Source organism: Pseudomonas sp. P7759, assembly GCF_013386445.1.
Taxonomy (GTDB): Bacteria; Pseudomonadota; Gammaproteobacteria; order Pseudomonadales; family Pseudomonadaceae; genus Aquipseudomonas; species Aquipseudomonas azotoformans_A.
On sequence record NZ_JACART010000026.1, the window covers coordinates 1 to 115343 of the forward strand.

The following is a 115343-nucleotide window of genomic DNA, read 5'->3' on the forward strand; positions in this document are numbered from 1 at the left end:
CAAGCCCGCTCACTACAACCGCTGAATAGTCACAGTACCCGCAGGCCCAGCCGGCCCCGGCTGCCCTTCCAACCCTGGGCGGCCCTTTTCGCCGCCATCAGCGCGATACACCAGGCAGCCCTTGGACTGTCCACCCTTGCCAGGCTTACCCGCCGTGCCGGCCAATCCGCCGGGACCACCGTCCACCCAGACCTTGATCTGCTGCGTCGGGAAGTCCTGCGGCAACTCGACCCGCACCTGCGCACCGGACGCGCCAGGCAAGCCATCACCGCCGTTGTCACCATTGGCACCGCGACCGGCCGAACCCCAGGTACAACCTGGGTCCGCGCCATTGGCACCGTCCAGCCCGGCATAGCCTTGGGCACCGGCGCCGCCGCGAGCGTCGACTGAAAGTTCGTCTGCTGCCAGGGAATTGATGCGCAAGGTCAGGTCACGCCCGGCCTTGGCCGGTTTTTCGTGGGTGCCGGGCGCGCCGCGCGAGGTGATCTGGCTGCCGTGGTCCAACTGCGCATGGCGCACCTGCAATTGCAGCGCGGTGTTGCCGGGCACGATGGCGATGCGCGCGTCGCGGCCCAGGTGCAGTTCATCCACCGTGACCTGGCTGATGGTGGCGGGGATCAGCAAGGTGCCGTAATCCGCCACATCCAAGCGCTCCAGTTGCAACACGCTGGTGCTGCTGGGCAGGCGCATCAACGAGTTGGTTTCCACACTGACGCTTTGAGCCAGGGCAACAGGGCTGACCAACAGGGCCAGCAGTAAAACCTTACGCATCGTGGAGCTCCCCAGAATTCTTTTAAAAATTATTTCTAGTTTTTCTTTGGACGCACAGTAACGACTTCCGCAGGCGCTTTGCCAGTGAAGGATCAAAAAAGTTGATAAAGGGGGAGGATTGGCAGCAATGCCCCTGTGGATCCCACAGGGGCAAGGGCCGTCAGCGGTTGATCTGGATTTCCGTACGACGGTTCAAGGCGCGGCCTTCAGCGGTTTTGTTGTCGGCGACCGGATGGCTTTCGCCCGCGCCGGTCACCGAGACAAAGTTGCTGCGCGGTACGCCTGCACCGATCAGGTAGTCCGTGACCGAATGGGCGCGTTTTTCCGAAAGTTTCTGGTTGTAGGCGTCTTTACCGACGCTGTCGGTGTGGCCACTGACCCGCAGCTGGGCGCTCGGGGCTTCCTGTTTCAAGCGCGTGGCGACGGTATCGAGCTTGGTTTTGTCCGCCGCCGTCAGCTTGGCCGAGTCGAACTGGAAGTGCACATCGCGGATCACGATGGTTTCTTCCTTGACCACGACCACCTCCTCAACCACGGCCGCTGGCGGTGCCGGTGGGCAACCATTGGCATCCACCTGCACGCCTTTTGGCGTGCCTGGGCACTTGTCGCGGCTGTCCGGCACACCATCGCCGTCTTCGTCGCCATCGCCGTGCACCCAGCAATAGGCGCCCGCCATGCCGCCGATCAGCAGCGCACCAGCGCCCGCGTAGGCCGAGCTTTCAGTGGCACCGATCGCCGCACCGGTCACACCGCCAAGGGCGGCGCAGGTGGGCCAATCGGTTTTTTGCAAACCTGCGCAACCTGTCAATACTCCGGTTAGCAGAACCAAGGGTAGAGCTGTCCGCATGATGCTCATCTGATTTCTCCTGAGGGGATCGGCGGGGGCCGATGGGTGGAGTAAAGACCGCTCTTTTCATCTGCGCCACTACGCCGCGCCCCTGTATTCATTGAGGATCGCCGCATTCGTAGGACTTTTCTCGGCCGCCCGCTCTAGGCCCGCACGCTCAGCCGCGCTAGTCTCTACGGTCCTGATGTGAGGATCTCTGATGATCGCCGGTATTTCTGCCCGTACCCCCCAGCAAGCCTTGGCCGCCTTGCTCGACCTGCACCAGCCCAAACGCCTGTTGCTGTTGGGCGCCAGCCAGTTCCCGGCACTGGAGGCTTTTCAAAAAGCCCATCCGGATACCCAAGTGTCCCTCGCGCAGCCCGGCGCGTTGCCCGCGGAGCTTGCCGCACAGCGGTTTGACCTGGCCCTGGTGGTGGACTGCCTGGAGCACCTGTCAAAACCGCAAGGCCTGACCCTGCTCGGCGGCATCCGCAACCTGAATGCCAGCCGCATCGCGGTGCTGGTGGACCTGGGCGCCTGCGACTGGAAGGACACTGACTTCTTCTCCCTGGCCCTGCAGGCCGGCGAGCGCTTCCAGCGCGACGACCAGGTTCTGACGCTGTTTACCTATGATCTGCTTGACTATAAACAGGTGCCGGACTGGCTCAACGCCCGCTTCTGGGCCAACCCGGAAAACTTCGGAAAGTATTGGTGGTAACCCGATGAGTACATCCATTTGCCCCTGCGGCAGTGGCAACCTGCTGGATGCCTGCTGCGGCCATTATCACGCCGGCCATCCGGCACCCTGCGCCACCGCGTTGATGCGCTCGCGCTACAGCGCCTATGTGCTGGGCCTGGTGGACTACCTGGTCGCCACCACCCTGCCCGCGCAACAAGCCGGTCTGGACCGTAACGCCATCGCCGCCTGGAGTGCCCAAAGCACCTGGCTCGGCCTTGAGGTGGAAAGCTCCGAGGTGTTCGGCGGCCAGCCGGAACACGCTTTCGTGACCTTCACCGCGCGCTGGCATGACAGCACTGGCGAACATAGCCACCGCGAGCAGTCTTCTTTCGTACAGAATGACGGGCGTTGGTACTTCATCGACCCGACGGTGGAAGTGAAGGCCGGACGCAACGATGCCTGCCTGTGCGGCAGCGGGCAGAAATTCAAGAAGTGCTGCTCCAGCTACCTCTAAACCCTCAAAGGATTAACGCCATGCTCCGGATGTACAGCTTGATGCTGGCGTTGACCCTTGGCCTGACCGGCTGCGCGTCGTGGTTCGAAGACGACTCCCCGCCGCCCCACGTTTCCCTGGTCAAAGTCGAAGTGGTGCGCGCCAAGTTGCTGGAGCAGAAATTCAAGCTGTACTTTCGCGTGGACAACCGCGACGACGCCGACCTGACCGTGCGTGGCCTGATCTACAAGGTCACCTTGGATGATTTTGTGCTGACCGAAGGCGAGTCCAATGAATGGCTCACTGTACCGCCGCGCAGTCATAAGTTTTTTCGGGTGTCGGTGCGCACCAACCTCTGGCCGCAGATCCGCGACGTGGTGCAGATGCTGAAAAATCCCGACCGGCCAGTGCCGTATCGTCTGGAAGGTGAGCTGAAAACCGGATTATTCATCGGTTATGACGTGCAGGTGAACCACAATGGCGAGATAATCCCCGGCGATTTTATTCCGGAGCGACATCGATGACTCAGCAACCCCATGTCCATGGTCCTGACTGCAACCACGATCACGATCACCATGATCACGACCACGGCCATGTCCACGGCCCGAACTGCGGCCACGCTCACCAGGAGCCGGTACGCAACGCCTTGAAGGACGTGGGTCGCAATGATCCTTGCCCATGCGGCAGCGAGAAGAAATTCAAGAAGTGCCACGGGGCGTAAGGCCCTGACCCCGGAGGAGCCCACTTACTGTGGTGAGCGGGCTCGCCACAAAAGCAGCTCCACCACAAGCCCCCCACCTTCGCGATTACGCAAACTCAGCCGGCCGTCATGCGCCTTGGCGATGGTGTGAGCGATGCTCAACCCCAAGCCATACCCGCCGGTCTCGGCATTGCGTGAACCTTCCACCCGATAAAACGGCTCCATCACCTGCTCCAGCTGTTCTTGGGGAATCCCCGGCCCCCGGTCGCTGATGACGATCTTCAAGCTCTCCGCCTGGTCCTCGACCCGCACCACCACCTCACTGCCATAGCGCACCGCGTTCTCCAGCAGGTTCTGCACACAACGCTTGAGGCTGCGGGCGTAGCCCGGCAGTGGCTGTTTGGCCCGGCCTTCGATCACCAGGTTTTCGCCCACATCTTGCAAATCCGCCTGCAAGCTTTGCAGCAAGGCGTTGATATCGATGTTCTGCCGTGCCTCGTTGATTTCGCCACTGCTGACAAAATCCAGGGTGCTGGAGACCATGTGCTCCATTTCTTCCAAGTCACTGCGAAAACGCTCCTTCGTACGGTTGTCTTCCAGCATTTCGGTGCGCAGGCGCAGGCGTGTGATCGGTGAACGCAGGTCGTGGGAAATAGCCGCAAGAAAGCGCGTGCGCTCGGCGATGTTGGCGATCAGCCGCTGTTGCATGGCATTGAACGCCTGGGCAGCACGGCGTACTTCGGTGGGGCCGTCCACCGATAACGGCGGACGCTGGATATCCCGCCCCAGGGCTTCGGCCGCCTTGGCCAACGCGTTGAGCGGGCGGATCGCCAGGCGCACCGCCACCAACGCGATCAACACCAGCACCAGCACCCGCAGCAAATAAATGCGCATGACGTAATCGAACAGCAGGTCCAGCGGTGAAGTGCTGGTCCAACCCTGTTCTTCGCTGGCATCCACCTGCAACCAGCGGCCGTCAGGCAGGCGCAGGTCAATCAGAAACTGCCCCACCACCGGCTTGGAACCGAGCAGGGTCGACAGCCCGGCGGTTTGCCCTTCGCCATCCACCAGCGACAGGCGCAACAGGATCAGCGTCTGGGCGTAACCGGTTTTTTCCGACAATACCTTCTTGATCAACCGTTCGGTGGGCCGGTCGCTGTCGTGAAGCGTGCTGGGCGTATTACTGGCCTGGTCGCTGAGGGTCAGGCGGAAGGTCGGCGTGTCGAGCATCTTGATCAGCAGGTCCGCCTGTTGCGGGTCGCTGTGCACCAGGCGCACCACGTCCGCCAGGCGCGTGGCGATCAAGCGCGCCGGGATTTCCAGTACCTGCCCATGACGTCGGTCGTACCAGATGCTGCTGGTCAGCGCCTGCGCCGCGAGCATGCCGCTGACCAAAATCAGCACCAACCGCCCGAACAGCGAACGCGGCAGCAGTCTCACGATTCCAGCACCACGTCGTCGGCAGTGAGCATGTAGCCTTCGTTGCGCACGGTCTTGATCAAATGGGCCGGCAGTTGCGAGCGCAGGCGGCTGACGCACACGTCGATGGAACGGTCGAACGGCGTGCTGTCTTTGTCGAACACGTGGTTGAGCAAAAAGTCGCGGCTCAACGGGCGATTGGGGTGCTGCAACAACAGGCGCAACACGCGGTAATCCGAGTTGCCCAGACTGACCACCACGCCCTCCGGCGACAGCAATTGTCGCGCCCGCGTGTCGAGCTGCCAGCCGGCAAAACGGATGCTCGGCGCTTCATCCAGGCGCGCGCGGTCGGGAAAGCTCTGCACCCGGCGCAGCACCACCTTGATCCGCACCAGCAGTTCACGCGGATCGAACGGCTTGGGCAAGTAATCGTCCGCGCCGATTTCCAGGCCGACGATGCGGTCGATCAACGAGCCTTTGGCCGTGAGCATCACCACCGGCGTGTTGGAGTTCACCCGCAGTTCGCGGCACAAGCTCAGGCCGTCTTCGCCTGGCAGCATCAGGTCAAGGACGATCAGGTCAATGACATTCAGCGCCAGGCGACGGCGCATTTCCTTGCCGTCGGCGGCGGTGGACACCTGGAAGCCGGCGTCGCTCAGGTAGTCGCAGAGCAACTGGCGGATTTGCGGATCGTCATCAACGATCAGCAGGTGGTCTTGCTTGGCCATGGGCAGTCAATCCGAAAAACAATGAAACGCAGCAAATAGCCGAAAGTTCAGCCAGCCGTGCAGGCAAATGTAATGGAATGTTGTAGGAAACCATAATCAAGCATCCGCGATACAAACCCGAGGGATGACAGGCGGAATCGCTCTTTAGACTACCGAACCTAAATGAGAGTAATTGTAATTTAGACTCGGAAGCCACTCATGTCATTGCCCACACCTCGCAGCCACACGCTGCATACCACCCTGGCACCGATGTTCGGCCTGCTGGCTGCCGGCAGCGTCGCACCGGTTGCCTTGGCTGACGCGCCAACGGCCACGTCCAATGACTCGGTGCTGAGCCTGCCGGAAATCAAGGTCGATGGCGAAGCCACCTCCACCTTCAAGGTGGACCGGGTGACTTCGGCAAAAATCAGCCAACCGCTGCTGGACGCCCCGCAAAGCGTGACCATCGTGCCGCAGCAGGTGCTCAAGGAGCAGAACGCGCAGACCTTGCAGGAAGTATTGCGCAACGTGCCGGGCATCACCTTCATGTCCGGCGAGGGCAACCTGGGCTGGGGCGACCTGTTTTCGATTCGCGGGTTTTCTTCCGAGCAGAGCCTGACCGTCGACGGCGTGCGCGATGCGGGCATATCCACGCGTACCGACACCTTCAACCTGCAACAGGCGGAAGTGTTCAAGGGCACCGGCTCCATCGAGTCCGGCGTGTCCGCCGTGGGTGGCAGCGTCAACCTGGTGAGTAAAGAAGCGCACCTGGGTGATGCCAACCGCGTCTCCGCCGGTATCGGCACCGATGCCTACCGCCGTCTCACCGCTGACCTGAATAAACAGATCAACGACACCACCGCCGTACGCGTCAACCTGATGAAGCACTACAACCAGGTGGCCGAACGTGACGACGTGGACTACGACCGCTGGGGCATCGCCACCTCGTTCGGCTTCGGCCTGGGTACTGACACGCGCTTCTTCATCGACACTTTCTATCAGAAAGATACCAACACCCCGGACGGCGGCGTGCCGATCCAGCGTGGGACGAATGGCGACCGCATGCCCGGCGTGAAGCGCTCCAACTGGTACGGCGACTCGAGCCTCTACACCCAAGAGAACAAAACCACCTCGCTCACCGCACGCTTCGAGCATGACTTCGACTGGAATGACGCCAACCTGCGCAACCAGACCCGTTGGGAACGCAGCGACAATTTTGCCGTGCTCTCCCCGGCGCGCTTCTTCGCCGCCAACGCCAACGGCCAGAAGACCTGCACCGGCACCCGCTGTGCGACCTTGGGCTACACCGGTGTAGGACCTATCAGCCAAGTGCCGGGCAGCACGGTGAATGCCTACACCGATTATGTAAATAACAGTAATACCGCCTACGGCATCCTGCGCGGCAGTGACTTCGGTTTGTCCAAGCGCTACACCATCCTCGACAACCAGACCGACTTCAATTTCAACCTCACCACCGGCAGCCTGCAACACGCCGTGGTCAGCGGCCTGGAGTTCTATCACGAGACCTACGGCGGCCTGAAACGCAACGCCAAGGTGCCGGCCGGCGACCTGCTGTTCGACATGAACGACCCCAGCCACAGCTTCGCTAGCACCTACGTGACCAAAGGCGAAGGCGACCCGCGCTCGGTGATCGACAACGCCGGGATCTATCTGGGCGACACCATCACCCTCAACGATCAGTGGCAAGTGCTGGGCTCGTTGCGCTATGACAACTGGCGCGCACAAACCAGCCAGCGTGGCCAGGCCAGCATCAGCAGCACTGACGGTGCCGTCAGCGGTCGGGTTGGCGCGGTGTTCAAACCGCTGCCCAACGGCAGTATCTATGTGTCCTACAGCGAAGCGGCGCAGCCGTCGGCACTGGGCGCATCGACCAACAACCAGATCTACGGCGCGGCCAGCACCAGCAACTACAGCCCGGCCAAGTCCAAGACCTATGAACTGGGCACCAAGTGGGACATTGCCCACGACAGGCTCAACGTCACGGCGGCGATCTTCCGTACCGAACTGGACAATGCCTGGGAATACCAGGACGGCGAATCCGCCCCGGTACGTGCCCTGCCCGCCAAGCGTGTAGACGGCATCGAACTTGGCCTGCAAGGCAATATCACCCCGCGCTGGACCGCCTACAGCGGGTTCTCGGCACTCAAGAGCACACAGACCAAAGGCATCAACAAAGGCGCCGAAGCCAAGAACGTCCCCGACCTGACCGCCAACCTGTGGACCACCTATGCCGTCACCGACGTCCTGAGCCTCAGCTACGGCGAGCAATACGTGGGCCGACGCCGCTACACCGACAACAAGTACGTCGGCGGCTTGAACAACAACAGCAGCTCCGCCAACGGCCCGTCCGGTGTTTACGCGATCTACACCCGCGACCACGAAAAAGCCCCCGGCTACTGGCTGAGCAACCTGGCCGCGCAATACAAGGTGAACAAGGACACCACGGTCAACCTCAACCTCAACAACGTGTTCAACAAGTTCTATTACAGCCAGGTCGGCGCATCCCTCGACGGCTTCCAGCTCTACGGCATCCCAGGTGCCGGGCGCACCCTCACCGCCAGCGTCGACTATGAGTTCTGAAGCGTGCTAATCGAAATCCCGGCGCTGCTCAGCGCCAGCGAAGTCGAAACCACCGTGGTCACCTTGCTCGATCAGCCCTGGGTTGACGGCAAGGTGACCGCCGGACAGCGCTCGGCCATGGCGAAAAACAACCGACAGTTGTCGGAAGAGTCGCCAGTGGCCCTGCGCATCGGCGAGCAAATTCTGGCGCGGCTGTCGGACAACGCGCTGTTCATGTCGGCCGCCTTGCCCAAGCGCATCTACCCGCCGCTGTTCAACCGCTACAGCGGCGGTGAAGCGTTCGACTGGCATATCGACAACGCCATTCGCGGCATCAAGGGCGTGCGCGAGCGGGTGCGCACCGACATCTCCGCCACGCTGTTCCTGGCCGACCCGGCCAGCTACGACGGCGGTGAACTGGTGATCCGCGACACCTTCGGCGAGCACGCAGTGAAGCTGCCCGCCGGGCACCTGCTGATCTACCCCGGCAGCAGCTTGCACAAGATCAACCCAGTGACCCGCGGTGAACGCATCGCGAGTTTCTTCTGGATCGAAAGCCTGGTGCGCGAAGACAGCCAGCGCCAGTTGCTCTTGGACATGGATGTGGCCATCCAGACCCTCACCGCCCAAGACGCCGACCACCACGCGCTGCTGCAACTGAGCGGCGCCTATCACAACCTGTTGCGGCGCTGGAGCGATGTCTGATGCGCCGCCTTCACCTGGAGTCCCTGCCATGTTGAAACCCCGTCACCTGCTCAAGCTGGGTGTGCTGTTCGGCGCCCTGGTCCTCGGCCACGCTGAAACCGCTGCCGCCCATGAAGTCACCGACGTGCTGGGCCGCAAGGTCGAAGTGGCTGACAACGTAAAACGCGTGGTCCTCGGAGAAGGCCGGTTGATCTCGGCGTTTGCCCTGCTGGACCGAGACGCGCCGTTCCAACGCATCGTCGGCTGGCAGAACGATTTGAAGCTGCTGGACCAGCACACCTATAACGCCTACGTGGCGAAATTTCCCACGGTGAAAGACATCCCGCTGATCGGCCAAGCGTCGGAACAAAGCGTCAGCGCCGAGGAAATCCTCTCGCTGAAACCTGACCTGGCGGTGTTCAGCATTTCCGGCCACGGCCCCACCGAACACAGCCCGGTCGCCGACGTGCTGGCCAAGGCCGGCATCCCCGTGCTGTTCGTCGACTTCCGCATCAATCCGGTGCAGGGCACCCACACCAGCATGACCGCGCTGGGCCAGGCGTTGGGGCGTGAAACCCAGGCCAAGGGGTTCCTGGATTTCTATGACCAGCACCTCAAAGTCATCACCGATGCGGTCGCCACTTTGCCGGCGGGGCCGCGCCCGAGTGTGTTCCTCGAACTGCTGGCCGGGGCCTGGCAAGCGCCGGGGCACACCACCGGCAAAAGCGGCATGGGTGAAGTGATCAAGCTGGTGGGCGGGCGCAACATCGCCGCCGACGTGGTGCCGGGGGCGCTGGGGGATATCAGTGTGGAGTACGCGCTGAAAGCGGATCCGGATATTTATGTCGCCACCGGCAACCACAAGCCTGGGCTGATCCTGGGGGCTGGCGTCAGCAACGACGAGGCGCGTGAAGCCTTCGACCGCGTGCTGGCACGCCCGGAATTCGCCAACCTTCGCGCCATCCGCGAAGGCAATGCCCACGGCCTGTGGCATGACTTCTACAACTCGCCGTACAACCTGCTGGCGATTGAGTCACTGGCCAAATGGGTGCACCCAGAGCTGTTCGCCAAGCTGGATCTGCAGGCGACCATGAACCAGATCAACGCGCAATTCCTGGGGATGCCGTTGCAGGGTGCCTATTGGATCGACAGCAAGCCCGCTCCCACATTTAGATCTTTATTGTTTTCGAAATTGTGTGAGCCCAATGACCACTCAAACCCTCGACCTTGCCAACGCCACCCACGGCTACCGTCGCCTGTTGGCGCGGCGCGCCTGGCTGCTGGGCCTGCTCGGTACGGCGCTGGTGTGCGCCATCCTCGTGGACCTTGCCAGCGGCCCCTCGGGTATGGGCCTGCTGGCCTTGCTCGACGGTATCCTGCACCCGTCGCATCTGAGCGCCACCGACCAAGTAATCATCTGGAACGTGCGCCTACCCTATGCACTCATGGCAGTGCTGGTTGGCTGCGCGCTGTCATTGGCCGGGGCCGAGATGCAGGCGATCCTGAACAACCCGCTGGCCAGCCCGTTCACCCTGGGCGTGTCGTCGGCGGCAGCCTTGGGCGCGTCGCTGGTGATTGTGTTTCCGGTGACGACGCTGTGGGTGTCGGCCAACACGGCGATTTCCATCTCGGCCTTTATCTTCGCCGCTGCCTCGGTGTTTTTGCTGCAAGCCATGTCGCGCCTGCGGGGCGCCGGGGTGGAAAGCCTGGTGCTGTTCGGCATCGCCCTGGTGTTCAGCTGCAACGCGGTGGTGGCCTTGCTGCAACTGGTTGCCACCGAAGATGTGCTGCAACAACTGGTGTTCTGGACACTGGGCAGCGTGACCCGGGCCAACTGGGAAAAGCTCGGCATCCTGGCCCTGGTGGTGGCGGTCGTCATGCCGTTTTCCTTTGCCGCCGCACCGCGCCTGACCCTGTTGCGCATGGGTGAGGACCGCGCACAAAGCTTTGGCGTGGATGTGAAGCGGCTACGGTTTTTCTCATTGCTACGCATCAGCCTGCTGTCGGCCACCGCCGTGGCCTTTGTAGGCACCATCGGATTTATCGGCCTGGTCGGTCCGCATATCGCGCGGATCCTGGTGGGTGAAGATCAACGTTTCCTGTTGCCGGCCAGCGCTTTGACCGGCGCGTTGCTGCTGGCGCTGTCGTCGATTGCCAGCAAGTTGATCATGCCCGGTGTGATCGTGCCGGTGGGTATCGTCACCGCGTTGGTGGGCGTGCCGATTTTTGTGGTGCTGGTGTTCAAGCGCGGGAGGCAGTTATGAGCGAAGGTTTGAGCGTACACAACGCCCAGGTGAGTTACGGGCGCCGGCAGATCGTGCACGACCTGAGCCTGCCCACCCTGCCCCATGGCAGTTTGACCGCCCTGATCGGCCCCAATGGCGCCGGCAAGTCCACCCTGTTGCGTGCCGTGGCCGGGTTGGAAAAGATGCAAGGCGTTGTACGATTGGGTGACCTCGACCTGTCGGCCATGTCCGTCGCCGAACGTGCGCGACGCGTGACCTACATGCCGCAGAACCTGCCGCCGGGCTTGAGCCTCAGCGTGATGGAAAGTGTGATCGCCGCTCTGCGCGTGGCGAATGTCGAGGGCATCCCCTTGTCCAGCGATGCGTGCCTGCGTGAAGCCTTCGACGCCTTGCAGCGCATTGGCATCGCGCATTTGGCCGATCAACTGTTAAGCACACTGTCCGGTGGCCAACGCCAACTGGTCAGCCTCGCGCAACTGATCGCCCGTCGTCCTCAGGTGATGCTGCTGGACGAACCCACCAGCGCACTCGACCTCAATTACCAACTGAAGGTGATGGACTGCGTGCGCGGGCTGGTGCGCGAACACAACCTGATCGCCGTGGTGGTGCTGCACGACATCAACCTGGCTGCGCGCTTCGCCGACCATATCGCCGTGCTGCGCCAGGGACGTTTGTACGCCAGCGGTGCGGCGGATGAGGTGCTCAACCCGTTGTTGTTTGCCGAGGTGTATCGCGTGCGGGCGCGCATCGAGCGCTGTTCGCAGCAATCGTTGCAGGTGCTGGTGGATGGCGCTTTTTGATTTGCTTCTAAGGGTATGCGCAAATGTTTCATTGAATTTTCGCACACCCAACATTACCTATACCTACAGGCATCCGCTCAAGCATCACCACTTTTGGAGAGCTTCATGATCGACCTGTATTACTGGACTACCCCTAACGGTCACAAAGTATCGCTGTTCCTGGAAGAAGCCGGCCTGCCCTACAAGGTGCATCCGATCAACATCGGCCAGGGCGACCAGTTCAAGCCTGACTTCCTGAAGATCGCTCCCAACAACCGCATTCCGGCCATCGTCGATCAAAACCCGACCGACGGCGGCGCGCCGATTTCGCTGTTTGAATCCGGCGCGATCCTGCTGTATCTCGCGGAAAAAACCGGCCAGTTCATTCCAAAAGACCTGCGTGGTCGTCAGGAGGCGCTGCAATGGCTGTTCTGGCAAATGGGCGGCCTGGGCCCGATGGCCGGTCAGAATCACCACTTCAGCCAGTTCGCACCGGAAAAAATCCCCTACGCGATCAAGCGTTATGTGGACGAAACCGCCCGCCTGTACGGCGTGCTGGACCGACGTTTGGCAGACCGTGCATTCGTGGCGGGTGAGGCCTACAGCATTGCCGACATGGCCATCTACCCGTGGATTGTTTCCCACAAGTGGCAGAGCCAACGCCTAGAAGATTTCCCACATCTGCATCGCTGGTTCAACAGCATCAAGGAGCGGCCGGCAACAGTCCGGGCGTATGAGCTGGTGCAGAAGGTGAACCCGCCTAAATCCTGAGTTGAAGCCTTGCTCGATCCAAATGTGGGAGCGGGCTTGCTCGCGAAGGCGATCTGTCAGTCGACATATTCAGTGACTGACACTCTGCCTTCGCGAGCAAGCCCGCTCCCACATTATTCTGTGCAAGACTCAAGATCTAACGGTTAACCCAAACTCCCGCTTGCGTCGTTTCGCCGCGCTCACTAACGTAGCGCCTTTACTGACGTAACCCCGCAGGAGCTTTGCCATGGCCTCGCCAGCCCTCTCACATTTTCTTCCCCGGTTCGGCGTTGCCGCGGCAGTGGCCAGTGCGTTAAGCCTGGCCGGTTGCCAGCTCCAGAGCACCCAGGACACCCTGCCACCGGTCGCCGGCGTGCAGCCGATCAAAGGCCTGGCACAGAATGTTTCCGTGCGCCGCAATGCCCAGGGCATGCCGCTGATCGAAAGCAACACCTTCCATGACGCGCTGTTCAGCCTCGGTTATGTACACGCCAGTGATCGCATCACCCAGATGGTCACCCTGCGTCTGCTGGCCCAGGGCCGCCTGGCAGAAATGTCCGGCCCCGAGGTGCTGGATGTCGACCGGTTCATGCGCGCGGTCAACCTGAAAAAAAGCGCCAGCGAGCTGTACAACGCCTCAAGCCCGCGCCTCAAGCGCTTCTTTGAAGTGTATGCGCGTGGCGTCAACGCCTACCTGTTCCGCTACCGCGACAAGCTGCCGCCGGACTTGGCCCAGACCGGCTACAAGCCCGAGTACTGGAAGCCGGAAGATTCGGCACTGCTGTTCTGCCTGCTGAATTTCAGCGAGTCGGCCAACCTGCAGGAAGAAATTGCCTCGCTGGTGCTGGCGCAGAAAGTCGGCGTCGACAAACTCGCCTGGCTCACCCCAAGCGCGCCGGACGAAGCGATCCCGTTGGCCGAGGCCGAGAAACTCAAGGGCGTGAACCTGGGACAGATCACCGGTCTGGCCGGCCTGGACGCAGTCAGCCAACAACTGAGCAGCCTCAATTCGCTGGCAGTGACCACCTCAAGTAACTGGGCCATCGGCCCGCAACGCAGCCGCAGCGGTAAAAGCCTGCTGGCCGGCGACCTCGCCGCCCAGCCGCAAGCGCCGTCGCCGTGGAGCTACGTGCAGATCCGTGCGCCAAAATACCAGGCCGTGGGCGCTTCGATTGCCGGCCTGCCGACGCTGTTGTCCGGCTTCAACGGCAACGTCGCGTGGAGCATGAGCACGGTCAAGGGCGACACCCAGGACCTGTTCCTGGAAAAGGTCAAACGCCAGGGCAACGCGTTGTACTACGAGAACAACGGCAAATGGCTACCCGCCGGGGTGCGTAACGAAACGTTCTTCGTCAAAGGCCAACGCTCGATTCGCGAAGTGGTGTACGAAACCCGCCACGGCGCCCTGCTCAACAGCAGCCAGGCGCTGACCACCGGCCTGGGCCTGGCGCTGCAAACCGCCGACTTCAAGGACGACAAGAGCCTGGATGCGTTTTTCGACCTGTCCCGTGCGAAAAACGCCGGCAAGGCCTCGGATGCCACCCGCGAAATACGCGCCATTGCGCTGAACATGATCTTCGCCGACGCCAGCAACATTGGCTGGCAAGTCACCGGACGCTTCCCCAACCGTCGCGAGGGCGAAGGCCTGTTGCCGTCGCCGGGCTGGGACACGCGGTTTGACTGGGACGGTTACGCCGACGCAATGCTGCACCCGTATGACCAGGACCCGGCCCAAGGCTGGATCGGCACCGCCAACCAACGCACCGCGCCGCGTGGTTATGGCATGCAGCTGTCCAACTCCTGGGATGCACCGGAGCGTAGCGAACGTCTGGCGCAACTGGCCAACGCCGGCAAGCACGACAGCCGCAGCATGATCGCCATGCAGTACGACCAGACCACCACCTTCGCCGCCAAGCTCAAGACCATGTTCCAGGCGCCAGGCATGGCCCAGCCGCTGAAGCAGGCGATTGACGCGCTGCCAGCCGCTGAGCAGGCCAAGGCACGTGAAGCACTGGGCCGCCTGATGGCCTTTGATGGCCGTTTGGTGTCCACCTCCGCCGACGCGGCGATCTATGAACTGTTCCTGCAGGAAAGCACCAAACAGATCTTCCTCGACGAACTCGGCCCGGAAAACAGTGCCAGCTGGAAGGCGTTTGTCAGCAATGCCAACCTGTCCTACGCCGCCCAGGCCGACCACTTGCTGGGCCGCGAAGACAGCCCGTTCTGGGACGACGTGCGCACCCCGCAGAAAGAAGACAAACCGGCGATCCTCGCCCGTAGCCTGGCCGCCGCAATCACGGCTGGTGACAGCCAGCTGGGCGCCGATCACAAGGCCTGGCAGTGGGGCAAGCTGCACACCACCACCTGGAAAAACACCAACGGCCAGGTGATTCGCGGTCCGCTGGCCGCCGGTGGTGACCACAATACCCTGAACCCGGCGCCGTACAGCTGGGGCCAGGACTTCCGCACCACCCAGGTGCCGGCGCTGCGCATGATCGTCGACTTCGGCCAAGTGGAGCCGATGATGGGCCAGGGTGGCATCGGCCAGTCCGGCAACCCGGCCAGCCCGAACTATGCCAATGGCATCGACCCGTCGCTTAAGGCGCAATACCTGAGCTTCCCGATGCAGCCGCAGAACTTCGAGAAGGTGTATGGGAAAACCCGGTTGACCCTGACGCCGGGCAAGTAATCCGGTTTCTCACTGGAGAAGCCGGATCAAAAATGTGGGAGCTGGCTTGCCTGCGATTGCGGTGGTTCAGTCACTCAAAGGTTGACTGATAGGGCCTCATCGCAGGCAAGCCAGCTCCCACATTTGTTCTGCATGCATTCAGATAGAACTTCTGCACTCCGCCCCGCCTCCTACCTGATAAGCCCATCGCCCCCGGCACGCCCATGGACCTTGTCATCGCCCGCCCCGAAGGCCTCTACTGCCCCGCCGGAGATTTCTACATCGACCCCTGGCGCCCGGTCGAACGCTCGGTCATCACCCATGCCCATGGCGACCACGCCCGCACCGGCAACCAGCACTATTTGGCCGCCGCCCCTGGCGAAGGCATTCTGCGTTCACGCCTGGGCCAGGACATCAACCTGCAAACCCTGGCTTACGGCGAGCAACTGGTGCACCACGGCGTCACCTTAAGTTTTCATCCGGCCGGGCATGTCTTGGGGTCGGCCCAGGTGCGCCTGGAATACAAAGGTGAAGTCTGGGTGGCGTCTGGCGATTATAAAGTCGAGCCCGACGGCACCTGCGCGCCCTTCGAGCCGGTGCGCTGCCACACCTTTATCACCGAGTCGACCTTCGGCCTGCCGATCTACCGCTGGCAGCCCCAGGCGCAGATCTTCGCCGGGATCAACGACTGGTGGCAGGCGAATATCGCCGCCGGCAAGGCCAGCGTGTTGTTCTGTTATTCCTTCGGCAAAGCCCAGCGCATCCTGCATGGCATCGACGCCAGCATCGGCCCGATCCTCAGCCATGGCGCGGTCGAACCGTTGAACCGGGTGTACCGCGAGGCCGGCATCTACATCCCCGAAACCCTTTACGCCGGTGACTTCAAGAAGACCGACCCGCTGCTGCGCCAAGCCTTGATCATCGCCCCACCTTCGGCCGGCGGCAGCAGTTGGATCAAGCGCTTCGGCGACTACAGCGACGCCTTCGCCAGCGGCTGGATGCGCCTGCGCGGTACCCGACGTAGGCGCGGCGTGGACCGAGGTTTTGTACTGTCAGATCACGCCGATTGGCCCGGCCTGTTGTGGGCCATCGAGCAAACCGGCGCCGAGCGGGTGATGGTCACCCATGGGTCTGTCGGCGTATTGGTGCGCCATCTGCGGGAAAAAGGCCTGGATGCCCAGGGCTTCACCACTGAATACGGTGACGACGAAGAAGAGGCCAGCGCATGAAGGCCTTTGCCGAGTTGTACGCCAACCTCGACGCCACCACGTCCAGCAACGCCAAGCTGGCGGCGTTGCAAGCCTACTTCCGCGACGCGGCGCCGGAAGATGCGGCCTGGGCTGTGTATTTCTTGTCCGGCGGACGCCCTCGGCAACTGGTGCCGACGCGCCTGTTGCGCGACATGGCCACCGACGCGTCCGGCATCGAGCCGTGGTTGTTTGAAGAAAGCTACCAATCGGTGGGCGACCTGGCAGAAACCATTTCCCTGCTGCTGCCGGAATCCACCTACACCTCGCAGGACGGCCTGGCGGTGTGGCTGGAGGAAAAACTCCTGCCGTTGCGTGGCCTGCCGCCGTTGGAATTGGCCGAGCGCCTGCCGGCGTTATGGGCGCAACTGGATCAGCCCAGCCTGATGGTCTGCATCAAATTGATCACCGGCAGCTTTCGCGTGGGGGTGTCCAAGCTGCTGGTCACCCGCGCCCTCGCCGCGATGGCCGACCTGGACAGCAAGCGCGTGGCGCAGCGGTTGGTGGGCTACACCGATCTGTCCAACCGTCCTACAGCTCAGGGCTATTTAAAGCTGATCGCCGCCGAATCCCCCGACGAACATGCACAACGTGGCGGGCAGCCTTATCCGTTTTTCCTGGCCCATGGCTTGGCGCAACCGGTGGAACAATTCAACGATTTGCTGGGCTCCCCCGCCGACTGGCAAGTGGAATGGAAGTGGGATGGCATCCGCGCGCAGCTGGTGAAACGCGACGGCCGCCTGTGGATCTGGTCCCGTGGAGAAGAATTGGTGACCGAGCGTTTCCCCGAACTGCACAGTCTGGTAAGCGGGTTACCCGATGGCACGGTGATCGACGGCGAAATCGTGGTGTGGAAAGACGCGGTGCAACCCTTCGCGCTGCTGCAACAGCGGATAGGGCGCAAGACCCTGAGCAAAAAAGTGCTGGAGGACGCCCCGGTTGCGGTGCTGGCCTACGACCTGCTGGAACATCAGGGCGACGATTGGCGTAACCACACCCAGGCGGAGCGTCGCGCGCAGCTTGAACAGGTGATCGCCCAGTGCAACCAGCCGGTATTACGGGCGTCGCCGCTGTTGACCGGCGCGACCTGGGAAGAACTGGCCGAACAACGCGAAGCCTCGCGCAGCCTCGGCGTGGAAGGCATGATGCTTAAAGCACGCGATGGCCTGTACGGCGTCGGCCGCACCAAGGACATGGGCGTGTGGTGGAAGTGGAAGGTCGACCCGTTCAGCGTCGACGCGGTGTTGATCTACGCCCAGCGCGGCCATGGCCGACGCGCCAGCCTGTATAGCGACTACACCTTCGCCGTGTGGGACGGCCCGGCTGGCAGCGAACGCACGCTGGTGCCATTTGCCAAGGCCTACTCCGGCCTGACCGACGAAGAAATGCGCAAGGTCGACGCGATTGTGCGCAAGACCACCGTGGAAAAATTCGGCCCGGTCAGCAGTGTGACGCCAAGTATGGTGTTTGAACTGGGGTTCGAGGGCATTGCCTTGTCCAAGCGGCACAAGAGTGGGATTGCGGTGCGGTTTCCACGGATGTTGCGTTGGCGGCAGGACAAGAAAGTCGAGGAAGCCGACAACCTCGCCACCCTGCAAGACCTTCTGACCTGAAACAGTGCGCTCATTTTTCGATGCCCATTTTCGGGCATCTCCTACACTCAGCTCTCCCTTGTCCCACCTTTTAAAACGACCATTCGGAACTACATTCGGAACTATGGTGCAGAAATTGCTACTTGTGATCCGTCTGACACCGTTCAGTAACAGTCCTAAACGCGCCACAAGCGCTTATCTTGGTTTCCAGGGATTACATAATGAAAAAAGCATTGCTGACCCTTTCTGCACTGGCCCTGTGCATGGCCGCAGGTGTAGCCACGGCCAAGGAATACAAGGAATTGCGTTTTGGTGTCGATCCGTCCTACGCACCGTTCGAATCCAAGGCCGCCGACGGCAGCCTGGTAGGCTTCGATATCGACCTGGGCAATGCGATCTGCGCCGAGCTGAAAGTGAAGTGCAAGTGGGTTGAAAGTGACTTCGACGGCATGATTCCAGGCCTCAAGGCCAACAAGTTCGACGGCGTGATTTCATCCATGACCGTGACCCCGGTGCGTGAAAAGGCCATCGACTTCTCCAGCGAACTGTTCTCCGGCCCGACTTCGCTGGTGTTCAAGAAAGGCGCGGGCTACTCGACGCCAGAATCCCTCAAGGGCAAGTCCGTGGGCTACGAGCAAGGCACCATCCAGGAAGCCTACGCCAAGGCCGTACTGGATAAAGCCGGTGTGACCACCAAGGCCTACGCCAACCAGGACCAGGTGTACGCCGACCTGACCTCCGGCCGTCTCGACGCGTCCGTACAGGACATGCTGCAAGCCGAACTGGGCTTCCTGAAGTCGCCGGCCGGTGCCGGTTATGAAGTCAGCGCGGCCATCGACGACCCGTTGCTGCCGTCGAAAACCGCCATCGGTATCAAAAAAGGTAACACTGAACTGAAGGCGCTTTTGGATAAAGGTATCAAAGCGTTACACGATGATGGCACCTACGCCACCATCCAGAAGAAGCACTTTGGCGATCTGAACCTGTACAGCGGCAAATAATGCCTGGAGCGCCCTTCCTTTGGAGGGGCGCTTTTTTATCGCCATAGGTCCTGATTTATGTTCGAAGAATTATTGCAAACCCTCGGGTTGAGCGCGCTCAGCTTGAAGGGTTTCGGCCCGCTGTTGCTGCAAGGCACCTGGATGACCATCAAGTTGTCGGTGCTGTCCCTGGCCGTCAGCGTGTTGCTGGGCCTGCTCGGCGCCAGCGCCAAACTCTCCAGCCTGCCCTTCCTGCGCATTCCCGCCCAGCTCTACACCACGTTGATTCGCGGCGTGCCCGACCTGGTGCTGATGCTGCTGATTTTCTACAGCCTGCAAACCTGGCTGACCGGTTTGACCGATTTCATGGAGTGGGAATACATCGAGATCGACCCCTTCAGCGCCGGGGTGATCACCCTCGGTTTTATCTACGGTGCGTACTTCACCGAGACGTTTCGCGGCGCAATCCTCGCGGTGCCCCGTGGCCAACTGGAAGCCGCCACAGCCTATGGCCTCAAGCGTGGCCAGCGGTTTCGCTACGTGACCTTCCCGCAGATGATGCGCTTTGCCCTGCCTGGGATCGGCAATAACTGGATGGTGATGCTCAAGGCCACGGCCCTGGTGTCGATCATCGGCCTGGCCGACCTGGTCAAAGCCGCCCAGGATGCTGGCAAGAGCACCTACCAGCTGTTTTACTTTTTGGTACTCGCCGCGTTGATTTACCTGTTGATCACCAGCGCGTCCAACTTCGTCCTGCGCCGCCTTGAACGTCGCTACTCCGCGGGTGCCCGGGAGGCCGTGCGATGATCGAACTCTTGCAGGAATATTGGCGCCCCTTCCTTTATAGCGACGGCCAGCACATCACCGGCCTGGCGATGACGATGTGGTTGCTCACGGCCGCGTTGATCATTGGCTTTCTGGTGTCGATCCCGTTGTCCATCGCCCGCGTGTCACGCAAGCGCCTGGTGCGTTGGCCGGTGCAGTTCTACACCTACCTGTTCCGGGGCACGCCGCTCTATATCCAACTGTTGATCTGCTACACCGGCATCTACAGCCTCGCCGCCGTGCGCGAACAACCGTTGCTGGATGCGTTCTTTCGCGATGCGATGAACTGCACCATCCTGGCGTTCGCCCTTAACACCTGCGCCTACACCACGGAGATTTTCGCCGGGGCGATCCGCAGCATGGCCCATGGCGAAGTCGAAGCGGCCAAGGCCTACGGCTTGAGTGGCTGGAAGTTGTACGCCTACGTGATCATGCCGTCGGCGTTGCGTCGTTCGTTGCCGTACTACAGCAATGAAGTGATCCTGATGTTGCATTCGACCACGGTGGCCTTTACCGCGACGATCCCCGACATCCTCAAAGTGGCGCGGGATGCCAACTCGGCCACCTTCATGACCTTTCAATCATTCGGAATCGCTGCGCTGATCTACCTGACCGTGACCTTTGCCCTGGTGGGTCTGTTCCGGTTGGCGGAGCGTCGTTGGCTGGCCTTCCTCGGGCCGAGCCATTAAGGAGTTTTCATGCGTCATCAGGTCCATGAGCTGATCGCGCCTGTGCCAGGCACGGCACGGCAGATTCACAGTTTTCACTTCGGCCCGGAGCAGGCCGAAGGCAAGATCTACATCCAGTCGTCGCTGCATGCCGATGAGCTGCCGGGCATGCTGGTGGCTTGGCACCTGAAGGTGCGGCTGGCTGAACTGGCGGCGGCCGGTCGCCTGCGCAGTGAGATTGTGCTGGTGCCCATCGCCAACCCGGTGGGCCTGGAACAGGTGCTGATGGATATCCCCCTGGGCCGATACGAACTGGAAAGCGGGCAGAACTTCAATCGCCTGTTTGTCGACCTCAGTGAAACCGTGGGTAATCAAGTGGAGGACCTGCTTGGGGACGATCCCCAGCACAACGTCGAATTGATCCGCGCCGCGCTGTCGACCGCCCTCGCTGCGCAAAGCGCTGAGACCCAACTGCAATCCCAGCGCTTGGTGCTGCAACGCCTGGCGTGTGACGCCGACATGGTGCTGGACCTGCATTGCGACTTCGAAGCCGTGGCGCACCTGTACACCACGCCCGAGGCCTGGCCGCAGGTTGAGCCGTTGGCGCGTTATATCGGCTCGGAGGCCAATCTGCTGGCGACCGACTCCGGCGGGCAATCCTTCGACGAGTGTTTCACCCTGGTGTGGTGGCAGTTGCAGCAACGCTTCGGCGAGCGCTTCCCGATCCCCATGGGCAGCTTTTCGGTGACCGTCGAATTGCGCGGCCAGGGCGACGTCAACCACGGCCTGGCCGCCCTCGACTGCCAGGCGATCATTGATTACCTGATTCACTTCGGCGCCATCGCCGGTGACGTCGCACCGCTGCCCGAGCTGCCCTACCCGGCCACACCCCTGGCGGGCGTTGAGCCGGTGGCTACGCCCATGGGCGGCCTGCTGGTATTCCGCGCCCTGCCGGGTGAGTACCTGGAAGCCGGACAACTGATCGCTGAAATCATCGACCCCATTTCCGACCGCGTAACGCCCGTGCATTGCCGCAATGCCGGCCTGCTTTCCGCCCGTTCGCTGCGCCGCATGGCCACTGCCGGGATGGTCATCGCCCATGTCGCAGGCCTCGATGCCTACCGCAGCGGCTATCTACTTTCGCCTTGAGGATGCACGCCCCATGTACAAATTGACCGTTGAAGGCCTGCATAAAAGCTATGGCGACAATGAGGTGCTCAAAGGTGTTTCGCTCAAGGCCAAGACCGGTGACGTGATCAGCCTGATCGGCGCCAGCGGCTCGGGCAAGAGCACCTTTTTGCGCTGCATCAACTTCCTGGAAACCCCCAACGACGGCGCCATGACCCTCGACGGCCAGCCGATCCGCATGGTCAGCGACCGCCATGGCATGCGCGTGGCCGACGACGCCGAATTGCAGCGCCTGCGTACGCGCCTGGCGATGGTGTTCCAGCACTTCAACCTGTGGAGCCACATGAGCGTGCTGGAGAACATCACCATGGCCCCGCGCCGGGTGCTGGGTTGCAGCAAGCAGGACGCCGAGGACCGTGCCCGTCGTTACTTGGACAAGGTGGGCTTACCGGCACGCGTGGCGGATCAGTACCCGGCATTTCTCTCCGGCGGCCAGCAGCAACGCGTCGCCATCGCGCGCGCCTTGGCCATGGAGCCAGAGGTGATGCTGTTCGACGAACCCACCTCGGCCCTCGACCCGGAACTGGTGGGCGAAGTGTTGAAGGTGATCCAGGGGTTGGCCGAGGAAGGCCGCACCATGATCATGGTGACCCACGAAATGAGCTTTGCGCGCAAGGTGTCGAGCCAGGTGTTGTTCCTGCACCAAGGCCTGGTGGAGGAACAAGGCGCGCCGGACGATGTGCTGGGCAATCCGAAGAGCGAACGGTTGCAGCAGTTCCTCAGCGGCAATCTCAAGTAAACCTGACGTGAGCCCGGAAGGTATGCAGCGTGCGCCGGGTTTCCAGCTGCCAGCCGGCATGGATGCAGGCGCGCGAGACGATTTCCAGGCCAAAGCCGAAGCCCGGCGACGCGAGCTGCGCCACACGGTTATTCAGGATGACCAGATGCTGCTCCGTGAGGACCACGCGGATTTTCCCGGCGCCGTGCTGAACAGCGTTACCCAGCAGGTTCTGCACCATGCTGCGGGCGATCGCCTCGTTGGCCTGGATGATCGTCGGCGCACCGGCAAACACCCGCGCACCCGCGGCATGGGGGTAAAGCTGCTGGAATTTCTCGATCTGTTCGGCGACGACCACGGCCAGGTCAATCGGCTCATGGGGCAATTGGCGCGGTTCACGGGCCAGGGACAAAAACAGCTCGATCGTCATTTTCATCCCGGCCAGGGCACCTTCCATGCGCAACAGGCTACGCGCAGATTTTTCCGCGTTGCAGCCTGGCAGGCGTAGGATCGCCAGGCAGTTGTTCAAGATACTCAAAGGCGTGCGCAACTCATGGCTGACGTGCCGGGTAAACGCCTTCTCGCGCAGCAACGTGCGATGTTGCTGAGCCACCAGTGAGGACAGCGTGCGGCTCAAGGTGCCGATCTCATCCGGTCGATCAAAACCGCTGAACCGGGAGGGCCCAGGCCCTGCATCCGCGACTTCCGCCGCCAACAGGCTCACTGGCTGGGCGATGGCCCGGGCAATGGCGATGGCCAGGATTGCGCCAAGGATCAGGATCAAGCCCGCGACCGCACACAACAGTCCGAAAATCTGCGTGCGGTAGCCTTCAGTCTGGCTGAGCTTGGACTCATCCAGTAACAAGACCAGCAAGGTGGACTCGCCGCTAACGGCACTCACCAGTACGTGCACATCCCCTTTCGCAAGTTCGTGGTGCCCCGGTGGCAGGTTCAGGGCAACCAAAGGCAATGTAGGGTCCGTCGACCAATAGCCTTTCAGGTAGATCGCATTGGGCATTGGCGCGGCACGTCCCAACTGGGCGTGTTTGCCCTGAAACGCCTCCGCCTCCAGGTTCAGGTAGCTCTCGACGATGTAATCCTCGGTGACGGCGACTGCGAGCCAGATCAGCAGGCTATAGAACCCGGTGATCAATGCCATGAACGGCAGCAGGGTGTAGAGGATTCGCGTGAAGAATGAGTCAGTGGGGAATAGCAAGGCGGTACCCTTTCCCGTGGACGGTCCGGATCAGATCATTGCCGTAAGGTTTGCCCAGGGTTTGCCTCAGCCGGTAAATGTAGGTGCGTAGCGCATCACTGTCCGGCGGATCGCCGGCGGGCCACAGTGCGGCTTCAAGCTTGCCTCGGCTGACCGGCTCCGGCGCCACATCGGCCAATAGGTTCAACAGGCTGAACTGAAGGGCGGGCAACACCTTGACGGTACCGTTGTGGCGCAGCGATTGAGAGGCCGGGTCGATGACCAGGTCGCCCAATTGCCGGGGGCTTCGCGGTTTGCGCGGCGCCACACGGCGCATCAGCGCACGGATGCGCCAGATCAACTCTTGAGGCTCGAACGGCTTGATCAAGTAATCGTCACCGCCGGCTTCATAACCCTCCTCCTTATCAGGGAGCGCATCGCGGGCGGTCAGGAACAGGACCGGCGTTTCATTCTGCTCCCGGCGCAATTGGCGGCAAGTGTCAAAACCGCTCATACGGGGCATTGCGACGTCCATCACAATCAGGTCGTATTCATGCTGGCGGACACGCTCCAGGCAACTTCGCCCATCACGCGCGAAGTCCACTTCGTAACCAAACTCGCCGAGATAATCCCCCAACGAACCTGCCAAAGCGTGATCATCTTCCACCAGTAATATTTCCATAAAGACAAACTCCAAATTCGCACAAACAGTTAAGACAATTCCTTCAGCAAACAACTAAAAACCCACAACAAATACCATTTCACAACGTGACATTTGATTCACGCTTCATCTTATACAGTCTGGCAATGCAAAGAATACTGAGTTTGTTCATCCGTTACTTGAGCGCAGGCGCCATCGCGACGTTGGTTCATTACGCGGTGTTTGTCTGTTTATTAACGTGGCTTGCCCCCACGCCATCGACGTTTGTTGCTGCGTCTACGGGGGCTTTGGTCGCCTTTTGCCTGTCCAGGCTTTGGGTATTTGCACAACGTTCCTGTAACAAATTGCGTTTTTTTATGACGGCCACCGGCCAGGTTTTAACCAACACCTTAATGGTCAACTTACTGGTCTTCTGGGGTATTCCCCCCCTGCTTGCACAAGTGCTGGCAACCGCCGCCGTTATCCTTCAGGGCTTTACGATCAACCACTTCTGGGTATTCAAACATGACCTCCATCGCAAGCCTTTCCAGTGATCCCATACCGGATGCACAACTTACAATACTGGTCCCTTGCTTTAACGAACAATGCGTAATAGCCGAACTTCACTCACGACTGATGGCAATCGTCGACCGACTGAAAGTCCCCACTGAAGTGCTTTATATCAATGACGGCAGCCAAGACCGGACTGCCGCGATGATCGATCAATTTTCCCAGGACCCACGGGTCAAGAGCCTGCACTTGAGCCGTAACTTCGGCAAGGAAGCCGCCATGCGCGCGGGCATCAATGCCGTGGAAGGTGGCGCCGTGATCATCATGGACGGTGACTTGCAGGACCCGCCCGAACTGATCCCGCTGATGGTGCAGGAATGGCTCAAAGGCTACGAGATCGTAAACATGCAACGCCGCTCACGGCGCTGTGATTCCTGGGCAAAACGTATGGCTGCGCGGCTTTACTACGCGACCATGGATCAACTGATCGACGACTTCGAGGTGCCACAGCAAGTTAGCGATTTCAGGCTGATCGGGCCCAACGCGCGGGCAGCGATCCGCGCCATGGACGACAACGCCGGCGTGTTGAAGTTGCTTGTCAGCTGGCTCGGCTACCCGAGTACCGAAGTGAACTACGACCGCACAGCGCGCCAGGCCGGCAGGACCAAATGGACCACGTTGTCATTGCTGGACCTGTGCGCAGATTCGATTCTGGCCTTCTCTACGCGCCCATTGCGGATGTACAGCTACCTGAGTGCCACAAGCTTTGTGTTCGGCTCGCTGTGGGTCGCCGCAGCGGCGAGCTTCGGCGAACTGACTCATGAGCATTTGCTGGTGCAATCGATCCTGCTGCTATGCCTGGGCACTGCCGTGATCGGCGAGTACGTCGGCCGGGTACTGAAGGTGGTGAGCCCCAGGCCCAACGCGCTGCATAAACGCAATCACCCTGGAACCCCTTTATAAAGGCTATCGGCATGAACCGTTCCGCATCCATCCGTTTGCTCTGGGGCATTTTGTTGACCGTCCTGCTGGTGCGCCTGGGTACATTGGGACTGTATCCGCTCATGGACACGTCGGAAGCCCGCTATGCGGAAATTGCCCGCAAGATGCTGGCCTCCAATGACTGGATCACACCGATGTTCGATCATGGCGTGCCATTCTGGGGCAAACCGCCGCTGTCATTCTGGCTACAGGCGTTGAGCATGCAGGTGTTCGGCATCAACGAGTTCGCCAGCCGTTTCTCCAGCTGGTTGATGCATGTCGCCAGCTGCCTGCTCATCGTGCATTTCGCCAGCCGGGAACGCAGCCTTCAGGTCGGGCTGACAGCGGCGATTATCTATTCGACATGCTCCCTAGGGTTCCTTGCCAGCGGCGCGGTCTTGACTGACAGCGCACTGGCCTTCGCCCTTTTGCTCGCCCACGTGGGGTTGTGGCGCGGGCTGGTACACGCGGACCGGGGCTGGGCGCTGGTCGGTTTTTTTGGGCTGGGCCTCGGCCTGCTCGCGAAGGGCCCATTGGCGCTGGTCCTGATTACGCTGCCAGCAGCCCTGTGGCTGGCCCTCACTGGCCACTGGCGCCGGCTGCTCAGCCTGCCATGGTTACCAGGCATCGCGTTGATGCTTGCCGTGGCGCTGCCTTGGTATTGGCTGGCGGAACAAAAGACACCGGGGTTCCTGAAATACTTCATCGTCGGCGAACACTTCAGCCGCTACGTCATCAGCAACTGGCAGGGCGACCTCTACGGCAGCGCACATGCCCAGCCCTTGGCGATGATATGGCTGCATCTGCTGGGCGGGCTTTTACCTTGGGCATTGTTCCTGCCGTTGCTGGTGAAGGAGCGTTCCACCCTGCAAGGCCAGCGCGAATACTTCATCTTCATACTGGCGTGGGCGCTTTCAACACCGCTGTTCTTCACCCTGTCCACCAACATTCTCTGGACCTACGTACTGCCTGCGCTGCCGGCCTGGGCGCTACTGCTGGCCGATGTCATCTGCCAGAAAATACGCGCAATCGTCATCGCCGCCGTGGCACTGGCACTGCCGATCACCGGCTGCCTGATCATCATCAGCGGCCAGCTGTCCGATCGCCCACAAAACCAGAAAGACATGGTTGCCTTGTGGAAGGCGCAACAACCCGCCGCCCCCGGCGACCTGATCTATCTGGGGACGCGCTCCTATTCGGCGGAGTTCTACAGTGCTGGCTGGGCCCGCAACACCAAACAACTGCAACAGCTGCCACTGTCCCAGGACTTTTATCTGGTTCGACGCCAGGCCAGCATGCCGCTGGACATACCGGCGTCCGTCACTTGCGCAAGGGTGGGCCAGGCCAACGCTTCGGGGTTGTATTATTGCGGCGTCAAGTCGCAATAACCGGTTAAACCTTTGCCATGCCGGGAGGGTCTCTGAAATAGGACCTCCAGAGTATCAGCCGTTGTATGGCAACTTCCCGCAACTTCGCCAAGACATGGTTTACCGCCAAGGGCTGGAAGCCGTTCGCCTTTCAAAAAGACGTATGGGCGGCGGTTAAAGCAGGCCACTCGGGATTGCTGCATGCCAGCACCGGTTCCGGGAAGACCTACGCGCTATGGTTTGCTGCTCTCAATCGTTTCGCCATTACTCGTGCTCCCACTACCAGCAAACGCAAACCGCCCGCCGATCCACTGACGGTACTGTGGATCACCCCCATGCGCGCCCTCGCCGCCGACACCGCGCGCGCCCTCGAAGCGCCACTTGAAGCGCTACAGATTCCGTGGAGCGTGGGCCTGCGTACCGGCGACACCAGCAACAGCGAACGCGCGCGGCAGACCCGTCGCCAACCCACCGCGCTGGTCACCACCCCGGAAAGCCTGACGCTGATGCTCGCCCGCGCCGACAGCGAGGCCAGCCTGGGGCACCTGCGCATGGTGATCGTGGATGAGTGGCACGAACTGATCGGCAATAAACGCGGCGTGCAACTGCAATTGGCGCTGGCACGGTTGCGACGCTGGCACCCTGATTTAATGGTGTGGGGCATTTCGGCGACCTTGGGTAATCAGGCTCACGCGCTGGAAGTCTTGGTCCCACAGGGCGACGGGATCAATGTGCAGGGGCAAACGGCTAAACAGTTGGTCATCGACACCTTATTGCCGCCCGTGACCGAGCGCTTTCCGTGGGCCGGTCATATCGGTTTGAAAATGTTGCCCCAGGTGGTGGCCGAGGTAGAAGCCAGTAATAGTTGCCTGGTGTTTACCAATACGCGGGCGCAATCGGAGATTTGGTTCCAGGCATTGCTGGACGCCCGCCCCGATTGGGCCGGGGTGATTGCGCTGCACCATGGTTCCCTGTCACGAGAGACCCGCGACTGGGTGGAACGGGCCTTGAAAGACGGCCAGCTCAAGGCGGTGGTGTGCACCTCAAGCCTGGACCTGGGAGTGGATTTCCTGCCAGTGGAGCGCGTATTGCAGATCGGTTCTGCCAAAGGTGTGGCGCGCTTGATGCAGCGCGCCGGGCGCTCGGGGCATGCGCCGGGGCGGCCCTCGCGAGTGACGTTGGTGCCGACCCACAGCCTGGAGTTGGTGGAAGCCGCCGCGGCCCAAGATGCGATTGCGCAACGGCGTATCGAGGCACGGGAATCGCCTTACAAGCCTTTGGATGTGCTCGTACAACATTTGGTGAGCATGGCGCTGGGCGGCGGCTTTACGCCGGATGCGTTGCTGGCGGAAGTGCGCAGTGCCTGGGCCTACCATGACCTGACGGCTGAAGACTGGGCCTGGGCCCTGGGTTTTGTGCGACACGGTGGGCTGTCGCTGACGGTCTACCCGGATTACCGCCGCGTGGAGCCGGACGAGCACGGCATCTGGCGCGTCCCGGATGCACGACTGGCGCGGCGCCATCGGATGAGCGTGGGCACTATTGTCAGTGATGCAAGCATCAACCTGAAATTCTGGAGCAAGGGCGGTGGCGGCAAGAACCTGGGGAGTGTCGAGGAAGGGTTTATCGCACGGCTCAAGCCGGGAGATGGGTTTCTGTTTGCCGGTCGCTTGCTGGAATTGGTCCGCGTGGAAAACATGACCGCGTACGTGCGTCGCAGCACCGCAAAGAAGGCCGCCGTACCGCGCTGGAATGGCGGGCGCATGCCGCTTTCCAATGAGCTGGCGCAAGCGGTGGTGAAGCGCTTTGATGCTGCGGCCCATGGGCATTTTGACGGGCCGGAGATGCAGGCGGTGCAACCCTTGTTGCAGACACAATTGCGCTGGTCCGGCTTGCCGACGCGCGAGCATTTGTTGGCCGAGACGCTTAAGTCACGGGAAGGCTGGCACCTGTTTCTCTATCCCTTCGCCGGGCGCCAGGTTCATTTAGGACTGGCGAGTCTGCTGGCATGGCGGGTAAGCCAACAGCAGGCAGTGACGTTTTCGATTGCAGTCAATGATTACGGGCTGGAGTTATTGAGTGCCACCGCAGTGGATTGGCCGGCAGTGCTCAATAATGCACTACTGAGCCCTGAACATTTACTGGAAGACGTGGCGGCCAGCCTGAATGCGGGGGAACTGGCCCTGCGCCGTTTCCGTGAAATCGCGCGCATTGCCGGGCTGGTATTTGCCGGCTACCCCGGCGCGCCGAAAAGTACCCGGCAGGTGCAGGCTTCCAGCGGGTTGTTCTTTGAGGTGTTCAAGCAGTACGACCCACAGAACCTGTTACTGACCCAGGCAGGCGAGGAAGTCCTACGCGATGAGCTGGATATTCGTCGCTTGGAAGAGACATTGCGTCACCTTTGCGCGCTGAAACTGGACTTGCATCGGATCGAACGCCCTACGCCCCTGGCCTTTCCGTTGCTGGTTGAACGGATGCGCGAAAGCATGAGTTCCGAAAAACTCTCGGAGCGCATCGCACGGATGGTCAAGGACCTGGAAAAAGTCGCGGATAACGGGAAGCGCTGATGGTATGCACGGTGATGCTGGAGGGTGAGGAATTGTGGTTGCTGGCTGACAAGGCGGTGTACTGGCCTGCACGCCAGTGCCTGATGATCGCCGACGCACATTTCGGCAAGGCCTCGGCGTATCGAAGCCTGGGGCAGCCGGTGCCACAAGGCACCACCACCGAGAACCTGCAGCGCCTGGACCGGTTGCTCTCAGCGCTAGCCTGCACCCAGGTGATCTTTCTCGGCGACTTCCTGCACGGTCCGGGATCGCACGCCCGTGGCACGCTGGGCGCATTGAGACGCTGGCGGGCCCTTAATCCTGACCTGCCCATGACCTTGATTCGCGGCAATCACGATAAACGCGCAGGCGACCCACCCGAGGATTTGAGGATAGACGTGGTTGCTGAGCCCCTTCTGATGGGCCCTTTTGCCCTGCAGCACGAACCTGACGCCCATCCCAGCCACCACGTGCTGGCGGGGCATGTACATCCGGTGTATCGGTTGCGCGGCAAGGGTCGGCAGAGCTTGCGGCTGCCGTGCTTTGTGCTCGGCGCCCGAGTCAGCCTGCTGCCAGCGTTCGGTGCATTTACCGGTGGGCATGGGGTGGAGCAGGACAATGACCGCCGAATCTATGTGATTGGCGATCATGAAGTCTTGCCGGTAAGCTAAAGATCAGGCAACCGGCGCGGGTGGTGGCTCGTCCGGTAAGGTCGGCTCGCCAGGCTCGGTGGGCTGTGGATAGTCCGGCTCAGGCTGGCCGGGGATGCCGCCCGCATAAGCAGGATCGGCCATCAGGGACCAGGCCAGAACGCCAATCTGGTTGGGTTCAAGCCGGGCAAGTTCTGCGCTTATTCGCGGGTCGAGCTTCATAAAGTACTCCTCAAGCGTGGCCCGGCGCGTTTTACACGCGCCGGGGCAGTACACCTAGATAGAGTCACTTTCTGCTGACTAATTCCCTTTACGCGTAGGAGCTTTCGATCAAGCGCGTGGGAGGGTGACACCACGCTGGCCCTGATACTTGCCTGCGCGGTCTTTGTAGGACACTTCACAGGCCTCGTCGGACTGCAGGAACAGCATCTGTGCCACGCCTTCGTTGGCGTAGATTTTCGCCGGCAGCGTGGTGGTGTTGGAGAACTCCAGCGTCACATGGCCTTCCCACTCGGGCTCGAGCGGCGTCACGTTGACGATAATGCCGCAACGCGCGTAAGTGCTTTTACCCAGGCAGATGGTCAGCACGTCACGGGGAATGCGGAAGAATTCCACGGTGCGCGCCAGGGCGAAGGAGTTCGGCGGAATGATGCACACGTCGCTCTTGACGTCGACGAAGCTTTTTTCGTCGAAGTTCTTAGGATCGACGATAGCCGAATTGATGTTGGTGAACACCTTGAACTCATCGGCGCAGCGCACATCGTAGCCGTAGCTGGAGACACCATAGGAAATCACCGGGGCATCGCCTTGGCCACGGATCTGGCGCTCGACGAACGGTTCGATCATGCCGTGTTCCTGCGCCATGCGGCGAATCCACTTGTCCGATTTGATGCTCATGGCGGGTGTCCTGAATAGCGAGGTGGAAAAATTCTGTGGGGCATCTTACCGGGGCTGGCGTTGGGGTTCAAAGGCCACAAGGCTTTTCTTGACGAATGTGCCTGCTCCTATAAGCCGCAGCCAGCGGGGCCGGGACCTGTATTGGCGTGCCCGGTGAGCGGAAATACCACCGCCAGTCACGAATTTGGAGAAACCTTCGGAAATATCATTGGCACGTCCCGGAAAAAGGGTTAAGGTGGCGCCACTGTGCTGCTTGTGTCACTGAGAATCTCTACACGATATGTTGAATTTCGATCCAACCATCTCCAAGAATTTTTCCTGCTCTTTGCACTCAGTCTCGGCCAGGGCTTTTCCTGAGTCGCAGTTAACTTTGTCCAAGGAGATACACCATGTCTAATCGCCAAACTGGTACCGTTAAGTGGTTCAACGATGAAAAAGGCTTCGGCTTCATCACTCCACAATCCGGTGACGACCTGTTCGTTCACTTCAAAGCTATCCAATCCGACGGCTTCAAAAGCTTGAAAGAAGGCCAACAGGTTTCTTTCATCGCTACCCGCGGTCAGAAAGGCATGCAAGCTGAAGAAGTTCAAGTTATCTAACTTGTACTGACTTAGTCGAAAAGACCCCGCCCTTAAAAGCGGGGTTTTTTTATGCCCGGGATTTGGCTCTAACACCCATGTAATGCCGGGCAAAAAAAATGTGGGAGCGGGCTTGCTCGCGAAAGCGGTGAATCAGTCGGTACATTCGTTGACTGACACTCCCCTTTCGCGAGCAAGCCCGCTCCCACATTTCGTCCTGCGTATTACTGGAACAACGACTCACTCGACAAGCCATTCTTCTCCAGGATCTCACGCAAGCGCTTGAGCCCTTCCACCTGGATCTGCCGCACCCGCTCACGGGTCAGACCGATCTCCAGGCCTACGTCCTCCAGGGTGCTGCTCTCATGGCCACGCAGGCCGAAGCGGCGAATCACCACCTCACGCTGCTTGTCCGTGAGCTCTGACAGCCACTGGTCAATGCTTTGGGAAAGATCATCGTCCTGCAACAGCTCGCAAGGATCGGTAGGACGATCATCCGTCAGGGTGTCCAGCAGGGTTTTATCCGAATCCGGACCCAGCGAGACATCGACCGAAGACACGCGCTCATTCAAGCCGAGCATGCGTTTGACCTCCCCTACCGGTTTCTCCAGCAGGTTGGCGATCTCTTCGGGCGAAGGTTCATGATCGAGTTTTTGGGTAAGCTCACGCGCTGCCCGCAGGTAGACGTTGAGCTCCTTGACCACATGGATCGGCAACCGGATCGTGCGGGTCTGATTCATGATCGCCCGTTCGATGGTCTGGCGAATCCACCAGGTGGCATAGGTCGAAAAGCGGAAGCCCCGCTCAGGATCGAACTTCTCCACAGCCCGGATCAAGCCCAGGTTGCCTTCCTCGATCAGGTCCAACAGGGACAGCCCACGATTGACGTAGCGTCGGGCGATTTTCACCACCAGGCGCAGGTTGCTTTCAATCATGCGCTTGCGCCCAGCCGGATCGCCCTTTTGCGACAAGCGCGCAAAATGGACTTCTTCTTCGGGGGTCAGCAGAGGGGAAAAGCCGATTTCATTGAGGTACAGCTGGGTCGCATCGAGCGCCCGCGTGTAGTCAATGTACTTGTGTTGCTTTAACGCGGTGGAGTTCTTGGATTTGGTGCGAACTGAAGGTACAGCAGGTCCCTCATTCGACATCGATTCCGTATCGATACCGGTCTCCATAAGGAGAACCTCATCGTCGATGTCAAACTCCGGCGCTTCTTTACTGAGAGCCATTGTTATAGTCCTTTGGTGAGTTCGACCTCAAGCTCAAGCGGCGCCTTTATCCTTGGCAACGCTGGAGCCTGTTCCTTCTACGTGAGGGAACAGGCTGTGCAACACATCAACGACGGGGTAGGAATTGCAGTGGGTCTACAGGCTTCCCTTGGCGGCGAATCTCAAAGTGCAGTTTCACCCGGTCTGTACCAGTTGACCCCATTTCGGCAATTGTCTGTCCGACCTTGACCTGCTGCCCCTCCCGAACCAACAGCCTACGGTTGTGGCCGTAAGCACTGACGTAGGTATCGCTGTGTTTGATGATGACAAGCTCGCCGTAGCCCCGTAAACCACTCCCGGCGTACACCACCGTCCCATCAGACGCAGCTAAAACAGGCTGTCCCAAATCCCCGGCGATATCAATGCCTTTATTCAAACTACCGTTTGAAGAGAATTTTCCAATCAGCACTCCGTTTGAGGGCCATCCCCAACCGGTCGGCGCAGGCCCGGCAGGTGGCAACGGCGCGGGTGCCGGCTTGGTCGCAGGGGTCGGCGTGGCGGTGCCTGCAGGCCGGGTGATGATGGTGGTTTTGCTTGAAGACGACGGCGAAGATCCAGTGTTTGTCACAACTGCCGTAGGCGTTGAACCGGTGCGTCCATCGAAGCGAATCGTCTGACCCGGATGTATCGTGTAGGGCACAGGAATATTGTTACGAGCTGCGAGTGCCTTGTAATCCCAACCATAACGGAAGGCGATCGAGAACATCGTATCGCCTTTGCGTACTACGTACTGCCCGGTGGTCACCGTCGGTTTTTGCGGGGCCGCATTATTACGGTCAACTACCCGTGCGCCGCTGCTTGGCGAACTGGAACACCCGACCAACACGGAACTGAAGACGAGGCCAAGCACCAGTCGATGAAAGCTTGTTTTACTCATACGCTGCGCAAGACCTGTGAGACTCACCCGCCGCTCCCTTTGTGGTGGCTGAACATGATTGCCTGTATCAGGCTTGAAATATGACGCAAGTATAACTGGGCATTGGCTTTTTACCGGCACACGACTGAAACGAAAAATTCATCGTGTTTAATCCCGACGCCCGATCATGTTGACTCGATGGACCCCGCCGTAAGACACATCCCCGCCAACAGAATTCACTGCCGGCGAACAAATGATCAGGCCAGCGGGCCGTTGAGCAATGGCACGAAGCGCACGGCGCCGAGTACATGCCGGGAAAAGCCTTCTTCCTCACGAATAATGAGCATCAATTGTTGCACTTCGCCGGAGCCAACCGGGATGACCAGGCGTCCGCCTGGAGCGAGTTGATCGAGCAACGCCTGGGGCACATCGGTGGCCACGGCGGTGACGATGATGCCGTTGTACGGCGCCAGCGCCGGCCAACCTTCCCAGCCATCGCCCCAGCGAAACACCACGTTGCGCAGGTTCAACTCCACCAGGCGCTCCTTGGCACGGTCTTGCAGCACCTTGATGCGCTCGACCGAGAACACCCGCTCAACCAGCTGCGCCAGCACGGCGGTCTGGTAGCCGGAGCCGGTGCCGATTTCCAACACCTTGTCCAAAGGCCCCGCCGCCAGCAGCAGCTCGCTCATGCGCGCCACCATGTAAGGCTGGGAGATGGTCTGGTTGTGTCCGATGGGCAGCGCGGTGTCTTCATAGGCACGGTGGGCCAGGGCTTCATCGACAAACAGGTGCCGAGGCGTACGCCGGATCACTTCCAGCACCTGGGCGTTGGACAAACCCTCTTCGTACAAGCGCTGGATCAAGCGTTCGCGGGTGCGCTGGGACGTCATGCCGATGCCCCGGCGCAGCAAGTCGTCTTGTTCACGGCCCATCAGCGCAGCCCCTCCAGCCAGCCATCGAGACCACTGAAGGCATCACTGAAGGTGCGATCGAATTGCAACGGGGTAATCGATACGTAACCTTGCATCACGGCATGGAAGTCGGTGCCCTCACCGCCATCTTCCGCATCACCCGCCGCGGCAATCCAATAGCCTTCCTTGCCACGCGGGTCGACCACCTTCAACGGCGCCGCCGCGCGGGCACGATGGCCCAGGCGCGTCAGCTGGATGCCGCGAATATGGTCGAGGGGCAAGTTGGGGATATTGACGTTGAGCACCGTGCGCGGTGGCAGGTTCAGGGAGCCATGGGCCTCCACCAGCTTGCGCGCGAAATACGCAGCGGTCGGCAGGTTGTCCAGTTGGCGCGAAGCAAACGAAAAGGCAAACGCCGTACGCCCCAGGAAGCGACCTTCAAGCGCCGCCGCCACGGTGCCGGAATACAGCACGTCGTCGCCCAGGTTGGCACCGAGGTTGATACCCGATACCACCAGGTCCGGCTCCTGATCCAGCAGGCTGTTGATCGCCAAATGGACGCAGTCGGTGGGGGTGCCGTTCACGCTGATAAAGCCATTGGCCAGGACTTGCGGGTGCAGCGGACGGTCGAGCGTCAGCGAACTGCTGGCGCCGCTCTTGTCCTGGTCGGGGGCAACCACCACGCACTCGGCGTAATCTTCCAGCGCAGCATAGAGCGCGGCAAGACCGGGTGCGGTGGCACCGTCATCGTTTGATATCAGAATACGCATGGGTTGTCCGTCTGCCCCACCGGCACCAGATCAACAAGCTCGCGCACCAAGACAGTGGCGAAGCATCCGGCCGGCAGGACGAATTCCAATTGCAGAATGTCCAGCGAGGGATAATGCCACGTCAAACCGCCAATGGGCAGTCGCAGAATGCGACGTTCCTGGCTCATGCCGGCATTCACCAGCCAATCACGCAGGTCGGCTTCATCGGCAGCAACAGCCTGTTCGAGTTCAAAGGTTGCACCCGTGGCAGGCGAATCGCCTTCGCCCCACTGTGGGCCGGTCGGGTGCAGGTCCAGGATCGCCAGGCGCGGGTCGCTGCATTCAGCCTCCCCCGCCGGGAAAAAACTGCGGCTGTCGGTAAAGGCCAGCAAGTCGCCGACCTGGGCGCGCTGCCACGAACCATCGGCCACACGCGCCGCCAACACTTTGTTGAACAAGAAGCTGCGCGCCGTGGACAGCAACCGCGATCGCACGTTGCGCTGTTCCGGCAAGGCCTTGCGCGCGGCCCACTCACGGGCATCCACCACATTGCCGCCGTTGTGGCCAAAACGCTGCGCGCCGAAATAATTGGGAATGCCGTGTTGTGCAATCAGTTGCAACCGCGCGTCGATAGCCGCGGTATCACCGGCCAACTGAGTCAGGCGCAAGGTGAAACCATTGGCCGAGTGCGCACCGCGCTGCAGCTTGCGCTTGTGGCGGGCGGTCTTGAGGACCTTGAGCGTGTCGTTCTCCGCCGCGCTCATGTCCGGATCGGCCTTGCCGGGCAGTTGCACGCTGAACCATTGGCGGGTCAACGCCTGGCGATCCTTGAGCCCGGCGTAGCTGACCGTGCGCAGTGGCACGCCCGCCGCCTTGGCGATGCGCCGCGCGGCTTCTTCTGTATTGAGGCCGCGCTTCTCAACCCACAACCACAGGTGCTCACCCTCGCCGGTCAGCGGGATATCCAGCACTTCATCAACCTGGAAGTCTTCGGCCGTCGCTTTCAGTACCGCGCTGCCCAAGGCCTCGCCATAGGCCCGTGGACCCAACAGTTGCAGGTCATTCATGCGCGCAACAACAAGGCGACGGAGTGCACGGCAATGCCCTCCTCACGACCGGTAAAACCGAGCTTTTCGGTGGTGGTGGCTTTCACGTTCACTTGATCCAGTTCTATTTGCAGATCCGCGGCAATCAGCGCGCGCATCGACTCGATATGGGGGGCCATCTTCGGCGCCTGGGCCACGATGGTGTTGTCAACGTTGCCAACCTTCCAGCCTTTGGCGTGGATCAGGCCAACCACATGGCGCAGCAGTACACGGCTGTCCGCGCCCTTGAAGGTCGGGTCGGTGTCCGGAAAGTGCTTGCCGATATCGCCCAACGCCGCCGCGCCGAGCAAGGCATCGCTCAAGGCATGCAACACAACGTCGCCGTCGGAATGAGCTAGCAACCCATGGTGGTGTGCAATGCGCACGCCGCCCAGGGTGATGAAATCGCCTTCAGCGAAACGGTGCACATCGTAGCCGTGGCCAATACGCATAAAAAAACGCCCCGATTTAATTCAGGGCGTGATTCTACCTACTTTTGCCTCACATTAACCGAGCAAAGCACGGCCATGGTGTCGCAAATGGTCTTCGATGAAGCTGGCGATAAAGAAGTAGCTGTGGTCGTAGCCAGGTTGCAGGCGCAGTTCCAGCGGATGGTTGGCCGCCTTGGCCGCTTGCTGCAGGGCTTCAGGTTTGAGTTGCACGGCGAGGAAATCGTCGCGGTCGCCCTGGTCCACCAGCAGCGGCAGCTTTTCCGAGGCTTCGCTGATCAGCACGCAGGCGTCCCACTCGCGCCATTTAGAGCGCTCTTCGCCCAAATAACGCGAGAAGGCTTTCTGGCCCCACGGGCAATCCATCGGGTTGTTGATCGGCGAAAACGCCGACACCGACAAGTAGCGCCCAGGGTTGCGCAACGCACACACCAGCGCTCCGTGGCCGCCCATGGAGTGACCACTGATGCCGCGCTTAGTCGAGGCCGGGAAATGCGCTTCAACCAACGCCGGCAATTCCTGCACCACGTAGTCATGCATCCGATAGTGCTTGGCCCAAGGTTCCTGGGTGGCATTCAAGTAGAAGCCAGCGCCGAGGCCAAAATCCCAGGCGTTATCCGGATCGCCCGGCACACCCGGCCCACGTGGGCTGGTGTCCGGCGCAACGATGATCAGGCCCAGCTCGGCAGCCATGCGCTGGGCGCCGGCCTTCTGCATGAAGTTCTCGTCGGTGCAGGTCAGGCCGGAGAGCCAGTACAGCACCGGCAACTTGCCGCCCTCTTCCGCTTGCGGCGGCAGGTAGACGGCGAAGGTCATGTCGCAACCGAGCACATCGGAATGATGCTTGTAGCGTTTATGCCAGCCGCCGAAGCTTTTCTGGCACGACAGGTTTTCCAGACTCATGGCCGACCTCAGAAGTGGATGACGGTACGAATGCTCTTGCCTTCATGCATCAGGTCAAACGCTTTGTTGATGTCTTCCAGGCCCATGGTGTGGGTGATGAAGGTGTCCAGCGGGATCTCGCCGGTCTGGGCCATTTCCACGTAGCTTGGCAATTCGCTGCGGCCGCGCACGCCGCCGAAGGCCGAACCGCGCCAGACGCGACCGGTGACCAGCTGGAACGGACGGGTAGCGATTTCCTGGCCGGCACCGGCGACACCGATGATCACCGACTCACCCCAACCTTTGTGGCAGCACTCAAGCGCGGCGCGCATCAGTTGTACGTTGCCGATGCATTCGAAGGAGAAGTCCACGCCGCCGTCGGTGAGGTCGAAGATCACGTCCTGGATCGGGCGATCGTAGTCTTTCGGGTTGATGCAATCGGTGGCGCCCAGTTGCTTGGCGATTTCGAATTTGGCCGGGTTGATATCGATGGCGATGATACGGCCGGCCTTGGCTTTAACTGCGCCAATCACCGCCGACAGGCCGATACCGCCGAGGCCGAAGATGGCCACGGTGTCGCCCGGCTTGACCTTGGCCGTGTTGATCACTGCACCGATACCGGTGGTGACGCCACAGCCCAGCAGGCAGACTTTTTCCAGCGGCGCCTCTTTAGGAATCTTGGCCACGGAAATTTCCGGCAACACGGTGTACTCGGAGAAGGTCGAGGTGCCCATGTAGTGGAAAATTGGCTGGCCTTTGTAGGAGAAACGCGTAGTGCCGTCCGGCATCAGGCCTTTGCCCTGGGTGGAGCGAATGGCCTGGCACAGGTTGGTCTTGCCCGACAGGCAGAATTTGCACTTGCCGCACTCCGGGGTGTACAGCGGGATCACGTGATCACCCACTGCAACAGACGTCACGCCTTCGCCGATCGCTTCGACCACCGCACCGCCCTCGTGACCGAGAATCGACGGGAAGATGCCTTCCGGATCAGCACCCGACAGCGTGTAGGCGTCGGTATGGCACACGCCCGAAGCGACTACGCGCAGCAACACTTCGCCAGCCTTGGGCATGGCGACATCCACTTCAACGATTTCAAGAGGCTTCTTGGCTTCGAAGGCTACGGCAGCACGGGACTTGATCATCCGGGTTTCTCCAGGCGGTTGAAAATTGAGACGGCGAGTGTAAAACATAGCTGACTGATGAATAATCCGGACAAAAGCAAAACTTTATTGCTGTACAGGGATAATCGTGATGTTGGAAAACCGCTGGGAAGGCATCGATGAGTTCGTCGCGGTCGCCGAATGCAGCCAGTTCACCGCGGCGGCGGAACGCCTGGGCGTGTCGTCGTCCCACATCAGCCGTCAAGTGGCGCGCCTGGAAGAACGCCTGCAAACGCGGCTGCTGTACCGCAGTACACGCAAGGTGACCCTGACCGAAGCCGGCCAGACCTTCCTGCAACATTGCCAACGTCTGCAGGACGGCCGCGAAGAAGCCTTGCGCGCAGTCGGCGACCTTACCAGTGAACCCAAGGGCATGTTGCGCATGACCTGCGCGGTGGCGTACGGCGAGCGTTTTATCGTGCCGCTGGTCACACGGTTCATGGCGCTCTATCCACAACTGCGGGTGGATATCGAGTTGAGCAACCGCCAGCTGGACCTGGTGCATGAAGGCCTCGACCTGGCGATCCGCCTGGGGCGTTTGCAGGATTCGCGCATGGTCGCCAGCCGCCTGGCGCCCAGGCGCATGTACTTGTGCGCGTCGCCGTCCTACCTGGCGCGGTATGGTCGGCCACATAGTTTGTCGGAATTGAGTCGGCATAACTGCTTGATCGGCAGCTCGGATATCTGGCAACTGGCCCAGGACGGGCGGGAATTTTCCCAGCGGGTACAGGGAAACTGGCGTTGCAACAGTGGGCAAGCCGTGCTGGACGCGGCGTTGCAGGGCGTGGGGTTGTGCCAGTTGCCGGACTATTACGTGCTGGAGCACCTGCACAGTGGCGCGCTGGTGTCGTTGCTGGAGGCGCATCAGCCACCGAATACGGCAGTGTGGGCGCTGTATCCGCAGCAGCGGCATTTGTCGCCTAAGGTCAGGAAGTTGGTGGATTTCTTGAAGGAGGGGCTGGCTGGGAGACCGGAGTACAGCAGGTGATTATGGGGTGTTTGTACTGGCCTCTTCGCGAGCAAGCCCGCTCCCACATTTTGACCGCGTTTCTTCAGGACGCACGCGATCAAGTGTGGGAGCGGGCTTGCTCGCGAAGGGGTCGACACGGTCTAGCTGACTACCTACGGTTCGCCCACCGCAACCGCAACCACTCCAGGTCTTCCGGCCGGGTCACCTTGATATTGTCCGAGCGCCCTTCGATCAGGCGCGGCGCCTGGCCAGACCACTCCATGGCCGACGCTTCGTCCGTGATGACGGCATCCGCCACCAGGCTGTCGGCCAATGCGCGATGCAAGGCACCGAGGCGGAACATCTGCGGCGTGTAGGCTTGCCAGATCAGGCTGCGGTCGACGGTCTCAACCACACGTCCGTGCTTGTCGACGCGCTTGAGCGTGTCGCGGGCCGGCACGGCCAGCAGGCCGCCGACCGGGTCGTGCGCCAGCTCAGCCAACAGTTTGTCGAGGTCATCGCGACTCAGGTTCGGTCGTGCCGCATCGTGTACCAGCACCCAATCGTCATCACTGGCACCCAAGGCATTCAGGTGCAACAGCGCATTGAGTACCGAGCCCGAACGCTCCGAGCCGCCGTCCGCACGTTGGATACGCGGGTCAGCCGCACACGTCAGCGTGGGCCAATAAGGATCATCAGAGGCAAGACTGACCACCAAGCCCTTGAGGGATGGATGGTCGAGAAAACAGTCAAGGCTGTGTTCGAGAATAGTGCGCCCGCCCAGTTGCAAGTATTGCTTGGGACGGTCCGCGGCCATACGGGCACCAACGCCCGCGGCAGGAATCACGGCCCAGAAGGCCGGCAAACTAAGGTTCATTGGGCCAACTGGTAGAGGGTTTCGCCCTCCTTGACCATGCCCAATTCATGACGAGCCCGCTCTTCAACGGTCTCCGTACCTTTTTTCAGCTCAAGCACTTCGGCATCGAGGACGCGGTTACGCTCCAGCAAGATCTCGTTTTCGGCGTGCTGTGCAGCAATTTGCTCGGTCAGGTCTTTTACCTGCGCAAAGCTGCCATTACCCACCCATAGGCGGTACTGCAGGCCAGCCAGCAACAAGAGCAAGACGAGGAACAACCAATTGGGACTGCGCATCGAATATCGGGTATCCAGTGAAAAAAGACAGCCATGCAAAACTTTTGAAGCAACTGATAGCACGAAGCCTGGAAGAACCAGGCTTGTGCTTGATAGCCATCAGATTAGCGTCGAAATACACACTGTCGTGAGTTTTCCGACGCAATCCGCCGACTTTTTAACATTTACTGATCAGCCGCGAAACTCGCCGCGACCGTTGTACTTGGCCTTGCCTGCCAGTTGCTCTTCGATACGCAGCAATTGGTTGTACTTGGAAACGCGGTCGGAACGGCACAGGGAACCGGTCTTGATCTGGCCCGCCGAGGTGCCCACGGCCAGGTCGGCAATGGTCGAATCTTCGGTTTCGCCGGAGCGGTGGGAGATCACGGCAGTGTAGCCCGCAGCCTTGGCCATCTGGATGGCTTCCAGGGTTTCGGTCAGGGTGCCGATCTGGTTGAACTTGATCAGGATCGAGTTGGCGATCTTTTTATCGATGCCTTCTTTCAGGATCTTGGTGTTGGTCACGAACAGGTCGTCGCCTACCAGTTGGATTTTCTCGCCGATCTTGTCGGTGAGGATTTTCCAGCCGTCCCAATCGGACTCGTCCAGGCCGTCTTCGATCGAGATGATCGGGTAGCGCTCGGTCAAGCCTTTCAGGTAGTCAGCGAAACCTTCGGAGTTGAACACCTGACCCTCGCCGGAGAGGTTGTACTTGCCGTCCTCAAAGAACTCGCTGGCCGCGCAGTCCAGGGCCAGGGTTACGTCAGTGCCCAATTTGTAGCCAGCGTTGGCCACGGCTTCGGAGATCACTTTCAGTGCATCTTCGTTGGACGCCAGGTTCGGTGCGAAACCACCTTCGTCACCCACCGCAGTGCTCAGGCCACGGGCCTTCAGTACCGCTTTGAGGTGATGGAAAATCTCGGTGCCCATGCGCAGGCCTTCGGAGAAGGACTTGGCGCCCACCGGCTGCACCATGAATTCCTGGATGTCGACGTTGTTATCAGCGTGCTCGCCACCGTTGATGATGTTCATCATCGGCACCGGCATCGAGTAAACACCCGGCGTACCGTTCAGGTTGGCGATGTGTGCGTACAGCGGCAGGTCCTGGTCCTGGGCAGCGGCCTTGGCAGCGGCCAGGGACACGGCGAGGATGGCGTTGGCGCCCAGGCTGCCTTTGTTTTCGGTGCCGTCGAGCTTGATCATCGCGTGGTCCAGGGCTTTCTGGTCCAGCGGGTCCTTGCCCAGCAACAGGTCACGGATCGGACCGTTGATGTTGGCTACAGCCTTGAGTACACCCTTGCCCAGGTAACGGCTCTTGTCGCCATCACGCAGTTCCAGCGCTTCGCGCGAACCGGTAGAAGCACCGGACGGCGCGCAGGCGCTGCCGATGATGCCGTTATCGAGAAGCACGTCGGCTTCGACGGTGGGGTTGCCACGGGAGTCGAGAACTTCACGACCTTTGATGTCGACGATTTTTGCCATTGTTGTAAACACTCCAAAGTTGACGAAAACGACGCAGCTGAAGGAAATCTTTTGACCGACCGCAAGGGTGGAACAACGGGGCAGGCTTGCAGACGACAAGGCTCAGGCCCGCAGGCCTGAGCGTAAAGCGTGGGAAATTCTACCGGAGAAACGCGGCTTACGCGGTCTCTACCGTCGAAAAACTCTTGACCAGTTCGTCCAACTGCTTGAGCTGGGCCAAGAATGGCTCCAACTTGTCCAGGCGCAGGGCGCATGGGCCGTCGCATTTGGCGTTGTCCGGGTCCGGGTGGGCTTCCAGGAACAGGCCCGCCAGGGACTGGCTGATTCCGGCCTTGGCCAGGTCCAGCACCTGGGCACGACGCCCACCAGCGGAATCGGCGCGACCACCGGGCATTTGCAGCGCGTGGGTCACGTCGAAGAACACCGGGTATTCGAACTGTTTCATGATGCCGAAACCGAGCATGTCCACCACGAGGTTGTTGTAGCCGAAGCTAGAACCGCGCTCGCAGAGGATCAACTGGTCATTACCCGCTTCCACGCACTTGTTCAGGATGTGTTTCATCTCCTGGGGCGCGAGGAACTGGGCTTTCTTGATATTGATCACCGCGCCGGTCTTGGCCATCGCGACGACCAGGTCGGTCTGGCGCGACAGGAAGGCCGGCAACTGGATGATGTCACACACCTCGGCGACCACGGCAGCCTGCTCAGGCTCGTGGACGTCGGTGATGATCGGCACGCCGAAGGCTTGCTTGATGTCCTGGAAGATCCGCATGCCTTCTTCAAGGCCTGGGCCGCGATAGGAGGTCACGGACGAACGGTTGGCCTTGTCGAAGCTGGCCTTGAACACGTAAGGGATACCGAGTTTCTCGGTAACCTTCACGTACTCTTCGCAGACCTGCATCGCCATGTCGCGGCTTTCCAGCACGTTCATGCCGCCGAACAGCACCATGGGCTTGTCGTTGGCAATCTCGATGTCGCCTACGCGAATGATCTTCTGGGCCATCAGGGTTACGCCTTCTTCTGATGTTGCGTCAGTGCAGCTTTGACGAAACCGCTGAACAACGGGTGACCGTCGCGCGGCGTCGAGGTGAACTCAGGGTGGAACTGGCACGCCACGAACCATGGATGATCCGGCGCCTCGACCACTTCAACCAGCGCGCCATCACCGGAGCGACCGGAAATTTTCAGGCCGGCCTCTTTGATTTGCGGCAGCAGGTTGTTGTTCACTTCGTAGCGGTGACGGTGACGCTCGACGATCACGTCCTTGCCGTAGCAATCGTGAACCAGCGAGCCCGGCTCCAGCAGGCAGTCCTGCGCGCCGAGGCGCATGGTGCCGCCCAGGTCGGAGGCTTCGGTACGGGTCTCGACCGCGCCGGTGGCATCTTCCCACTCGGTGATCAGGCCCACGACCGGGTGACCGCTCTTGCTGTCGAACTCGGTGGAGTTGGCGTCTTTCCAGCCCAGCACGTTACGGGCGAACTCGATGACGGCCACTTGCATGCCCAGGCAGATACCCAGATACGGCACCTTGTTCTCGCGAGCATATTGAACAGCCGTGATCTTGCCTTCCACGCCACGCAGGCCGAAACCGCCTGGCACGAGGATCGCGTCCACACCTTCGAGCAAGGCAGTGCCTTGGTTCTCGATGTCTTCGGAATCGATGTAGCGCAGGTTGACCTTGGTACGGTTGCTGATACCGGCGTGGCTCATCGCTTCGATCAGCGACTTGTACGCGTCCAGCAGTTCCATGTACTTGCCGACCATCGCGATGGTGACTTCGTGCTCAGGGTTGAGCTTGGCATCGACCACGGCTTCCCACTCGGACAGGTCCGCGCCGTTGCATTGCAGGCCGAAACGCTCGACCACAAAATCGTCCAGGCCTTGCGAATGCAGGATGCCCGGGATCTTGTAGATGGTGTCGGCGTCTTCCAGCGCGATCACCGCGCGTTCTTCAACGTTGGTGAATTGCGCGATCTTGCGACGCGAGGAAATGTCGATCGGGTGATCAGAGCGGCACACCAGCACGTCCGGCTGCAGGCCGATGGAACGCAGTTCCTTGACCGAATGCTGGGTAGGCTTGGTTTTGGTTTCGCCGGCAGTGGCGATGTACGGCACCAGGGTCAGGTGCATCAGCATCGCGCGCTTGGCGCCGACTTCGAAACGCAGCTGGCGGATGGCTTCGAGGAACGGTTGGGATTCGATGTCACCGACGGTGCCACCGATCTCGACCATGGCCACGTCGGCATCGCCTGCACCCTTGATGATGCGGCGCTTGATTTCGTCGGTGATGTGCGGGATCACCTGGATGGTTGCACCCAGGTAGTCACCACGGCGCTCCTTGCGCAGCACGTGCTCGTAGACACGGCCGGTGGTGAAGTTGTTGTTCTGGGTCATGGTCGTGCGGATGAACCGCTCGTAGTGGCCCAGGTCCAGGTCAGTCTCGGCGCCGTCGTGGGTGACGAACACTTCACCGTGCTGGAACGGGCTCATGGTGCCCGGGTCAACGTTGATGTACGGGTCCAGCTTGAGCATGGTGACCTTAAGTCCCCGCGCCTCCAGGATGGCCGCCAATGAAGCCGATGCGATGCCTTTCCCCAATGAAGAAACAACACCGCCCGTGACGAATATGTAGCGCGTCATGAAAAACCCTAGAAGTCTGCGTTAAAGCGGTCCGAGCCGCCGGGGAAAGCGAAGGAAGGCCGAAGCCCCCGATCACCTGCATTAATCACAGTGCACCTTTCAAAAAAACCGCCGCGTGGTGACAGACCAGCAATGAAACACCGGTACGTTGATCGCTACACATTTTTTGGAATCGCCCAGCAAAGACTGCTTGGTAATCGGCAACTGCTGCGATTCAGTTGAATCCACAGAAGTTGTATCAAGAAGGGAGCGTAGTCTACCGGAAAGGCTCTATCAGCTCAAACCTTGATCGCAGGTCTGTGGCATCCAATGTAATTGCCAGTCATCACTCGGTGCCGGCCAGAGTCCCGCAAGGCTGGGCGCACCCAGCAATTGCTCGCCCTGGTACAGCAGCGGCAATCTGCCACGGACGCAGCCCGGCAGGCCACTTTCGTTAAGCAGGCGCTTCAAGTCGCGCCGACCGCGGCCTGGCACTGTGAGGATTTCGCCGCCCTGGCGGTAGCGGATCGTCAATGCACCTCCAGGCACCCTGCCTGTCAGTTTCACCTGACCATTGCCGGGTAACTCTAGTGGGTTTTGCGGATCGGGCCAGCTCACCGTCGCGTCGGAAAATTCCGACCAAGTGGAGGGCAGCCACCAGATACGCTCACCGCTGCGCTGCATATCACCGTCCGCCAGCCGCCACAGGGGCTGTGCGTCGCCCTTGGCATCACGCAGGGAATGCCAGCCGGCCCAGTGGTCGCTGTCGGGTAAACGGGTCAGAGGGGTTAGCCAGTGGCGTAGGGCGTTGCGCTGGCGGGCGTCGGTAAGCTCGCGCAAAGGCGCAAGGGCCAAGGACGGTAAATGAAGCCATGAAAACGACGAAAATTGATTGGCGGCTCGCAAGTCCATCTGCGCCAGCTCATCCAGCAAGTCTTGGGCTTCACTCAGGTGCGCGGCGGTGCGCGCCAGGTTTGCGGTAGCCTGCGGCCAACGTTCCGTCAGGACAGGAAGCACGCGATGGCGCAGGTAATTGCGGGAGAATCGCGAGTCCGCATTGGAAGGATCTTCGATCCATTTGAGCTGATGCGCCTCGGCATAGGCTTCCAGCTCTGCACGCGAGACATCCAACAAGGGCCGCACAAGACAGCCAGTCGCCAGCGGGCGCTGTACTGGCATCGCCGCCAGCCCGCGCACACCAGCCCCGCGCAAGAGTCGGAATAACAAGGTTTCAGCCTGATCATCGCGATGCTGGCCTGTCAGCAGGACCTCCCTTGCCCCGGTCACCTCGGTAAACACCTGGTAACGCGCGTCACGCGCGGCACGCTCAAGACTGGCGCCGGGTTGCACCTGCACATGCATCACGCGCAACGGCACGCCCAGGCTGTCGCATGTCGACTGGCAGTGAGCAGACCACGCATCAGCGGCAGCTTGCAAGCCATGATGAATATGAACAGCACGGAGGGACGGGAGCGATTCGGTATTTGCCAGATTGGCGAGGAGATGCAGCAGGACGGTGGAATCAAGTCCACCCGAGAATGCGATGTGCCAGGCTGGGGCGTTGCGCCATGGTGACAGAACTTGCAAGAGTTTGGCGGCTAAGGAAGGCTTCATGAAAAATACCGCCATCTATCTGGAATGCAATGACTCAGCATACACAAAGCAAATGTGGGAGCGGGCTTGCTCGCGAATGCAGAGTGTCAGTCACTGAAAGGTCGACTGATCCACCGCATTCGCGAGCAAGCCCGCTCCCACACTGGGTCCTGCGTAGTCTTACAGACCGTAGCTCATCAGGCGCTCATAACGACGGGCCAGCAGCGCTTCGTTGTCCAGCTTCTTGAGCATCGCCAGTTGCGAACCCAGTTCAGCGCGGATAGTCGCGGCAGCAGCAGCCGGGTCGCGGTGGGCGCCGCCCAGCGGCTCGGCGATGACTTTGTCCACGATACCCAGGCCTTTGAGGCGATCGGCGGTAATGCCCATGGCTTCGGCAGCGTCCGGCGCTTTCTCGGCCGTTTTCCACAGGATCGAGGCGCAACCTTCCGGCGAAATCACCGCGTAGGTCGAATACTGCAGCATGTTCAACTGGTCACAGACGCCAATAGCCAGTGCGCCGCCGGAACCCCCTTCACCAATCACAGTGGCGATGATCGGGGTTTTCAGGCGAGCCATGACGCGCAGGTTCCAGGCGATCGCTTCGCTCTGGTTGCGCTCTTCAGCGTCGATACCTGGGTAAGCACCCGGCGTATCGATGAAGGTCAGGATCGGCATCTTGAAGCGTTCGGCCATTTCCATCAGGCGGCACGCCTTGCGGTAGCCTTCAGGACGCGGCATGCCGAAGTTGCGACGCACTTTTTCGCGCACTTCACGGCCTTTCTGGTGACCGATCACCATCACCGGCTGGTCGTCCAGGCGAGCGATACCGCCTACGATGGCCGCGTCGTCGGAGAAGTGGCGGTCGCCGTGCAGCTCGTCGAACTCGGTGAAGATGTGCTGAATGTAGTCCAGGGTGTACGGACGGCGCGGGTGGCGGGCTAGGCGCGCGATCTGCCAGCTGGTCAGCTTGCCGAAGATGTCTTCGGTAAGCGTGCTGCTCTTGTCTTGCAGGCGAGCGATTTCATCGCCGATATTCAGCGAATTGTCATTGCCGACCAGGCGCAGCTCTTCGATCTTGGCTTGCAGGTCAGCGATCGGCTGTTCGAAATCAAGAAAATTCGGGTTCATAAGCGTCCGTCTTGGGTCGACGGCCAGGGCGTGCCTGGCCAGCCGGTTGTCTATTCGCGCCCTACCTTAAGGGAGAGGCGCGTTTAGGTCGAGATTAAATGTTCAGTCGAGATCAGGCTATGCAGGACTGCCTGACCGTCAACGGTATTGGAGGAAGACGTTGTCACGGCCGAACTGGTCACGCAATGCTTGAATCAAGCCATCAGCCGGATCAATTCGCCAGGTCTCGCCAAACTGCAACATGGCCTTGGCGTCACTGCCGGTGTACTCCATGGTCACCGGGCACGCGCCACGGTGGCGCTTGAGCAAATCACCCAACCAGCGTAGCTGATCGCCCTTGAGCGCTTCGGTTTTCACCTTCAAGCGCAGGCTTTCGGCCAGATTGGTGCGCGCGTCTTCCATGCTCATCACCCGCTTGATCCGCAGGCGCAGGCCACCGGAGAAGTCATCATTGCTGACCTCCCCCTCCACCACCACCATGGCATCGGTCTGCAACAGCGACTGTGCGGAGTGGAATGCATCGGCAAACAGAGAGGCTTCGATGCGCCCCGAACGGTCATCGAGGGTGATGAAGCCCATCTTGTCGCCCTTTTTATTCTTCATCACCCGCAAGGCGATGATCATGCCGGCGACGGTCTGGGTATCCCGCGCAGGCTTCAGGTCGATGATGCGCTGACGGGCGAAACGGCGGATCTCGCCCTCGTACTCGTCAATCGGGTGACCCGTGAGGTACAGGCCCAAGGTGTCTTTCTCACCCTTGAGGCGCTCCTTGAGGGTCAGCTCCTTGGCCTTGCGGTGGTTACCGTACACATCCGCGTCTTCTTCGACGAACAACCCGCCGAACAGGTCGGCATGGCCGCTGTCGTGGGTGCGGGCGGTCTGTTCGGCAGCCTTGATCGCTTCTTCCATGGCGGTGAGCAACACCGCACGGTTGCGGTCGATATTCGCCTGGTAAGCCTTGGGCTCATCATGGAAATATGGGCCGAGACGGTCGAGTGCACCGCTGCGGATCAGGCCATCGAGGGTCCGTTTGTTGATGCGCTTGAGGTCAACCCGCGCGCAGAAGTCGAACAGGTCGGCGAACGGCCCGCTTTGGCGCGCTTCAACGATAGCTTCCACCGGGCTTTCGCCAACGCCCTTGATCGCGCCCAGGCCATAGATGATGCGGCCTTCGTCGTTCACCGTGAACTTGAACTCCGAGGCGTTCACGTCCGGCGCGTCGAGGCGCAGCTTCATGGTGCGCACTTCTTCGATCAAGGTCACGACCTTGTCGGTGTTGTGCATATCCGCCGAGAGTACCGCGGCCATGAACGGCGCCGGGTAGTGGGCCTTCAGCCAAGCAGTCTGGTACGACACCAGGCCGTAGGCGGCGGAGTGGGATTTGTTGAAACCATAACCGGCGAATTTTTCCACCAGGTCGAAGATGTTACCGGCCAGGTCCGCGTCGATGTTGTTGGTTGCACAACCTTCAATGAAACCGCCACGCTGCTTGGCCATCTCCTCGGGCTTTTTCTTACCCATGGCTCGACGCAACATATCCGCGCCGCCGAGGGTATAGCCCGCCATCACCTGGGCGATCTGCATCACCTGTTCCTGATACAGGATGATGCCGTAGGTCGGCGCCAATACCGGCTTGAGGCCTTCGTACTGGTAGTCGGAGTGCGGGTACGCCAACTCGGCACGGCCGTGCTTACGGTTGATGAAGTCGTCCACCATGCCCGATTGCAACGGCCCCGGACGGAACAGGGCCACCAGTGCGATCAAGTCTTCCAGGCAGTCGGGCTTGAGCTTTTTGATCAGCTCTTTCATGCCGCGCGACTCAAGCTGGAACACCGCCGTGGTCTCGGCTTTTTGCAGCAAGGTGTAGGTCGGTTTGTCGTCCAACGGGATAAACGCGATATCCAGCGGCTCTTCGTTGACCTTGGCGCGCTCTCGGTTGATGGTCTTGAGCGCCCAGTCGATGATCGTCAGGGTCCGCAGGCCAAGGAAGTCGAACTTCACAAGGCCAGCCGCCTCCACGTCGTCCTTGTCGAACTGGGTCACCAGGCCGTCGCCTTCTTCGTCGCAATAGATCGGCGAAAAGTCGGTGAGTTTTGTAGGCGCAATCACCACACCACCGGCGTGTTTACCGACGTTACGCACCACACCTTCAAGCTTGCGCGCCATGTCCCAGATTTCGGCGGCCTCTTCATCGATCTTGATGAAGTCGCGCAGGATTTCTTCCTGCTCGTAGGCTTTTTCCAGGGTCATGCCGACTTCGAACGGGATCATCTTCGACAAGCGATCCGCCAAGCCGTAGGACTTGCCCTGCACACGCGCCACGTCACGGATTACAGCCTTCGCCGCCATGGAACCGAAGGTGATGATCTGGCTTACCGCATTGCGACCGTATTTCTCGGCCACGTATTCGATCACGCGGTCACGGCCGTCCATGCAGAAGTCGACGTCGAAGTCGGGCATGGAAACCCGTTCCGGGTTCAGGAACCGTTCGAACAGCAGGTCATATTCCAGCGGGTCGAGGTCGGTAATCTTCTGTACGTAGGCCACCAGCGAACCGGCACCCGACCCCCGGCCAGGACCTACCGGCACGCCGTTGCTTTTGGCCCACTGGATAAAGTCCATTACGATCAGGAAGTAACCGGGGAACCCCATCTGGATGATGATATCCAGCTCGAAATTCAGCCGGTCGACGTAGACCTGGCGCTTGGCGTCGTAATCCTCGGTGGTGTCCTTGGGCAGCAGGACGCTGAGCCGCTCTTCGAGGCCGTCGAACGAGACTTTGCGGAAGTACTCGTCGATGGTCATGCCATCGGGAATCGGGAAGTTGGGCAGGAAGTGCTTGCCCAGCTTGACTTCGATATTGCAACGCTTGGCAATTTCGACAGAGTTTTCCAGGGCCTCGGGCAGGTCGCTGAACAGCTCGGCCATCTCGTCGGCGCTTTTGAGGTACTGCTCTTCGCTGTAGTTCTTCGAGCGACGCGGGTCATCCAGGGCCCGGCCTTCGCCGATGCACACGCGTGTTTCGTGGGCTTCGAAGTCTTCCTTCTTGATGAAGCGCACATCGTTGGTGGCAACCAGCGGCGCGCCCAGCTTGTCGGCCAGGGCCACGGCGGCGTGCAGGTGCTCTTCGTCGTTGGGGCGATTGGTACGCTGGACTTCCAGGTAGAAACGGTCAGGAAAGACCTGCATCCACTCCTTGGCCAGGACTTCGGCTTCCTGCGGATTGCCACCCAGCAGCGCGATACCGATCTCGCCCTCTTTGGCGGCCGACAGCATGATCAGCCCTTCGCTGGCCTCGGCGACCCATTCGCGCTCGATGATGATCGAGCCATTGCGCTGGCCGTCGATGAAACCACGGGAAATCAGTTCGGTGAGGTTGCGGTAGCCCACGCCATTCATCGCCAACAGGCTGATACGGCTCAGCGGGTTATCCGGGTCTTTGTTGGACAGCCACAGGTCGGCGCCGCAGATCGGCTTGATGCCGGCGCCCATGGCGTTCTTGTAGAACTTGACCAGGGAACACATGTTGTTCTGATCGGTCACCGCGACCGCAGGCATGTTCATGCCCACCAGGGTTTTGACCAGCGGTTTGATCCGTACCAGGCCGTCGACCAGGGAGTATTCAGTGTGCAGGCGTAGGTGAACGAATGAAGCCGGCATAGTGATCTCTTATACGTGGAAAACAACAAGGCCCGGATTGTACCGGGCCTTGAGCAAAACATCAGCCTTGCGACTAGACCTCGTTGAGGCTCTCGCGCAGCTCATAGGCCTGGCGAACCGGGGCGAACGAGCGGCGATGGATCGGCGTAGGCCCCAGGCGAGCCAAGGCTTCCAGATGAACGGGCGTCGGATAGCCCTTATGCCCGCCAATGCCGTAGCCGGGGTAGATCAATTCGAACGCGGCCATTTCACGATCACGGCTGACTTTGGCCAGGATCGAGGCGGCTGCGATGGCAGGCACCTTGCTATCACCCTTCACCACCGCCTCAGAAGGCATGGCCAGCTTGGGGCAACGGTTACCGTCGATCATCGCCATTTTTGGCGTGATGTGCAGGCCTTCAACCGCACGCTGCATCGCGAGCATGGTGGCGTGAAGAATATTCAGCTCGTCGATTTCTTCGACTTCGGCCCGGGCGATGTGCCAGCTCAGGGCTTTTTCAATGATCTCGTCGTAGAGCTTTTCACGGCGCGCCTCGGTGAGTTTCTTCGAGTCGTTGAGGCCGAGGATCGGGCGGTTCGGATCGAGGATCACCGCCGCCGTGACCACGGCACCGCACAAAGGCCCACGCCCGACTTCGTCGACACCGGCGACCAGTTCGTGGACTTCGGCAACCAGGCTGAAATCCAGACCCATTTGCGTCGTCATAAGGCTTCCTGTTTCTGGCCGATCAAGGTCAGCACGGCGTCGGCCGCCTGGTTCGAGGCATCACGGCGCAATATGCGATGGATGTCGTCAAAACCTCGGGTCTGTTCTTCGCCACCGTCGATCAACGGTAGCAGCGTTTGCGCAAGGGCCTCAGGCGTCGCATCGTCCTGCAACAACTCCGGCACCAACAGGCGCTGGGCCAGCAGATTGGGCAGGGAGATGTAAGGGCTTTTGACCATGCGCTTGAGAATCCAGAAGGTCAGCGGCGCCAAGCGGTAGGCCACCACCATCGGACGCTTGTAGAGCAAAGCCTCCAAGGTGGCTGTGCCCGAAGCAATCAGCACCGCATCACAGGCCGCCAGGGCCAGGTGCGACTGGCCGTCGAGCAGAGTCAACGGCAGGTTGCGGCCTTCCAGCAGCGTTTCGATCTGCGCACGACGCTGCGGGCTCGCGCAGGGCAGCACGAAACGTACGCCTGGCTTCAGGGCTTGAATACGCTCGGCAGCATCAAAGAATACCGAGGCCAGGCGGCCGACTTCGCCACCACGACTGCCCGGCATCAGCGCGACCAACGGGCCGTCGGGCAAGCCCAGCTCGGCACGCGCGGCGGCGCGGTCAGCCTGCAACGGAATCGTATCGGCCAGGGTATGCCCGACAAACCGTACCGGCACGCCCTTCTCTTCGTAGAACCGGGCCTCGAACGGCAGCAGTGTCAGCATCAGGTCGCAGCCTTCACGGATCTTCAGCACGCGCTTCTGCCGCCACGCCCACACGGACGGGCTGACGTAGTGCACGGTCTTGATGCCGGCCTGACGCAACTTGAGTTCGATATTGAGCGTGAAATCCGGCGCATCGATGCCGATGAACACGTCGGGCTTTTCTTCGATCAGGGTCTGGATCAGCAGCTTGCGACGGGCCAACAGCTCACGGAGGCGACCCAGCACTTCGACCAGTCCCATGACCGACAAACGCTCCATAGGGAAGTAGGACGTGAGCCCTTCGGCCTGCATCAGTGGACCGCCGACGCCAATGAATTCAACCGCCGGATGCTGGGCCTTGAGGGCCCGCATAAGACCTGCGCCTAGAATGTCGCCGGAAGCTTCCCCGGCCACCAGCGCGATACGCAGATTGGCCATGATCAGCGGGTGATGCCGCGGGTCGACGCCTGGATCGAGTCACGGAACACCGCGACTTCCGGGAACAACGCTGCCGGCTCGACCAGTTGGGTCAACGCCTGGTCAACCGTGAGACCCTGGCGGTAAACCACCTTGTAGGCACGGCGCAGGGCGTGGATGGCGTCTTCGCTGAAACCACGACGGCGCATGCCTTCGAAGTTCATGCTGCGCGCTTCGGCCGGGTTGCCGAATACCGTGACAAATGCCGGAACGTCCTTGCCAATGGCGGTGCCCATGCCGGAAAAGCTGTGGGCGCCAATATGGCAGTACTGATGGACCAGGGTGAACCCGGACAGAATCGCCCAATCGTCAACGTGCACATGCCCGGCCAACGCGGTGTTGTTGACCAGGATGCAGTGGTTGCCGATGACGCTGTCGTGACCGATATGCGCATAGGCCATCACCAGGTTGTGATCACCCAGGGTGGTCTCGGCCCGATCCTGAACGGTACCACGGTGAATGGTCACGCCTTCACGGATGATGTTGTGATCACCGATTACCAGGCGTGTCTCTTCACCCTTGTACTTCATGTCCGGGGTGTCTTCACCTACCGAGGAAAACTGGTAGATGCGATTGTGTTTGCCAATGCGGGTCGGACCTTTGAGGATCACGTGCGGCCCGATGACAGTCCCCTCGCCGATTTCCACACCTGCGCCGATGATCGACCAGGGGCCGACCTCAACGTCGGCGGCCAGAACGGCCGACGGATCGATGATTGCGCGAGGGTCAATCAAACTCATAGTTTGCGTTCCGCACAGATGATCTCGGCGGAGCACACCGGCTTGCCGTCCACCGAGGCCTGGCATTCGAACTTCCAGATCTGGCGCTTGCAGCTGATGAACTTGGCTTCAAGGATCAACTGGTCACCCGGGGTCACCGGGTTGCGGAAACGCAACTTGTCGGAGCCCACGAAATAGTAAAGCGTGCCGTCGGCAGGCTTGAGGTCGAGCATTTTGAAACCAAGGATACCGGCAGCCTGGGCCATCGCTTCGATGATCAACACGCCCGGCATGATGGGATGCGCAGGAAAGTGACCGTTGAAGAACGGTTCGTTGATGCTGACATTCTTGTAGGCACGAATGCGCTTTTCCTCGATGTTGAGGTCCACTACGCGGTCCACCAGCAGGAACGGGTAACGGTGAGGCAGGTATTCGCGAATCTCGTTGATGTCCATCATTTCGGGGGGAAGCCTGTAATAAAGATTGGGGGCGGGCGAACTAAACGCACGCCCCGCTAGCAAATCAAGGAGGCAGTCTAGCGGCTGTGCACACTTGATATGGAAATGGTATCAGCCTTCTGATGAAGCATTACCGCCAGGGGTCACGTCCGCAACACGCTTTTCCAGCTGTTTGAGACGTCGAGCCATGTCGTCGAGCTGCCTCAACCGTGCCGCACTCTTGCGCCATTCAGCCGCAGGCTGCATGGCGGTACCGGAAGAATAGGCCCCTGGCTCGGTGATCGAGTGAGTGACCATGGTCATGCCGGTGATGAAGACGTTGTCGCAAATATCGATGTGCCCCACCAGCCCTACGCCACCGGCGAGCATACAATGCTTGCCGATCTTGGTGCTGCCGGAGATACCCACGCAGGCCGCCATGGCGGTGTGATCGCCAATCTGCACGTTATGGGCGATCTGGATCTGGTTGTCGAGCTTCACGCCGTTGCCAATCACGGTATCGGCCAGGGCCCCGCGATCGACAGCCGTGTTCACGCCGATTTCCACGTCGTCGCCGATCAATACACCGCCGACCTGGGCGATCTTGTTCCAGATGCCCTTGGCGTTGGCAAAGCCGAAGCCTTCACCGCCAATCACGGCACCCGACTGGATGACTACACGCTCACCGATACGCACGTCGTGGTACAGGGTCACGCGCGGCGCCAGCCAACCGCCAGCGCCGATCTCGCAGCGCGCGCCGATAAAGCAGTGGGCACCGACTGTGACATCGGATGCGATGCGTGCCCCACTCTCGATCACCGCAAAGGCACCGATGCTGGCCGCAGGATCAACCTGGGCATCATCAGCAATGACCGCAGACGGATGAATCCCGGCGGCGGCCTTGGGCTTCGGATCGAACAGATGCGACACCCGCGCATAAGCGAGGTACGGGTCAGGCACCACCAGCGCATCCCCGGTAAACCCTTCGGCGTCAGCGGCTTTCAGCAACACGGCTGCAGCTTGGCTGTCGACCAGGTATTTACGGTATTGGGGGTTTGCGAGGAAGCTCAACTGAGCTGGGCCAGCCTCCTGCAAGGTGGCTAGCCCAGTGATTTCTTTCTCCGGGGAACCACGCAAGGTGGCCCCCAGGAACTCGGCCAACTCGCCGAGCTTGATAGTCGCGGTCATGGCTTACTTCAGCTGGTTCATGCGCTCGATCACCTGACGGGTGATGTCGTATTGAGGCTTGACGTCGATCACAGCGCCACGCTCGAACACTAGGTCAAAGGCACCTTTCTTGATGACTTCTTCCACAGCGCTGTCGAGTTTCGGCTTCAGTTGTTTCAGCATTTCACGGTCAGCAACGGCCTTGGCTTCGTTCAGTTCTTTGGACTGGAACTGGTAGTCACGAGCCTTTTGCTTGAATTCAAGCTCCAGACGCTCGCGCTCGCCTTGCTGCATTTTGTCGCCACCGGCAACCAGACGATCCTGAATACCTTTGGCGCTGCTTTCAAGGGTCTTGAGCTTGGTCAGTTGTGGGCCGAATTTTTTCTCGGCATCCACGGCATAACGCTTGGCCGCATCGGATTCCAGCAGGGCCATCTGATAGTTCAGGACGGCGATTTTCATTTCGGCGAAGGCCGGGGTCGCTACCAGCACGGTTGCCAGTAGAACCAATTGAGTCAACTTACGCACGATGCACTCCTACAGAATCCGTTGTCGTTATCTTGGGTCAGACGCTTAGAACGTCTGGCCGAGGGAGAATTGGAAAATCTGGGTCTCAGCGTTATCCGGTTTCTTGATCGGCATGGCCAGAGCAAAGCTCAATGGGCCCAGCGCGGTCACCCAGGTCACACCTACACCCACGGAGCTTGCCAGGTTGCTCAGGCTCACATCGTTGCACTGGGTGTTGGACTTCACGCCGCTCGGGTTACGGATCTGCTCGCACTTGGAGTCGAACACGTTACCCACGTCCCAGAAGACCGAAGTCCGCAGGGAACGCTGATCTTTGACGAACGGCAGCGGGAACAGGATCTCTGCACCACCCTGGATCAACACGTTACCACCGAACGGCAGCGGATCGTCGTCGGAGTCCACTACAGTGCCCTGGTTACCGGTTACGCCAACACCACGGCTTGGCGTACCGCGTGGGCCCAAGGTGCTGTCTTTGAAACCACGTACGGAGTTGAAGCCACCCGCGTAGTAGTTCTCGTAGAACGGTAGACCATTGGTGGAGCCATAACCATCGCCGTAGCCCAGCTCAGTGTGCAGGCGCATGGTGTAGTTGTCGCTCAACGGCGTGAACAACTGGCCACGGTAGTCGAGCTTGAAGAACGACAGGTCGCTGCCAGGCGTGGTGGTTTCCAGGGTCAGGCTCTGGGAGTGACCACGGGTTGCCAGTACACCTTTGTTCAGCGTCGACTCGGACCAGCCGGCAGACGCCTTGAAGTTCAGGAACTTGTCACCTTCACGACGGGTGAAGTCGAAGATCTCGTCCACGGTGTACACACCGGTCTTGATCTCATCCTGTTGCGCGGTCAAACCGAACGTCAGACGCGAAGTCTCGCTGATCGGGTAACCGATGTTCACACCGGCGCCGAGGCTGTCGATCGCATAGCTTGCAACGTCAACGTCGAGGTCTTTGTAGTCGGTGGTGCGGTAGAAGGCGTTGTAGCCCAGGCTCACACCGTCAGCAGTCCAGTAGGGGTCGGTATAACCGAAGTTGTATCGGCTCTGGTATTCGCTTCGGGTCAGGCCGATGGACACACGGTTACCGGTACCCAGGAAGTTGTTCTGGGTGATCGAACCACCGAGGATCAGGCCGGCACTCTGTGCGAAGCCGACGCTGGCGGTGATCGAGCCGGAAGCTTGTTCTTCCACGGCGTAGTTCACATCAACCTGGTCATCCACGCCCGGTACGGCCGGGGTTTCGACGTTGACTTCCTTGAAGAAGCCCAGGCGCTCAAGACGGGTCTTGGACTGGTCGATCAGGTAAGTCGACGCCCAGCCACCTTCCATCTGACGCATTTCACGACGCAGCACTTCGTCCGCAGACTTGGTGTTGCCACGGAAGTTGATACGGTTCACGTAGGCACGCTTGCCTGGATCGACCACAAAGGTGATGTCCACGGTGTGGTCATCATCATGGGGCGTCGGCACGCCGTTGACGTTGGCGAAGGTGTAGCCTTCGTTACCCAGGCGACGGGTGATCAGCTCGGAAGTGGTGGTCATCAGCTTGCGCGAGAACACTTGGTCCTTCTGCACCAGCAACAGCGCCTTGACCTGGTCTTCAGGCACTTTCAGGTCGCCGCTCAGCTTCACGTCACGAACCTTGTACTTCTCGCCTTCGTTGACGTTGACGGTGATGTAGACGTGCTTCTTGTCCGGGGTGATGGACACCTGGGTCGAAGCGATATCCATGTTGATATAGCCACGGTCCAGGTAGTAGGAACGCAGGCGTTCCAGGTCACCGGACAGCTTTTCGCGGGCGTACTTGTCATCGTTCTTGAAGAACGACAACCAGTTGGTGGTCTTGAGTTCGAACAGGTCGATCAGGTCATCATCAGCGAACTTGGTGTTACCCACCACGTTGATGTGCTGGATCGCCGCCACGGTGCCTTCGTTGATATTGACCTTGAGGCCAACACGGTTACGAGGCTGTGGCACCACTTCCGTTTCCACGGTTGCGGAGTAGCGACCCTGGGCAACGTACTGGCGTTGCAGCTCGTTACGCACACCTTCGAGTGTGGCGCGCTGGAAGATCTCGCCTTCGGCCAGGCCGGATTGCTTGAGACCTTTCATCAAGTCCTCAGTAGAGATCGCCTTGTTGCCTTCGATCTCGATACTGGCGACGGATGGTCGCTCGACCACGGTGATGACCAGGACGTTGCCTTCGCGACCCAGTTGGATGTCTTGAAAGAAACCGGTTTTGAACAGCGCACGAGTGGATTCCACCAGGCGACGGTCATCAGCCTGTTCACCGACGTTCAACGGTAATGCACCAAAGACGCTACCCGCGGAAACCCGCTGGAGGCCGTTGACGCGAATATCGGAGATGGTGAAGGACTCGGCGTGAACTTCGGCGATCATCAATACGGTGAGAACCGCAGTTAGCAGCAGACGTTTCATGAAGTCCTTTCTTATTCCAACTGGCAATAAACAAACTGCCGCAAAATGCGGCAGATTCGCAATTCAGCGAAGCGTTACAGTCGACCCAGATCGTTGACCAAGGCTAATAACATCACCCCGACCACCAAACTGATACCGATCTGTATCCCCCAACCCTGCACCCGATCCGACAAGGGGCGACCACGCACCCACTCGACCAGATAAAACAACAGATGCCCCCCATCCAATACAGGAATGGGCAGCAAATTCAGAACACCCAGGCTAATACTCAGATAAGCCAGGAAATTCAGGAAATCCGCGACACCCGACTGGGCAGAAGCGCCCGCCACTTTAGCAATGGTTATCGGTCCACTCAAGTTTTTTACCGAGAGCTCGCCGAACAACATTTTCTTGAGGGATTCGAGGGTCAGCACACTCATGGTCCAAGTGCGTTTTGCACCTTCGCCAATCGCTGCCAACGGCCCGTAACTCACCTCGCGCACCATCGATGGCGGCCAGTCGACAGCCTTGACCCCAGCACCCAGGTAACCCCCGGCAGCCTTGGCTTCCCCACGGACCGACAAGGTCACCGGGACGTCGATTTGAGCACCGTCGCGCTCAACTTTCAGCACAATTTTAGTATCAGGACGTACACGAACCAGATCGACCACCTGCTGCCAGTCGCCGAGCGCCTGGCCGTCGAGGGCCAACAGGCGATCACCGGTTTTCAGGCCGGCAGCCTGAGCCGGACCTTTCGGGTCCAGCTCAGCAAGGACCGGCGGCAAGGCCGGACGCCATGGGCGAATGCCCAGGGACTTGATCGGATCAGGCTCATCGGCGCCCTTTAGCCAATGGTCGAGGGTCAGCTCACGCGGGGTTTCGCTGGTGGAATCCTGCTCGCGCACCACCACATTGACGATGCCGCTTTCACCGAGGCGACGCACCAACTGCAAATTCACCGCGCCCCAGCCCGTGGTGGGCTCGCCATCAATAGATACAATTTCCTGCCCGGCAACCAACCCTGCCTTGGCAGCAATACTGTCCGACTCGACCGCGCCAATGACCGGACGCACTTGCTGGCTGCCCAGCATGGCCAACACCCAGAAGAACACCATCGCCAACAGGAAGTTGGCGATCGGGCCGGCGGCGACAATGGCGATACGCTGACGAACGGTCTTGCGATTGAAAGACTGATCCAACTGATCTGCCGGCACTTCGCCTTCGCGCTCATCGAGCATCTTGACGTAGCCACCCAGCGGAATGGCTGCAATCACGAACTCGGTGCCACGACGGTCGTGCCAGCGCACCAGCGGCATGCCGAAACCGACGGAAAAGCGCAGTACCTTGACGCCGCAACGACGCGCCACCCAGAAGTGGCCGAATTCGTGGAAGGTAACCAGCACACCCAGAGCAACCAGGGTGCCGACAATCATGTAAAGCGCACTCATCTAATTTCTCCGCATTCCAATCCAGTGCCTGAAGACTCAAACCTGCCTGCAGACTAACGCGCGTTGCGGCTCAACCATTGTTCTGCCAGGGCCCGAGCCTTGGTATCAGCCTCGAAGACGGCCCCAAGCTCATTCACCGCGACGACAGGCTCAAGCGCCAGGACGTCCTCGATGATACTCGCGATCTGCGGAAAGCGGATGCGCCGTTCGAGAAACGCTGCCACAGCCACTTCGTTGGCCGCGTTCAGCATCGCCGGTGCGCTGTTACCCGCTTCAGCCGCCTGCCGCGCCAGACGTAGGCAAGGGAAGCGTTGTTCGTCCGGCGCCTCGAAATCCAGGCGGGCCACGGCAAACAGGTCCAAGGGCGCTACGCCCGAATCAATCCGCTCCGGCCAGGCCAGGGCGTTGGCAATCGGCGTGCGCATATCAGGGTTGCCCAACTGCGCCAGGACCGAACCGTCTACGTAGTCGACCAGGGAATGAATCACACTTTGTGGGTGAATCACCACCTCGACCTGATCCGGACGCGCATCGAACAACCAGCACGCCTCGATCAGCTCCAGGCCTTTGTTCATCATGCTCGCTGAATCCACGGAGATCTTGCGCCCCATGGACCAGTTCGGATGAGCGCACGCCTGGTCGGGCGATACGTGCTCCAACTCTGCCAGTGGGGTTTGTCGGAACGGACCACCAGAGGCGGTCAGCAAGATCCGGCGCACGCCCACCTGACTCAAGCCACGGGCATAGTCACCGGGCATGCACTGGAAAATTGCATTGTGTTCGCTATCGAGGGGCAGCAGCACAGCACCACTTTTGCGCACTGCCTGCATAAAGAGCGCACCGGACATCACCAGCGCTTCTTTATTGGCCAGCAGGATCTTCTTGCCAGCATCCACGGCAGCCAAGGTTGGGCGCAGGCCCGCTGCGCCGACAATAGCGGCAACCACGGTATCTACTTCAGCATCGGCCGAGACCTGGCACAACCCCTCCTCGCCTACCAGTACTTGAGTGGCAAGTCCGGCAGCCCGCAGATCATCCTGCAGGCCCCGACCCGCTGCGGCCTCAGGCACCACAGCGAAGCGCGGCGTGTGACGCACACACAACGCCAGGAGTTCACTCAGGCGGGTAAACCCGGTCAGGGCAAAGACTTGATAGCGATCAGGATGACGAGCAATAACATCGAGGGTGCTCAACCCCACCGAGCCGGTCGCACCGAGCACGGTAACTTGCTGCAGGCGGCTCACGAAGCGGTCATCCACAGCAATACGGCGAAGATCGGGATGGCAGCAGTGAGGCTGTCGATACGGTCCAGCACGCCGCCGTGACCCGGCAGCAGGTTACTGCTGTCCTTGATCCCGGCCTGACGCTTGAACATGCTTTCGGTGAGATCGCCCACGACCGAGATGAACACGACGATGGCAGTGGCCAGCAGCGCCAGGAAAATCTCTTTCACCGACCAGCCACGCACAACACCGACGACCAGCGCGATCACCAGCGTCAACGCCAGGCCGCCATACACGCCCTCCCAGCTCTTGCCTGGACTGACCGCCGGCGCCAGCTTGCGCTTGCCGAAGGCCCGGCCTGAGAAGTAGGCGCCGATATCAGCGCCCCAGACCAGCACCATGACCGCCAGGATCAACCAGTTACCCATTGGGTAACGCTTGATCTCCACCAACCCTTGCCAGGCTGGCAACAGAATCAACAAGCCAATCACCAACTTGCAGGCCACACTTGACCACTTGCCGCTGGTGCGTGGAAAGGTCAGCACCAGGAATGTCGCCAGCGCCCACCACAGCACGGCCGCCCCCAACACCCAAGGCGCAAGGTCCGGCAGGATGTACAAGAGGAACGCCAAGGCAGCTACGACAGCGGCATACACGACACGCGGTAATTGCGCGCTGAAACCCGCCAGGCGCGCCCATTCCCAGGCACCGAGGGTGACGACCAGGCCGATAAACAGCGCAAAGGCGGAACCGTCGAGCAGGAAAAACCCACACAAGGCAATCGGCAACAGGATCAGTGCTGTGATGATTCGTTGTTTAAGCATTTAAACCCGGGCTCCAGCTTCGATCTGCTCGCTCGTTTTACCGAAGCGACGCTGACGGGAAGCGAAATCGGCCAGCGCATTGCGCATGGCATCGTGTTTGAAGTCCGGCCAGAACAGGTCGGAGAAGTACAGCTCGGTGTACGCCAGCTGCCACAGCAGGAAATTGCTGATGCGGTGCTCGCCACCGGTACGAATGCACAAGTCAGGCAACGGCAGATCGCCGGTCACCAGGCAGGTTTGCAACAGTTCGGGGGTGATGTCGTCGGGCCGCAGATGACCGGCCTGCACTTCGCGCGCCAGTCGTTGTGCTGCCTGGGCGATATCCCACTGGCCACCGTAGTTGGCTGCGATCTGCAGCACAAATCGATTGGCCCCGGCCGTGATGGCCTCGGCTTCGCGCATGGCGGCTTGCAGTTCAGGGTGAAAGCGCGAGCGATCGCCGATGATGCGCAGGCTGATGTTGTTGTCGTTAAGCCGTTTGGCTTCACGACGCAAAGCCTTGAAGAACAGGTCCATCAAGGCGCTGACTTCTTCGGCGGGCCGTTGCCAGTTTTCACTGGAGAAGGCGAACAAGGTCAGCACCTCGACCTTGGCCTCGGCGCATACCTCAATCACAGCCCTTACCGCATCGACACCCGCTTTATGCCCGGCAACACCCGGCATAAAGCGTTTCTTCGCCCAGCGATTATTCCCATCCATGATGATCGCGACATGGCGCGGCACCACAGAGGGTACAGTCTGCTTGGTCTTTTCCATGAAGGCGTCCTGACCCCTTATACGGCCATCAGGTCCTTTTCTTTCTCTTCCGTGGCCTTGGTGATCTGGGCCTCGGCATCTTTGGTCAGCTTGTCGATATCAGCGGTGGCACGACGCTCTTCGTCTTCGCTGATTTCCTTGTCCTTGACCAGTTTCTTCAGGTCACCCAGGGCATCGCGACGAATGTTGCGCACGGCAACACGGGCGTCTTCGGCAGCACTGCGCGCCTGCTTGGTGAAGCCCTTGCGGGTTTCTTCGGTCAGGGCCGGCATGGAGATCAGCAGCAGCTCACCCAGGTTGGTCGGGTTGAGGTTCAAACCGGCGCTCTGGATGGCCTTGTCGACAGCACCCAGCATGTTGCGCTCGAACGCGACGACCTGCAGGGTGCGCGAGTCTTTAACGGTAATGTTGGCAACGCTGCTGATCGGGGTATCGGAACCGTAGTAAGGCACCATCACGCTGCCCAGGATGCTTGGGTGCGCCTTGCCGGTACGGATCTGGCCGAATGCATGGCTCAGGGATTCCAGGGATTTTTGCATACGCGCCTGGGCGTCTTTCTTGATTTCGTTGATCATTGTTGGCCTTCCTCGATCAGAGTCCCTTCTGCGCCGCCGTGTACGATATTCAGCAGGGCGCCGGGCTTGTTCATGTTAAATACGCGCAGCGGCATCTTGTGGTCGCGGCACAGGCAAATAGCCGTCAGGTCCATCACGCCCAGCTTGCGATCCAGCACTTCATCGTAGGTCAGATGATCGAACTTCTCGGCATGCGGGTCTTTGAATGGATCGGCAGTGTACACGCCATCCACCTTGGTCGCCTTCAACACCACGTCAGCGTCGATTTCGATGGCGCGCAGGCAGGCTGCGGAGTCGGTGGTGAAGAACGGGTTGCCCGTACCAGCAGCGAAGATCACCACTTCCTTGGAGTTCAGGTGGCGCATGGCTTTGCGGCGGTCATAGTGATCGGTCACACCAACCATGGAAATAGCCGACATCACGATAGCCGAGATGTTGGCACGCTCCAGGGCATCACGCATGGCCAGGGCGTTCATCACAGTGGCCAGCATGCCCATGTGGTCGCCAGTGACCCGATCCATGCCGGCGGCGCTCAGTGCCGCACCGCGGAACAGGTTGCCGCCGCCAATCACCAGGCCGACCTGCACGCCGATACCGACCAGTTGGCCGACTTCCAGCGCCATGCGGTCGAGCACCTTGGGATCGATCCCGAACTCTTCCGAGCCCATCAGGGCCTCGCCGCTAAGCTTGAGTAGAATGCGTTTATAGCGAGCCTGATAACCACTGCCCTGCTGAGCCATTGCGAATCTCTCCTGCGGCGTATTTTTAAAAATTCTTGGCGAGCCGTTTACGGCTTGCGTTCACTCTAGCTGGACGCTGCTACAGCGCCATCGGAACACGGCTTTGTAAGCCAGTTCCGAAGGGAAGCCAATTAAAATCGGCCTTCCCATTTGAAAAGAGGCTGCGCGCGTGAGCGGGCAGCCTCTTTCGGGCGACAGTTGAAAACTGTCTTATTGCTTGGCGGCAGCCAGCTGGGCAGCAACTTCTTCAGCGAAGTTGTCGACCGGCTTCTCGATGCCTTCGCCTACTTTGTAGTAAGTGAAGGAAACGATTTCAGCACCGGCTTTCTTGGCCAGTTCGCCAACCTTGATTTCAGGGTTCTTGACGAACGCCTGCTCAACCAGGCTCGCTTCAGCCAGGAACTTGCTGATACGGCCTTTGATCATGTTTTCAACGATGTTTTCTGGCTTGCCGGCGATCTTGTCGGCGTTCAGGCTCAGGAACACAGCTTTTTCACGCTCGATCGCTTCGTCAGAAACTTCCGAAGGCAGCAGGAATTCTGGGTTGCTTGCAGCAACGTGCATAGCGATGTCTTTGGCCAGCTCAACGTCGCCGCCTTTCAGAACAACGGCTACACCGATCTTGTTGCCGTGCAGGTAACCACCCACCACATCACCTTCAACGCGAGTCAGGCGACGGATGTTGACGTTTTCGCCAACCTTGCCGACCAGTACCAGGCGATCAGCTTCTTGAGCTTCGATCAGAGGCTCAACGGTAGTCAGCTTGTCGTCGAATGCTTTCTTGACGCTGGCAGCAACGAACGCCTTGAAGTCGTCTTGCAGGGCCAGGAAGTCGGTCTGCGAGTTCACTTCCAGCAGAACGGCGGCTTTACCGTCTTCAACCAGAGCGATAGCGCCTTCAGCAGCGACGTTGCCGGCTTTCTTGGCAGCCTTGATGGCGCCCGAGGCACGCATGTCGTCGATGGCTTTTTCGATGTCGCCGCCGGCCTTGGTCAAGGCCTTTTTGCAATCCATCATGCCTTCGCCGGTACGCTCACGCAGTTCTTTAACCAACGCTGCAGTAATCTCTGCCATTTCAAAATCCTCTTGGATAGGTTTTCAACCATTCCACCCGATCAAACGGGCGATCAATTCTTCCCGAATCTCCGTTGTAGGCCACTGCACGTTACAAATGATGTAGCTGCGTTACCGACAAACGGTTTTCGAGGTGGCAAAAAGGGGGCCAAGCCCCCTTTTTGCTTACTGAGTCAACGCCAGGGCGCTAATTACTCAGCGGCAGCTACCGGAGCTTCTTCAACGAACTGCTCGGTACCACCAGCAACGTGGTTGCGACCACGGATTACAGCGTCAGCCATCGAACCCATGTACAGCTGGATAGCGCGGATTGCGTCATCGTTGCCTGGGATGATGTAGTCAACGCCTTCCGGGCTGCTGTTGGTATCGACTACGCCGATAACAGGGATGCCCAGCTTGTTGGCTTCGGTGATCGCGATGCGCTCGTGATCAACGTCGATAACGAACAGTGCGTCAGGCAGACCGCCCATGTCCTTGATACCACCCAGGGAACGATCGAGCTTTTCCAGGTCACGGGAGCGCATCAGCGCTTCTTTCTTGGTCAGCTTGGCGAAAGTACCGTCTTCGGCTTGCACTTCAAGGTCACGCAGACGCTTGATGGAAGCACGGATGGTTTTGAAGTTGGTCAGCATGCCGCCCAACCAGCGGTGATCGACGTACGGCGAACCGCAACGTGCTGCTTCTTCAGCAACGATCTTGCCAGCGGAACGCTTGGTGCCGACGAACAGAATCTTGTTTTTGCCCTGGGCCAGGCGCTCTACGAAAGTCAGAGCTTCGTTGAACATTGGCAGGGTTTTTTCAAGGTTGATGATGTGGATCTTGTTACGCGCGCCGAAAATGTATTTACCCATTTTCGGGTTCCAGTAACGGGTCTGGTGACCGAAGTGCACACCGGCCTTCAGCATATCGCGCATGTTGACTTGGGACATGATAGTTCCTTAATAAGTCGGGTTTGGCCTCCACGTATCCCAATGACCAACCAGCGGCATCAAGGCCTCCGGCACCCAGGTCATCGTGTCGACACGTGTGTGGATTTAAGCTTTGCGAGGTATCCCCGGAAAGCGGCGCATTTTATACCACAGCATCGGCAAAAACGGAATACGCAATCACATTTGCCGCTGCGCGCTTTCGTGTAACCCCTTGAATAGAGCCAACATAGCCCAACCTTATAGAGAGAAGCGATCATCAGAGGCTCATGATTTGAGGCCATCGTCTGTTAGAATCGCGTTTTCTGTGGCTTGTGCGAACTCTGCAACCTTTTGTCGCACGCCCGTAAACCGTATTGATTTCAGCGCGTCGCGCTAGAGAGAGCCTGTATGACCGTTAGCTTGAAAACCGCCGAAGACATCGCTGGCATGCGCATCGCCGGCAAACTGGCTGCCGACGTGCTGGAAATGATCGCCGAACACGTCAAGCCCGGCGTCACCACCGAAACCCTGAACCAGATCTGCCACGACTATATAGTCAACGTGCAGGGCGCCATCCCTGCGCCGCTGAACTACAAAGGCTTCCCCAAGTCGATCTGCACCTCGGTCAACCACGTCGTCTGCCACGGGATTCCAGGCGACAAGCCATTGAAGGACGGCGACACCCTGAACATTGACGTCACCGTGATCAAGGACCGCTACTTCGGCGACACCAGCCGCATGTTCCATGTCGGCAATGTGCCGGTCTGGGCCGAGCGCCTGTCCCAGGTCACCCAGGAATGCATGTACAAGGCCATCGAAATCGTCAAGCCTGGCTGCCGCCTGGGCGACATCGGTGAAGTGATCCAGAAGCACGCGGAAAAGAACGGCTTCTCGGTGGTGCGCGAATTCTGCGGCCACGGTATCGGCACCGTGTTCCACGAAGAGCCGCAGATCCTGCACTACGGCCGCGCTGGCACCGGCATGGAGCTCAAGGCGGGCATGACCTTCACCATCGAGCCGATGATCAACCAGGGCAAGGCCGACACCAAGGTGCTGGGCGACGGCTGGACCGCTATCACCAAGGACCGCAAGCTCTCGGCCCAGTGGGAACATACCCTGCTGGTCACCGAGACCGGCTACGAGATCTTCACCCTGCGCGCTGACGACACCATTCCACGCGTTTCGGCGTGATGATTGCTTCGGTTTTCCCGCAACCCTGTAACTGACTTATAGATAGAAAGGAAAGCCGATCGATGCCCCAGGTGGACCCCGAACTCTTCGACCGTGGCCAGTTCCAGGCCGAACTGGCCCTGAAGGCGAGCCCTATCGCCGCGTTCAAGAAGGCTATCCGCCAGGCCCGCGAGGTGCTCGACGAGCGCTTTCGCAGCGGCCGGGACATCCGCCGTCTGATCGAGGACCGCGCCTGGTTCGTCGATAACATCCTGCAAAAGGCCTGGGAACAGTTCAGTTGGAGCGAAGACGCCGACATCGCCCTGGTGGCGGTCGGCGGCTATGGGCGCGGCGAGCTGCACCCCTACTCGGACATCGACCTGCTGATCCTGCTGGACAGCGCCGATCATGAGATCTTTCGCGATTCCATCGAGCGTTTTCTGACGCTGTTGTGGGACATCGGCCTGGAAGTCGGCCAAAGCGTGCGCTCGGTCGACGAATGCGCCGAAGAGGCCCGTGCCGACCTTACCGTGATCACCAACCTCATGGAAAGCCGCACCATCGCCGGCCCCGAGCGCCTGCGCCAGCGCATGCTCGAAGTCACCAGCACCGCACACATGTGGCCGAGCAAGGACTTCTTCCTGGCCAAGCGTGCCGAACAGAAGGCCCGGCACCACAAGTACAACGACACCGAATACAACCTGGAACCCAACGTCAAAGGCTCGCCCGGTGGCCTGCGGGATATCCAGACGATTTTGTGGGTTGCCCGTCGCCAGTACGGCACCCTGAACCTGCGCGCCCTGGCTGGCGAGGGCTTCCTGGTAGAGAGCGAAAACGCCCTGCTGGCCTCGTCCCAGGAGTTCCTGTGGAAAGTGCGCTACGCCCTGCACATGCTCGCCGGGCGCTCCGAGGACCGTCTGCTGTTCGACCACCAGCGCTCCATCGCCACCCTGCTGGGCTTTGAGGGCGAGGACGCGAAGACCAGCATCGAAAGCTTCATGCAGCAGTATTACCGGGTGGTCATGAGCATTGCCCAGCTCAGCGACCTGATCATCCAGCACTTCGAAGAGGTGATCCTGGCCCCCGAAGACGAAGCGCCGCCGCAGCCGATCAACGCGCGCTTCCAGTTGCATGACGGCTATATCGAGGCGCGCAACGACAACGTGTTCCGCCGCACACCGTTCGCCATGCTGGAAATCTTCGTGCTGATGGCCCAGCAGCCGGAAATCAAAGGCGTGCGCGCCGACACCATCCGCCTGCTGCGGGAGAACCGTCACCTGATCGACGACGATTTCCGCAACGATATCCGCAACACCAGCCTTTTCATCGAGCTGTTCAAGTGCAAGATCGGTATCCACCGCAACCTGCGACGCATGAACCGTTACGGCATCCTGGGGCGCTACCTGCCGGAGTTCGGCTTTATCGTCGGGCAGATGCAGCACGACCTGTTCCACATCTATACGGTGGACGCCCACACCCTGAATCTGATCAAGCACCTGCGTAAGCTTCAGTACACGCAAGTGTCAGAGAAATTCCCGCTGGCCAGCAAACTCATGGCCAAGCTGCCCAAGCCCGAGCTGATCTACCTGGCTGGCCTGTACCACGACATCGGCAAGGGTCGGCATGGCGACCACTCCGAGGTGGGCGCGGTTGACGCCGAGGCCTTCTGCCAGCGCCACCAACTGCCCGTGTGGGACAGCCGCCTGATCGTCTGGCTGGTGCAGAACCATCTGGTGATGTCGACCACCGCCCAGCGCAAGGACTTGTCCGACCCGCAGGTGATCCACGACTTTGCGCAGATCGTCAGCGATGAAACCCGCCTCGACTATCTGTACGTGCTGACCGTCTCCGACATCAACGCTACCAACCCGACACTGTGGAACTCCTGGCGTGCCAGCCTGTTGCGCCAGCTCTACACCGAGACCAAGCGCGCCTTGCGCCGTGGCCTGGAAAACCCGGTGGACCGCGAAGAGCAGATCCGCCGCACCCAAAGCGCGGCCTTGGACATTCTGGTGCGCGGCGGTAACGACCCGGACGACGTCGAGCAGTTGTGGTCGCAGCTGGGTGACGATTACTTCCTGCGCCACACCGCCGGCGACGTGGCCTGGCACACCGATGCGATCCTGCAACAGCCTGCCGATGGCGGCCCGTTGGTGCTGATCAAGGAAACCACCCAGCGCGAATTCGAAGGCGGCACGCAGATCTTCATCTACGCGCCGGACCAGCACGACTTCTTCGCCGTGACCGTAGCGGCCATGGACCAACTCAACCTGAACATCCATGACGCACGGGTCATCACCTCCAGCAGCCAGTTCACCCTCGACACCTATATCGTGCTCGACACCGATGGCGACTCTATTGGCGACAACCCGGCACGCGTGAAAAAGATCCGCGAAGGCCTGACCGAGGCCCTGCGCAACCCTGACGACTACCCGACCATCATCCAGCGCCGGGTACCGCGCCAACTCAAGCACTTTGCGTTTGCGCCACAGGTGACCATTTCCAATGACGCCCAGCGCCCGGTGACGGTACTGGAACTCAGCGCCCCGGATCGCCCAGGCCTGCTGGCCCGCATCGGCGGGATTTTCCTGGAGTTCGACCTGTCGTTGCAAAACGCCAAGATCGCGACCCTCGGCGAGCGCGTGGAAGACGTGTTCTTCATCACCGATGCCGACAACCAGCCGCTGTCCGACCCGGAACTGTGCCTGCGCCTGCAGGAAGCCATCGTCCAGCAGCTGAGCGTCACCCAGGAACCCGGCGTCGAGCTGACACGCCTGACTATTTGAAAAGCGTCGCCCCAGTTTTTAACGCCTTGCACGAGATCCACCGATGAACAACGCTCTGAACCAGCTCCAGCCCTACCCGTTCGAGAAACTGCGCGCCCTGCTGGGCAGCGTCACGCCGAACCCGGACAAGCGCCCGATTGCGCTCTCCATCGGCGAACCGAAACATAAATCGCCCACTTTCGTGGCCGAAGCATTGAGCAACAACCTCGACCAGATGGCCGTGTACCCGACCACGCTGGGCATCCCGGCCCTGCGCGAAGCCATCGGTGCCTGGTGCGAACGCCGCTTCAACGTGCCCAAGGGCTGGCTCGACCCGGCGCGCAACATCCTGCCGGTCAACGGCACCCGTGAAGCGCTGTTCGCCTTTACCCAAACCGTGGTCAACCGTGGCGACGACGCGCTGGTAGTCAGCCCGAACCCGTTCTATCAGATCTACGAAGGCGCCGCGTTCCTCGCCGGGGCCAAGCCGCACTACCTGCCGTGCCTGGACGCCAATGGCTTCAACCCGGACTTCGACGCCGTGACGCCAGACATCTGGAAACGCTGCCAGATCCTGTTCCTGTGCTCGCCCGGCAACCCGACCGGCGCACTGATCCCGGTCGACACCCTGAAAAAACTCATCGCCCTGGCCGACGAATACGACTTCGTCATCGCCGCCGACGAGTGCTACAGCGAGTTGTACTTCGACGAACAAACGCCGCCACCCGGCCTGCTGAGCGCCTGCGTCGAACTGGGCCGCCAGGACTTCAAGCGCTGCGTGGTGTTCCACAGCCTGTCCAAGCGCTCCAACCTGCCGGGCCTGCGCTCCGGTTTTGTGGCCGGCGACGCCGACATCCTCAAGGCGTTCCTGCTGTACCGCACCTACCACGGCTGCGCGATGCCGGTGCAGACGCAGCTGGCCAGCATTGCGGCCTGGCAGGATGAAGCCCACGTGCTCTCCAATCGTGACTTGTATCGCGAAAAATTCGACGCGGTGTTGGCGATTCTCAAGCCAGTGCTGGACGTAGAGAGCCCGGATGGCGGCTTCTATTTGTGGCCGAATGTGAATGGCGACGACGCCGCGTTCTGCCGTGACCTGTTCGTGGAAGAACACGTGACCGTCGTGCCGGGTTCGTACCTGTCACGGGAAGTGGACGGCTTCAACCCTGGCGCCGGTCGTGTGCGCATGGCGCTGGTTGCGCCGTTGGCGGAGTGCGTGGAAGCGGCTGAGCGGATTCGCGAGTTTATTCAACGTCGCCTCTAAGGCGCGATCAGGGTCACTTCACCTGCCCCAGATTCGCCTCACTCATATCCAACTCCGCCAGCACCTCACGCAGCACGTCATCACCAATCTGGTGATGACGACTCAAACTGTACAACTCCAACCGCTGCGCCCGCAGGGCCTTGAGCCGCAGTTTGCGCTCCAGCAGGTCCATCTGCTGCGCCAGGGCCTGGGCTTCGGCGGAGTCGTTGAACACGTCCAATTGGTGGCGATATTCCGACATCAGCCGTGCCTTGAGCTCCGTGGCAAGCGCGGCTTGAGCGGCGTCCTGGGTTTCGGCGTCTGCCGGTTCCTGCGTTTCAAGCGCGTGGATGGCCGCAACGGCAGTCCTCTTCCAGGCTTCGCGCACTTCCTTGTGGCGTTTTTCGTCCGGGCTTTTTTCGATGCCACGCAACAGTAGCGGCAACGCGATACAGGCGGCGACCAGCGACAACAGAATCACGCCTGCCGCGATGAAAATCAGCAGGTCACGCTCGGGAAAATCCTGCCCCGGCGCCAGCAACAACGGCACCGACATCACACCCGCCAACGTCACCGCACCGCGCACGCCGCCGACCGTCAACAGCCAGCAGGAACGCGCAGTCGGCACCAGCGTCAGTTCGCTTTTCCCACGCAACCTGCGCAGCAAGCCCGACAACCGCCAGATGCTCTGCACCCAGATAAAGCGCAGCACCACCAGCACCAGGAAGATCGCGATGACATCCAGGCAGCGATAAAACAGGGTTGGCCACAACGTCGTCTCGTGACTGACGACTGCCTTGATGATGTCTGGCAGTTGCAGGCCCAGCAGCAGGAAGATCAAACCGTTGAAGGCGAACTCCAGCAACGACCACACGCTGCGATTGAGCAGGCGCGTGCTGGTCTGGCGCGGCAACAGGTCGAGCCAGCTTTGCATCATGCCCGCCGCCACCGCCGACAAAATGCCCGATGCGCCCAAGCGTTCGGCCAGCACATAGGCCGCAAACGGCAGCAGCAACATGAACACCACGTGGGTGGCCGGGTCGTCCCAGCCACGGGCGATCATCCACGCGCGCAAACGGCCGACCAGCCAGCTCAGGGCCACGCCGACTGCCAGGCCACCGACAGCCACCAAGACGAATGTGAGGCTGGCATCCGCCAGGGAAAACACCCCGGTCAGCGCCGCCGCCAGGGCGAACTTGAAGGTCACCAGGCCCGAAGCATCATTCATCAAGGCCTCGCCCTGGAGCATGTGCATCAGCGGCGTGGGCAAGCGATTCTGGGAAATGGCCGACACCGCCACGGCATCCGTCGGCGACAACACGGCCGCCAGGGCGAAGGCCACCGGCAACGGGATAGTTGGCAAGATCCAATGGATGAAGTAACCGGCGCCCACCACGGTAAACAGCACCAGGCCCACCGCCAACGTCAGGATCGGCCCGCGCAGCCGCCACAACTCGCGCTTGGGCATGCGCCAACCATCCGAGAACAGCAGCGGCGGCAGGAACAGAAACAGGAACAACTCGGGGTCCAGCGCCACATGCAACCCCAGCGTCGGCCAGGCCAGCAAGGCGCCGGCGGCAATCTGCACCAGGGGCAACGGCAGAGGAATGACACGCCCGACCAGACGCGAAACGCTGACCAGCATCAGCAGGATAAGAACGGTGTAGGCGGTTTGCATAACGCGGTTTTCCCGGACAATCGACTTGCAACGACACACATCAGGCAACAACTGGGCGTTGAAGTGCCATATTACCCGGCTATGTTACTCGCTGGCTTTTGCACAAAAGTCGCACAGCGCTGACGAGCGGCACCCAAACGCGCTGGTCGTGGCATAATCCGTGACCTTTCGTTTCTACTTGGTCCAAAGGGGGGCAATTCCTTGACCGCTTCAAGCAAAACGTTGCACCTTTTCGGCATCAAAGCCTGCGACACCATGAAAAAGGCGCGCACCTGGCTCGATGAGCACGGCGTCAGCTATGAGTTCCACGACTACAAAACGGCCGGTATCGACCGCGAACACTTGACCCAATGGTGCGACGAGCACGGTTGGCAGGTGGTTTTGAACCGTGCGGGCACCACCTTTCGCAAACTCGAAGACGAACGCAAAGCCGATCTCGATCAGTCGAAAGCCATTGAATTGATGCTCGCACAACCCTCGATGATCAAGCGCCCGGTGCTTGATCTCGGTGACAGAACCCTGATTGGCTTCAAGCCAGATAGTTATTCGGCGGCCCTCAAGTAGGCCAGCCCTTTCCATTTTTGTAGAGGTAACAGCATGTCCAATTCCCTGTTCAGCCTGGGCTTCGGCGTCGGCACTCAGAACCGCCAAGGTGCTTGGCTGGAAGTGTTTTACGCACAACCGCTGCTCAACCCGTCGGCAGAAATCGTCGCAGCCATCGCGCCGATCCTCGGCTACACCGAAGGCAACCAGGCGATCACCTTCACCATCAGCCAAGCGCTGCAACTGGCTGATGCGCTCAAGAATGTCGACGCTACCCAAGCCGCGCTGCTCAACCGCCTGGCCGAAAGCCACACGCCGCTGGTCGCCACTCTGCTGGCCGAAGACGCCGCACTGACCTCCACGCCTGAGGCCTACCTCAAGCTGCACCTGCTGTCCCACCGCCTGGTCAAGCCCCACGGCCTGAGCCTGGCCGGTGTGTTCCCGCAGCTGCCGAACGTGGCCTGGACCAGCCAGGGCGCGATCGACATCAACGAACTGGCCGAACGCCAGCTGGAAGCCCGCCTGCGCGGCGAGCTGCTGGAAGTGTTCTCGGTGGACAAGTTCCCGAAAATGACCGACTACGTGGTGCCGAGCGGCGTGCGTATCGCTGACGCAGCACGCATCCGCCTGGGCGCCTACGTGGGCGAAGGCACCACCGTGATGCACGAAGGTTTCGTCAACTTCAACGCCGGCACCGAAGGCCCGGGCATGATCGAAGGCCGTGTATCAGCGGGCGTATTCGTCGGCAAGGGTTCGGACCTGGGCGGCGGTTGCTCCACCATGGGCACGCTCTCGGGCGGCGGCAACATCGTGATCAAGGTTGGCGAAGGCTGCCTGATCGGCGCCAACGCCGGTATCGGTATCCCGTTGGGCGACCGTAACACCGTGGAATCGGGCCTGTACGTCACCGCCGGTACCAAGGTTGCGCTGCTGGACGAGCAGAACCAACTGGTCAAAGTGGTCAAGGCGCGTGAGCTGGCCGGCCAACCGGACCTGCTGTTCCGCCGCAACTCCGAGACCGGTGCCGTGGAGTGCAAAACCCACAAATCGGCCATCGAACTGAACGAAGCGCTGCACGCTCACAACTAAGCAGCCACTCGATGCCCCTAGCGAGCCCCGACCCTGGGGCTCGCTTATACGAGCCTTGAACACCATGCTAGTGCCCTCCCCCTGGCGCGCCGACTTTCCGGCCATCGCCATCCTGCAACGGCAAGACCAGACCTACCTGGACAACGCCGCCACCACGCAAAAACCCCGGGCTTTGTTGGATGCCATCAGCCATTACTACGCCAACGGCGCAGCCAATGTGCACCGCGCCCAGCATTTGCCAGGCGCCCATGCGACCCAGGCGTTCGAAGACAGCCGCAGCAAGGTCGCACAGTGGTTGAATGCAGGCGACAGCGGGCAGATCGTGTTCACCCACGGCGCAACTTCTGCGCTGAACCTCTTGGCCTATGGTCTTGAGCACTTATTCAATGCGGGCGATGAGATTGTCATCAGCGCCCTGGAACACCACGCTAACCTGCTGCCCTGGCAGCAACTGGCCAAGCGTCGCGCACTGAACCTGGTGGTACTGCCACTGGATGATGACGGCGTGATCGACCTGGCTGCCGCTGCCGAGCTGATCGGCCCGCGCACGCGATTACTGGCAGTGAGCCAGCTGTCCAACGTGCTCGGCGCCTGGCAGCCACTGGAAGCCCTGCTGGCACTCGCCCAGCCCCACGGCGCCCTGACCGTGATCGACGGCGCCCAAGGCATCGTCCATGGTCGTCACGACGTGCAGGCCCTGGGTTGCGACTTCTATGTGTTTTCCAGCCACAAACTGTATGGCCCGGACGGCGTCGGTGTGCTGTTTGGCCGTAACGAGGCCCTCCACCACTTGCGCCACTGGCAGTTTGGCGGCGAGATGGTGCAGCAGGCCGACTACCACAGCGCCAGCTTCCGCCCGGCGCCTCTTGGCTTTGAGGCCGGCACCCCGCCGATTGCCAGCGTGATCGGCCTGGGCGCCAGCCTGGATTACCTGAGTTCGCTGGATCAGCCGGCAGTGATCGCCCATGAAGCGGCGTTGCATGACTACCTGTTGCGCGGGCTCAAGGCGCGCAATGGCGTGCGCGTGCTGGGTTCGCCCCAGGTGGCGTTGGTCAGCTTTGTGGTCGATGGCGTGCATAACGCCGACCTCGCGCACCTGCTCACCGAGCAAGGCATTGCCGTACGCGCCGGGCATCACTGCGCCATGCCGTTGCTCAAGGCGATGCATCTGTCGGGGGCGATTCGCGTGTCCCTGGCGCTGTATAACGATTCCGATGACCTGGAACGCTTCTTTGAAGCGCTGGATCAAGCGTTGGATATGCTGCGATGAGCTTACCGGTGGATGCCGCAGCCGCACTTGAGGCTTTTCAGGCCGTCGGCAGTTGGGAGCAGCGCGCGCGGATGCTGATGCAATGGGGCGAGCGCCTGCCTGCCCTGGCCGATGCGGATAAAGTCGACGCCAATCTCGTACAGGGCTGCGAAAGCCTGGTGTGGCTGGTCGCAGAATTGCGCGATGGCCACTGGCAGTTCGCCGCCAGCAGTGATGCACGGATGATTCGTGGGTTGGTGGCGTTGCTGCTGGCGCGGGTCAATGGCCTGTCCGCCGCAGAATTGCAGGCGGTGGATCTGCCTGACTGGTTTGCACAGTTGGGGCTGTCCCGCCAGCTCTCCCCATCGCGAAGCAATGGCCTGAACGCTGTGCTGCAGCGTATGCGGGCATTAAGCCTTACACAAAACTAAATGTGGGAGCGGGCTTGCTCGCGAAAGCGCAGTGTCAGTAGGTACATCATTGACTGAGTCACCGCATTCGCGAGCAAGCCCGCTCCCACATTTGGATCTATGTTCAGCAGTGAGATCTAGGCGGGTTTGATCCGCTCGGAAGGCCGGCGCACCCCGGCCACAATCTTGTCCACCGCCTTGGTGGCTGCAACCATGCCGAACGTGGCCGTCACCATCATCACCGCACCAAAACCGCCCGCGCAGTCCAGCTTCACGCCATCCCCGACAAAACTCTTCTGCAAACAGATGCTGCCGTCCGGCTTGGGATAACGCAGCTGTTCGGTGGAAAACACACACGGCACGCTGTAATGGCGGGTCACAGTGCGGGAGAAGTTGTAGTCGCGGCGCAGGGTCGAGCGCACTTTCGAGGCCAGCGGGTCATTGAAGGTGCGGTTCAGGTCGCAGACCTGGATCAGCGTCGGGTCGATCTGCCCGCCGGCACCACCGGTGGTGATGATCTGGATCTTGCGGCGCTTGCACCAGGCGATGAGCGCGGCCTTGGCGTTGACCGCGTCGATGCAGTCGATCACGCAATCGATGTCCGGCGTGATGTATTCGGCCATGGTGTCGCGGGTCACGAAATCCGCCACCGCATGCACGGTGCAATCCGGGTTGATGCCGCGCAGGCGCTCAGCCATCACCTCGACCTTGGGCTTGCCTACGGTGCTGTCCAGCGCGTGCAACTGGCGGTTGCTGTTGCTGACGCAGACGTCGTCCAGGTCAAACAGCGAAATCTCGCCCACCCCGCAACGGGCCACGGCTTCCGCCGCCCAGGAGCCTACGCCGCCAACGCCGACGATGGCCACATGGGCCGCTTTCAAGCGTTCCAGGCCTTCAATGCCATACAAGCGGGCGACGCCTGCAAACCGCGGATCTTCTGTGCTCATGACCATTACCCCAAAAACCGGCGCGCATTATGGACTACAGAGCGACAAGTTCGAAGCGACAAGCTACAAGTAAAGAACTTAGATGGTCTTTCGCTGACTAATGTCCGGTTTTTCTCTGCTTGCTGTACGGTCAGGGAAGGGCCGGTGTAGGATGCGCGCCGTTCGGCGCAGGCCGACACCTCTTTTCGTTCCACACCCTTTGGAACCCGAAATAGCCATGGCATCGCGTAAATTTGGACTCAACCTGGTGATCGTGCTGGCAATCGCCGCGCTGTTCACCGGTTTCTGGGCGCTGATCAACCGCCCCGTCACCACCCCCAACTGGCCTGAACAGATCTCCGGTTTTTCCTACTCGCCGTTCCAGCAAGGCCAGTACCCGCAGAAAGACCAGTACCCGACCGACGACCAGATGCGTCGCGACCTCGAGATCATGAGCAAGCTAACGGACAACATCCGTACCTACTCGGTCGACGGCACTCTGGGGGATATCCCCAAACTGGCGGAAGAATTCGGCCTGCGTGTGACCCTGGGGATCTGGATCAGCCCGGACCTTGAGCGCAACGAGCGGGAAATCCAGCGCGCCATCGAAATCGCCAACAGCTCGCGCAGTGTGGTGCGGGTGGTGGTCGGCAACGAAGCGCTGTTCCGTGAAGAAATCACCCCTGAAGCGCTGATCGTGCTGCTGGACCGGGTGCGCGCCGCCGTGAAAGTGCCGGTGACCACGTCCGAGCAATGGCACATCTGGGAGAAAAACCCGCAACTGGCCAAGCACGTCGACCTGATCGCCGCGCACATCCTGCCGTTCTGGGAATACATCCCGATGGACAAGGCCGGCCAGTACGTACTCGACCGTGCCCGCGACCTGAAGAAACTGTTCCCGAAAAAACCACTGCTGCTGTCGGAAGTCGGCTGGCCGAGCAACGGCCGCATGCGCGGGGGTAATGAAACCTCCCCCGCCGACCAGGCGATCTACCTGCGCACGCTGGTGAACAAACTGAACCGCCAGGGCTTCAACTACTTCGTGATCGAGGCCTTCGATCAGCCGTGGAAAGTCAGCGACGAAGGCTCGGCGGGCGCTTACTGGGGCGTGTACAACGCCGCACGCCAGCAGAAATTCAACTTTGAAGGGCCCGTGGTCGCAATCCCGCAATGGCGCGTGCTGGCCATTGGTTCGGTGGTGCTGGCCCTGCTGTCCCTGACCCTGCTGATGATCGACGGCTCGGCCCTGCGCCAGCGTGGTCGCACCTTCCTGACCTTTATCGCGTTCCTCTGCGGTTCGGTGCTGGTGTGGATCGGCTACGACTACAGCCAGCAATACAGCACCTGGTTCAGCGTCACCGTGGGCATCCTGCTCGCCCTCGGCGCGCTCGGCGTATTTATCGTGTTGCTGACCGAGGCCCACGAACTGGCGGAAGCGGTGTGGACCCACAAGCGTCGACGTGAATTCCTGCCGGTGGAAGGCGATTCGGACTACCGTCCGAAAGTGTCGATCCATGTGCCGTGCTACAACGAGCCGCCGGAGATGGTCAAACAGACCCTCGACGCCCTGGCCGCCCTGGATTACCCGGACTACGAAGTCCTGATCATCGACAACAACACCAAGGACCCGGCGGTATGGGAACCGGTGCGCGACTACTGCGAAACCCTGGGCCCGCGCTTCAAGTTCTTCCACGTCGCGCCCCTGGCCGGTTTCAAGGGTGGCGCGCTGAACTACCTGATCCCGCACACCGCCAAGGACGCCGAAGTGATCGCAGTGATCGACTCGGACTACTGCGTGTCGCCGAACTGGCTCAAGCACATGGTGCCGCACTTCGCCGACCCGAAAATCGCCGTGGTGCAGTCGCCGCAGGATTATCGCGACCAGAACGAAAGCACCTTCAAGAAGCTCTGCTACGCGGAATACAAGGGCTTCTTCCATATCGGCATGGTCACTCGCAACGACCGTGACGCGATCATCCAGCACGGCACCATGACCATGACCCGTCGCTCGGTGCTTGAAGAACTGGGCTGGGCCGACTGGTGTATCTGCGAAGATGCCGAACTGGGCCTACGCGTATTCGAGAAAGGCCTGTCGGCGGCGTATTACCACGACAGTTACGGCAAGGGCTTGATGCCGGATACCTTTATCGACTTCAAGAAACAGCGTTTCCGCTGGGCTTACGGCGCGATCCAGATCATCAAGCGTCACACCGCAAGCCTCTTGCGCGGCAAGGACACCGAGCTGACCCGTGGCCAGCGCTACCACTTCCTCGCGGGCTGGTTGCCGTGGGTGGCGGACGGCATGAACATCTTCTTCACCGTCGGCGCGTTGTTGTGGTCGGCGGCGATGATCATCGTGCCGACGCGGGTTGACCCGCCGTTGCTGATTTTCGCGATCCCGCCGTTGGCGTTGTTCGTGTTCAAGGTCGGCAAGATCATCTTCCTCTACCGTCGTGCGGTAGGCGTGAACTTGAAGGATGCTTTTTGTGCGGCCCTGGCCGGCCTGGCGTTGTCGCACACCATCGCCAAGGCGGTGCTGTATGGCTTCTTCACCACCAGCATTCCGTTCTTCCGTACCCCGAAAAACGCGGATAACCATGGTTTCTGGGTGGCGATTTCCGAAGCGCGCGAAGAGATGTTCATCATGCTGCTGTTGTGGGGTGCAGCACTGGGGATCTACCTGGTGCAGGGCCTGCCAAGCAATGACATCCGCTTCTGGGTGGTGATGTTGCTGGTGCAGTCGCTGCCGTATGTGGCGGCACTGATCATGGCGTTCCTGTCTTCGCTGCCCAAACCTGCGGCGGCGCCGGAACCCGCGCCAGCGGCGTAAAAACTTGCGCAATGCACTAAACGGCGGCCTCTGGCCGCCGTTTTGCTATAAGATAACGGCCGTTTTGTGTGCCTTGCCTGCTCATTTATAAAGCTCCGGAGTTCCCCCCATGACGGCCCATGCCGACCTTTCGCCGACCCTTCAACTTGCCATCGACCTGATCCGTCGCCCATCGGTCACGCCGATTGACGCCGATTGCCAGAAGCTGATGATGCAGCGCCTGGGCGACGCCGGTTTTGCGCTTGAGCCAATGCGCATCGAAGACGTGGACAACTTCTGGGCCACCCACGGCAAGCACGAAGGCCCGGTGCTGTGCTTTGCCGGCCACACCGACGTGGTGCCGACCGGCCCGGTGCAGGCCTGGCAGAACGACCCGTTCGACGCGTTGATCGATGAAAACGGCATGCTCTGCGGGCGTGGCGCAGCAGACATGAAAGGCAGCCTGGCGGCGATGCTGGTGGCGTCGGAGCGTTTTGTCGCCGACTACCCGGACCACAAGGGCTCGGTAGCCTTCCTGATCACCAGCGATGAAGAAGGCCCGGCGCACCACGGCACCAAAGCCGTGATCGAACGCCTGGCGGCACGCAAGGAGCGCCTGGACTGGTGCATCGTCGGCGAACCGTCGAGCACCACTCTGGTCGGCGATGTGGTCAAGAATGGCCGTCGCGGCTCCCTTGGCGCTACCCTGACCGTGCGAGGCGTGCAAGGCCATGTGGCCTACCCGCACTTGGCGAAGAACCCGATCCATCTGGCTGCGCCGGCACTGGCCGAATTGGCCGCCGAACATTGGGACGACGGCAACACCTTCTTCCCGCCGACCAGCTTCCAGATCTCCAACCTCAATTCCGGCACCGGCGCGACCAACGTGATTCCGGGGGACCTGACGGCGGTGTTCAACTTCCGTTTCTCCACTGAATCCACCGTTGAAGGCCTGCAGCAGCGCGTTGCGGCGATCCTCGACAAGCACGGCCTGGACTGGCACGTGGAGTGGGCGCTGTCGGGCCTGCCTTTCCTCACCGAGCCGGGCGCGCTGCTGGATGCAGTCTCCGCCAGCATCAAGGCGATCACCGGGCGTGAGACCCAGGCGTCCACCAGTGGAGGGACCTCCGACGGGCGTTTCATCGCCACGCTGGGGACGCAAGTGGTCGAGCTGGGCCCGGTCAACGCGACGATCCACCAGGTCAACGAGCGCATCCTCGCCAGCGACCTCGATGTGCTGACCGAGATCTACTACCAGACCCTGATCAAGTTGCTCGCCTGATGCTCGCGTGCCCCCTTTGCAGTGCCCCGCTCAATGCGGTGGACAATGGCGTGGCGTGCCCGACCGGGCATCGCTTTGACCGCGCACGCCAGGGTTACCTGAACCTGTTGCCGGTGCAGCACAAGAACAGCCGCGACCCCGGCGATAACCTGGCGATGGTGGAAGCGCGCCGCGACTTCCTCAACGCCGGGCACTACGCCCCGGTGGCCAGGCGCCTGGCCGAACTGGCCGCCGAGCGCGCACCGCAGCGCTGGGTCGACATCGGTTGCGGCGAGGGTTACTACACCGCGCAGATCGCCGACGCCCTGCCCCACGCCGACGGCTACGCGTTGGATATCTCCAAGGAAGCGGTCAAGCGGGCGTGCAAGCGCACCCCGTCGCTGACCTGGTTGATCGCCAGCATGGCCCGTGTGCCGCTGGCGTCAGGCAGCTGCCAGTTTCTCGCCAGCGTGTTCAGCCCATTGGATTGGGAAGAGGCCAAGCGCCTGCTCAGCCCCGGCGGCGGCCTGATGAAGGTCGGCCCGACCAGCGGCCACCTGATGGAGCTGCGCGAACGCCTGTACGACGAAGTGCGTGAGTACACCGACGACAAGCACCTGGCCCTGGTGCCGGACGGCATGAGCCTGGCGCACAGCGAGACGCTGGAATTCACCCTGAGCCTGGCCGAGCCCCAGGACCGCGCCAACCTGCTGGCCATGACACCCCACGGCTGGCGCGCCAGCGCCGAGCGCCGTGCACAGGTGATCGAGGCGGCCGAGCCGCTGGTGGTCACTGTGTCGATGCGCTACGACTATTTCGTGCTTCAATAACTGACTTTTCAGCATCCGCGAATGGATTTTCGAATCCCGCAACGAGGAACATCCATGCGCCAACCCGATATCGAGATTTACCTGAAGGACGCCGACGTCGACCACAAGGCCATCGCCGCCTGGCTGGGCGCCGCCCTGGGCCCGTGCTCCGACTGGGTCCAGAAAGGCCAGACCTACAAATGCAAGGCCGGCAATGTGCCGGTTACCTGGCTGCCCAAAGCCGTCGGTAAATGGAACAGCCTGTACCTGGAAAGCGATCAGACGCCGTGGGATGACGACATCGCCTGCGCCCGCGCTGCATTTGCTGCGCTGAACGTGGAAGTGCGTTGTGCACCGGGGACTTGGGTTGAGGAAGAAGGTGAAGAAAGCGCTGATCGCTGGATGCGCATCAGCGCGGATGGCGAAGAAGAAATCACCTGGAAAACCGCATAAGACCTGAGTTGTGAACCCAATCAAATGTGGGAGCGGGCTTGCTCGCGAAGGCGGTGGATCAGTCAACATCGACTGTGACTGACACACCGCCTTCGCGAGCAAGCCCGCTCCCACATGGGTTCAGCGGCGTTGCATGACTCTAGCTCAAAGCCCCACCACATCCTCCGCCTGCAACCCCTTCTCGCCGGTCACCACGGCGTATTCCACCTGCTGGCCCTCGGCTAGGGAGCGGTGGCCGTCACCGCGAATGGCGCGGTAGTGCACAAACACGTCCTTGCCGTCTTCGCGCTGGATAAAGCCATAGCCCTTTGCATCGTTGAACCACTTCACATTGCCGGTTTCACGCGTTGCCATCTGTCTTACTCCCACATGCATTTTTATTGTTGAGTCGCTCGCATTGAACTGCCGAGTATAAGACAGGCTCAAATACGATCAACTCAAGTTTACATCGCTGCTTTTTTGCCGATTTTCGGCGAATACGGCACACTACCCGCCCGAGCGCCTGCTCGGTTTTTTCCACTTGAAGCAGCACGCCTATGACCCGCTCTCCGTTCCGCCGTCTAGTGTTCGGCACCTTGCGCCGACTGTTGTACCTCTGGGTTCGCTCGGAGACGATCAACCAGTCGTCCCTGACCCTTAACCTGGACCGCAGCCGGCCGGTGTTCTACGTCCTGCAATCGCCTTCCCTCACCGAACTGGCCGTGGTCGACGCCGAGTGCACCAAAGCCGGCCTGCCGCGCCCGGTGCTGCCGGTATCGGTCGGCCCGTTGATGGAGCCGGCGGCGTTCTTCTACCTCACGCCGGAACCGGACTGGCTCGGTCGCCAGGACAAGCGCGGAGCCCCCCCTACCCTGACCCGCTTGGTCAACACCCTCACCGAACACGCGGAAGAGAATGCACAAATCATTCCCGTGAGCGTGTTCTGGGGCCAATCTCCCGAGAGCGAGTCCAGCCCGTGGAAGCTGTTGTTTGCCGACAGCTGGGCGGTCACCGGGCGTCTACGCCGGCTGTTGAGCATCCTGATTCTGGGTCGCAAGACCCGGGTGCAATTCTCTGCGCCTATCAACCTGCGTGAATTGATCGAGCACAATAAAGGCCACGAACGTACCGTGCGCATGGCCCAACGCATCCTGCGCGTGCACTTTCGTAACCTGAAGACGGCGGTCATCGGTCCGGATTTGTCCCACCGCCGTAACCTGGTGAAGGGCCTGGTCAACATGCCGCTGGTGCGGCAGGCCATTGCCGATGAGGCCGAGCGGGAGAAAATAAGTCCGGAAAAAGCCAAGGCCCAGGCCCTGCGCTACGGCAACGAGATCGCCTCGGACTACACCTACACAGCGATCCGCTTCCTCGAAGTGGTGCTGAGCTGGTTCTGGAACAAGATCTACGACGGCATCAAGGTCAACAACATCGAAGGTGTGCAAAAGGTTGCCCAGGGTTACGAGGTGATCTATGTGCCTTGCCACCGTAGCCACATCGACTATCTGTTGCTGTCCTACCTGCTGTTCAAGAACGGCCTGACCCCGCCGCACATCGCCGCCGGGATCAACCTGAACATGCCGGTGATCGGCAGCCTGTTGCGCCGTGGCGGTGCGTTTTTCATGCGCCGCACCTTCAAGGGCAACCCGCTGTACACCTCGGTGTTCAACGAATACCTGCACACCCTGTTCACCAAGGGCTTTCCGGTGGAGTACTTCGTCGAGGGCGGTCGCTCGCGCACCGGGCGCATGTTGCAGCCGAAGACCGGCATGTTGGCGATCACCCTGCGCAGCTTCTTGCGCTCATCGCGCATGCCGATCGTGTTTGTGCCGGTGTACATCGGTTATGAGCGCGTACTCGAAGGCCGCACCTACCTGGGCGAACTGCGCGGCGCGAGCAAGAAGAAAGAGTCGATTTTCGATATTTTCAAAGTGGTCGGCGCGCTCAAGCAGCGCTTTGGCCAGGTCGCGGTCAACTTTGGCGAGCCGATCAAGCTGGCCGAATTCCTCGACAACGAACAACCGGACTGGCGTTCCCAGGAACTGGGCCCGAACTACAAACCCGCCTGGCTCAACGAAACCACCAACCGCCTCGGCGAACAAGTGGCGCGCCACTTGAATGAAGCAGCGGCGGTGAACCCGGTGAACCTGGTGGCCCTGGCGCTGCTGTCCACCACCCGCCTGGCCCTGGACGAGCAGGCCATGGCGCGCCAGCTGGACCTGTACCTGGCCCTGCTGCGCCGCGTGCCCTACTCACCCCATACCACTCTGCCGGAAGGCGATGGCCTGGCGCTGATCAAGCACGTCAAGGACATGGACCTGCTGTCGGAACAGAGCGACGCACTGGGTAAGATCCTGTACCTGGACGAGCAGAATGCCGTCCTGATGACTTATTACCGCAACAACGTGCTGCACATCTTTGCCCTGCCGGCGCTGCTGGCGAGCTTCTTTCAGAGCAGTTCGCGGATGAGCCGTGAACAGATCCTGCGCTACACCCACGCGCTGTATCCGTACCTGCAATCGGAACTGTTCATTCGTTGGTCGCTGGAAGAGCTGGACACGGTGATCGACCAATGGCTGGAGGCCTTTGTCGAACAGGGTCTGCTGCGTTTCGAAAACAACGTGTACCTGCGCCCGGCGCCGAGTTCGCGGCACTTTGTGCTGTTGACCTTGCTGTCCAAGAGCATTGCCCAAACCCTGCAACGCTTCTACATGGCGATTTCGCTGCTGCTCAACAGTGGCCAGAACAGCATCAGCGCCGAAGAACTGGAAGACCTGTGCACGATCATGGCCCAGCGTCTGTCGATCCTGCATGGCCTCAACGCCCCGGAATTCTTCGACAAGAGCCTTTTCCGACATTTCATCCAGACCTTGCTGGAGCAAGATGTGTTGCGCCGCGACGAGGCCGGCAAGCTGAGTTATCACGACCTGCTCGGCGAACTGGCCGAAGGCGCGGCGAAACGCGTGCTGCCGGCGGAGATTCGCCTGTCGATCCGCCAGGTGGCGTTGCATCGTGTAGATGGCGCCGCTGAAGCACCGGTCGAACCCGAAGCCACTGCACCTGAAGAAACCCGCTAGATTTAAAGAGGCGCCGGAGGGATTCCGGCGCCGTTGAAAAGGAGCAACACCATGAAAAAGATCATCCTCCTGGGCCTGACTGCCCTGCTCGGAGCCTGCCAATCCATGAGCCCTGCCCCCAAAGCCAGCCTTGATGGCGAAGTGTTCTACCTGCAACGCATCGCCCTGCCACCGACCGCGACCTTGAGCGTCAGCCTGCAAGACGTGTCGCTGATGGACGCCCCGGCCGTAACCCTGGCTGAGCAGAAAGGTCCGGTCAAAGGCCAGGTGCCGCTGCCGTTTCACCTGAACTACGACCCGGCGCAAGTCAAACCTGGCCACACTTATTCGGTGAGCGCTCGCATCGAAGTGGAGGGCAAGCTACTGTTTATCACCACCGAACGCCACGCTGTGCAGCTCAATGGCCAGGACGTGCAACCGTTGCGCCTGCGGGTTGATGCTGTCGCACACTGACAGTCTCTAGAATTTAAGCCAGATCAAAAAGGAAGCGCCCATGCTCCGTAACTCCCTTCGTCTTACTGCCCTGTGTGCCGGCCTGCTGTTCGGCGCCAACGCCATGGCCCTGGACTTGAGCAGCCTGTCCCAGGGCGACGCCAGCGGCGGCCTCAAGGACGCACTGACCCAAGGCGCGCAGATCGCCGTGAAGCAACTGGGCGTGCCCGGGGGTTTCAGCAACAACCCGGAAGTGAAGATCGGGCTGCCTGGCAAGTTGGGCAAAGTTGCCGACAAACTGAAAATGTTCGGCATGGGCGACCAGGTGACCCAGCTGGAAACCAGCATGAACAAGGCCGCCGAAACCGCCGTGACCCAGGCCCAGCCGATCTTGGTCAACGCGGTAAAAAACATGAGCGTGACAGACGCCAAGGGCATCCTCAGCGGTGGCCAGGACTCGGCCACCCAGTACCTGAACAAAAGCAGCCGCGAACAGATCCGCGCTAAGTTCCTGCCGATCGTCAAGGCCGCAACCGACAAGGTCGGCGTCGCCCAGCAATACAACGCCCTGGCCGGCAAAGCCGCGGCCTTTGGTGCAGTGGATGCCAAGAGCGCCAACGTCGAGAACTACGTGACCGAACAGGCGCTGGACGGGTTGTTCAAGATGATTGCCAAGCAGGAAGAAACCATTCGCGAGAACCCTGCGGCCGCCGCGACCAGCCTGGCGAAGAAAGTCTTCGGCGCGCTGTAAAACCGGGAACGAACCCAGGCAGGTGTGGGGGGCTCACCTGCCCGGCTTCAAGCGGTTCTTCTACGATCAGAAGAACTTTCCTAGGCCAAAACCACCAAATGCGATCATGCCCAGAGGCATGACACCGAAGCCGATGGCCAGGTTCTTGCCGGGCTTGCAAGAGTCCCTGCAAGGGTCAGGCTTGGCCGGTTGAGGCTTGCTGGGTCCGCAGGGGTTGCTGTTGCACGCGGACCGGGAAGAGCTGACATTGATATCAATTTTCATGAGCACTCCTTGAATCATCAGATTTAAGCTCCCACCGGCAGGGGTGAAGCCCTACCGGCGGAAGACCTGGCAATCAGGTAATCAATGAGTGGCCCCCGCCTTGGAAGCGTTCCCGCCTCCGTAGCTTCTTTGTGAAATCCCCTACGACAACTCTTTACACGGCCGGTGGCTTGACTCGGAACCAGGCTGCGTACAAGGCCGGCAAAAACAACAGTGTCAGCGCCGTCGCCACAATTAATCCGCCCATGATCGCCACGGCCATAGGTCCGAAGAACACACTGCGTGACAGCGGAATCATGGCCAGCACCGCCGCCAGGGCTGTCAGCACAATCGGGCGGAAACGTCGGACGGTCGCCTCGATGATTGCTTGCCAGGGCGCCAGGCCTGCCTTGATGTCCTGTTCGATCTGATCCACCAGGATCACCGAGTTACGCATGATCATCCCGGACAGCGCGATAGTCCCCAGCATGGCCACAAAGCCGAACGGCTGGCGGAATACCAGCAGGAACAGCGTCACACCGATCAGCCCCAGCGGCGCTGTCAGGAACACCATGGCGGTGCGTGAGAAACTGCGCAGTTGCAGCATCAACAAGGTAAGCACCACCACGATAAACAGCGGCACGCCGGCCTTGACCGAGTTCTGGCCACGGGCCGAGTCCTCGACTGTGCCGCCAACGTCCAGCAGGTAGCCATCCGGCAGTTCGGCACGTACGCCTTCAAGGGTCGGCAGAATCTGCTGGACCAGCGTCGCCGGCTGTTCCTTGCCATAGATGTCAGCGCGCACGGTCACCGTGGGTAGGCGATTGCGGTGCCAGATGATGCCTTCCTCGAAACCGTATTCGAGGGTGGCAATCTGCGACAGCGCGACGCTTTTACCGTTGTCGGTCGGCACCGCCAGGCTAGGCAGCAACGACAGCTCGGTGCGTTCATGCACGGTGCCGCGCAGGAGGATCTCGATCAACTCGTTGTCCTCGCGGTATTGGCTGACGCTGGAACCGGTCAAAGAACTCTGCAGGAATTTCGACAGATTGGCCGTGCTCACGCCGAGGGCACGGGCGCGGTCCTGATCGATATTGAGGTAGACGATCTTGCTCGGTTCTTCCCAGTCCAGGTGCACATTGACCACGTGGGAGTTTTCGCGAACCTTTGCCGCGACTTTCCGAGCCAGGGCGCGGACTTCTTCAATATGTTCGCCGGTCACACGGAACTGCACTGGGTAGCCCACGGGCGGGCCGTTTTCAAGGCGCGTGACCCGTGAGCGCAGGTCTGGGAATTGCTCGTTGAGGGTTTCGATCAGCCAGGTACGCAGGCTTTCGCGCTCCTCGATGGTTTTGGCCAGCACAACAAACTGGGCAAAGCTGGCGGCTGGCAGTTGTTGATCCAGCGGCAAGTAGAAACGCGGCGAACCGGTGCCGACGTAAGCCACATAATTGTCGATGCCCGCGTGTTCCTTGAGCAAGGCTTCCAGGCGCTTGACCTGGTCGGCGGTGTTGCTCAGGGAAGCCCCTTCGGCCAGCTTCAGATCGACCATCAGCTCCAGACGGCCCGAAGCCGGGAAGAACTGCTGCGGCACAAAACGGAACAGTGCCACCGAGCCGATAAACAGCAGCAGGGTCAGGACGATCACAGTTTTGCGCCGACGCACGCACCACTCCACCAGGCGTCTTACACGTTGATAGAAAGGTGTGCCGTAGGGATCCGGTCCATCGGTGCCGTGCTTGGCGGCATGAATCTTCGCCAGGTCCGGCAGGAGTTTTTCCCCCAGGTACGGCACAAACACCACGGCAGCCACCCAGGAGGCGAGCAACGCAATGGTCACCACCTGGAAGATCGAACGGGTGTATTCGCCGGTACTCGATTGCGCGGTGGCAATGGGCAGGAAGCCCGCTGCGGTGATCAGCGTACCGGTGAGCATCGGGAACGCGGTGCTGGTCCAGGCAAAGCTCGCGGCCTTGAGCCGGTCGTAGCCCTGTTCCATCTTGATCGCCATCATTTCCACGGCAATGATCGCGTCGTCCACCAGCAAACCCAACGCCAGCACTAATGCGCCGAGGGAAATCTTGTGCAAGCCGATACCAAGGTAATACATGGTGGCAAACGTCATCGCCAACACCAGCGGAATCGCCAGGGCCACCACCATGCCGGTACGCACGCCGAGGGAGAAGAAACTCACCAGCAGCACGATGGCCAGCGCTTCGGCCAATACCTGCACGAATTCGCCGACGCTGGTTTTCACCGCGGCCGGTTGGTCCGACACCTTGCGCAGCTCCATGCCGGCCGGAAGGTTCTTCTGCAGGCGTGCGAATTCGCCTTCCAGGGCTTTGCCCAATACCAGGATGTCGCCGCCGTCGCGCATGGCCACGGCCAGGCCGATCGCGTCTTCACCCATGTAGCGCATGCGCGGTGCCGGTGGGTCATTGAAGCCACGGTGGATGTCGGCCACGTCGCCGATGCGAAAGGTTCGATCACCTACGCGAATCGGGAAGTTGCGGATCTCTTCCACGGTCTTGAAGTTGCCCGACACCCGCAGCTGCACGCGTTCGCTCGGGGTTTCGAAGAACCCGGCGGTGGAGACGGCGTTCTGTTCCTGCAACGCCTGCTGCACTGCCGCTAGCGGTAAGCCGAGGGTGGCCAGCTTGAGGTTGGACAGTTCGATCCAGATCTTCTCGTCTTGCAGGCCCAGCAGCTCGACCTTGCCCACATCCGCCACGCGCTGCAGCTGAATCTGGATACGGTCGGCGTAGTCCTTGAGCACGGCGTAATCAAAGCCGTCGCCGGTCAGGGCGTAGATATTGCCGAAGGTGGTGCCGAATTCATCGTTGAAGAACGGCCCCTGGATATCCGGCGGCAAGGTCTGGCGGATATCGCTGATCTTCTTGCGCACCTGATACCACAGCTCAGGAATCTGCGCCGAATGCATGGAGTCACGGGCGATAAAGGTGACCTGAGATTCACCGGGACGCGAGAACGAGACGATGCGCTCGTACTCACCGGTTTCCATGAGTTTTTTCTCGATACGCTCGGTGACTTGCCGCGAGACTTCCTGGGCCGTGGCGCCAGGCCAGTTGGTCTTGATCACCATAGCCTTGAAGGTGAACGGTGGGTCTTCACTTTGTCCCAGTTTGGAGTAGGACAAAGTGCCAACCACTGCCAGCAGAATCATCAGGAACAGGACGATCTGACGATTACGCAACGCCCATTCGGAAAGATTGAAACCCATCGGGGACTACTCCTTGGCCGCCAGATTCACCACACGGTTGGAGCGATCCACCGGGCGCACTTGCTGGCCCTCATGGAGCACATGCACACCCGCAGCAATGACCCAATCCGTAGGGCTCAAACCTTCCAGTACCGGCACGGTTTTTTCACCGAAGGCACCGATGCGCACGGGTGTGCGCTTGAGGGTGTTGTCTGGCTGTACACGCCACACGTAGGACGCACCGTTCTCCGCGCTAAGGGCCGACAAAGGGACCGAGAGAGGAATATCGCCGTCGACCTGTATGAACACGCGAGCGCTCTGGCCCAGTTCGGCCGGGACCTTGCCGCCGGTGAACGCCACACGGGCAGCGAACGTACGCGACCTTGGATCGGCGGCCGGCGACAGCTCACGAATGCGACCGCTGAAGCGCTGGTCGGGCTGGCTCCACAGCTCGACCGATACGGGCTGGCCGATCTTGAAACGACCAAAACCCTGCTCCGGCAGGCTGATCAGCACTTCGCGCTCGCCATCGGTAGCCAGGGTGAACACGGTCTGGCCGGCGGACACCACCTGGCCGACTTCCACCGCACGCTTGGCTACCACCCCGTCCTGCGGCGCACGCAGCACCGCATAGCCGGCCTGGTTGCTGGCCACGTCAAACTCGGCCTTGATCTGCTTGAGACGGGCCTCACCGGATCGATAGAGATTTTCGGAATTGTCGTACTGGGAACGGCTGACCATCTGACGGTCCATCAGGGTCTTGTAGCGGTCACGCTCGGCGCGCACCAGGCTAAGGTTGGCCTGGGCAGCCGCAACTTGGGCGCGGGTGGCTTCCAATTGCAGGCGCACGTCCTGAGGGTCGAGTTCGGCCAGCGCCTGATTGGCCTTGACCCGCTCGCCCTCTTCCACCAAGCGCTTGCTGACTTTGCCACCGATGCGAAAGGCCAGGTCTGGCTCATAACGGGCGCGGACTTCACCGGGGTAGCTGTCCATCGACTGTGCAGAAGGCTGTGGCTGCACCACCATGGCCGGACGGAGGGTGGTCTGGGTCGCTTCTTCATGGCCGCATCCGGCCAACAGGAAGACCAGACTGACAGGCAACGCAAATGGCAGGAAAGTACTGCGCATGCTGTAGGACCTTTCGCAAATGGAGCTAAGAATAATTATACTGGCGGGTATGTTATTAATACCAAACTCACCAGTCCAGTATTAAAGGTGAAAATGTCAGACAATCCCGTAAACACCAATAGCCCTGGGCGCCCCAAGGACATGGCAAAACGCCAGGCAATCCTCGAAGCAGCGAAAACCCTGTTTTTGAGCAATGGCTACGCCAGTACTAGCATGGATGCCGTGGCCCTTGAGGCCGGCGTGTCGAAACTGACCGTGTACAGCCACTTCACCGATAAAGAGACCCTGTTCACCGCCGCGGTGGTGGCCAAGTGCGAAGAACAGCTGCCGGTGATGTACTTCGAGTTACCTGCGGATATGCCCGTGGAGACTGTGTTGCTGAATATCGCGCGGGGGTTCCATCGCCTGATCAACAGCGAGGAATCGGTCAACCTGCATCGCCTGATGATGACCACCGGCAATCAGGACGTGAAACTCTCGCAGATCTTCTTCGAGGCCGGTCCCATGCGCATGTTGCAAGGCATGGAGCGCCTGCTCGGCAAGATCGACCAGAGCGGCGCACTGAGCATCGACAAGCCCTTTACGGCGGCCGAACATTTCTTCTGCCTGCTCAAGGGCACGGCGAATTTCTGCTTGCTGTATGGCTGCGGCGGGCAACTGAGTGAAGAAGCCGCCGAAGCCCATGTACAGGAGGTGGTGGGGTTGTTTATGCGGGCCTACAGGCCTTCATGATCAAGGCTTGAGCGCCTTCTTTGGGTAGATGTCATAGCGACTGGATTTGCCATCCAGCGCATGACTCGGCTTGGGCCCTTCAATGCATGGCGCCTTGCGCGGGCGCTTGACTACCACACGGTGGCTGGCCAGGGCCAGGGCGGCGGCCAACAGCGCCGGTGCGTCTGGATCATCCCCCACCAGTGGCCGGAACAGGCGCATTTCCTTCTTCACCAAGGCTGTTTTCTCACGGTGTGGAAACATCGGGTCGAGGTAGATCACCTGGGGCGGCTCGCCTTCCCAGTTGCGCATCACGTCGATGGAGTTGCCCTTGAGCAATTTCATGCGCGCCACGATCGGCGCCACCTCAAAATCATCCGCGCCACGCGCCAGACCATCTTCAAGCAAGGCGCCGATCAGCGGCTGGCGCTCGATCAGGCTCATCTCGCAGCCCAGGCTGGCCAGCACGAAGGCGTCCTTGCCCAGGCCGGCCGTGGCATCCAGCACCCGGGGGCGAACGCCTTGGGCGATGCCCACCGCCTTGGCGATCATTTGCCCGCTGCCACCACCGTACAGGCGCCGATGTGCCGCGCCGCCTTCGACAAAGTCCACGCGCACCGGCCCCGGCGCGTCAGGCCCGAGCTGTTGCAGCTGTAGGCCGTGCTCGCCCACCTGCAGGGAAAAGTCCGCATCCGCCAAGTGCATTGGCAACCCCAGCAGTGACGCCCACTGCTCGGCACGGCCCTGGAACGCTTCGCCCAAGGCCTCGACCTGGATGCGGCTGGCCGCTGGTTGTTCGCTCATCAATCGCTACGCTCAAAAATATTAAGGATCGGCAAACAGCGGCCGATAAAAACAACAGTCAGGTATTTTGCCAGAGCTGAGCGTCGACCGAGAAAAATGTCAGACATTCTTCCCCTAACCATCGGTGTACTGCCGACCCACAACCACTACGGCCTGCGCAATACCCAAGCGCTGGCCGGGGTGAGTCATGTGTGGCAGGACTTCTTCGCCCGCGCGTTGGCCGAGCAGCTCGGCGACACGCCGGACGCGCTGTCTGTGCAGGCGCAGGCACCGGCGGACCCAGCGGTAGAACCCAGCGCCGGCGCCGACCTGTTGTCGCAGATCCTCACCCAGCGTGAGTGCGACGTGAAAGACACCGAAATTGCCCCACCAGAACCGCTGTTCCTGCCGATCGCCGAGTTCGAAACCGAGCTGCTGCCACCGGCTGCCACGCCGTTCCCGGAAGAGGAAATCGTCGCCCAGCAGCGCCAGCAGAACTTCGAAAGCGGTTGGGTGCGCCCGATTGTGCTCACCGCTGGCGAGCCGCTGCCGGAGCCAGGCCCGGCGCCGGAGCCACGCCCACTGCACCTGCCCATCGCCGAATTCGAACTGGACCTGCTGCCGCCAGCCGCCACGCCGTACCCGACCGAAGAGCTGGTCGCGCAGCAAAAAGCGCTCGACTTCGACTACTACTGGGCGCGCCCGCTGGTCACCCAGAACCTGCGCCTGGCCGCCTGATACTCAGCGACACACCCACCAACGCCCCATGTCCAGATGGAAATGGTTGCGGTGCGCGGCGTTGTAGTCCGGGCTCAGCACCACGTTGAAATCATCGCAGGCACTGTCGCGGACCTGACGCAGGAACCGCGCCTTGTCGCCCTCCCCCGGCCAATCCTTGAGCACGCTGATACTGCGCCCGTCCGCCAGGCGAAAACCGGCGATGTCCAGGGCATTGGCGGACGCATGCTGGCTGAGTCGCCCTTCGGCGCGGTTATACATATTACGGCAGGCAAAGCTGCCCAGATGATCGACCCGCGTCACCGCTTGGCCAAACACCGCCTGGGCCGCCGGCTGGAGGCTATGGCGCTCGAACAGGGCGAACGCCACCGCCAGCGAGCAACTGGCGAGAAAACTGCTGCTCAGCCCAACCGCGGCCCCCTGAACGCGCAAGGTATTGCGCAGCGGACACGCGGCATCGACGGGTGTATCGGCTTGATGGCTGACGCGCAGGCCCGAGGTCTCCAGCACTTGGTCGCACAACGCCGGGTCATCCTGCAGGCGCCCCAGCTTGTAGCGGGTCAACAAGTTCGGGCTGGCGCGCACATCCAGCGGGGCCCACGGGTTCCAATCGGCCGGCAGCGGCACCCAGCCACGCCAGACGCCAACGGCAAAGCCGCCCGCCAGGATCAGCAGCACGCCCATCACTTTGAAAAAGCGCATCCCTTAGCCCTTGAAGAACTGGTTGGCCTGGCTAAATGGCATCTTGCGTTCGGTAAAGGTAAACGTGCCCAGTTCGTACACTTCCTGGGCCGCACGATAGAACTCGCCATAGGCAGCCAACGCCAGGGCCGAGCCGACGCTGATCCGCCGCACACCCATCGCGCTGAGTTGCGCGACGCTGAGGTTCAAGCCGCCGGACATCAACACGTTCACCGGTTTGGGCGCCACCGCCTTGACCACCGCCAGCACTTCCTCAGCAGTGCGCAAGGCCGGCGCATACAGCACGTCGGCACCGGCTTCGGCGTAGGCTTGCAGGCGGCGGATGGTGTCGGGCAAATCCAGGCGACCATGCAGGAGGTTTTCCGCACGGGCCGTCAGGGTGAACGGGAATGGCAGGCTGCGCGCGGCAGTCACCGCGGCTTCTACACGCTCGACGGACAGGTCGAAAGGATAGATCGGGTCAGCGGCAATGCCCGTGGCGTCTTCAATGGAGCCGCCGACAATACCCGTAGCGGCGGCACGCAGGATGGTCTGGGCGCAGCCTTCGGGAGTGTCGCTGAAGCCGTTTTCCAGGTCCGCCGCCACCGGCAACGCCGTGGCATTGGCAATCATGCCGGCGTTGATCAAGGTGTCTTCCAGGGACAACGCGCCTTCTGCATCCGGACGCGCCAGGCTGAACGCGTAGCCCGCACTGGTGGTGGCGAGGGCTTCAAACCCCAGGCTGGCCAGCATCACGGCAGAGCCTGCATCCCACGGGTTAGGCATCACGAACGCGCGGTCACGTTCGTGCAAGGCCTTGAAGGTTTCGGCGCGAAGGGTTTGGGCATCCATGTCTGGCTCCTGGCGGGAAAAGGAGCCCTAGAGTAACCCCAGTTGCTCCACGGCGGGGGTACGATCCAATACAGGCAATGCTGGCAGACCGGGCAGACGCGTCATCAATTGATCATGGAAACGCTGGGCCAACTGGGCGGCGAGGCGATTATCCGAGGTGTGCAGGAACACGTAGGGGGTGCGGCCTTCTTCAATCCAGCCAGCGACTTTTTCCACCCAAGGCACCAGGAACGGGTCGTTGGCTTCCAATTCGGGATGACCGATAAAACGCACTTGGGGAAACGGCGTCAGTGCCGCCGGCCGTGGCGGCACCTTGGGCTTTTTCGATTGGGCGTGCAGCACGGCGGCCGATGTAGACGTGCAACTGAACAACGCACGCGGGTCCAGGCAGATGCGCTCAACGCCCCGGTCCCGTAACAAGCGGTTAAGCATGCGCTCGGCGTCGCCTTTGGCGAAGAATTCCGAATGACGCACCTCCACCGCCATTGGCCGCTCAAGGCCATCAATGAAGCCTGCCAACTCCCCCAGACGCTGCGGTGTGAACGTCGCGGGCAGCTGCAACCACAGCGGCGAGACCCGTTCACCCAAAGGGCTCATCAAACCCACAAAGCTTTCGGCAGCCGGTAGCTGCTCAATCAGGTTGCCGCTGTGGCTGATATCACCGGGAAACTTGGCCGTGAAACGGAAATCGTCGGGCATGATTTCAGCCCAGCGTTGCACCGTGGCGGCCGAGGGTCGTGCATAGAACGTGGTGTTGCCTTCAACGGCGTTGAAGACCTGGGAATAGAGCGCGAGGTAATCGCTGGAACGTGCGTCGGCGGGGTACAGGTACTCGCGCCAGGCGTTTTCGCTCCAGGACGGACAACCGAGGTAGTAAGGCAGGCGCATCAGATGTGGATGTCGAGGCCCAGCACTTCCATATCCCATTCGACAAAACCGGCCGTGGTCAGGTAGCTGGCCAGGGCGGTGGCGACGCTTTTGCTCATGGAGCGCGGGAAGACCATGTCTTGCTGACGGGCGGGAAGACCGCTGATACGGGCTTGAGTGTTGGCCTGCGCGTCGGACTGGACCTCGATGAAGTCCGGCGAATCCTCAACCGACTCGTCTACCGTAACGTTCGCCTTACGTGGCTTGCGCTTGATTGGGTAGGACTGTGAGGAAAAGCCATCAATACGCATGGGCGCGAACTCGCTATCAGTAATGGCATTTTGGCAGCATCATCCGTGGTGCGCAAATGCTCTGGTGATAACTAGAACACATAATTTGAAAAAGGTTTAAAACGGGGGGCAAATTCTGACGATTGGTGAATTTAGCCCCAAATTGCCATCATTTTTGACGTCAAATAATCCCGCGTTCAGCCTTGGTCTGCGCCACTTTATCGCGCAGGTAAACAGGAGCTGCCTGATCCGCTGGAATCGCTTCCCCACGTTCAAAAGCAAACCGCGCCAAGGCCAATAGATCTTCAGCGTGGGGCAACATCGCCGCGTCTCTGCCAACCAATGGCACAGCGATGCGCTCACCATAACCCCACCCGGTGCCAGCACCGAACCAGCCACCACTTGCATCACTCGGCAATACGGACGACTCAGGCGGCTGCACGGCTTCGACACCCACCAGGCGCATTTCGCCTGCCGTTTCGCGGTAGCAACCCCAATACACCTCATCCATGCGTGCATCGATAGCCGCCGCAACCTGATGAACGCCACGTTCACGCAAGGCGCGCTGGGCCAGTACGGCCAGGTTGGACACCGGCAATACCGGGCGCTCCAACGCAAACGCCAGCCCCTGCACCACACCAATGGCAATACGCACACCGGTAAACGCACCCGGGCCACGGCCGAAGGCGATGGCATCCACCGCAGCCAGCGTAGTGCCGGCGTCTTCCAGCAGCTGCTTGATCATTGGCAACAGCTTCTGCGCGTGCAGACGCGGGATCACCTCGTAGTGGCTCGTCACCTTGCCATCGTGCAGCAGGGCAACGGAGCAAGCTTCAGTCGCGGTGTCCAGGGCCAGCAGGGTACTCATCAGTGTGGGTGTCCAAGTCGAAAAAAAGTGCGCCAGTATAAACAACAACGGCCCGCAAGCGGGCCGTTATCCGTGAAGCCGGTGGAGCGATCAGCTCAGTGCTTGCAGCACTTTGGCCGTGATCGCTTCAACCGAGCCGACGCCAGGAATGTGGCTGTACTTCGGCTTGCCCTGGGCAGCGGACAGCTTCTGGTAGAAGTCCACCAGCGGCTTGGTCTGGGAATGGTAGACCGACAGGCGATGACGCACGGTTTCTTCAGTGTCGTCTTTACGCTGTACCAGGTCTTCGCCGGTTACATCGTCCTTGCCTTCCACTTTTGGCGGGTTGTAGACGGTGTGGTACACGCGACCAGAGGCTTCGTGAACGCGACGACCGGCAATGCGCTGGACGATCTCTTCATCTTCCACCGCGATTTCAACCACGGCATCCAGCTCAACGCCAGCCTTCACCAGCGCTTCAGCCTGGGGAATGGTGCGTGGGAAGCCGTCAAACAGGAAGCCGTTCTTGCAGTCTTCCTGGCTGATGCGTTCCTTGACCAGGTTGATGATCAATTCATCGGAAACCAGGCCACCGCTGTCCATCACGCTCTTGGCGATCAGGCCCAGCTCGGTGCCAGCCTTGACGGCCGCACGCAGCATGTCGCCGGTGGAGATTTGTGGAATGCCGAACTTTTCAGTGATGAACTTTGCCTGAGTACCTTTACCGGCCCCGGGAGCTCCCAGCAGAATGACGCGCATTGATGTGCTCCTCAATTTTTTATAGAGATGACGCTCGGATTCGCCGCGGCGGGCCAATCGCGTAAAAATAGAATTCGGGCCGCCCAAACGGCCAAAGGCTGATCAAGATACACAGCAGGCCTTAACCACACAAGCCGCCAAAAGTCGCAGGAACCCGCGCAGGGCATGCGTCATAGGTAGGGTATGCCTGAGTGCAACCCGGCCCCATAAACGCCGACTGCCCTTTTCAGGGCAGCCGCCGTGGTTTATCTGCAAGCCATTGAGAACACGCAAAAAACCTTAACCGGTATTACGTAAACCCGCGGCAATGCCGGCCACGGAGACCAGCAGCGCCTGTTCCAGAGGGCTGTCCTGCGCCGCTTCCTGCTGGCGTGAGCGCGCCAGCAACTCGGCCTGCAGCAGGTGCAAGGGGTCAAGGTAGGTGTTGCGCAGGCGGATGAACTCCAGGGTGTCCGGGCTATGGGCCAGCAGTTGCGACTGACCGGTCAGGCCAAGCACCACACTGCACGCCTGCGACAATAGGTCGCGCAGATGCGCACCCAATGGCAGCAGGTCCGGCTGCACCAAGCGCTCGTCATACAGGCGGGCGATATCGGCATCCGCCTTGGCCAACACCATTTCCAGCATGTCGATGCGGGTACGGAAGAATGGCCACTGTTCACGCATCTGCCCCAGCAACTCGCCTTCGCCGCGCTCCAGGGCCTTGCTCAGCGCTGCCTCCCAGCCAAGCCAGGCCGGCAGCATCAGGCGGGTCTGGGTCCAGCCAAAGATCCACGGAATCGCGCGCAGGCTTTCAATGCCGCCTGCGCGACGCTTGGCCGGGCGACTGCCCAAGGGCAAGCGACCCAGCTCCTGTTCCGGCGTGGATTGGCGGAAATACTCGACGAACTGCGGATTTTCCCGCACCACGGCGCGGTAAGCGCTGACACCGTCTGCCGCCAATTCATCCATCAAATGGCGCCAGGCTGGCTCCGGCGGCGGCGGTGGCAGCAGCGTCGCCTCCAACACGGCAGCCAGATAAAGGTTGAGGTTCTGCTCGGCGATATCCGGCAGGCCGAATTTGAAGCGGATCATCTCGCCCTGTTCGGTGGTGCGGAACCGCCCGGCCACCGAACCCGGTGGCTGCGACAGGATCGCCGCGTGAGCCGGGCCGCCGCCACGGCCGACGGTGCCGCCGCGACCGTGGAACAACAGCAGCTCCACCTGTTGCTCGCGGCAGATATCCACCAGACGCTCCTGCGCCCGGTACTGCGCCCACGCGGCGGCGGTGGTGCCGGCGTCCTTGGCCGAGTCCGAGTAGCCGATCATCACTTCCTGCGGGCCCTGCAAACGCGCGCGATAGCCTGGCAACAGCAACAGTTGCTCGATCACCGGGCCGGCGTTATCCAGGTCAGCGAGGGTTTCGAACAGCGGCACTACGCGCATCGACCGCTGCACGCCCGATTCTTTAAGCAGCAGTTGCACCGCCAAAACGTCGGACGCAGCACCGGCCATGGAAATGACATAAGAGCCCAAGGATGCAGCCGGTGCGGCGGCGACTTCCTTACAGGTATTGAGCACCTCAGCCGTGTCCGCCGACGGTTTGAAATAGCCCGGCAGCAGCGGTCGACGGTTGGCCAGCTCCTTCATCAGGAAGCTGATGCGCATCTCTTCGTTCCAGTCCTCGTAACGGCCCAGGCCAAGGTAGTCGGTGATTTCGGTCATGGCGGCCGAATGACGGCTGGAATCCTGACGCACATCCAAGCGCACCAGGAACAGACCGAAGGTCACCGCACGGCGCAGGCAGTCGAGCAACGGGCCATCGGCGATCACGCCCATGCCGCATTCATGCAACGACTGGTAGCACAGCTCCAGCGGCTCCAGCAGGTCGCGGTTGTTCTGCAATACCTCGGCCGGCGCCGGGGTGCTACTGCTCAACGCGGTATGTGCCCATTGCCGTGTAGCGCGCAGGCGTTCGCGCAGTTGCTTGAGCAAGGCGCGATAAGGCTCGACGCTATCACCGACCTTGGCCTGCAACGCCGGGCTGGCTTGCTGCATCGACAGCTCGGAGGCCAGGTGGTCGATATCGCGCAAGTACAGGTCGGCGGCCATCCAACGCGCCAGCAGCAGCACTTCGCGGGTGACCGGCGCCGTGACATTCGGGTTGCCGTCACGGTCGCCGCCCATCCACGACGCAAAGCGGATCGGCGCCGCTTCCAGGGGCAAACGCAAACCGGTGGCGGCGTGCAGCGCCTGGTCAGCCTTGCGCAGATAGTTGGGGATCGCGTGCCACAGCGAATGCTCGATCACCGCAAAGCCCCATTTGGCTTCGTCCACGGGCGTGGGTCGGGTGCGGCGGATTTCTTCGGTGTGCCAGGCCTCGGCGATCAAACGTTGCAGGCGCTGGCGGATCTGCTCGCGCTCAGCCGTGGTGAGGTCGCGGTGATCTTGCGCCGCCAATTGCGCGGCGATGGCATCGTATTTCTGGATCAGGGTGCGGCGCGCCACTTCGGTGGGGTGGGCGGTGAGGACCAGTTCGATCTCCAGGCGCCCCAACTGACGGGCCAGGGATTCGTTGCTGTGGCCTTCGCTTTGCAAGCGCGCCAGCAATTCGGGTAATACGCGGGACTCGAACGGTGCCGGCTGCGACTCATCACGCCGGTGGATCAGTTGGTACTGCTCGGCAATGTTGGCCAGGTTGAGGAACTGGTTGAAGGCACGGGCCACCGGCAACAGTTCGTTTTCCTGCAACTGGTTGAGGCTGGTGCTCAGTTCATCGCCGGCACCGCGCCGGTCAGCCTTGGCGCCTTTGCGGATCTGCTCGATCTTGTCGAGGAAATCATCGCCGTACTGCTCTCGAATGGTGTTGCCCAACAGTTCACCCAGCAGGTGAACATCCTCACGCAAGCGTGCATCGATATCACTCATCAGCCAATCTCCAGCCAGAAATCCGGGACGCGCAGGTTTGCCAGAGTGCCGCCAGCCTCGATTTATGACAAGACTTTAAACCTTGTGAGTTGCAGCTAGTCTCAAGGTTAAGTCGTCGTGTTTATCCGCGCGTGCGACTGGATACTCATCACCGCCGGCTAAAAGCGGGCTCCATTGAGGTTGCCATGAAAATTCGAGAACTGGCCCAGCATTGGGAAGAGAACGCCAAGGGTCGCTTGACCAAGACCGAGTACGCCATCCACTTGGATATGGAGTCCGCCGCGCGGCTGGCGGCCATTACCGAGATGTACCCCAAACGCCACCCCGAAGAACTGCTCGGTGAGTTGATCGGCGCAGCGCTTGAAGAGCTGGAAGCCAGCTTCCCCTACATCAAGGGCCAGCACGTCATTGCCACCGATGAAGAAGGCGATCCCCTGTACGAAGACGTCGGCCCTACCCCACGCTTTCTGACACTGTCGCGCCGTTATCTGCATGATTTGTCAGCGAGCAGCGACGAACCGAAACACTGACCCAACCCCACAAACCCCTTGTATTCCGGGCTCCTAAAGGGCCCGGCGTACCGCTGCGCAACGCAGAAGTTCCAACTTTTTTACGCTGACCAATCAGTCAGATATTTTTTTAGGCAAATCGCCATCTTCTCTGAACTTTTGAAAAAAGCCTCCGGTCACAGCCAGTAAGCCATCACTTGGAACGGTCGTTTCAAAGGGCAATTTGCGCATCAGTGCCAAGCCCGCCGCCGCAGACCAGTGACATGGATTTTGATGTTTTTCAGGAGTTATCCAATGGAGTTGAAGACGATGAAGACCAGCACTGCCAAATCCTCGTTTAACCACCTGCGCGGGCTCAAATTGGCCGCGCTGGCAATCGGCACCAGCTTCGTTCTGGCGGGCTGCGCCGGCAATCCTCCGACCGAGCAGTACGCCGTCACCCAATCTGCGGTGAACAGCGCTGTCAGCGCTGGCGGTACTGAGTACGCTGCGGTGGAAATGAAGTCGGCCCAGGACAAGCTCAAGCAAGCCGAGATTGCCATGCACGACAAGAACTACGACGAAGCCCGTCGCCTGGCTGAACAAGCCGAGTGGGACGCCCGCGTCGCAGAGCGCAAGGCCCAGGCCGCCAAGGCTGAACAGGCTGTGAAGGATTCCCAGAAGGCTGTTGATGAGTTGCGTAAGGAAGGCATGCGTCCGGCTGCTATCCAGCAGAAGTAAGGCGCTTCCTGTGACCCAATCGCACCCGATAAAGAATTGAAAGGACGACACGACTATGCGTAAACAATTGATGATCCCTGCCCTGCTGGCGATGAGCGTTGCACTGGCGGCCTGCTCCACCCCGCCGAACGCGAACCTGGAAAATGCGCGGACCAACTTCTCCTCCCTGCAGACCAACCCGCAAGCCACCAAGCTCGCGGCCCTGGAAACCAAGGACGCCAGCGAATGGCTGGACAAGGCTGACAAGGCCTACCGCGACAAGGAAGACCAGAAGAAAGTCGACCAACTGGCCTACCTGACCAACCAGCGTGTTGAAGTGGCCAAAGACACCATCGTGCTGCGTGAGTCCGAAGCCAAGCTGAAAAACGCCGGCGACGAACGTGCCCGCGCCTTGCTGGATGCCCGCGATGCGCAAATCAAGCAACTTCAGGACAGCCTGAACGCCAAGCAGACCGATCGCGGCACGCTGGTAACTTTTGGCGACGTGCTGTTTGCTACCAACAAGTCCGACCTGAAATCCAGCGGCCTGGTGAACATCACCAAGCTGGCTCAGTTCCTGCGCGATAACCCGGACCGTAAAGTGATCGTCGAAGGCTACACCGACAGCACCGGTTCCGATTCGTACAACCAAAGCCTGTCCGAGCGTCGTGCCGCTTCGGTACAACGCGCACTGGCTCAACAAGGCGTGGATATCTCGCGCATCGTGACCCAGGGCTACGGCAAGGAATACCCGGTTGCCGACAACGGCAGCGTCTCGGGCCGTGCCATGAACCGCCGCGTTGAAGTGACCATCTCCAACGACAACCAGCCCGTCAAGCCACGGTCTTCCGTTGCCAACTGATTGATTGGCGTTGGATAAGAAAACCCACCTCACGGTGGGTTTTTTTTCGGCTCGTCAAACTGGATAGTGCGATTCGTGTCCTCGGCTGGCATTTCAATCTTCGCGCTCGCTTGCTCGTCCCTGCCTTGATCGCGCTTGTACCTGCGAGCGGCTTCCTGTTCCAGCGCCACATGCTGCCTTGCCATGGCCAACATGTTTTCCAATACAGGAATATGTATTTTCATCGTCGACCCAATCTATGTAGGTAGCCGCATTTTATGTGGCATTTAAGTCGAACCGGTTCCAGACATTTCCATTTCATCTGCATGACGTGCGACACCCTGCAGTACGCCACTCACGTCGTTACAAGCTGAATAGCGGATTGAGCACGCAAAAACCGCCCTGAAAGGGCGGTTTTCGAGAGGTGGCGTTTAACCGCCGACCTTGCCTGTGCCCTGGGTCTCCGGCATTTGGATCTGGCCCTGGCTGCCGGCCTGACCATCTTGTGCGCCTTGATCACCTTGAGCGCCCTGTGCACCTTGATCATTTTTTTGTTTAAGCAGCTTTTCCAGCAATTTCATCAACTCATCGAGCTGACCACCGCCCTGGCTGCCCTGGCTGCCCTGGCCGCCTTTAGCACCTTGTGACTGCAAGTCTTCAATTTTACTTTGAACGTCCTGGATCTGCTGATCGAGGCCTTGGCTTGATGGAGCGCCCCCGCCGACATTTCCACCATTACCCATGCTTCCTACGCCCGATACTCCGTTTATTCCAGCCATATATGCTCACTCCAGACTAATAAAAAATGGACCGATCAGCGTTGCCAATCAGTCCATGATCTGTGGTGAACATACGGGGCTGGTTCCGGCCAGCCGAGTGCCTGACATACGTTAAATCATTAGTCGATACGCAAAAAGGCGCTTTCCCACACCGGCAAAAACCGCCTTCACTGCTGCAATTGCGGGGTTTCCTGCCCCATGCATCGCACAGCCTGCTTCTTGTTGTTCACCAACACGCCGCTGAGGCCTTTCTGCTCGGTGTCGAACATCACCAGCACGCCATCCACGCACTGCGCCACTTGCGCGGCCGGGGTCAGGGAGATCTTGTAGTCCTCGCCCGGCACCGTCTTGAGCATGGTGAAATCGCTGAGCAGCAGGGCATCTTCCGGCTTGGCAAAGTGCAGGTAACCGTAGAACCACAGGCAGCCAACGGTGCCGATGATGGTGCCGATACCGGTAAGGATCAGCGGGATCATGTTGCGTTCTTCGCTCATTGCGGGCTCTCTGATGAATCAACTTTAGGAAAGTTCGGAATCTCGCCCAGGCGGCGCAAGCCGTTGAAGTGCTGCGGGTCGTCCAGGTAGCGCAGCATCACCGTTTGCCAGGTCTTGTCGGCAAAGGTCTGCACATGACCGCCCCGGGTCAACTGCAGCACTCGGGGTGGTGGCGCGGCCTGGTAGAGGCGGATGCCATTGGCCACGGGCACGATCGGGTCGTCCAGGCTGTGGAACAACAGCTTCGGCACGCGCGTCAGTTTCGGTATGGCATATATTGCGCTGTCTGCGTCCGGCACCAGCCAGGACAGGGGCACCTGAAACGGCCATGTTAACCAGGAAGTGCTCAGGGCGAATTGTCCTACGTCACGATAACTGGCGGGGACGCCGTCCAACACCAAAGCCTTGAGCTGAGATTGGCGCTCCGGATGGGCGGCCAGGTAGTGCACCGCCAACGCCCCGCCCAGGCTTTGGCCGAGAACAATCAGCGGCTGGCCCTGGGTTTCCGGCGCCTGGTCGATCCAACTGAACGCCGCGTCCACGTCCTGATAGATCGCGGGCAGCGAGGGTTTGCCTTGCGACAAGCCATAGCCGCGATAGTCCAGCAACAGCACTTGGTAGCCTTGCTCGGGCAGCCACCAACTGCCGCCCAGGTGCCAGGCCAGGTTGCCGCCGTTGCCATGCAAATGCAGCACCGTGCCCTTGAGCGGTACACCGGGCTTGGCCGGCAACCACCAGGCATGGAGCTTCACGCCGTCGGCAGTGGTCAAGGTCACGTCACGGTAGTACAGGTGGGCTTTTTCCGGCGTGAACGGCAGGCCGGGCTCGGGGTAGAACAGCAGCGAGCTGCAGCCGTTCAATGTGAGTAGCAGGCACAGAATGCCGAGGATTCTCATCCGTTGAAGCCTCGCTATTATTCGAAATTTTAAATCTTTCAGAGATTCAAATGTGGGAGCGGGCTTGCTCGCGAAAGCCGTGTATCAGTCAACTTATGTATATCTGATGTACCGCTTTCGCGAGCAAGCCCGCTCCCACAGGTCGATCCGGTTTCGTCAAAGGATATTGGAGTAATCCGCCTCGATCCGATCCAGGCTCAAGTGGTTGAGGAAGTTGGAGAAGCACATCCACGCCGCCAGTGCGTTCATGTCACGGAACTGCTCCGGCAGGTACTTGGGCGGTACCACCAGGCCTTCGTCCACCAGTTGGCGCAAGGTGCGCATGTCTTCCAGGGTGGTCTTGCCGCAGAACAGCAGCGGCACTTGTTCCAGCTTGCCTTTGCGCACGGCGAGTTGGATGTAGTTGTAGACCATGATGAAGCCCTTAAGGTAGGACAAGTCCTTGGTAAACGGCAGACCGGTCGGCACCGACCCACGGAAAACGCGACTGGCGTTGCCGTAGCTTTCGGCCATCTCAAAGCCTTGTTCGCGGAAGAACTCGAATACCTGCAGGAAGTCGGCGCCCTCTTCCACCATATGGATGGCCCGGGTGCGGTTGGTCAGCTTGCGCAGGCGACTCGGGTAGGAAGCGAAGGTGATGATTTCCATCAGGATCGCCAGGCCTTCCTGGGTCACGGTGGACGACGGCGGGCCCTTGGACAGGAAGGTGCAGATCGGTTGGTTCTGGCCATTGAGGGTGGTGCCGACATGCACCAGGCCTTCATGCACTTCCAGGGCGCGCACGTCGCGGTCGTTGAACATCGCGTCGGCGCGGATCTTGATGTAGTCCGCACCCGCCGCCGCGTCGGCAACGATGCCGTCGGACTCGAACACGCGGATGGTCTCTTCGGCCTCGCCAAACACTTTGTTCAGGCGGGTTTGCAGCAGGGCCACGGCGTCCTTGGCGGTGAGGGTCTTGGCCTCGTCCTTCAAGTCGCCACGGCCGTCGATGTTGTTCAGGTAGTCCGACAGCATCAGGCCCAGGTCAGCCAGGGTCGGGTCGCCGGCGTGGAACGCATCGGAGGCCGCGCCATAAAGTTCCTGGGAAATCAGGCCGAAATCCTCGGTGCCACGTGCTTCAAGCATGCGCACCACCATGCGGTATTCCTTGCACATGCGGCGCATGATCTGCCCGACCGGGCTGAATTGGCCGAGGCGACGGGTGATGTCGCGCTCGATGTTCTGGAACTCCAGCTTGACCGCGCTGGAGTCGAACGCCAGCGGCCGGTTGAGGTAGTAGTCGCGGCTCACCGCGGGCATTTCCTTGCCCTTGGCCTTGAGGAATCCCTGGCGAATATTCTCGTCCCACTTCACGGCGTCGAGGACGCGAATCGGTGTTTGCGCCAGCACAATGCGATCAGACAAGGTGCGTATCGTCTGCTGGTAATCGTCCACCCGGTGCTTCCTCTTTAAACGTTATTTGCCCGCGCGCTGGTAGCGCACGGCTTCCACGAATACATCGGCATTGGCCGGGTCATCCAGGTAAACAAATACCTGGTCCAAGGGGCTGTCCACCAATACGCCTGCACCTTCGACGGTTTCCACGGTACTGCCGTGCAACGCCTTTTGGCCGATGGCTTGATGGATCTGCTCAAGGTCGAGGTTGTAGACCACCAATTCATGCTTTTCGTTGATTTCGAAGCCCGCCAGGATGAAGTTCCCGCCGAGCTTGGCCGGCAGCGGCGCCGACAAATACCAGCGGCTACCATGGCGCGAAACGCTGAACAGGTACTCATCACGCTGGCCCGGCTTGGCTGTAGGGTAGCTCACGGCTTTGTAACGGTGTTCACCCATGGCGGTGATGTGCAGGTTGAGCGGTTCACCCCAGGCGTTTTTGCTCGACCATTGGCCCAGCAGGGCCTGCGGCGCGGCGTCATGGGCCGGCAGCGGATCCTTGAAGGTCACCAGGCAACCGCTCAGCAGCAGGAACGACAAGGCGATTACCGCCACACGCCAGGTTTTCATTGGACATCCCCCGGTGTCAGACCGAGGCCAACACCAAATGCATGTAACGCTTGAGGATCTCAAGCATCTCTTCACCGGTCAGAGGCTCTGCGCCGCCCAGCAGGCCCTGATATTCCATCCGACTGATTATCGCCGTCAACACTTTGGCATCCTGTTGTGGCTCGCGGGAGCCCAGCACCTGAAAAAACTGCCCGGTGCCCTGCAACAGAATCTGCTGGTGGGAGCGCACCAACTCGGCCAGGCGCGGGTTGAGCAAGGCTTCCTGGCGGAACGCCTGCTCGGCCATCAGGTGCTCACGACGGTTGGTCAGTTGGCGCAAGACGTAATCGGCAGTCAGGCGCGCAATGTCATCAGCCAGTTGCGAGCGTGATTGTGGGCTGCCATCGCCATAGGCCACCATTTCGCGCAGCAGCCCTTCGTTGCGTACCCACAACTTGCCCATGAACGCGGCGCTGCGTTCGACGTATTGGGCGAAGGTATCGGTGAGCAGGTCATCGATATCCTTGAAATAGTAGGTGGTGGCCGACAACGGCACCCCGGCCTCCGCCGCCACAGCCCGATGACGCACACCCCGTACACCATCGCGCACCACAATGCGCATGGCTGCATCGAGGATGTCTTGCCTGCGCTGCTCGCTACCCCGACGACTGGCCTTGCGGCCCTGGTACTGGACGCTTTCAGCCACGGCAGCGGCAATGCCGGCGGCGCCTTCTTGAGCGGTTACGCGGTTCACGACTCAAATCCTTGAATAGATCAAAACCTGGCGCTGTTTGCTTGACGCTTAAAGACGCCACATAAAAAAGCCGCCTTATAAAAGGCGGCTTCGGATTTCGCTTCGGTTACGCTTGTGGCCGCATGTGCGGGAACAAGATCACATCGCGGATCGACGGCGAGTTGGTCAACAGCATCACCAGACGGTCGATGCCGATGCCTTCACCGGCCGTTGGCGGCATGCCGTATTCCAGGGCGCGGACGAAGTCAGCGTCGTAGTGCATGGCTTCGTCATCACCGGCGTCCTTGTCGGCCACCTGGGCCATGAAGCGCTCGGCCTGGTCTTCCGCGTCGTTAAGCTCGGAGTAGGCGTTAGCGATTTCGCGGCCACCGATGAACAGCTCGAAACGGTCGGTGACATTCGGGTTGTCATCGTTGCGACGAGCCAGCGGCGACACTTCGAACGGGTACTGGGTAATGAAGTGCGGCTGTTCCAGCTTGTGCTCGACCAGCTCTTCGAAAATCATTACCTGCAGTTTGCCCAGGCCTTCGAAGCCCAGCACCTTGGCACCGGCTTTCTTGGCGATGGCACGGGCCTTGTCGATGTCGTTCAGGTCGTCGGCAGTCAACTCAGGGTTGTACTTGAGGATCGAATCGAACACCGACAGACGCACGAACGGCTCGCCGAAGTGGAACACCTTATCGCCGTACTGCACGTCGGTGCTGCCCAGGACCAGCTGCGCCAGCTCGCGAAACAGTTCTTCGGTCAGGTCCATGTTGTCTTCGTAATCGGCGTAGGCCTGGTAGAACTCCAACATGGTGAATTCTGGGTTGTGACGGGTAGAAACGCCTTCGTTACGGAAGTTGCGGTTGATCTCGAACACTTTTTCGAAGCCGCCCACAACAAGACGCTTGAGGTACAGCTCCGGCGCGATACGCAGGAACATTTCCATGTCCAGCGCGTTGTGGTGGGTTTCGAACGGCTTGGCTGCAGCACCACCCGGGATGGTTTGCAGCATCGGGGTTTCCACTTCCAGGAAGTCGCGCTGCATCAGGAAGGTACGGATGTGCGCGATCACTTGCGAGCGCACACGGAACGTATGGCGCACTTCTTCGTTGACGATCAGGTCAACGTAGCGCTGGCGGTAGCGCTGTTCGGTGTCGGTCAGGCCGTGGTGCTTGTCCGGCAGCGGGCGCAGCGACTTGGTCAGCAGGCGCACGTTGGTCATTTCCACATACAGGTCGCCCTTGCCGGAACGGGCCAGGGTGCCTTCGGCGGCGATGATGTCGCCCATGTCCCAGGTTTTCACCGAGGCCAGGGTTTCTTCAGGCAAGGTCTTGCGGTTGACGTAGACCTGGATGCGACCGGTCATGTCCTGGATCACCATGAACGAGCCACGGTTGAGCATGATGCGACCTGCCACCTTGACCGGGATCGCAGCCTCTGCCAGCTCTTCCTTGGTCTTGTCCGCGTACTGCTTCTGCAGGGCATCGCAGTAGTTTTCGCGGCGGAAGTCGTTGGGGAAGGCATTGCCCTTGGCGCGCTCGGCAGCAAGCTTTTCCTTGCGCAGGGCGATCAGGGAGTTTTCTTCCTGTTGCAGGGCCTGGTCGAGTTGTTGGTCGCTCATGTCTTTAAATTTTCCATCACAGAATTAGGGTGTTACAGGCCTGATTTCAGGCTGGCTTCCAGATACTCGTCGATGTCGCCATCGAGCACCTTGTCACAGTCACTGCGTTCGATGTTAGTGCGCAGATCCTTGATCCGCGACGCATCGAGCACATAAGAGCGGATCTGGTGACCCCAGCCGATATCCGACTTGGTGTCTTCCAGCGCTTGTGACGCGGCGTTGCGTTTCTGCATTTCCTGCTCGTACAACTTGGCCCGCAGCATTTTCATGGCGGTGTCCTTGTTGGCGTGCTGGGAACGTTCGTTCTGGCAGCTGACCACGGTGTTGGTCGGTACGTGGGTGATACGTACGGCCGAGTCGGTGGTGTTTACGTGCTGACCACCGGCACCGGAGGAGCGGTAGGTGTCGATGCGCAGGTCGGCCGGGTTGATCTCGATTTCGACCTTGTCGTCGATCTCTGGCGAGACGAACACCGCAGAGAACGAAGTGTGGCGACGGTTGCCGGAGTCGAACGGACTCTTGCGTACCAGGCGGTGTACGCCAATCTCGGTGCGCAACCAGCCAAAGGCGTATTCACCCTTGATGTGCACGGTCGCGCCCTTGATACCGGCGACTTCACCGGCGGACAGTTCCATGATGGTCGCTTCGAAACCGCGCTTGTCGGCCCAGCGCAGGTACATGCGCAGCAGGATGTTGGCCCAGTCCTGGGCCTCGGTGCCACCGGAACCGGCCTGGATGTCCAGGTAAGCGTTGTTCGGGTCCATCTCGTGGCTGAACATGCGGCGGAATTCGAGTTTGGCGAGGTTTTCCTCGAGACGGGCCAGTTCGGCGACAACATCGCCCACTGCGCCTTCGTCGTTTTCTTCGACGGCCATGTCCAGCAGGTCACGGCAATCGGCCAGACCGGTGTTCAGTTCGTCGAGGGTATCGACGATCTGCGCCAGCGCAGCGCGCTCGCGGCCCAGTTCCTGGGCGTATTCAGGTTTGTTCCAGACAGCAGGATCTTCAAGCTCGCGATTGACTTCGGTCAGACGCTCATGCTTTTGATCGTAGTCAAAGATACCCCCGAATAGTTTCGGAGCGCTCGGACAGGTCCTTGATGGTGTTAAGGATCGGGTTGATTTCCATGGCGGGCAGCACTCGTTGGCGAACTTTTGAAAGCCGGCGAGTATAACGGAAAACGGCAGGAAACGGCAGCCCGCTTGGTCGATTGTGGTGACGGAACCCTACCTGACAGACTCGCTTGAAAAGAACCTGATCAGGCGGCTCCTGCCAAAGAAACCGCCTTTAGCCACGATCAGGTTGTAACTGTTTTCATCACCTTGAAGGGGGTTTTCACGGCGGAGCTCGTCACCACTTCCGCTAACAAGCTCCCCCCTTTGATAGCCCCAGCAACAATACCTAGCACATCAACCCCCAGGTAGAAAAAACCGTCATTGATATTGCCTGCCGCAAAGCTTTTCACCGAGTTGTAAAAAGGAATAAACCCAAGTAAAAAATTGTGAAATGCTTTGTTTTTCGCCTGTTTACGCTCAGCCTCGGTAACACCATAGGCTTCTGCTTTAACTTGTTGGTTATCAGGCCGGAAATACCGACTCAATGTGCCGGCCAAGGCATCCAACCGGTGCTTGGCCACCTTCGACGTGTCACTGTCCAGTTCGCTTGCGTGGGAGGCATCCCAACGCGCCCATTCATGAGAGTTAAAATAATTGAAGGCGAGCGATAAATGCATCTTTTTTTCGATACCATCAGCCCGACGGATACCTGCCACGTCATGACTTCTTACATAATAGTAAATCTTGGAGTCTGGAGCCGGCGTAACTGCCTTTATCAATACCTTTAGAGGCGCATCGAGAAAACTGTAATGCGGACTGTCGGGATCGCGCTCAAGTGTACGACCGCTAACAGTAATATCAGCACTGGCCAAGATTGCTTTATCCTGTGCGGGCAAGCCCTCCAACTCCAATTTGAAAATCTCAGTAAAGGCTGCCCTTTGCGAGTTCAAATGTTTAGTGTATGACGCCTCGAAAAGAGCAGCGGGACTTTCTAACTTTTTCAGCTCAGGCACAAAAGGTAGATATTTTAGCTTGTGGGTGTCCATTGAGTGGTATTCATCAAAACTATCAAACTTCTCGCTCAAATAAAGATCAAGAAGTGAAGTGATCAACGTCAACTCATAACGCCCTCTAGGCCACCGCCGGAGTATATCCGATGTTAAATCAGGCTCATCGTCTTCGTCAGAATATATCCCTTCCAACGCTTCAATCGCCAGTTCCGTGCGGGTTTTGAGCGGTTCATTCAACGTGGTCGCTGCGTCTGACATGATCTTTATTCGACGGGCAACTTCAGCCCCCGCAGTGGCGAATTCCTGTTCGCTATATTCATAATTCGGATTGTTGTGCACAACACCGTTGAGCCTGGCCCAATCCATGGCCGCCAACATAAAGCTTTGCTTTTTGGATAGCGCATGCCCCTCCTCCTTAGCGGTGTTGAAATAGTTGACAGCGTCCTCTACCAACACCTCATCGTTATTAAGGACACTGGGTAACATATTTGCAAAATAGTGAACAGCTGCAGCCAGGTTGACTGACTCGATGCTGCCGAATTGCAGTGTGGGCGGGACGCCCGCGAGCGTCAGTTCCGGAGCGACTCCAGCCAATAACAAGTGTGCCATCGCCATTGAATTCTGTTCATTTGCCTTGCCAGCGGTCACTAGGTGCGCCGCGAAATCACGGGTAATTTCACCATAGGATTTACCTTGGTTACTGCTTTGCTGGACGTCATAGCCGGCGATCTTTCGATGCTCGGTTCCCGCTGATCGATCCAGTTGATTGATCAGTGCAATCTTGACCCAATCTTCGGCGCTGGCATTGATGGTACCCTTGAAGTGCGACGCCAATTGCTCGCCAAGTGCTTGGGCAGCAGAACTTTCAAACAAATTACGCAGTTGTTTTCCCGGGCCGTCTTGAGGGTTAAGTGTTGAACCCGCAGAAGCCACCAGTAAATCCAACAATGTCTGGCCATCGACGCCTGTGTGGCCATTGACATAGGTGTTCAGTTCCTCACGCTGAGTTTTATTCAGGGCTTGCGCACCGGACAATAGGTTCCATGCGCGACCCTCAGGTACTTCCAGCCGACTGCTGGAGGACGAATCAGGGGCGTTCATGAGCCCGGCGCGAAGCTGACCAGAGAAGGCTCGGCGTTCACGGGACGCAACAGTATGACTCGATGAATCTCGTGCAGCTTGAGGGGCTGAGGAATTGTTGGTGGCCTCGGCGTTGCCGGAGGAATAGTCGAGAGCAACAGCGGGGGCCGCCCTATAGGGGAGAGGGGTTTGAACTGGTGCCGTTATCATAGTAATCGCCACTCTTGCTGAAGTATTGATAGCAATTAATCAGTGGCACTCGGAGAAGTCTGGTTCAGCACTTGAGTGTAACTTTAAATATGTAGAGCACTAAAACTCACAGACACTTACAACGTTTAAAACTATAAAAAACCAATGCGTCGCCATCCATCAAGCATTGATGGCGACGCAGGCTTCATTCAATCCCTACCTGATTGCGCCCGTTATGCTTGGCCGTATAAAGGCCCTTATCCGCCGCCAAGATCACCTGCCGGCAATCCGTCCCCTGCTGCGGTGTCATTGTCGACAACCCAATGCTGATAGTCAGGCTCGAACCCTCGGTCGGTGCGTTATGCGGGATTTTCAGTGCTGCCACCGCCATCCGCAGTTTTTCAGCCACCAGTCGCGCCCCTCCGGGCGAAGTATTCGGCAATACCAACGCAAACTCCTCACCCCCATAGCGCGCCGGCAAATCCGAAGGCCGACTGCTGGCCTCACGAATGGTCGCCGCCACCTTGCGCAAGGCTTCATCACCCTCAACGTGCCCAAAACTGTCGTTATAGGTCTTGAAGAAATCCACATCAATCATCAACAACGACAACTGAGTCTGATCACGCATGGCCCGACGCCACTCCAGCTCCAGGTATTCATCAAAGTGACGACGGTTGGACAGCCCGGTCAGGCCATCGGAGTTCATCAGCCGTTGCAGTACCAGATTGGTGTCCAGCAACTGTTGCTGGCTGACCCGCAGCGCACGATAAGCCGCATCCCGCTGCAACAGGGTCATGTACGAGCGCGAGTGATAGCGAATACGCGCCACCAACTCGATGTTGTCCGGCAGTTTGACCAGATAATCATTGGCCCCGGCCGAAAACGCCGCGCTCTTGATCAGCGGATCTTCTTTGGTGGACAGCACGATAATCGGGATATTCGCGGTGGCCGGGTGATTACGGTATTCACGCACCAGGGTCAGGCCGTCGAGGCCCGGCATCACCAGGTCTTGCAGGATCACGGTCGGCTTGATACGGATCGCCTGGGCAATCGCCTGGTGCGGGTCGGCACAGAAGTGGAAGTCGATGTTTTCTTCATGGGCCAGGCCACGCCGGACGGCTTCGCCGATCATGGCCTGGTCGTCGACCAACAACACCATGGCGGCGTTTTCGTCGGTCTTGATGTCGTCGATCTGTAAATCATTCATGTGCAGTCACCTGAATTACTACCTGCAAGCCGGCACCGCGAGAAGTCATGTTCACTTTGCAAAGACCTCCAGCAATCGGGGCGCAATTCTGTCCAGTGGGCGAATTTCAACAGCAGCATCAATTGCCGCCGCCGCTTTGGGCATGCCATACACCGCCGAGCTTTGCTGATCCTGGGCGATGGTCAAATAACCTTGTTCACGCAGCAACTTGAGGCCCTGGGCCCCGTCGCGCCCCATGCCGGTCAGCAGTACGCCGACGGCATCGCCATTCCAATGGCTGGCCACGCTTTCGAAAAACACATCGATAGAAGGCCGGTATATCTCGTTCACCGGCTCTGCGGTATAGGCCAACGTGCCATTTTTCAATAACCGAATGTGGTGGTTGGTGCCGGCCAGCAGCACCACGCCGCTTTGCGGGGGCTCGCCTTCACGGGCCAGGCGCACCGGCAGGCCGGAGGCGCTGCCCAGCCACTCGGCCATGCCGGCGGCGAACACCTGGTCCACATGCTGCACCAGCACAATGGCCGCGGAAAAGTCCCGGGGCAAGCCCTTGAGCAGGATTTCCAGGGCAGCCGGGCCACCGGCCGATGAACCGATTGCCACCAGGCTCTGGCGTTTACCGGTGGCACGTTGCGGCGCTGCCTCGGCACGTACGCGGCTGCCGCGCTGGCCGATCAGCCAACCAATATTGAGGATTTTACGCAGCAGCGGCGCCGCCGCATCCTTGGGGTTGCCCACGCCCAGGGGCGGTGTGTCCACCACGTCCAGGGCGCCGTGACCCATGGCTTCGAACACCCGGCTGACGTTGGCCTGGCGGTCGACGGTCACAATCACGATGGCGCACGGGGTCTCGGCCATGATCTGGCGGGTGGCTTCCACGCCGTCCATCACCGGCATGATCAGGTCCATCAGAATCAGGTCCGGCGTCAGCTCGGCACAGCGCTGCACCGCTTCCAGGCCATTGGCGGCCACCCAGACCACTTGATGCGCTGGCTCGAAGCTCAAGGCGCGGCGCAGGGCCTCCACCGCCAGGGGCATGTCATTGACGATCGCAATCCTCATGCGCGCGC

At 60.3% G+C, this 115343-nt stretch carries 109 protein-coding genes and 1 pseudogene (1 of these 110 running past the window's edge); 44 read left to right on the top strand and 66 right to left on the bottom strand.

Annotated elements, in window-relative coordinates; all coding sequences use genetic code 11:
• Positions 1–12 precede the first annotated feature (12 nt).
• Entirely contained in the window at positions 13–771 is a 759-nt protein-coding gene (locus HX823_RS19520; RefSeq protein WP_038849720.1) for a collagen-like triple helix repeat-containing protein, read from the bottom strand.
• 160 nt (positions 772–931) lie between these two features.
• A complete protein-coding gene (locus HX823_RS19525; RefSeq protein WP_038849718.1) occupies positions 932–1627 on the bottom strand; it encodes an OmpA family protein in 696 nt (231 codons plus the stop codon).
• Between the two features lie 190 nt (positions 1628–1817).
• On the opposite strand from HX823_RS19525, the gene HX823_RS19530 reads away from it, so the two are divergent.
• The 4 genes from HX823_RS19530 to HX823_RS19545 are packed head-to-tail and all read left to right on the top strand — an operon-like array spanning position 1818 to position 3490.
• Positions 1818–2315, top strand: coding sequence for a DUF6231 family protein (locus tag HX823_RS19530; protein WP_038849717.1), 498 nt, complete (start codon positions 1818–1820; stop codon positions 2313–2315).
• A 4-nt stretch (positions 2316–2319) separates the two neighbouring features.
• Positions 2320–2790, top strand: coding sequence for a YchJ family protein (locus tag HX823_RS19535; RefSeq protein WP_033902756.1), 471 nt, complete (start codon positions 2320–2322; stop codon positions 2788–2790).
• Between the two features lie 20 nt (positions 2791–2810).
• Positions 2811–3293: an LEA type 2 family protein gene (locus HX823_RS19540; RefSeq protein WP_038849715.1), complete on the top strand. Its 483-nt coding sequence runs from the start codon at positions 2811–2813 to the stop codon at positions 3291–3293.
• Positions 3290–3490 (top strand): SEC-C metal-binding domain-containing protein, encoded by a 201-nt coding sequence (locus HX823_RS19545; RefSeq protein ID WP_003189235.1) that lies wholly within the window; start codon positions 3290–3292, stop codon positions 3488–3490. Before HX823_RS19540 ends, HX823_RS19545 begins: the two co-directional genes overlap by 4 nt.
• 24 nt (positions 3491–3514) lie before the next feature.
• On the opposite strand, the gene HX823_RS19550 is transcribed toward HX823_RS19545, so the two are convergent.
• Both HX823_RS19550 and HX823_RS19555 read right to left on the bottom strand, forming a co-directional pair.
• Positions 3515–4909 (bottom strand): ATP-binding protein, encoded by a 1395-nt coding sequence (locus HX823_RS19550; protein WP_177076173.1) that lies wholly within the window; start codon positions 4907–4909, stop codon positions 3515–3517.
• On the bottom strand, positions 4906–5616 hold the full coding sequence (locus HX823_RS19555) for a response regulator (RefSeq protein WP_038849710.1): 711 nt from the start codon (positions 5614–5616) through the stop codon (positions 4906–4908). The genes HX823_RS19550 and HX823_RS19555 overlap by 4 nt, the downstream gene beginning before the upstream one ends.
• Before the next feature lie 198 nt (positions 5617–5814).
• Between HX823_RS19555 and HX823_RS19560 the strand changes: the two genes are divergently transcribed.
• From HX823_RS19560 to HX823_RS19625, 14 genes and pseudogenes are all read left to right on the top strand, one after another.
• On the top strand, positions 5815–8196 hold the full coding sequence (locus HX823_RS19560) for a TonB-dependent siderophore receptor (protein WP_177076175.1): 2382 nt from the start codon (positions 5815–5817) through the stop codon (positions 8194–8196).
• A gap of 3 nt (positions 8197–8199) precedes the next feature.
• Positions 8200–8880 (top strand): Fe2+-dependent dioxygenase, encoded by a 681-nt coding sequence (locus HX823_RS19565; RefSeq protein WP_177076177.1) that lies wholly within the window; start codon positions 8200–8202, stop codon positions 8878–8880.
• A 28-nt stretch (positions 8881–8908) separates the two neighbouring features.
• Positions 8909–10015, top strand: a pseudogene (locus tag HX823_RS19570) (ABC transporter substrate-binding protein); the annotation flags it as partial.
• Between the two features lie 49 nt (positions 10016–10064).
• Positions 10065–11123 carry an iron ABC transporter permease gene (locus HX823_RS19575; protein WP_177076179.1) on the top strand — a complete coding sequence of 353 codons (1059 nt, stop codon included), beginning with the start codon at positions 10065–10067 and terminating at the stop codon, positions 11121–11123.
• Positions 11120–11905, top strand: a complete 786-nt coding sequence (locus tag HX823_RS19580) for an ABC transporter ATP-binding protein (protein WP_038849698.1) — start codon at positions 11120–11122, stop codon at positions 11903–11905. The genes HX823_RS19575 and HX823_RS19580 overlap by 4 nt, the downstream gene beginning before the upstream one ends.
• Positions 11906–12010: 105 nt before the next feature.
• Entirely contained in the window at positions 12011–12655 is a 645-nt protein-coding gene (locus HX823_RS19585) for a glutathione S-transferase N-terminal domain-containing protein (RefSeq protein ID WP_177076181.1), read from the top strand.
• A 226-nt stretch (positions 12656–12881) separates the two neighbouring features.
• Complete coding sequence (locus HX823_RS19590; protein ID WP_177076183.1) at positions 12882–15323, top strand: penicillin acylase family protein; 2442 nt, start codon at positions 12882–12884, stop codon at positions 15321–15323.
• A gap of 203 nt (positions 15324–15526) precedes the next feature.
• Positions 15527–16531 (top strand): ligase-associated DNA damage response exonuclease, encoded by a 1005-nt coding sequence (locus HX823_RS19595; protein WP_061435563.1) that lies wholly within the window; start codon positions 15527–15529, stop codon positions 16529–16531.
• Entirely contained in the window at positions 16528–18162 is a 1635-nt protein-coding gene (locus HX823_RS19600) for an ATP-dependent DNA ligase (protein WP_177076185.1), read from the top strand. The genes HX823_RS19595 and HX823_RS19600 overlap by 4 nt, the downstream gene beginning before the upstream one ends.
• Before the next feature lie 200 nt (positions 18163–18362).
• Positions 18363–19142: a transporter substrate-binding domain-containing protein gene (locus HX823_RS19605; RefSeq protein ID WP_014717255.1), complete on the top strand. Its 780-nt coding sequence runs from the start codon at positions 18363–18365 to the stop codon at positions 19140–19142.
• Positions 19143–19199: 57 nt separating this feature from the next.
• Positions 19200–19928 carry an ABC transporter permease gene (locus HX823_RS19610; RefSeq protein ID WP_010212412.1) on the top strand — a complete coding sequence of 243 codons (729 nt, stop codon included), beginning with the start codon at positions 19200–19202 and terminating at the stop codon, positions 19926–19928.
• Complete coding sequence (locus HX823_RS19615) at positions 19925–20635, top strand: ABC transporter permease (RefSeq protein WP_038850392.1); 711 nt, start codon at positions 19925–19927, stop codon at positions 20633–20635. Before HX823_RS19610 ends, HX823_RS19615 begins: the two co-directional genes overlap by 4 nt.
• Before the next feature lie 9 nt (positions 20636–20644).
• Positions 20645–21763, top strand: a complete 1119-nt coding sequence (locus HX823_RS19620; RefSeq protein ID WP_177076187.1) for a succinylglutamate desuccinylase/aspartoacylase family protein — start codon at positions 20645–20647, stop codon at positions 21761–21763.
• A 13-nt stretch (positions 21764–21776) separates the two neighbouring features.
• Complete coding sequence (locus HX823_RS19625) at positions 21777–22541, top strand: ABC transporter ATP-binding protein (RefSeq protein ID WP_177076189.1); 765 nt, start codon at positions 21777–21779, stop codon at positions 22539–22541.
• Here the strand turns inward: HX823_RS19625 and HX823_RS19630 are convergent.
• Together HX823_RS19630 and HX823_RS19635 are read right to left on the bottom strand one after the other, a co-directional pair.
• The gene (locus tag HX823_RS19630; protein ID WP_177076191.1) at positions 22534–23736 is read right to left on the bottom strand and encodes a HAMP domain-containing sensor histidine kinase; all 1203 of its coding nucleotides are present in this window, start codon (positions 23734–23736) and stop codon (positions 22534–22536) included. The genes HX823_RS19625 and HX823_RS19630 overlap by 8 nt on opposite strands.
• On the bottom strand, positions 23720–24397 hold the full coding sequence (locus HX823_RS19635; RefSeq protein WP_038850396.1) for a response regulator transcription factor: 678 nt from the start codon (positions 24395–24397) through the stop codon (positions 23720–23722). The genes HX823_RS19630 and HX823_RS19635 overlap by 17 nt, the downstream gene beginning before the upstream one ends.
• Positions 24398–24540: 143 nt before the next feature.
• Between HX823_RS19635 and HX823_RS19640 the strand changes: the two genes are divergently transcribed.
• The 5 genes from HX823_RS19640 (at position 24541) to pdeM (ending at position 30430) form a co-directional block, all read left to right on the top strand.
• On the top strand, positions 24541–24909 hold the full coding sequence (locus HX823_RS19640; protein ID WP_177076193.1) for a GtrA family protein: 369 nt from the start codon (positions 24541–24543) through the stop codon (positions 24907–24909).
• Positions 24881–25828, top strand: coding sequence for a glycosyltransferase family 2 protein (locus HX823_RS19645; protein ID WP_177076195.1), 948 nt, complete (start codon positions 24881–24883; stop codon positions 25826–25828). The genes HX823_RS19640 and HX823_RS19645 overlap by 29 nt, the downstream gene beginning before the upstream one ends.
• Positions 25829–25839: 11 nt before the next feature.
• Complete coding sequence (locus tag HX823_RS19650) at positions 25840–27234, top strand: glycosyltransferase family 39 protein (protein WP_177076197.1); 1395 nt, start codon at positions 25840–25842, stop codon at positions 27232–27234.
• Between the two features lie 65 nt (positions 27235–27299).
• Positions 27300–29780, top strand: a complete 2481-nt coding sequence (locus tag HX823_RS19655; protein WP_177076199.1) for a ligase-associated DNA damage response DEXH box helicase — start codon at positions 27300–27302, stop codon at positions 29778–29780.
• Complete coding sequence (pdeM, locus tag HX823_RS19660) at positions 29780–30430, top strand: ligase-associated DNA damage response endonuclease PdeM (protein WP_177076201.1); 651 nt, start codon at positions 29780–29782, stop codon at positions 30428–30430. The genes HX823_RS19655 and pdeM overlap by 1 nt, the downstream gene beginning before the upstream one ends.
• Before the next feature lie 3 nt (positions 30431–30433).
• On the opposite strand, the gene HX823_RS19665 is transcribed toward pdeM, so the two are convergent.
• Both HX823_RS19665 and dcd read right to left on the bottom strand, forming a co-directional pair.
• Positions 30434–30631, bottom strand: coding sequence for a hypothetical protein (locus tag HX823_RS19665; protein ID WP_016976883.1), 198 nt, complete (start codon positions 30629–30631; stop codon positions 30434–30436).
• Between the two features lie 108 nt (positions 30632–30739).
• On the bottom strand, positions 30740–31306 hold the full coding sequence (gene dcd / locus HX823_RS19670) for a dCTP deaminase (protein WP_010212421.1): 567 nt from the start codon (positions 31304–31306) through the stop codon (positions 30740–30742).
• 389 nt (positions 31307–31695) lie between these two features.
• On the opposite strand from dcd, the gene HX823_RS19675 reads away from it, so the two are divergent.
• Positions 31696–31905 carry a cold-shock protein gene (locus HX823_RS19675; protein WP_002554837.1) on the top strand — a complete coding sequence of 70 codons (210 nt, stop codon included), beginning with the start codon at positions 31696–31698 and terminating at the stop codon, positions 31903–31905.
• A gap of 203 nt (positions 31906–32108) precedes the next feature.
• On the opposite strand, the gene rpoS is transcribed toward HX823_RS19675, so the two are convergent.
• The 8 genes from rpoS to HX823_RS19715 form a co-directional block, all read right to left on the bottom strand.
• Positions 32109–33113, bottom strand: coding sequence for an RNA polymerase sigma factor RpoS (gene rpoS / locus HX823_RS19680; protein ID WP_016976882.1), 1005 nt, complete (start codon positions 33111–33113; stop codon positions 32109–32111).
• Between the two features lie 106 nt (positions 33114–33219).
• Entirely contained in the window at positions 33220–34056 is an 837-nt protein-coding gene (locus HX823_RS19685; RefSeq protein WP_038843641.1) for a peptidoglycan DD-metalloendopeptidase family protein, read from the bottom strand.
• Positions 34057–34265: 209 nt separating this feature from the next.
• The gene (locus HX823_RS19690) at positions 34266–34901 is read right to left on the bottom strand and encodes a protein-L-isoaspartate(D-aspartate) O-methyltransferase (RefSeq protein WP_010212427.1); all 636 of its coding nucleotides are present in this window, start codon (positions 34899–34901) and stop codon (positions 34266–34268) included.
• A gap of 41 nt (positions 34902–34942) precedes the next feature.
• Positions 34943–35692: a 5'/3'-nucleotidase SurE gene (gene surE / locus HX823_RS19695; protein ID WP_038843639.1), complete on the bottom strand. Its 750-nt coding sequence runs from the start codon at positions 35690–35692 to the stop codon at positions 34943–34945.
• Positions 35680–36738, bottom strand: coding sequence for a tRNA pseudouridine(13) synthase TruD (gene truD / locus HX823_RS19700; RefSeq protein WP_177076204.1), 1059 nt, complete (start codon positions 36736–36738; stop codon positions 35680–35682). Before truD ends, surE begins: the two co-directional genes overlap by 13 nt.
• The gene (gene ispF, locus HX823_RS19705) at positions 36735–37208 is read right to left on the bottom strand and encodes a 2-C-methyl-D-erythritol 2,4-cyclodiphosphate synthase (protein ID WP_012722614.1); all 474 of its coding nucleotides are present in this window, start codon (positions 37206–37208) and stop codon (positions 36735–36737) included. The genes truD and ispF overlap by 4 nt, the downstream gene beginning before the upstream one ends.
• Positions 37209–37262: 54 nt before the next feature.
• Positions 37263–38108, bottom strand: a complete 846-nt coding sequence (gene fghA, locus HX823_RS19710; RefSeq protein ID WP_177076206.1) for an S-formylglutathione hydrolase — start codon at positions 38106–38108, stop codon at positions 37263–37265.
• Between the two features lie 8 nt (positions 38109–38116).
• A complete protein-coding gene (locus tag HX823_RS19715) occupies positions 38117–39229 on the bottom strand; it encodes an S-(hydroxymethyl)glutathione dehydrogenase/class III alcohol dehydrogenase (protein ID WP_177076208.1) in 1113 nt (370 codons plus the stop codon).
• Positions 39230–39338: 109 nt separating this feature from the next.
• Between HX823_RS19715 and HX823_RS19720 the strand changes: the two genes are divergently transcribed.
• Positions 39339–40235, top strand: coding sequence for a LysR substrate-binding domain-containing protein (locus HX823_RS19720; RefSeq protein ID WP_038843629.1), 897 nt, complete (start codon positions 39339–39341; stop codon positions 40233–40235).
• A gap of 130 nt (positions 40236–40365) precedes the next feature.
• Here the strand turns inward: HX823_RS19720 and ispD are convergent, their stop codons facing one another.
• The 23 genes from ispD to rpsB all read right to left on the bottom strand — a co-directional run bounded on the left by ispD (position 40366) and on the right by rpsB (position 66522).
• On the bottom strand, positions 40366–41073 hold the full coding sequence (gene ispD / locus HX823_RS19725; RefSeq protein WP_038843628.1) for a 2-C-methyl-D-erythritol 4-phosphate cytidylyltransferase: 708 nt from the start codon (positions 41071–41073) through the stop codon (positions 40366–40368).
• Positions 41070–41348 (bottom strand): cell division protein FtsB, encoded by a 279-nt coding sequence (ftsB, locus tag HX823_RS19730; RefSeq protein WP_003231201.1) that lies wholly within the window; start codon positions 41346–41348, stop codon positions 41070–41072. The genes ispD and ftsB overlap by 4 nt, the downstream gene beginning before the upstream one ends.
• Positions 41349–41519: 171 nt before the next feature.
• Positions 41520–42809 (bottom strand): phosphopyruvate hydratase, encoded by a 1290-nt coding sequence (gene eno / locus HX823_RS19735; protein ID WP_016976873.1) that lies wholly within the window; start codon positions 42807–42809, stop codon positions 41520–41522.
• 157 nt (positions 42810–42966) lie between these two features.
• Positions 42967–43812, bottom strand: coding sequence for a 3-deoxy-8-phosphooctulonate synthase (gene kdsA, locus HX823_RS19740; RefSeq protein WP_177076210.1), 846 nt, complete (start codon positions 43810–43812; stop codon positions 42967–42969).
• 5 nt (positions 43813–43817) lie between these two features.
• On the bottom strand, positions 43818–45449 hold the full coding sequence (locus HX823_RS19745; protein WP_010212443.1) for a CTP synthase: 1632 nt from the start codon (positions 45447–45449) through the stop codon (positions 43818–43820).
• Between the two features lie 273 nt (positions 45450–45722).
• Complete coding sequence (gene tilS / locus HX823_RS19750) at positions 45723–47042, bottom strand: tRNA lysidine(34) synthetase TilS (RefSeq protein WP_177076212.1); 1320 nt, start codon at positions 47040–47042, stop codon at positions 45723–45725.
• Positions 47043–47201: 159 nt separating this feature from the next.
• Positions 47202–48149, bottom strand: a complete 948-nt coding sequence (locus tag HX823_RS19755; RefSeq protein ID WP_016976871.1) for an acetyl-CoA carboxylase carboxyltransferase subunit alpha — start codon at positions 48147–48149, stop codon at positions 47202–47204.
• 138 nt (positions 48150–48287) lie between these two features.
• Positions 48288–51809, bottom strand: a complete 3522-nt coding sequence (gene dnaE, locus HX823_RS19760; protein WP_177076214.1) for a DNA polymerase III subunit alpha — start codon at positions 51807–51809, stop codon at positions 48288–48290.
• Between the two features lie 73 nt (positions 51810–51882).
• Positions 51883–52515, bottom strand: a complete 633-nt coding sequence (rnhB, locus tag HX823_RS19765) for a ribonuclease HII (RefSeq protein ID WP_177076216.1) — start codon at positions 52513–52515, stop codon at positions 51883–51885.
• The gene (gene lpxB, locus HX823_RS19770) at positions 52512–53651 is read right to left on the bottom strand and encodes a lipid-A-disaccharide synthase (RefSeq protein ID WP_177076218.1); all 1140 of its coding nucleotides are present in this window, start codon (positions 53649–53651) and stop codon (positions 52512–52514) included. The genes rnhB and lpxB overlap by 4 nt, the downstream gene beginning before the upstream one ends.
• A gap of 2 nt (positions 53652–53653) precedes the next feature.
• Positions 53654–54430 carry an acyl-ACP--UDP-N-acetylglucosamine O-acyltransferase gene (gene lpxA / locus HX823_RS19775; protein ID WP_038849186.1) on the bottom strand — a complete coding sequence of 259 codons (777 nt, stop codon included), beginning with the start codon at positions 54428–54430 and terminating at the stop codon, positions 53654–53656.
• Positions 54427–54867, bottom strand: a complete 441-nt coding sequence (fabZ, locus tag HX823_RS19780) for a 3-hydroxyacyl-ACP dehydratase FabZ (RefSeq protein ID WP_016976866.1) — start codon at positions 54865–54867, stop codon at positions 54427–54429. The genes lpxA and fabZ overlap by 4 nt, the downstream gene beginning before the upstream one ends.
• Positions 54868–54978: 111 nt before the next feature.
• A complete protein-coding gene (gene lpxD / locus HX823_RS19785) occupies positions 54979–56034 on the bottom strand; it encodes a UDP-3-O-(3-hydroxymyristoyl)glucosamine N-acyltransferase (protein ID WP_038849188.1) in 1056 nt (351 codons plus the stop codon).
• A gap of 3 nt (positions 56035–56037) precedes the next feature.
• The gene (locus tag HX823_RS19790) at positions 56038–56541 is read right to left on the bottom strand and encodes an OmpH family outer membrane protein (RefSeq protein ID WP_033902788.1); all 504 of its coding nucleotides are present in this window, start codon (positions 56539–56541) and stop codon (positions 56038–56040) included.
• Between the two features lie 45 nt (positions 56542–56586).
• Entirely contained in the window at positions 56587–58974 is a 2388-nt protein-coding gene (gene bamA / locus HX823_RS19795; RefSeq protein WP_038849191.1) for an outer membrane protein assembly factor BamA, read from the bottom strand.
• A 74-nt stretch (positions 58975–59048) separates the two neighbouring features.
• Positions 59049–60401, bottom strand: a complete 1353-nt coding sequence (gene rseP, locus HX823_RS19800; protein WP_038849194.1) for a sigma E protease regulator RseP — start codon at positions 60399–60401, stop codon at positions 59049–59051.
• A 53-nt stretch (positions 60402–60454) separates the two neighbouring features.
• The gene (ispC, locus tag HX823_RS19805; protein WP_177076220.1) at positions 60455–61645 is read right to left on the bottom strand and encodes a 1-deoxy-D-xylulose-5-phosphate reductoisomerase; all 1191 of its coding nucleotides are present in this window, start codon (positions 61643–61645) and stop codon (positions 60455–60457) included.
• Positions 61642–62448: a phosphatidate cytidylyltransferase gene (locus HX823_RS19810; RefSeq protein WP_133074436.1), complete on the bottom strand. Its 807-nt coding sequence runs from the start codon at positions 62446–62448 to the stop codon at positions 61642–61644. The genes ispC and HX823_RS19810 overlap by 4 nt, the downstream gene beginning before the upstream one ends.
• Entirely contained in the window at positions 62449–63204 is a 756-nt protein-coding gene (uppS, locus tag HX823_RS19815) for a polyprenyl diphosphate synthase (protein WP_016974405.1), read from the bottom strand. It lies immediately after the preceding gene.
• Between the two features lie 17 nt (positions 63205–63221).
• The gene (gene frr, locus HX823_RS19820; RefSeq protein ID WP_012722596.1) at positions 63222–63779 is read right to left on the bottom strand and encodes a ribosome recycling factor; all 558 of its coding nucleotides are present in this window, start codon (positions 63777–63779) and stop codon (positions 63222–63224) included.
• A complete protein-coding gene (gene pyrH, locus HX823_RS19825) occupies positions 63776–64519 on the bottom strand; it encodes a UMP kinase (protein ID WP_003189161.1) in 744 nt (247 codons plus the stop codon). The genes frr and pyrH overlap by 4 nt, the downstream gene beginning before the upstream one ends.
• Before the next feature lie 210 nt (positions 64520–64729).
• Complete coding sequence (gene tsf / locus HX823_RS19830) at positions 64730–65593, bottom strand: translation elongation factor Ts (protein ID WP_038849203.1); 864 nt, start codon at positions 65591–65593, stop codon at positions 64730–64732.
• 191 nt (positions 65594–65784) lie between these two features.
• Positions 65785–66522, bottom strand: coding sequence for a 30S ribosomal protein S2 (rpsB, locus tag HX823_RS19835; RefSeq protein ID WP_003189158.1), 738 nt, complete (start codon positions 66520–66522; stop codon positions 65785–65787).
• A gap of 387 nt (positions 66523–66909) precedes the next feature.
• On the opposite strand from rpsB, the gene map reads away from it, so the two are divergent.
• From map to dapC, 3 genes are all read left to right on the top strand, one after another.
• On the top strand, positions 66910–67692 hold the full coding sequence (gene map / locus HX823_RS19840) for a type I methionyl aminopeptidase (protein ID WP_016975842.1): 783 nt from the start codon (positions 66910–66912) through the stop codon (positions 67690–67692).
• Positions 67693–67754: 62 nt separating this feature from the next.
• Complete coding sequence (locus tag HX823_RS19845) at positions 67755–70457, top strand: [protein-PII] uridylyltransferase (protein ID WP_028619200.1); 2703 nt, start codon at positions 67755–67757, stop codon at positions 70455–70457.
• Between the two features lie 43 nt (positions 70458–70500).
• Positions 70501–71700 carry a succinyldiaminopimelate transaminase gene (gene dapC / locus HX823_RS19850; RefSeq protein ID WP_177076222.1) on the top strand — a complete coding sequence of 400 codons (1200 nt, stop codon included), beginning with the start codon at positions 70501–70503 and terminating at the stop codon, positions 71698–71700.
• A 13-nt stretch (positions 71701–71713) separates the two neighbouring features.
• On the opposite strand, the gene HX823_RS19855 is transcribed toward dapC, so the two are convergent.
• Positions 71714–73357 (bottom strand): Na+/H+ antiporter, encoded by a 1644-nt coding sequence (locus HX823_RS19855; protein ID WP_177076224.1) that lies wholly within the window; start codon positions 73355–73357, stop codon positions 71714–71716.
• 255 nt (positions 73358–73612) lie between these two features.
• Between HX823_RS19855 and HX823_RS19860 the strand changes: the two genes are divergently transcribed.
• The 4 genes from HX823_RS19860 (at position 73613) to HX823_RS19875 (ending at position 76669) form a co-directional block, all read left to right on the top strand.
• Complete coding sequence (locus tag HX823_RS19860; RefSeq protein ID WP_231124426.1) at positions 73613–73921, top strand: arsenate reductase; 309 nt, start codon at positions 73613–73615, stop codon at positions 73919–73921.
• Positions 73922–73954: 33 nt separating this feature from the next.
• Positions 73955–74989 (top strand): 2,3,4,5-tetrahydropyridine-2,6-dicarboxylate N-succinyltransferase, encoded by a 1035-nt coding sequence (gene dapD, locus HX823_RS19865; RefSeq protein ID WP_033902798.1) that lies wholly within the window; start codon positions 73955–73957, stop codon positions 74987–74989.
• Between the two features lie 64 nt (positions 74990–75053).
• On the top strand, positions 75054–76259 hold the full coding sequence (locus HX823_RS19870) for an aminotransferase class V-fold PLP-dependent enzyme (protein WP_177076226.1): 1206 nt from the start codon (positions 75054–75056) through the stop codon (positions 76257–76259).
• Positions 76256–76669 carry a SufE family protein gene (locus tag HX823_RS19875; protein ID WP_177076228.1) on the top strand — a complete coding sequence of 138 codons (414 nt, stop codon included), beginning with the start codon at positions 76256–76258 and terminating at the stop codon, positions 76667–76669. Before HX823_RS19870 ends, HX823_RS19875 begins: the two co-directional genes overlap by 4 nt.
• Before the next feature lie 116 nt (positions 76670–76785).
• Here the strand turns inward: HX823_RS19875 and tcdA are convergent, their stop codons facing one another.
• Positions 76786–77595 (bottom strand): tRNA cyclic N6-threonylcarbamoyladenosine(37) synthase TcdA, encoded by an 810-nt coding sequence (tcdA, locus tag HX823_RS19880; RefSeq protein ID WP_177076230.1) that lies wholly within the window; start codon positions 77593–77595, stop codon positions 76786–76788.
• 217 nt (positions 77596–77812) lie between these two features.
• Between tcdA and HX823_RS19885 the strand changes: the two genes are divergently transcribed.
• The 4 genes from HX823_RS19885 to HX823_RS19900 all read left to right on the top strand — a co-directional run bounded on the left by HX823_RS19885 (position 77813) and on the right by HX823_RS19900 (position 82906).
• On the top strand, positions 77813–80404 hold the full coding sequence (locus HX823_RS19885) for a glycosyltransferase (protein ID WP_033902802.1): 2592 nt from the start codon (positions 77813–77815) through the stop codon (positions 80402–80404).
• Positions 80405–80513: 109 nt separating this feature from the next.
• A complete protein-coding gene (dapE, locus tag HX823_RS19890; RefSeq protein WP_028619141.1) occupies positions 80514–81665 on the top strand; it encodes a succinyl-diaminopimelate desuccinylase in 1152 nt (383 codons plus the stop codon).
• Positions 81665–82474, top strand: coding sequence for a putative RNA methyltransferase (locus HX823_RS19895; RefSeq protein WP_177076232.1), 810 nt, complete (start codon positions 81665–81667; stop codon positions 82472–82474). Before dapE ends, HX823_RS19895 begins: the two co-directional genes overlap by 1 nt.
• 54 nt (positions 82475–82528) lie before the next feature.
• Positions 82529–82906 carry a hypothetical protein gene (locus HX823_RS19900; RefSeq protein WP_177076234.1) on the top strand — a complete coding sequence of 126 codons (378 nt, stop codon included), beginning with the start codon at positions 82529–82531 and terminating at the stop codon, positions 82904–82906.
• Between the two features lie 144 nt (positions 82907–83050).
• Here the strand turns inward: HX823_RS19900 and HX823_RS19905 are convergent, their stop codons facing one another.
• Complete coding sequence (locus HX823_RS19905) at positions 83051–83260, bottom strand: cold-shock protein (protein WP_032891681.1); 210 nt, start codon at positions 83258–83260, stop codon at positions 83051–83053.
• A gap of 182 nt (positions 83261–83442) precedes the next feature.
• On the opposite strand from HX823_RS19905, the gene plsB reads away from it, so the two are divergent.
• The 3 genes from plsB to HX823_RS19920 are packed head-to-tail and all read left to right on the top strand — an operon-like array spanning position 83443 to position 87145.
• The gene (gene plsB / locus HX823_RS19910; RefSeq protein ID WP_038849234.1) at positions 83443–85962 is read left to right on the top strand and encodes a glycerol-3-phosphate 1-O-acyltransferase PlsB; all 2520 of its coding nucleotides are present in this window, start codon (positions 83443–83445) and stop codon (positions 85960–85962) included.
• 51 nt (positions 85963–86013) lie between these two features.
• The gene (locus HX823_RS19915; RefSeq protein ID WP_177076235.1) at positions 86014–86415 is read left to right on the top strand and encodes a YbaY family lipoprotein; all 402 of its coding nucleotides are present in this window, start codon (positions 86014–86016) and stop codon (positions 86413–86415) included.
• Positions 86416–86455: 40 nt separating this feature from the next.
• The gene (locus tag HX823_RS19920) at positions 86456–87145 is read left to right on the top strand and encodes a DUF4197 domain-containing protein (protein ID WP_033902808.1); all 690 of its coding nucleotides are present in this window, start codon (positions 86456–86458) and stop codon (positions 87143–87145) included.
• 66 nt (positions 87146–87211) lie between these two features.
• Here the strand turns inward: HX823_RS19920 and HX823_RS19925 are convergent, their stop codons facing one another.
• The 3 genes from HX823_RS19925 to HX823_RS19935 all read right to left on the bottom strand — a co-directional run bounded on the left by HX823_RS19925 (position 87212) and on the right by HX823_RS19935 (position 91736).
• Positions 87212–87409 (bottom strand): hypothetical protein, encoded by a 198-nt coding sequence (locus tag HX823_RS19925; RefSeq protein WP_177076237.1) that lies wholly within the window; start codon positions 87407–87409, stop codon positions 87212–87214.
• 154 nt (positions 87410–87563) lie between these two features.
• Positions 87564–90629, bottom strand: coding sequence for an efflux RND transporter permease subunit (locus HX823_RS19930; protein ID WP_177076239.1), 3066 nt, complete (start codon positions 90627–90629; stop codon positions 87564–87566).
• A 6-nt stretch (positions 90630–90635) separates the two neighbouring features.
• The gene (locus HX823_RS19935) at positions 90636–91736 is read right to left on the bottom strand and encodes an efflux RND transporter periplasmic adaptor subunit (protein WP_177076241.1); all 1101 of its coding nucleotides are present in this window, start codon (positions 91734–91736) and stop codon (positions 90636–90638) included.
• 93 nt (positions 91737–91829) lie between these two features.
• Here HX823_RS19935 and HX823_RS19940 point away from each other — a divergent pair, with 93 nt between their 5' ends.
• Positions 91830–92468: a TetR/AcrR family transcriptional regulator gene (locus HX823_RS19940; protein ID WP_177076243.1), complete on the top strand. Its 639-nt coding sequence runs from the start codon at positions 91830–91832 to the stop codon at positions 92466–92468.
• Here the strand turns inward: HX823_RS19940 and HX823_RS19945 are convergent, their stop codons facing one another.
• The gene (locus tag HX823_RS19945) at positions 92469–93251 is read right to left on the bottom strand and encodes a class I SAM-dependent methyltransferase (protein WP_038849249.1); all 783 of its coding nucleotides are present in this window, start codon (positions 93249–93251) and stop codon (positions 92469–92471) included. It abuts the gene before it with no gap.
• A 96-nt stretch (positions 93252–93347) separates the two neighbouring features.
• Between HX823_RS19945 and HX823_RS19950 the strand changes: the two genes are divergently transcribed.
• Positions 93348–93968 carry a hypothetical protein gene (locus HX823_RS19950; protein ID WP_038849251.1) on the top strand — a complete coding sequence of 207 codons (621 nt, stop codon included), beginning with the start codon at positions 93348–93350 and terminating at the stop codon, positions 93966–93968.
• 3 nt (positions 93969–93971) lie between these two features.
• Here the strand turns inward: HX823_RS19950 and HX823_RS19955 are convergent, their stop codons facing one another.
• From HX823_RS19955 to ppc, 7 genes are all read right to left on the bottom strand, one after another.
• Entirely contained in the window at positions 93972–94670 is a 699-nt protein-coding gene (locus HX823_RS19955; protein WP_177076245.1) for an extensin family protein, read from the bottom strand.
• A gap of 3 nt (positions 94671–94673) precedes the next feature.
• The gene (locus tag HX823_RS19960) at positions 94674–95501 is read right to left on the bottom strand and encodes an oxaloacetate decarboxylase (RefSeq protein ID WP_177076247.1); all 828 of its coding nucleotides are present in this window, start codon (positions 95499–95501) and stop codon (positions 94674–94676) included.
• A gap of 27 nt (positions 95502–95528) precedes the next feature.
• Positions 95529–96389: a DUF72 domain-containing protein gene (locus tag HX823_RS19965; protein WP_177076249.1), complete on the bottom strand. Its 861-nt coding sequence runs from the start codon at positions 96387–96389 to the stop codon at positions 95529–95531.
• Positions 96389–96679: a hypothetical protein gene (locus HX823_RS19970; protein WP_038849260.1), complete on the bottom strand. Its 291-nt coding sequence runs from the start codon at positions 96677–96679 to the stop codon at positions 96389–96391. The genes HX823_RS19965 and HX823_RS19970 overlap by 1 nt, the downstream gene beginning before the upstream one ends.
• 160 nt (positions 96680–96839) lie before the next feature.
• Positions 96840–97526 carry a tRNA (adenosine(37)-N6)-threonylcarbamoyltransferase complex dimerization subunit type 1 TsaB gene (gene tsaB, locus HX823_RS19975; RefSeq protein WP_177076251.1) on the bottom strand — a complete coding sequence of 229 codons (687 nt, stop codon included), beginning with the start codon at positions 97524–97526 and terminating at the stop codon, positions 96840–96842.
• A 90-nt stretch (positions 97527–97616) separates the two neighbouring features.
• Complete coding sequence (gene adk, locus HX823_RS19980) at positions 97617–98264, bottom strand: adenylate kinase (protein ID WP_177076253.1); 648 nt, start codon at positions 98262–98264, stop codon at positions 97617–97619.
• 279 nt (positions 98265–98543) lie between these two features.
• Positions 98544–101171, bottom strand: a complete 2628-nt coding sequence (ppc, locus tag HX823_RS19985) for a phosphoenolpyruvate carboxylase (RefSeq protein WP_177076255.1) — start codon at positions 101169–101171, stop codon at positions 98544–98546.
• Between the two features lie 185 nt (positions 101172–101356).
• Here ppc and HX823_RS19990 point away from each other — a divergent pair, with 185 nt between their 5' ends.
• The 3 genes from HX823_RS19990 (at position 101357) to HX823_RS20000 (ending at position 103241) form a co-directional block, all read left to right on the top strand.
• Complete coding sequence (locus HX823_RS19990; RefSeq protein ID WP_038849265.1) at positions 101357–101701, top strand: hypothetical protein; 345 nt, start codon at positions 101357–101359, stop codon at positions 101699–101701.
• 273 nt (positions 101702–101974) lie between these two features.
• Entirely contained in the window at positions 101975–102400 is a 426-nt protein-coding gene (locus tag HX823_RS19995) for a DUF4398 domain-containing protein (RefSeq protein WP_033902822.1), read from the top strand.
• Positions 102401–102455: 55 nt separating this feature from the next.
• The gene (locus HX823_RS20000; protein ID WP_033902823.1) at positions 102456–103241 is read left to right on the top strand and encodes an OmpA family protein; all 786 of its coding nucleotides are present in this window, start codon (positions 102456–102458) and stop codon (positions 103239–103241) included.
• Positions 103242–103270: 29 nt separating this feature from the next.
• Here the strand turns inward: HX823_RS20000 and HX823_RS20005 are convergent, their stop codons facing one another.
• From HX823_RS20005 to HX823_RS20065, 13 genes are all read right to left on the bottom strand, one after another.
• Complete coding sequence (locus tag HX823_RS20005) at positions 103271–103465, bottom strand: hypothetical protein (RefSeq protein ID WP_033902824.1); 195 nt, start codon at positions 103463–103465, stop codon at positions 103271–103273.
• A gap of 186 nt (positions 103466–103651) precedes the next feature.
• Positions 103652–103999 (bottom strand): hypothetical protein, encoded by a 348-nt coding sequence (locus HX823_RS20010; protein ID WP_177076257.1) that lies wholly within the window; start codon positions 103997–103999, stop codon positions 103652–103654.
• 167 nt (positions 104000–104166) lie between these two features.
• A complete protein-coding gene (locus tag HX823_RS20015; protein ID WP_017738324.1) occupies positions 104167–104493 on the bottom strand; it encodes a hypothetical protein in 327 nt (108 codons plus the stop codon).
• Complete coding sequence (locus tag HX823_RS20020) at positions 104490–105389, bottom strand: alpha/beta hydrolase (protein WP_177076259.1); 900 nt, start codon at positions 105387–105389, stop codon at positions 104490–104492. Before HX823_RS20020 ends, HX823_RS20015 begins: the two co-directional genes overlap by 4 nt.
• Positions 105390–105545: 156 nt before the next feature.
• Entirely contained in the window at positions 105546–106823 is a 1278-nt protein-coding gene (locus HX823_RS20025; RefSeq protein ID WP_028619119.1) for a flavohemoglobin expression-modulating QEGLA motif protein, read from the bottom strand.
• A 21-nt stretch (positions 106824–106844) separates the two neighbouring features.
• On the bottom strand, positions 106845–107393 hold the full coding sequence (locus HX823_RS20030) for a hypothetical protein (RefSeq protein ID WP_177076261.1): 549 nt from the start codon (positions 107391–107393) through the stop codon (positions 106845–106847).
• 16 nt (positions 107394–107409) lie between these two features.
• Positions 107410–108126: a TetR/AcrR family transcriptional regulator gene (locus HX823_RS20035; RefSeq protein WP_033902828.1), complete on the bottom strand. Its 717-nt coding sequence runs from the start codon at positions 108124–108126 to the stop codon at positions 107410–107412.
• A gap of 106 nt (positions 108127–108232) precedes the next feature.
• A complete protein-coding gene (gene lysS / locus HX823_RS20040; protein ID WP_177076263.1) occupies positions 108233–109732 on the bottom strand; it encodes a lysine--tRNA ligase in 1500 nt (499 codons plus the stop codon).
• A 32-nt stretch (positions 109733–109764) separates the two neighbouring features.
• A protein-coding gene (gene prfB, locus HX823_RS20045; protein ID WP_100215725.1) for a peptide chain release factor 2 occupies positions 109765–110860 on the bottom strand; the annotation gives its coding sequence in 2 pieces (ribosomal slippage) (positions 109765–110787 and positions 110789–110860; 1095 coding nt in all).
• A 169-nt stretch (positions 110861–111029) separates the two neighbouring features.
• On the bottom strand, positions 111030–112898 hold the full coding sequence (locus HX823_RS20050) for a hypothetical protein (protein ID WP_177076265.1): 1869 nt from the start codon (positions 112896–112898) through the stop codon (positions 111030–111032).
• Positions 112899–113271: 373 nt separating this feature from the next.
• Positions 113272–114273, bottom strand: a complete 1002-nt coding sequence (locus HX823_RS20055) for a diguanylate cyclase domain-containing protein (protein ID WP_033899969.1) — start codon at positions 114271–114273, stop codon at positions 113272–113274.
• A 51-nt stretch (positions 114274–114324) separates the two neighbouring features.
• Positions 114325–115335: a chemotaxis response regulator protein-glutamate methylesterase gene (locus HX823_RS20060; protein ID WP_038849278.1), complete on the bottom strand. Its 1011-nt coding sequence runs from the start codon at positions 115333–115335 to the stop codon at positions 114325–114327.
• Positions 115332–115343 carry the end of a hybrid sensor histidine kinase/response regulator gene (locus HX823_RS20065; RefSeq protein ID WP_038849282.1) on the bottom strand. The gene runs 2259 nt beyond the window's last position, so 12 of the gene's 2271 nt are visible here — the last part of the coding sequence; its start codon lies beyond the right edge, outside the window; its stop codon occupies positions 115332–115334. Before HX823_RS20065 ends, HX823_RS20060 begins: the two co-directional genes overlap by 4 nt.

Bases quoted from the DNA above. Each gene is read 5' to 3' on its own strand.
- HX823_RS19520 (WP_038849720.1), bottom strand. From the start codon at position 771: ATGCGTAAGGTTTTACTGCTGGCCCTGTTGGTCAGCCCTGTTGCCCTG.
- HX823_RS19525 (WP_038849718.1), bottom strand. From the start codon at position 1,627: ATGAGCATCATGCGGACAGCTCTACCCTTGGTTCTGCTAACCGGAGTA.
- HX823_RS19530 (WP_038849717.1), top strand. From the start codon at position 1,818: ATGATCGCCGGTATTTCTGCCCGTACCCCCCAGCAAGCCTTGGCCGCC.
- HX823_RS19535 (WP_033902756.1), top strand. From the start codon at position 2,320: ATGAGTACATCCATTTGCCCCTGCGGCAGTGGCAACCTGCTGGATGCC.
- HX823_RS19540 (WP_038849715.1), top strand. From the start codon at position 2,811: ATGCTCCGGATGTACAGCTTGATGCTGGCGTTGACCCTTGGCCTGACC.
- HX823_RS19545 (WP_003189235.1), top strand. From the start codon at position 3,290: ATGACTCAGCAACCCCATGTCCATGGTCCTGACTGCAACCACGATCAC.
- HX823_RS19555 (WP_038849710.1), bottom strand. From the start codon at position 5,616: ATGGCCAAGCAAGACCACCTGCTGATCGTTGATGACGATCCGCAAATC.
- HX823_RS19560 (WP_177076175.1), top strand. From the start codon at position 5,815: ATGTCATTGCCCACACCTCGCAGCCACACGCTGCATACCACCCTGGCA.
- HX823_RS19575 (WP_177076179.1), top strand. From the start codon at position 10,065: ATGACCACTCAAACCCTCGACCTTGCCAACGCCACCCACGGCTACCGT.
- HX823_RS19580 (WP_038849698.1), top strand. From the start codon at position 11,120: ATGAGCGAAGGTTTGAGCGTACACAACGCCCAGGTGAGTTACGGGCGC.
- HX823_RS19585 (WP_177076181.1), top strand. From the start codon at position 12,011: ATGATCGACCTGTATTACTGGACTACCCCTAACGGTCACAAAGTATCG.
- HX823_RS19590 (WP_177076183.1), top strand. From the start codon at position 12,882: ATGGCCTCGCCAGCCCTCTCACATTTTCTTCCCCGGTTCGGCGTTGCC.
- HX823_RS19595 (WP_061435563.1), top strand. From the start codon at position 15,527: ATGGACCTTGTCATCGCCCGCCCCGAAGGCCTCTACTGCCCCGCCGGA.
- HX823_RS19600 (WP_177076185.1), top strand. From the start codon at position 16,528: ATGAAGGCCTTTGCCGAGTTGTACGCCAACCTCGACGCCACCACGTCC.
- HX823_RS19605 (WP_014717255.1), top strand. From the start codon at position 18,363: ATGAAAAAAGCATTGCTGACCCTTTCTGCACTGGCCCTGTGCATGGCC.
- HX823_RS19610 (WP_010212412.1), top strand. From the start codon at position 19,200: ATGTTCGAAGAATTATTGCAAACCCTCGGGTTGAGCGCGCTCAGCTTG.
- HX823_RS19615 (WP_038850392.1), top strand. From the start codon at position 19,925: ATGATCGAACTCTTGCAGGAATATTGGCGCCCCTTCCTTTATAGCGAC.
- HX823_RS19620 (WP_177076187.1), top strand. From the start codon at position 20,645: ATGCGTCATCAGGTCCATGAGCTGATCGCGCCTGTGCCAGGCACGGCA.
- HX823_RS19625 (WP_177076189.1), top strand. From the start codon at position 21,777: ATGTACAAATTGACCGTTGAAGGCCTGCATAAAAGCTATGGCGACAAT.
- HX823_RS19635 (WP_038850396.1), bottom strand. From the start codon at position 24,397: ATGGAAATATTACTGGTGGAAGATGATCACGCTTTGGCAGGTTCGTTG.
- HX823_RS19645 (WP_177076195.1), top strand. From the start codon at position 24,881: ATGACCTCCATCGCAAGCCTTTCCAGTGATCCCATACCGGATGCACAA.
- HX823_RS19650 (WP_177076197.1), top strand. From the start codon at position 25,840: ATGAACCGTTCCGCATCCATCCGTTTGCTCTGGGGCATTTTGTTGACC.
- HX823_RS19655 (WP_177076199.1), top strand. From the start codon at position 27,300: ATGGCAACTTCCCGCAACTTCGCCAAGACATGGTTTACCGCCAAGGGC.
- pdeM (WP_177076201.1), top strand. From the start codon at position 29,780: ATGGTATGCACGGTGATGCTGGAGGGTGAGGAATTGTGGTTGCTGGCT.
- HX823_RS19665 (WP_016976883.1), bottom strand. From the start codon at position 30,631: ATGAAGCTCGACCCGCGAATAAGCGCAGAACTTGCCCGGCTTGAACCC.
- dcd (WP_010212421.1), bottom strand. From the start codon at position 31,306: ATGAGCATCAAATCGGACAAGTGGATTCGCCGCATGGCGCAGGAACAC.
- HX823_RS19675 (WP_002554837.1), top strand. From the start codon at position 31,696: ATGTCTAATCGCCAAACTGGTACCGTTAAGTGGTTCAACGATGAAAAA.
- rpoS (WP_016976882.1), bottom strand. From the start codon at position 33,113: ATGGCTCTCAGTAAAGAAGCGCCGGAGTTTGACATCGACGATGAGGTT.
- HX823_RS19690 (WP_010212427.1), bottom strand. From the start codon at position 34,901: ATGACGTCCCAGCGCACCCGCGAACGCTTGATCCAGCGCTTGTACGAA.
- surE (WP_038843639.1), bottom strand. From the start codon at position 35,692: ATGCGTATTCTGATATCAAACGATGACGGTGCCACCGCACCCGGTCTT.
- truD (WP_177076204.1), bottom strand. From the start codon at position 36,738: ATGAATGACCTGCAACTGTTGGGTCCACGGGCCTATGGCGAGGCCTTG.
- ispF (WP_012722614.1), bottom strand. From the start codon at position 37,208: ATGCGTATTGGCCACGGCTACGATGTGCACCGTTTCGCTGAAGGCGAT.
- fghA (WP_177076206.1), bottom strand. From the start codon at position 38,108: ATGAGTCTGGAAAACCTGTCGTGCCAGAAAAGCTTCGGCGGCTGGCAT.
- HX823_RS19715 (WP_177076208.1), bottom strand. From the start codon at position 39,229: ATGATCAAGTCCCGTGCTGCCGTAGCCTTCGAAGCCAAGAAGCCTCTT.
- HX823_RS19720 (WP_038843629.1), top strand. From the start codon at position 39,339: ATGTTGGAAAACCGCTGGGAAGGCATCGATGAGTTCGTCGCGGTCGCC.
- ispD (WP_038843628.1), bottom strand. From the start codon at position 41,073: ATGAACCTTAGTTTGCCGGCCTTCTGGGCCGTGATTCCTGCCGCGGGC.
- ftsB (WP_003231201.1), bottom strand. From the start codon at position 41,348: ATGCGCAGTCCCAATTGGTTGTTCCTCGTCTTGCTCTTGTTGCTGGCT.
- eno (WP_016976873.1), bottom strand. From the start codon at position 42,809: ATGGCAAAAATCGTCGACATCAAAGGTCGTGAAGTTCTCGACTCCCGT.
- kdsA (WP_177076210.1), bottom strand. From the start codon at position 43,812: ATGGCCCAGAAGATCATTCGCGTAGGCGACATCGAGATTGCCAACGAC.
- HX823_RS19745 (WP_010212443.1), bottom strand. From the start codon at position 45,449: ATGACGCGCTACATATTCGTCACGGGCGGTGTTGTTTCTTCATTGGGG.
- tilS (WP_177076212.1), bottom strand. From the start codon at position 47,042: ATGAAGCCTTCCTTAGCCGCCAAACTCTTGCAAGTTCTGTCACCATGG.
- HX823_RS19755 (WP_016976871.1), bottom strand. From the start codon at position 48,149: ATGAACCCGAATTTTCTTGATTTCGAACAGCCGATCGCTGACCTGCAA.
- dnaE (WP_177076214.1), bottom strand. From the start codon at position 51,809: ATGCCGGCTTCATTCGTTCACCTACGCCTGCACACTGAATACTCCCTG.
- rnhB (WP_177076216.1), bottom strand. From the start codon at position 52,515: ATGACGACGCAAATGGGTCTGGATTTCAGCCTGGTTGCCGAAGTCCAC.
- lpxB (WP_177076218.1), bottom strand. From the start codon at position 53,651: ATGGCCAATCTGCGTATCGCGCTGGTGGCCGGGGAAGCTTCCGGCGAC.
- lpxA (WP_038849186.1), bottom strand. From the start codon at position 54,430: ATGAGTTTGATTGACCCTCGCGCAATCATCGATCCGTCGGCCGTTCTG.
- fabZ (WP_016976866.1), bottom strand. From the start codon at position 54,867: ATGATGGACATCAACGAGATTCGCGAATACCTGCCTCACCGTTACCCG.
- lpxD (WP_038849188.1), bottom strand. From the start codon at position 56,034: ATGACCGCGACTATCAAGCTCGGCGAGTTGGCCGAGTTCCTGGGGGCC.
- bamA (WP_038849191.1), bottom strand. From the start codon at position 58,974: ATGAAACGTCTGCTGCTAACTGCGGTTCTCACCGTATTGATGATCGCC.
- rseP (WP_038849194.1), bottom strand. From the start codon at position 60,401: ATGAGTGCGCTTTACATGATTGTCGGCACCCTGGTTGCTCTGGGTGTG.
- HX823_RS19810 (WP_133074436.1), bottom strand. From the start codon at position 62,448: ATGCTTAAACAACGAATCATCACAGCACTGATCCTGTTGCCGATTGCC.
- uppS (WP_016974405.1), bottom strand. From the start codon at position 63,204: ATGGAAAAGACCAAGCAGACTGTACCCTCTGTGGTGCCGCGCCATGTC.
- frr (WP_012722596.1), bottom strand. From the start codon at position 63,779: ATGATCAACGAAATCAAGAAAGACGCCCAGGCGCGTATGCAAAAATCC.
- pyrH (WP_003189161.1), bottom strand. From the start codon at position 64,519: ATGGCTCAGCAGGGCAGTGGTTATCAGGCTCGCTATAAACGCATTCTA.
- tsf (WP_038849203.1), bottom strand. From the start codon at position 65,593: ATGGCAGAGATTACTGCAGCGTTGGTTAAAGAACTGCGTGAGCGTACC.
- rpsB (WP_003189158.1), bottom strand. From the start codon at position 66,522: ATGTCCCAAGTCAACATGCGCGATATGCTGAAGGCCGGTGTGCACTTC.
- map (WP_016975842.1), top strand. From the start codon at position 66,910: ATGACCGTTAGCTTGAAAACCGCCGAAGACATCGCTGGCATGCGCATC.
- HX823_RS19845 (WP_028619200.1), top strand. From the start codon at position 67,755: ATGCCCCAGGTGGACCCCGAACTCTTCGACCGTGGCCAGTTCCAGGCC.
- dapC (WP_177076222.1), top strand. From the start codon at position 70,501: ATGAACAACGCTCTGAACCAGCTCCAGCCCTACCCGTTCGAGAAACTG.
- HX823_RS19855 (WP_177076224.1), bottom strand. From the start codon at position 73,357: ATGCAAACCGCCTACACCGTTCTTATCCTGCTGATGCTGGTCAGCGTT.
- HX823_RS19860 (WP_231124426.1), top strand. From the start codon at position 73,613: ATGAAAAAGGCGCGCACCTGGCTCGATGAGCACGGCGTCAGCTATGAG.
- dapD (WP_033902798.1), top strand. From the start codon at position 73,955: ATGTCCAATTCCCTGTTCAGCCTGGGCTTCGGCGTCGGCACTCAGAAC.
- HX823_RS19870 (WP_177076226.1), top strand. From the start codon at position 75,054: ATGCTAGTGCCCTCCCCCTGGCGCGCCGACTTTCCGGCCATCGCCATC.
- HX823_RS19875 (WP_177076228.1), top strand. From the start codon at position 76,256: ATGAGCTTACCGGTGGATGCCGCAGCCGCACTTGAGGCTTTTCAGGCC.
- tcdA (WP_177076230.1), bottom strand. From the start codon at position 77,595: ATGAGCACAGAAGATCCGCGGTTTGCAGGCGTCGCCCGCTTGTATGGC.
- HX823_RS19885 (WP_033902802.1), top strand. From the start codon at position 77,813: ATGGCATCGCGTAAATTTGGACTCAACCTGGTGATCGTGCTGGCAATC.
- dapE (WP_028619141.1), top strand. From the start codon at position 80,514: ATGACGGCCCATGCCGACCTTTCGCCGACCCTTCAACTTGCCATCGAC.
- HX823_RS19895 (WP_177076232.1), top strand. From the start codon at position 81,665: ATGCTCGCGTGCCCCCTTTGCAGTGCCCCGCTCAATGCGGTGGACAAT.
- HX823_RS19900 (WP_177076234.1), top strand. From the start codon at position 82,529: ATGCGCCAACCCGATATCGAGATTTACCTGAAGGACGCCGACGTCGAC.
- HX823_RS19905 (WP_032891681.1), bottom strand. From the start codon at position 83,260: ATGGCAACGCGTGAAACCGGCAATGTGAAGTGGTTCAACGATGCAAAG.
- plsB (WP_038849234.1), top strand. From the start codon at position 83,443: ATGACCCGCTCTCCGTTCCGCCGTCTAGTGTTCGGCACCTTGCGCCGA.
- HX823_RS19915 (WP_177076235.1), top strand. From the start codon at position 86,014: ATGAAAAAGATCATCCTCCTGGGCCTGACTGCCCTGCTCGGAGCCTGC.
- HX823_RS19920 (WP_033902808.1), top strand. From the start codon at position 86,456: ATGCTCCGTAACTCCCTTCGTCTTACTGCCCTGTGTGCCGGCCTGCTG.
- HX823_RS19925 (WP_177076237.1), bottom strand. From the start codon at position 87,409: ATGAAAATTGATATCAATGTCAGCTCTTCCCGGTCCGCGTGCAACAGC.
- HX823_RS19930 (WP_177076239.1), bottom strand. From the start codon at position 90,629: ATGGGTTTCAATCTTTCCGAATGGGCGTTGCGTAATCGTCAGATCGTC.
- HX823_RS19935 (WP_177076241.1), bottom strand. From the start codon at position 91,736: ATGCGCAGTACTTTCCTGCCATTTGCGTTGCCTGTCAGTCTGGTCTTC.
- HX823_RS19940 (WP_177076243.1), top strand. From the start codon at position 91,830: ATGTCAGACAATCCCGTAAACACCAATAGCCCTGGGCGCCCCAAGGAC.
- HX823_RS19945 (WP_038849249.1), bottom strand. From the start codon at position 93,251: ATGAGCGAACAACCAGCGGCCAGCCGCATCCAGGTCGAGGCCTTGGGC.
- HX823_RS19950 (WP_038849251.1), top strand. From the start codon at position 93,348: ATGTCAGACATTCTTCCCCTAACCATCGGTGTACTGCCGACCCACAAC.
- HX823_RS19955 (WP_177076245.1), bottom strand. From the start codon at position 94,670: ATGCGCTTTTTCAAAGTGATGGGCGTGCTGCTGATCCTGGCGGGCGGC.
- HX823_RS19960 (WP_177076247.1), bottom strand. From the start codon at position 95,501: ATGGATGCCCAAACCCTTCGCGCCGAAACCTTCAAGGCCTTGCACGAA.
- HX823_RS19965 (WP_177076249.1), bottom strand. From the start codon at position 96,389: ATGCGCCTGCCTTACTACCTCGGTTGTCCGTCCTGGAGCGAAAACGCC.
- HX823_RS19970 (WP_038849260.1), bottom strand. From the start codon at position 96,679: ATGCGTATTGATGGCTTTTCCTCACAGTCCTACCCAATCAAGCGCAAG.
- tsaB (WP_177076251.1), bottom strand. From the start codon at position 97,526: ATGAGTACCCTGCTGGCCCTGGACACCGCGACTGAAGCTTGCTCCGTT.
- adk (WP_177076253.1), bottom strand. From the start codon at position 98,264: ATGCGCGTCATTCTGCTGGGAGCTCCCGGGGCCGGTAAAGGTACTCAG.
- ppc (WP_177076255.1), bottom strand. From the start codon at position 101,171: ATGAGTGATATCGATGCACGCTTGCGTGAGGATGTTCACCTGCTGGGT.
- HX823_RS19990 (WP_038849265.1), top strand. From the start codon at position 101,357: ATGAAAATTCGAGAACTGGCCCAGCATTGGGAAGAGAACGCCAAGGGT.
- HX823_RS19995 (WP_033902822.1), top strand. From the start codon at position 101,975: ATGGAGTTGAAGACGATGAAGACCAGCACTGCCAAATCCTCGTTTAAC.
- HX823_RS20000 (WP_033902823.1), top strand. From the start codon at position 102,456: ATGCGTAAACAATTGATGATCCCTGCCCTGCTGGCGATGAGCGTTGCA.
- HX823_RS20005 (WP_033902824.1), bottom strand. From the start codon at position 103,465: ATGAAAATACATATTCCTGTATTGGAAAACATGTTGGCCATGGCAAGG.
- HX823_RS20010 (WP_177076257.1), bottom strand. From the start codon at position 103,999: ATGGCTGGAATAAACGGAGTATCGGGCGTAGGAAGCATGGGTAATGGT.
- HX823_RS20015 (WP_017738324.1), bottom strand. From the start codon at position 104,493: ATGAGCGAAGAACGCAACATGATCCCGCTGATCCTTACCGGTATCGGC.
- HX823_RS20020 (WP_177076259.1), bottom strand. From the start codon at position 105,389: ATGAGAATCCTCGGCATTCTGTGCCTGCTACTCACATTGAACGGCTGC.
- HX823_RS20030 (WP_177076261.1), bottom strand. From the start codon at position 107,393: ATGAAAACCTGGCGTGTGGCGGTAATCGCCTTGTCGTTCCTGCTGCTG.
- lysS (WP_177076263.1), bottom strand. From the start codon at position 109,732: ATGAGCGACCAACAACTCGACCAGGCCCTGCAACAGGAAGAAAACTCC.
- HX823_RS20050 (WP_177076265.1), bottom strand. From the start codon at position 112,898: ATGAACGCCCCTGATTCGTCCTCCAGCAGTCGGCTGGAAGTACCTGAG.
- HX823_RS20055 (WP_033899969.1), bottom strand. From the start codon at position 114,273: ATGAATGATTTACAGATCGACGACATCAAGACCGACGAAAACGCCGCC.
- HX823_RS20060 (WP_038849278.1), bottom strand. From the start codon at position 115,335: ATGAGGATTGCGATCGTCAATGACATGCCCCTGGCGGTGGAGGCCCTG.